The 115,343-nt window shown below is 60.1% G+C and carries 100 protein-coding genes, 1 tRNA gene and 2 rRNA genes (1 of these 103 cut by a window edge); 58 read left to right on the top strand and 45 right to left on the bottom strand.

The genetic code is table 11. From position 1 onward, the window contains the following. The first annotated feature begins 481 nt into the window (after positions 1-481). The 3 genes from AC1D2N_RS00020 (at position 482) to AC1D2N_RS00030 (ending at position 3,857) form a co-directional block, all read left to right on the top strand. Positions 482-3,296 (top strand): 23S ribosomal RNA (locus AC1D2N_RS00020). A 242-nt stretch (positions 3,297-3,538) separates the two neighbouring features. After that, positions 3,539-3,653, top strand: a 5S ribosomal RNA gene (rrf, locus tag AC1D2N_RS00025). Between the two features lie 127 nt (positions 3,654-3,780). Further along, positions 3,781-3,857: transfer RNA gene (locus AC1D2N_RS00030), tRNA-Met, on the top strand. A 287-nt stretch (positions 3,858-4,144) separates the two neighbouring features. On the opposite strand, the gene AC1D2N_RS00035 is transcribed toward AC1D2N_RS00030, so the two are convergent. Both AC1D2N_RS00035 and AC1D2N_RS00040 read right to left on the bottom strand, forming a co-directional pair. Further along, positions 4,145-5,143: an ABC transporter permease gene (locus AC1D2N_RS00035; protein ID WP_047619034.1), complete on the bottom strand. Its 999-nt coding sequence runs from the start codon at positions 5,141-5,143 to the stop codon at positions 4,145-4,147. Positions 5,144-5,183: 40 nt separating this feature from the next. Then, on the bottom strand, positions 5,184-5,924 hold the full coding sequence (locus AC1D2N_RS00040; protein WP_018243386.1) for an ATP-binding cassette domain-containing protein: 741 nt from the start codon (positions 5,922-5,924) through the stop codon (positions 5,184-5,186). 259 nt (positions 5,925-6,183) lie between these two features. On the opposite strand from AC1D2N_RS00040, the gene AC1D2N_RS00045 reads away from it, so the two are divergent. The 3 genes from AC1D2N_RS00045 to AC1D2N_RS00055 all read left to right on the top strand — a co-directional run bounded on the left by AC1D2N_RS00045 (position 6,184) and on the right by AC1D2N_RS00055 (position 9,178). After that, positions 6,184-7,164 (top strand): NAD-dependent epimerase/dehydratase family protein, encoded by a 981-nt coding sequence (locus AC1D2N_RS00045; protein WP_047619031.1) that lies wholly within the window; start codon positions 6,184-6,186, stop codon positions 7,162-7,164. Between the two features lie 48 nt (positions 7,165-7,212). Next, positions 7,213-8,199 carry a substrate-binding domain-containing protein gene (locus AC1D2N_RS00050; protein WP_018243384.1) on the top strand — a complete coding sequence of 329 codons (987 nt, stop codon included), beginning with the start codon at positions 7,213-7,215 and terminating at the stop codon, positions 8,197-8,199. A 196-nt stretch (positions 8,200-8,395) separates the two neighbouring features. Continuing rightward, complete coding sequence (locus AC1D2N_RS00055; protein ID WP_047619029.1) at positions 8,396-9,178, top strand: FadR/GntR family transcriptional regulator; 783 nt, start codon at positions 8,396-8,398, stop codon at positions 9,176-9,178. Positions 9,179-9,363: 185 nt separating this feature from the next. Here the strand turns inward: AC1D2N_RS00055 and AC1D2N_RS00060 are convergent, their stop codons facing one another. The 7 genes from AC1D2N_RS00060 to AC1D2N_RS00090 form a co-directional block, all read right to left on the bottom strand. After that, positions 9,364-9,504, bottom strand: a complete 141-nt coding sequence (locus AC1D2N_RS00060; protein WP_157214139.1) for a hypothetical protein — start codon at positions 9,502-9,504, stop codon at positions 9,364-9,366. Between the two features lie 186 nt (positions 9,505-9,690). Then, positions 9,691-10,491: an SDR family NAD(P)-dependent oxidoreductase gene (locus AC1D2N_RS00065; protein WP_018243382.1), complete on the bottom strand. Its 801-nt coding sequence runs from the start codon at positions 10,489-10,491 to the stop codon at positions 9,691-9,693. After that, positions 10,488-11,273 carry a hypothetical protein gene (locus AC1D2N_RS00070; RefSeq protein WP_018243381.1) on the bottom strand — a complete coding sequence of 262 codons (786 nt, stop codon included), beginning with the start codon at positions 11,271-11,273 and terminating at the stop codon, positions 10,488-10,490. The genes AC1D2N_RS00065 and AC1D2N_RS00070 overlap by 4 nt, the downstream gene beginning before the upstream one ends. Positions 11,274-11,283: 10 nt before the next feature. Next, positions 11,284-11,877, bottom strand: a complete 594-nt coding sequence (locus AC1D2N_RS00075) for a protein-S-isoprenylcysteine O-methyltransferase (protein WP_018243380.1) — start codon at positions 11,875-11,877, stop codon at positions 11,284-11,286. A gap of 51 nt (positions 11,878-11,928) precedes the next feature. Continuing rightward, positions 11,929-12,513: a hypothetical protein gene (locus AC1D2N_RS00080; RefSeq protein WP_028733235.1), complete on the bottom strand. Its 585-nt coding sequence runs from the start codon at positions 12,511-12,513 to the stop codon at positions 11,929-11,931. Positions 12,514-12,671: 158 nt separating this feature from the next. Then, positions 12,672-12,791 (bottom strand): hypothetical protein, encoded by a 120-nt coding sequence (locus tag AC1D2N_RS00085; protein ID WP_018243378.1) that lies wholly within the window; start codon positions 12,789-12,791, stop codon positions 12,672-12,674. A 165-nt stretch (positions 12,792-12,956) separates the two neighbouring features. Further along, positions 12,957-13,544, bottom strand: coding sequence for a L,D-transpeptidase (locus tag AC1D2N_RS00090; RefSeq protein WP_165403385.1), 588 nt, complete (start codon positions 13,542-13,544; stop codon positions 12,957-12,959). Positions 13,545-13,774: 230 nt separating this feature from the next. Here AC1D2N_RS00090 and AC1D2N_RS00095 point away from each other — a divergent pair, with 230 nt between their 5' ends. Continuing rightward, complete coding sequence (locus AC1D2N_RS00095) at positions 13,775-14,530, top strand: SDR family NAD(P)-dependent oxidoreductase (RefSeq protein WP_018243376.1); 756 nt, start codon at positions 13,775-13,777, stop codon at positions 14,528-14,530. A 716-nt stretch (positions 14,531-15,246) separates the two neighbouring features. Here AC1D2N_RS00095 and AC1D2N_RS00100 read toward each other — a convergent pair. Next, positions 15,247-17,565 (bottom strand): membrane-bound PQQ-dependent dehydrogenase, glucose/quinate/shikimate family, encoded by a 2,319-nt coding sequence (locus AC1D2N_RS00100; RefSeq protein ID WP_130652972.1) that lies wholly within the window; start codon positions 17,563-17,565, stop codon positions 15,247-15,249. Positions 17,566-17,709: 144 nt separating this feature from the next. Here AC1D2N_RS00100 and AC1D2N_RS00105 point away from each other — a divergent pair, with 144 nt between their 5' ends. Further along, positions 17,710-18,930, top strand: a complete 1,221-nt coding sequence (locus AC1D2N_RS00105) for an acyltransferase family protein (protein ID WP_197728328.1) — start codon at positions 17,710-17,712, stop codon at positions 18,928-18,930. A gap of 835 nt (positions 18,931-19,765) precedes the next feature. Further along, complete coding sequence (locus AC1D2N_RS00110) at positions 19,766-20,065, top strand: hypothetical protein (protein WP_018446942.1); 300 nt, start codon at positions 19,766-19,768, stop codon at positions 20,063-20,065. Positions 20,066-20,216: 151 nt separating this feature from the next. Here AC1D2N_RS00110 and AC1D2N_RS00115 read toward each other — a convergent pair whose 3' ends face one another. Next, positions 20,217-20,873, bottom strand: a complete 657-nt coding sequence (locus AC1D2N_RS00115; protein WP_130758920.1) for a sugar transferase — start codon at positions 20,871-20,873, stop codon at positions 20,217-20,219. 452 nt (positions 20,874-21,325) lie between these two features. Here AC1D2N_RS00115 and AC1D2N_RS00120 point away from each other — a divergent pair, with 452 nt between their 5' ends. Then, on the top strand, positions 21,326-22,078 hold the full coding sequence (locus AC1D2N_RS00120) for a Crp/Fnr family transcriptional regulator (RefSeq protein WP_018446940.1): 753 nt from the start codon (positions 21,326-21,328) through the stop codon (positions 22,076-22,078). Between the two features lie 188 nt (positions 22,079-22,266). On the opposite strand, the gene AC1D2N_RS00125 is transcribed toward AC1D2N_RS00120, so the two are convergent. Together AC1D2N_RS00125 and AC1D2N_RS00130 are read right to left on the bottom strand one after the other, a co-directional pair. Next, on the bottom strand, positions 22,267-23,289 hold the full coding sequence (locus tag AC1D2N_RS00125; RefSeq protein ID WP_018446939.1) for a glycosyltransferase family 2 protein: 1,023 nt from the start codon (positions 23,287-23,289) through the stop codon (positions 22,267-22,269). 132 nt (positions 23,290-23,421) lie between these two features. Next, on the bottom strand, positions 23,422-24,333 hold the full coding sequence (locus AC1D2N_RS00130) for a glycosyltransferase family 8 protein (protein ID WP_018446938.1): 912 nt from the start codon (positions 24,331-24,333) through the stop codon (positions 23,422-23,424). Positions 24,334-24,639: 306 nt separating this feature from the next. Between AC1D2N_RS00130 and AC1D2N_RS00135 the strand changes: the two genes are divergently transcribed. Beyond that, positions 24,640-24,939, top strand: coding sequence for a hypothetical protein (locus AC1D2N_RS00135; protein WP_018446937.1), 300 nt, complete (start codon positions 24,640-24,642; stop codon positions 24,937-24,939). Positions 24,940-25,127: 188 nt separating this feature from the next. Here AC1D2N_RS00135 and AC1D2N_RS00140 read toward each other — a convergent pair whose 3' ends face one another. The 5 genes from AC1D2N_RS00140 to AC1D2N_RS00160 form a co-directional block, all read right to left on the bottom strand. Next, positions 25,128-26,597 carry a hypothetical protein gene (locus AC1D2N_RS00140; protein WP_028733237.1) on the bottom strand — a complete coding sequence of 490 codons (1,470 nt, stop codon included), beginning with the start codon at positions 26,595-26,597 and terminating at the stop codon, positions 25,128-25,130. Between the two features lie 125 nt (positions 26,598-26,722). Continuing rightward, a complete protein-coding gene (locus AC1D2N_RS00145) occupies positions 26,723-28,108 on the bottom strand; it encodes a polysaccharide biosynthesis/export family protein (RefSeq protein WP_018446934.1) in 1,386 nt (461 codons plus the stop codon). Between the two features lie 6 nt (positions 28,109-28,114). Further along, positions 28,115-29,137: a glycosyltransferase family 2 protein gene (locus AC1D2N_RS00150; protein WP_028733238.1), complete on the bottom strand. Its 1,023-nt coding sequence runs from the start codon at positions 29,135-29,137 to the stop codon at positions 28,115-28,117. After that, a complete protein-coding gene (locus tag AC1D2N_RS00155; RefSeq protein ID WP_130758919.1) occupies positions 29,134-30,888 on the bottom strand; it encodes a GumC family protein in 1,755 nt (584 codons plus the stop codon). The genes AC1D2N_RS00150 and AC1D2N_RS00155 overlap by 4 nt, the downstream gene beginning before the upstream one ends. Before the next feature lie 120 nt (positions 30,889-31,008). Next, on the bottom strand, positions 31,009-31,710 hold the full coding sequence (locus tag AC1D2N_RS00160; protein WP_018446932.1) for a sugar transferase: 702 nt from the start codon (positions 31,708-31,710) through the stop codon (positions 31,009-31,011). Positions 31,711-32,180: 470 nt separating this feature from the next. Between AC1D2N_RS00160 and AC1D2N_RS00165 the strand changes: the two genes are divergently transcribed. The 5 genes from AC1D2N_RS00165 to AC1D2N_RS00185 all read left to right on the top strand — a co-directional run bounded on the left by AC1D2N_RS00165 (position 32,181) and on the right by AC1D2N_RS00185 (position 37,943). Then, complete coding sequence (locus AC1D2N_RS00165; protein ID WP_018446931.1) at positions 32,181-32,918, top strand: Crp/Fnr family transcriptional regulator; 738 nt, start codon at positions 32,181-32,183, stop codon at positions 32,916-32,918. Then, on the top strand, positions 32,915-34,264 hold the full coding sequence (locus AC1D2N_RS00170; RefSeq protein ID WP_197728773.1) for a glycosyltransferase family 4 protein: 1,350 nt from the start codon (positions 32,915-32,917) through the stop codon (positions 34,262-34,264). Before AC1D2N_RS00165 ends, AC1D2N_RS00170 begins: the two co-directional genes overlap by 4 nt. Then, positions 34,261-35,505, top strand: a complete 1,245-nt coding sequence (locus AC1D2N_RS00175; RefSeq protein ID WP_130758917.1) for a glycosyltransferase family 4 protein — start codon at positions 34,261-34,263, stop codon at positions 35,503-35,505. Before AC1D2N_RS00170 ends, AC1D2N_RS00175 begins: the two co-directional genes overlap by 4 nt. A gap of 78 nt (positions 35,506-35,583) precedes the next feature. Further along, positions 35,584-37,065, top strand: a complete 1,482-nt coding sequence (locus tag AC1D2N_RS00180; RefSeq protein ID WP_018446928.1) for a lipopolysaccharide biosynthesis protein — start codon at positions 35,584-35,586, stop codon at positions 37,063-37,065. 50 nt (positions 37,066-37,115) lie between these two features. After that, complete coding sequence (locus AC1D2N_RS00185; RefSeq protein ID WP_026188509.1) at positions 37,116-37,943, top strand: glycoside hydrolase family 16 protein; 828 nt, start codon at positions 37,116-37,118, stop codon at positions 37,941-37,943. 25 nt (positions 37,944-37,968) lie between these two features. Here AC1D2N_RS00185 and AC1D2N_RS00190 read toward each other — a convergent pair whose 3' ends face one another. The 6 genes from AC1D2N_RS00190 to AC1D2N_RS00215 all read right to left on the bottom strand — a co-directional run bounded on the left by AC1D2N_RS00190 (position 37,969) and on the right by AC1D2N_RS00215 (position 44,036). Further along, positions 37,969-39,042, bottom strand: a complete 1,074-nt coding sequence (locus AC1D2N_RS00190) for an ABC transporter ATP-binding protein (RefSeq protein ID WP_130758916.1) — start codon at positions 39,040-39,042, stop codon at positions 37,969-37,971. Beyond that, positions 39,039-39,968 carry a PfkB family carbohydrate kinase gene (locus tag AC1D2N_RS00195; protein WP_130758915.1) on the bottom strand — a complete coding sequence of 310 codons (930 nt, stop codon included), beginning with the start codon at positions 39,966-39,968 and terminating at the stop codon, positions 39,039-39,041. The genes AC1D2N_RS00190 and AC1D2N_RS00195 overlap by 4 nt, the downstream gene beginning before the upstream one ends. Continuing rightward, the gene (locus tag AC1D2N_RS00200; protein WP_130758914.1) at positions 39,969-40,991 is read right to left on the bottom strand and encodes an SIS domain-containing protein; all 1,023 of its coding nucleotides are present in this window, start codon (positions 40,989-40,991) and stop codon (positions 39,969-39,971) included. Then, positions 40,988-41,833, bottom strand: coding sequence for a carbohydrate ABC transporter permease (locus AC1D2N_RS00205; protein WP_012758755.1), 846 nt, complete (start codon positions 41,831-41,833; stop codon positions 40,988-40,990). The genes AC1D2N_RS00200 and AC1D2N_RS00205 overlap by 4 nt, the downstream gene beginning before the upstream one ends. Beyond that, the gene (locus tag AC1D2N_RS00210) at positions 41,833-42,717 is read right to left on the bottom strand and encodes a carbohydrate ABC transporter permease (protein WP_018073658.1); all 885 of its coding nucleotides are present in this window, start codon (positions 42,715-42,717) and stop codon (positions 41,833-41,835) included. The genes AC1D2N_RS00205 and AC1D2N_RS00210 overlap by 1 nt, the downstream gene beginning before the upstream one ends. An 80-nt stretch (positions 42,718-42,797) precedes the next feature. Beyond that, positions 42,798-44,036: an extracellular solute-binding protein gene (locus AC1D2N_RS00215; protein ID WP_018243352.1), complete on the bottom strand. Its 1,239-nt coding sequence runs from the start codon at positions 44,034-44,036 to the stop codon at positions 42,798-42,800. A gap of 222 nt (positions 44,037-44,258) precedes the next feature. On the opposite strand from AC1D2N_RS00215, the gene AC1D2N_RS00220 reads away from it, so the two are divergent. The 5 genes from AC1D2N_RS00220 to AC1D2N_RS00240 all read left to right on the top strand — a co-directional run bounded on the left by AC1D2N_RS00220 (position 44,259) and on the right by AC1D2N_RS00240 (position 50,315). After that, positions 44,259-45,470 carry an ROK family transcriptional regulator gene (locus AC1D2N_RS00220; RefSeq protein WP_112904813.1) on the top strand — a complete coding sequence of 404 codons (1,212 nt, stop codon included), beginning with the start codon at positions 44,259-44,261 and terminating at the stop codon, positions 45,468-45,470. A 344-nt stretch (positions 45,471-45,814) separates the two neighbouring features. Further along, positions 45,815-47,170, top strand: a complete 1,356-nt coding sequence (locus tag AC1D2N_RS00225; RefSeq protein ID WP_065276082.1) for an extracellular solute-binding protein — start codon at positions 45,815-45,817, stop codon at positions 47,168-47,170. Positions 47,171-47,383: 213 nt separating this feature from the next. Then, positions 47,384-48,268, top strand: a complete 885-nt coding sequence (locus AC1D2N_RS00230) for a carbohydrate ABC transporter permease (protein ID WP_018446921.1) — start codon at positions 47,384-47,386, stop codon at positions 48,266-48,268. Between the two features lie 10 nt (positions 48,269-48,278). Next, entirely contained in the window at positions 48,279-49,193 is a 915-nt protein-coding gene (locus AC1D2N_RS00235) for an ABC transporter permease subunit (RefSeq protein ID WP_018446920.1), read from the top strand. Between the two features lie 12 nt (positions 49,194-49,205). Beyond that, entirely contained in the window at positions 49,206-50,315 is a 1,110-nt protein-coding gene (locus tag AC1D2N_RS00240) for a sn-glycerol-3-phosphate import ATP-binding protein UgpC (protein WP_018446919.1), read from the top strand. Positions 50,316-50,387: 72 nt separating this feature from the next. Here the strand turns inward: AC1D2N_RS00240 and AC1D2N_RS00245 are convergent, their stop codons facing one another. Then, entirely contained in the window at positions 50,388-50,861 is a 474-nt protein-coding gene (locus AC1D2N_RS00245) for a cupin domain-containing protein (protein WP_018446918.1), read from the bottom strand. 156 nt (positions 50,862-51,017) lie between these two features. Between AC1D2N_RS00245 and AC1D2N_RS00250 the strand changes: the two genes are divergently transcribed. Beyond that, the gene (locus AC1D2N_RS00250) at positions 51,018-51,554 is read left to right on the top strand and encodes a carboxymuconolactone decarboxylase family protein (protein WP_018446917.1); all 537 of its coding nucleotides are present in this window, start codon (positions 51,018-51,020) and stop codon (positions 51,552-51,554) included. Here AC1D2N_RS00250 and AC1D2N_RS00255 read toward each other — a convergent pair. Continuing rightward, the gene (locus AC1D2N_RS00255; RefSeq protein WP_018446916.1) at positions 51,551-52,321 is read right to left on the bottom strand and encodes a TIM barrel protein; all 771 of its coding nucleotides are present in this window, start codon (positions 52,319-52,321) and stop codon (positions 51,551-51,553) included. The genes AC1D2N_RS00250 and AC1D2N_RS00255 overlap by 4 nt on opposite strands. Positions 52,322-52,464: 143 nt before the next feature. On the opposite strand from AC1D2N_RS00255, the gene AC1D2N_RS00260 reads away from it, so the two are divergent. Beyond that, positions 52,465-53,253, top strand: a complete 789-nt coding sequence (locus AC1D2N_RS00260) for an SDR family NAD(P)-dependent oxidoreductase (RefSeq protein WP_018446915.1) — start codon at positions 52,465-52,467, stop codon at positions 53,251-53,253. A 176-nt stretch (positions 53,254-53,429) separates the two neighbouring features. Continuing rightward, complete coding sequence (locus AC1D2N_RS00265) at positions 53,430-53,894, top strand: RrF2 family transcriptional regulator (protein ID WP_026230750.1); 465 nt, start codon at positions 53,430-53,432, stop codon at positions 53,892-53,894. On the opposite strand, the gene AC1D2N_RS00270 is transcribed toward AC1D2N_RS00265, so the two are convergent. Next, complete coding sequence (locus AC1D2N_RS00270) at positions 53,895-55,022, bottom strand: monooxygenase (protein ID WP_018446913.1); 1,128 nt, start codon at positions 55,020-55,022, stop codon at positions 53,895-53,897. Between the two features lie 164 nt (positions 55,023-55,186). Between AC1D2N_RS00270 and AC1D2N_RS00275 the strand changes: the two genes are divergently transcribed. Continuing rightward, positions 55,187-55,963, top strand: coding sequence for a metallophosphoesterase family protein (locus AC1D2N_RS00275; RefSeq protein ID WP_018446912.1), 777 nt, complete (start codon positions 55,187-55,189; stop codon positions 55,961-55,963). 30 nt (positions 55,964-55,993) lie between these two features. On the opposite strand, the gene AC1D2N_RS00280 is transcribed toward AC1D2N_RS00275, so the two are convergent. Beyond that, complete coding sequence (locus AC1D2N_RS00280; RefSeq protein WP_018446911.1) at positions 55,994-59,182, bottom strand: efflux RND transporter permease subunit; 3,189 nt, start codon at positions 59,180-59,182, stop codon at positions 55,994-55,996. Further along, positions 59,179-60,354, bottom strand: coding sequence for an efflux RND transporter periplasmic adaptor subunit (locus tag AC1D2N_RS00285; RefSeq protein ID WP_130758913.1), 1,176 nt, complete (start codon positions 60,352-60,354; stop codon positions 59,179-59,181). The genes AC1D2N_RS00280 and AC1D2N_RS00285 overlap by 4 nt, the downstream gene beginning before the upstream one ends. A 516-nt stretch (positions 60,355-60,870) precedes the next feature. Between AC1D2N_RS00285 and AC1D2N_RS00290 the strand changes: the two genes are divergently transcribed. Genes AC1D2N_RS00290 through AC1D2N_RS00300 form a run of 3 tightly spaced genes read left to right on the top strand, consistent with a single transcriptional unit; the run spans position 60,871 to position 64,085 of the window. Further along, a complete protein-coding gene (locus tag AC1D2N_RS00290; protein ID WP_003542422.1) occupies positions 60,871-61,335 on the top strand; it encodes a MarR family winged helix-turn-helix transcriptional regulator in 465 nt (154 codons plus the stop codon). Then, positions 61,328-62,551: an HlyD family secretion protein gene (locus tag AC1D2N_RS00295; protein ID WP_018243337.1), complete on the top strand. Its 1,224-nt coding sequence runs from the start codon at positions 61,328-61,330 to the stop codon at positions 62,549-62,551. Before AC1D2N_RS00290 ends, AC1D2N_RS00295 begins: the two co-directional genes overlap by 8 nt. Further along, complete coding sequence (locus tag AC1D2N_RS00300; RefSeq protein ID WP_130758911.1) at positions 62,544-64,085, top strand: DHA2 family efflux MFS transporter permease subunit; 1,542 nt, start codon at positions 62,544-62,546, stop codon at positions 64,083-64,085. Before AC1D2N_RS00295 ends, AC1D2N_RS00300 begins: the two co-directional genes overlap by 8 nt. A gap of 60 nt (positions 64,086-64,145) precedes the next feature. On the opposite strand, the gene AC1D2N_RS00305 is transcribed toward AC1D2N_RS00300, so the two are convergent. Genes AC1D2N_RS00305 through AC1D2N_RS00315 form a run of 3 tightly spaced genes read right to left on the bottom strand, consistent with a single transcriptional unit; the run spans position 64,146 to position 66,079 of the window. Next, positions 64,146-64,763: a DNA-3-methyladenine glycosylase gene (locus tag AC1D2N_RS00305; RefSeq protein WP_130758910.1), complete on the bottom strand. Its 618-nt coding sequence runs from the start codon at positions 64,761-64,763 to the stop codon at positions 64,146-64,148. A gap of 53 nt (positions 64,764-64,816) precedes the next feature. Then, positions 64,817-65,131 (bottom strand): hypothetical protein, encoded by a 315-nt coding sequence (locus tag AC1D2N_RS00310; protein WP_130758909.1) that lies wholly within the window; start codon positions 65,129-65,131, stop codon positions 64,817-64,819. A 39-nt stretch (positions 65,132-65,170) separates the two neighbouring features. After that, entirely contained in the window at positions 65,171-66,079 is a 909-nt protein-coding gene (locus AC1D2N_RS00315; protein ID WP_018243333.1) for a LysR family transcriptional regulator, read from the bottom strand. 119 nt (positions 66,080-66,198) lie between these two features. Between AC1D2N_RS00315 and AC1D2N_RS00320 the strand changes: the two genes are divergently transcribed. Both AC1D2N_RS00320 and AC1D2N_RS00325 read left to right on the top strand, forming a co-directional pair. Continuing rightward, positions 66,199-66,942, top strand: coding sequence for an SDR family oxidoreductase (locus AC1D2N_RS00320; RefSeq protein ID WP_018243332.1), 744 nt, complete (start codon positions 66,199-66,201; stop codon positions 66,940-66,942). Between the two features lie 87 nt (positions 66,943-67,029). After that, positions 67,030-67,932 (top strand): SDR family oxidoreductase, encoded by a 903-nt coding sequence (locus tag AC1D2N_RS00325; protein WP_130758908.1) that lies wholly within the window; start codon positions 67,030-67,032, stop codon positions 67,930-67,932. Positions 67,933-68,198: 266 nt separating this feature from the next. Here AC1D2N_RS00325 and AC1D2N_RS00330 read toward each other — a convergent pair whose 3' ends face one another. Beyond that, positions 68,199-69,110, bottom strand: coding sequence for a LysR family transcriptional regulator (locus AC1D2N_RS00330; RefSeq protein ID WP_018243330.1), 912 nt, complete (start codon positions 69,108-69,110; stop codon positions 68,199-68,201). Between the two features lie 164 nt (positions 69,111-69,274). Between AC1D2N_RS00330 and AC1D2N_RS00335 the strand changes: the two genes are divergently transcribed. The 7 genes from AC1D2N_RS00335 to AC1D2N_RS00365 all read left to right on the top strand — a co-directional run bounded on the left by AC1D2N_RS00335 (position 69,275) and on the right by AC1D2N_RS00365 (position 80,728). Continuing rightward, a complete protein-coding gene (locus tag AC1D2N_RS00335; protein WP_026188507.1) occupies positions 69,275-70,087 on the top strand; it encodes an alpha/beta hydrolase fold domain-containing protein in 813 nt (270 codons plus the stop codon). Between the two features lie 46 nt (positions 70,088-70,133). Then, positions 70,134-71,324 (top strand): efflux RND transporter periplasmic adaptor subunit, encoded by a 1,191-nt coding sequence (locus tag AC1D2N_RS00340; protein ID WP_018243328.1) that lies wholly within the window; start codon positions 70,134-70,136, stop codon positions 71,322-71,324. Positions 71,325-71,442: 118 nt separating this feature from the next. Next, entirely contained in the window at positions 71,443-74,643 is a 3,201-nt protein-coding gene (locus AC1D2N_RS00345; protein WP_130758906.1) for an efflux RND transporter permease subunit, read from the top strand. A gap of 215 nt (positions 74,644-74,858) precedes the next feature. Further along, positions 74,859-75,770 (top strand): NAD(P)-dependent oxidoreductase, encoded by a 912-nt coding sequence (locus AC1D2N_RS00350; protein WP_130758905.1) that lies wholly within the window; start codon positions 74,859-74,861, stop codon positions 75,768-75,770. Then, positions 75,767-77,551, top strand: coding sequence for an IlvD/Edd family dehydratase (locus AC1D2N_RS00355; protein ID WP_130758904.1), 1,785 nt, complete (start codon positions 75,767-75,769; stop codon positions 77,549-77,551). Before AC1D2N_RS00350 ends, AC1D2N_RS00355 begins: the two co-directional genes overlap by 4 nt. A 129-nt stretch (positions 77,552-77,680) precedes the next feature. Continuing rightward, entirely contained in the window at positions 77,681-79,498 is a 1,818-nt protein-coding gene (locus tag AC1D2N_RS00360; RefSeq protein WP_130758903.1) for a putative bifunctional diguanylate cyclase/phosphodiesterase, read from the top strand. A 381-nt stretch (positions 79,499-79,879) separates the two neighbouring features. Then, on the top strand, positions 79,880-80,728 hold the full coding sequence (locus AC1D2N_RS00365; protein WP_028733261.1) for a GNAT family N-acetyltransferase: 849 nt from the start codon (positions 79,880-79,882) through the stop codon (positions 80,726-80,728). 3 nt (positions 80,729-80,731) lie between these two features. Here AC1D2N_RS00365 and AC1D2N_RS00370 read toward each other — a convergent pair whose 3' ends face one another. Further along, positions 80,732-81,649, bottom strand: a complete 918-nt coding sequence (locus tag AC1D2N_RS00370) for a DMT family transporter (RefSeq protein ID WP_018243321.1) — start codon at positions 81,647-81,649, stop codon at positions 80,732-80,734. 191 nt (positions 81,650-81,840) lie between these two features. On the opposite strand from AC1D2N_RS00370, the gene AC1D2N_RS00375 reads away from it, so the two are divergent. Both AC1D2N_RS00375 and AC1D2N_RS00380 read left to right on the top strand, forming a co-directional pair. Next, positions 81,841-83,139, top strand: a complete 1,299-nt coding sequence (locus AC1D2N_RS00375; protein ID WP_018243320.1) for an adenylosuccinate synthase — start codon at positions 81,841-81,843, stop codon at positions 83,137-83,139. A 60-nt stretch (positions 83,140-83,199) separates the two neighbouring features. Then, complete coding sequence (locus AC1D2N_RS00380) at positions 83,200-85,707, top strand: hypothetical protein (protein ID WP_130758901.1); 2,508 nt, start codon at positions 83,200-83,202, stop codon at positions 85,705-85,707. Between the two features lie 123 nt (positions 85,708-85,830). Here AC1D2N_RS00380 and rpoH read toward each other — a convergent pair whose 3' ends face one another. Further along, entirely contained in the window at positions 85,831-86,739 is a 909-nt protein-coding gene (gene rpoH / locus AC1D2N_RS00385; protein WP_018243318.1) for an RNA polymerase sigma factor RpoH, read from the bottom strand. A gap of 187 nt (positions 86,740-86,926) precedes the next feature. After that, entirely contained in the window at positions 86,927-87,952 is a 1,026-nt protein-coding gene (locus tag AC1D2N_RS00390; RefSeq protein ID WP_018446896.1) for an RluA family pseudouridine synthase, read from the bottom strand. A gap of 42 nt (positions 87,953-87,994) precedes the next feature. Between AC1D2N_RS00390 and AC1D2N_RS00395 the strand changes: the two genes are divergently transcribed. Both AC1D2N_RS00395 and AC1D2N_RS00400 read left to right on the top strand, forming a co-directional pair. Further along, positions 87,995-88,381, top strand: a complete 387-nt coding sequence (locus AC1D2N_RS00395; RefSeq protein WP_018243316.1) for a hypothetical protein — start codon at positions 87,995-87,997, stop codon at positions 88,379-88,381. 7 nt (positions 88,382-88,388) lie between these two features. Next, positions 88,389-89,213 (top strand): TrmH family RNA methyltransferase, encoded by an 825-nt coding sequence (locus tag AC1D2N_RS00400; protein ID WP_130758900.1) that lies wholly within the window; start codon positions 88,389-88,391, stop codon positions 89,211-89,213. Positions 89,214-89,290: 77 nt separating this feature from the next. On the opposite strand, the gene AC1D2N_RS00405 is transcribed toward AC1D2N_RS00400, so the two are convergent. Beyond that, positions 89,291-90,451: a coiled-coil domain-containing protein gene (locus AC1D2N_RS00405; RefSeq protein ID WP_028733267.1), complete on the bottom strand. Its 1,161-nt coding sequence runs from the start codon at positions 90,449-90,451 to the stop codon at positions 89,291-89,293. Between the two features lie 115 nt (positions 90,452-90,566). Continuing rightward, positions 90,567-91,154, bottom strand: a complete 588-nt coding sequence (locus AC1D2N_RS00410) for a DUF1134 domain-containing protein (RefSeq protein WP_130758899.1) — start codon at positions 91,152-91,154, stop codon at positions 90,567-90,569. A 194-nt stretch (positions 91,155-91,348) separates the two neighbouring features. Between AC1D2N_RS00410 and chpT the strand changes: the two genes are divergently transcribed. Then, a complete protein-coding gene (gene chpT, locus AC1D2N_RS00415; RefSeq protein WP_028733269.1) occupies positions 91,349-91,996 on the top strand; it encodes a histidine phosphotransferase ChpT in 648 nt (215 codons plus the stop codon). 120 nt (positions 91,997-92,116) lie between these two features. After that, positions 92,117-92,479: a response regulator gene (locus AC1D2N_RS00420; RefSeq protein ID WP_010069020.1), complete on the top strand. Its 363-nt coding sequence runs from the start codon at positions 92,117-92,119 to the stop codon at positions 92,477-92,479. A 226-nt stretch (positions 92,480-92,705) separates the two neighbouring features. On the opposite strand, the gene ctrA is transcribed toward AC1D2N_RS00420, so the two are convergent. Beyond that, entirely contained in the window at positions 92,706-93,407 is a 702-nt protein-coding gene (ctrA, locus tag AC1D2N_RS00425; RefSeq protein WP_003542362.1) for a response regulator transcription factor CtrA, read from the bottom strand. 436 nt (positions 93,408-93,843) lie between these two features. On the opposite strand from ctrA, the gene AC1D2N_RS00430 reads away from it, so the two are divergent. Together AC1D2N_RS00430 and AC1D2N_RS00435 are read left to right on the top strand one after the other, a co-directional pair. Then, positions 93,844-94,194, top strand: a complete 351-nt coding sequence (locus AC1D2N_RS00430) for a hypothetical protein (protein ID WP_007630691.1) — start codon at positions 93,844-93,846, stop codon at positions 94,192-94,194. 52 nt (positions 94,195-94,246) lie between these two features. Continuing rightward, entirely contained in the window at positions 94,247-94,459 is a 213-nt protein-coding gene (locus tag AC1D2N_RS00435; RefSeq protein WP_130758898.1) for a hypothetical protein, read from the top strand. A 114-nt stretch (positions 94,460-94,573) separates the two neighbouring features. Here the strand turns inward: AC1D2N_RS00435 and AC1D2N_RS00440 are convergent, their stop codons facing one another. Next, positions 94,574-94,852 carry a GNAT family N-acetyltransferase gene (locus AC1D2N_RS00440; protein ID WP_130758897.1) on the bottom strand — a complete coding sequence of 93 codons (279 nt, stop codon included), beginning with the start codon at positions 94,850-94,852 and terminating at the stop codon, positions 94,574-94,576. 55 nt (positions 94,853-94,907) lie between these two features. Between AC1D2N_RS00440 and AC1D2N_RS00445 the strand changes: the two genes are divergently transcribed. Further along, the gene (locus AC1D2N_RS00445) at positions 94,908-95,453 is read left to right on the top strand and encodes a paraquat-inducible protein A (protein ID WP_446993675.1); all 546 of its coding nucleotides are present in this window, start codon (positions 94,908-94,910) and stop codon (positions 95,451-95,453) included. A 23-nt stretch (positions 95,454-95,476) separates the two neighbouring features. Here AC1D2N_RS00445 and sciP read toward each other — a convergent pair whose 3' ends face one another. Next, on the bottom strand, positions 95,477-95,752 hold the full coding sequence (sciP, locus tag AC1D2N_RS00450) for a CtrA inhibitor SciP (protein WP_007533628.1): 276 nt from the start codon (positions 95,750-95,752) through the stop codon (positions 95,477-95,479). A gap of 400 nt (positions 95,753-96,152) precedes the next feature. On the opposite strand from sciP, the gene AC1D2N_RS00455 reads away from it, so the two are divergent. Both AC1D2N_RS00455 and AC1D2N_RS00460 read left to right on the top strand, forming a co-directional pair. Next, on the top strand, positions 96,153-96,566 hold the full coding sequence (locus tag AC1D2N_RS00455) for a hypothetical protein (RefSeq protein ID WP_425375774.1): 414 nt from the start codon (positions 96,153-96,155) through the stop codon (positions 96,564-96,566). Between the two features lie 339 nt (positions 96,567-96,905). Next, positions 96,906-96,998: a hypothetical protein gene (locus tag AC1D2N_RS00460; protein WP_370090421.1), complete on the top strand. Its 93-nt coding sequence runs from the start codon at positions 96,906-96,908 to the stop codon at positions 96,996-96,998. Between the two features lie 116 nt (positions 96,999-97,114). On the opposite strand, the gene AC1D2N_RS00465 is transcribed toward AC1D2N_RS00460, so the two are convergent. Beyond that, a complete protein-coding gene (locus AC1D2N_RS00465; protein ID WP_130758895.1) occupies positions 97,115-97,840 on the bottom strand; it encodes a sugar transferase in 726 nt (241 codons plus the stop codon). 645 nt (positions 97,841-98,485) lie between these two features. Further along, positions 98,486-99,283, bottom strand: a complete 798-nt coding sequence (cysQ, locus tag AC1D2N_RS00470; RefSeq protein WP_130758894.1) for a 3'(2'),5'-bisphosphate nucleotidase CysQ — start codon at positions 99,281-99,283, stop codon at positions 98,486-98,488. 542 nt (positions 99,284-99,825) lie between these two features. Here cysQ and AC1D2N_RS00475 point away from each other — a divergent pair. From AC1D2N_RS00475 to AC1D2N_RS00505, 7 genes are all read left to right on the top strand, one after another. After that, a complete protein-coding gene (locus AC1D2N_RS00475; protein WP_017965841.1) occupies positions 99,826-100,728 on the top strand; it encodes a branched-chain amino acid ABC transporter permease in 903 nt (300 codons plus the stop codon). Between the two features lie 4 nt (positions 100,729-100,732). Beyond that, positions 100,733-102,124, top strand: coding sequence for a high-affinity branched-chain amino acid ABC transporter permease LivM (livM, locus tag AC1D2N_RS00480; protein WP_130758893.1), 1,392 nt, complete (start codon positions 100,733-100,735; stop codon positions 102,122-102,124). Next, the gene (locus AC1D2N_RS00485) at positions 102,124-102,999 is read left to right on the top strand and encodes an ABC transporter ATP-binding protein (RefSeq protein ID WP_012758697.1); all 876 of its coding nucleotides are present in this window, start codon (positions 102,124-102,126) and stop codon (positions 102,997-102,999) included. Before livM ends, AC1D2N_RS00485 begins: the two co-directional genes overlap by 1 nt. Then, positions 102,999-103,742, top strand: coding sequence for an ABC transporter ATP-binding protein (locus tag AC1D2N_RS00490; protein WP_018243304.1), 744 nt, complete (start codon positions 102,999-103,001; stop codon positions 103,740-103,742). Before AC1D2N_RS00485 ends, AC1D2N_RS00490 begins: the two co-directional genes overlap by 1 nt. A gap of 19 nt (positions 103,743-103,761) precedes the next feature. After that, entirely contained in the window at positions 103,762-104,115 is a 354-nt protein-coding gene (locus AC1D2N_RS00495) for a DUF6867 family protein (RefSeq protein WP_018243303.1), read from the top strand. A gap of 120 nt (positions 104,116-104,235) precedes the next feature. Continuing rightward, positions 104,236-105,357: a branched-chain amino acid ABC transporter substrate-binding protein gene (locus tag AC1D2N_RS00500; RefSeq protein WP_018243302.1), complete on the top strand. Its 1,122-nt coding sequence runs from the start codon at positions 104,236-104,238 to the stop codon at positions 105,355-105,357. Between the two features lie 134 nt (positions 105,358-105,491). After that, positions 105,492-106,463 (top strand): 2-hydroxyacid dehydrogenase, encoded by a 972-nt coding sequence (locus AC1D2N_RS00505; protein WP_130758892.1) that lies wholly within the window; start codon positions 105,492-105,494, stop codon positions 106,461-106,463. 21 nt (positions 106,464-106,484) lie between these two features. Here AC1D2N_RS00505 and AC1D2N_RS00510 read toward each other — a convergent pair whose 3' ends face one another. Beyond that, positions 106,485-107,402 carry a response regulator transcription factor gene (locus AC1D2N_RS00510; RefSeq protein WP_028733275.1) on the bottom strand — a complete coding sequence of 306 codons (918 nt, stop codon included), beginning with the start codon at positions 107,400-107,402 and terminating at the stop codon, positions 106,485-106,487. After that, positions 107,395-110,781 (bottom strand): hybrid sensor histidine kinase/response regulator, encoded by a 3,387-nt coding sequence (locus AC1D2N_RS00515; protein ID WP_447011515.1) that lies wholly within the window; start codon positions 110,779-110,781, stop codon positions 107,395-107,397. The genes AC1D2N_RS00510 and AC1D2N_RS00515 overlap by 8 nt, the downstream gene beginning before the upstream one ends. Positions 110,782-110,960: 179 nt before the next feature. On the opposite strand from AC1D2N_RS00515, the gene AC1D2N_RS00520 reads away from it, so the two are divergent. From AC1D2N_RS00520 to urtB, 3 genes are all read left to right on the top strand, one after another. Then, complete coding sequence (locus AC1D2N_RS00520) at positions 110,961-112,865, top strand: acid phosphatase (RefSeq protein ID WP_130758890.1); 1,905 nt, start codon at positions 110,961-110,963, stop codon at positions 112,863-112,865. Positions 112,866-113,052: 187 nt separating this feature from the next. Further along, positions 113,053-114,345, top strand: coding sequence for an urea ABC transporter substrate-binding protein (urtA, locus tag AC1D2N_RS00525; RefSeq protein WP_026230747.1), 1,293 nt, complete (start codon positions 113,053-113,055; stop codon positions 114,343-114,345). A gap of 115 nt (positions 114,346-114,460) precedes the next feature. Then, positions 114,461-115,343: the 5' portion of an urea ABC transporter permease subunit UrtB gene (gene urtB / locus AC1D2N_RS00530; protein WP_018446882.1), read on the top strand. 755 nt of this gene lie beyond the right edge of the window; only the first 883 of its 1,638 coding nucleotides appear in the window; the start codon lies at positions 114,461-114,463; its stop codon lies off the right edge, out of view.

The following is a 115,343-nucleotide window of genomic DNA, read 5'->3' on the forward strand; positions in this document are numbered from 1 at the left end:
TAAAAGTTTTGCACCGGCTTATGGCTGGTGCCTGTTCTGCATACATTGTGAAGAGAAGATTGATCTGGAGGCTTCCAGGTGTTGTGGGTTTTGCCCATGATGTCCGAGCCCAGTTCCTGTGAAACCATGGATGGCCTAGCCGGCCGGATGTGGTGGAGGGATTGGAGGTAGGTAGGAAGCTTGTCGCTCTGGATCGTCAGCGTAAACCGCGTAGCGGTTTATCGCGTGTTGTTCGTTGCCTTTGGGCATCGTCTGACGGACGATCGGATTACCGTTGCCTGACCGCGCGGTATCGGATCCAATCTCGAGAAGCTGGTCTTAAGACAGGCTGCAAGCGAGCTGCTCGGCGTAGCTCCAATAAAGCAGACCTGTCGAACACGTTAATGGCATTGTTGGATTGACTGGGTTGTAAAAGGTAACCCGGTCTGTTGCCGTTTCTTATGGAGCGAGCAACGAGATGATGAGCATTGGCAATGAGAACGATTAAGTGTCGTAAGGGCATTTGGTGGATGCCTTGGCATGCACAGGCGATGAAGGACGTGATACGCTGCGAAAAGCCGTGGGGAGCTGCGAATGAGCTTTGATCCATGGATCTCCGAATGGGGCAACCCACCTTAAATGCTTGGAAAATCATTCTGGTTGTCTGGCCTTTGGCCCGGCAACCCGAGTGGTTTCCAAGCATTGTGATAAGGTATCTACACCTGAATACATAGGGTGTAAGAAGCGAACGCAGGGAACTGAAACATCTAAGTACCTGCAGGAAAGGACATCAACCGAGACTCCGCAAGTAGTGGCGAGCGAACGCGGACCAGGCCAGTGGCAATTGTGATTAAAGTGGAACGCTCTGGAAAGTGCGGCCGTAGTGGGTGACAGCCCCGTACGCGTAGATATCATGATTGTCCTAGAGTAGGGCGGGACACGAGAAATCCTGTCTGAACATGGGGAGACCACTCTCCAAGCCTAAGTACTCGTGCATGACCGATAGCGAACAAGTACCGTGAGGGAAAGGTGAAAAGCACCCCGACAAGGGGAGTGAAATAGAACCTGAAACCGGATGCCTACAAACAGTCGGAGCCCGCAAGGGTGACGGCGTACCTTTTGTATAATGGGTCAACGACTTAGTGTAACAAGCAAGCTTAAGCCGGTAGGTGTAGGCGAAGCGAAAGCGAGTCTGAATAGGGCGATTTAGTTTGTTGCATTAGACCCGAAACCGAGTGATCTAGCCATGAGCAGGTTGAAGGTTGGGTAACACCAACTGGAGGACCGAACCCGCATCTGTTGCAATAGATTGGGATGACTTGTGGCTAGGGGTGAAAGGCCAATCAAACTCGGAAATAGCTGGTTCTCCGCGAAATCTATTTAGGTAGAGCGTCGAGCGAATACCCCCGGGGGTAGAGCACTGGATGGGCTATGGGGACTCACCGTCTTACTGATCCTAACCAAACTCCGAATACCGGGGAGTACTACTCGGCAGACACACGGCGGGTGCTAACGTCCGTCGTGAAAAGGGCAACAACCCTAACCTCCAGCTAAGGTCCCCAAGTCATGGCTAAGTGGGAAAGGATGTGAGGATCCCAAAACAACCAGGATGTTGGCTTAGAAGCAGCCATCATTTAAAGAAAGCGTAACAGCTCACTGGTCTAAATAAGGGTCTTTGCGCCGAAAATGTAACGGGGCTGAAGCCATGCACCGAAGCTGAGGATTTGCGAGCAATCGCAAGTGGTAGCGGAGCGTTCCGTAAGCTGATGAAGGGAGACCCGTGAGGGCTCCTGGAGGTATCGGAAGTGCGAATGTTGACATGAGTAACGATAAAGAGGGTGAGAGACCCTCTCGCCGAAAGACCAAGGGTTCCTGCTTAAAGTTAATCTGAGCAGGGTTAGCCGGCCCCTAAGGCGAGGCAGAAATGCGTAGTCGATGGGAACCACGTTAATATTCGTGGGCCTGGTGGTAGTGACGGATTGCACAAGTTGTTCATTCTAATTGGATTGGATGGGCAGCGGAGCGGTTCCAGGAAATAGCTCCACCGTATAGACCGTACCCGAAACCGACACAGGTGGTCAGGTAGAGTATACCAAGGCGCTTGAGAGAACTATGTTGAAGGAACTCGGCAAATTGCACGCGTAACTTCGGAAGAAGCGTGACCCCATGCTAGGCAACTATTATGGGGTGGCACAGACCAGGGGGTAGCGACTGTTTATCAAAAACACAGGGCTCTGCGAAGTCGCAAGACGACGTATAGGGTCTGACGCCTGCCCGGTGCTGGAAGGTTAAGAGGAGAGGTGCAAGCTTTGAATCGAAGCCCCAGTAAACGGCGGCCGTAACTATAACGGTCCTAAGGTAGCGAAATTCCTTGTCGGGTAAGTTCCGACCTGCACGAATGGCGTAACGACTTCCCCGCTGTCTCCAACATAGACTCAGTGAAATTGAATTCCCCGTGAAGATGCGGGGTTCCTGCGGTCAGACGGAAAGACCCCGTGCACCTTTACTATAGCTTTACACTGGCATTCGTGTCGGCATGTGTAGGATAGGTGGTAGGCTTTGAAGCGGGGACGCCAGTTTCCGTGGAGCCATCCTTGAAATACCACCCTTATCGTCATGGATGTCTAACCGCGGCCCGTTATCCGGGTCCGGGACAGTGTATGGTGGGTAGTTTGACTGGGGCGGTCGCCTCCGAAAGAGTAACGGAGGCGCGCGATGGTGGGCTCAGACCGGTCGGAAATCGGTCGTCGAGTGCAATGGCATAAGCCCGCCTGACTGCGAGACTGACAAGTCGAGCAGAGACGAAAGTCGGTCATAGTGATCCGGTGGTCCCGCGTGGAAGGGCCATCGCTCAACGGATAAAAGGTACGCCGGGGATAACAGGCTGATGACCCCCAAGAGTCCATATCGACGGGGTTGTTTGGCACCTCGATGTCGGCTCATCGCATCCTGGGGCTGGAGCAGGTCCCAAGGGTTTGGCTGTTCGCCAATTAAAGCGGTACGTGAGCTGGGTTCAGAACGTCGTGAGACAGTTCGGTCCCTATCTGCCGTGGGTGTAGGAATATTGACAGGATCTGTCCCTAGTACGAGAGGACCGGGATGGACATATCTCTGGTGGACCTGTTGTCCTGCCAAGGGCATAGCAGGGTAGCTATATATGGACGGGATAACCGCTGAAGGCATCTAAGCGGGAAACCCACCTGAAAACGAGTATTCCCTATCAGAGCCGTGGAAGACGACCACGTTGATAGGCCGGGTGTGGAAGTGCGGCAACGCATGAAGCTTACCGGTACTAATAGCTCGATCGGCTTGATCGTTCTCATTGACTATGCTCATCTCAAGGCGACCGCAAAGCGGTCGTCCGGATCGATGATGCAAGACCTTTGTCCTGACGCGCCAATGGCGCTGCGGACGGCCCGCGCTACCAAGCGCGACGGCCTCTGGCCTGTATGGGTGCCACAAGCATCCGCAGTCAGAAGAGGTTCCAAAGACGTGTTCAAAAAAAGAAAACAGGCTAATGCCTGCCAGCTTCTCAAAACATATAGTTGCGCTTTGCCGACCTGGTGGTTATGGCGGGGTGGCTGCACCCGTTCCCTTTCCGAACACGGCCGTGAAACGCCCCTGCGCCCATGGTACTTCGTCTTAAGACGCGGGAGAGTAGGTCGCTGCCAGGTCTGCAAAGCGCAACTAATCAATCTTCTCATCACTAAACAAACGGCCCAAAGCCGAAACAAAAGGGCCGCTCACAAAGCGGCCTTTCGTGTTATAATACACCAGCAAATCCCAGCGATTTGCGCATGGCGCGGGGTGGAGCAGCCCGGTAGCTCGTCAGGCTCATAACCTGAAGGCCGCAGGTTCAAATCCTGCCCCCGCAACCAAATGCAGGCGCGGGCGACGCCTCTCGCTGAGCTACCGTCCCCGGTTCCAGCTGGCGATGGTCTCCGGCATTACGTCCGTCTTGCTTGCGGCGGGCTCGGCACTCATGCGGATCCGCTCGAGGGAAATACCCGCCTTGGCGATATAGTTGAGCGCGGCTGGATTGATTGAACGCGGCCGCTCTTGGAGCGGTCGCGAACCGCATTGCGTTTAATAGGACCACGCTTCGGGACAATCCGGTCACTTACTCAAAACTCAAGACCAGCGTGCTCTCAAGGGCCGGATTCGCCTACTCGCCCTGTCGTAGGTTGCGAAGTCGGTCGAAAAGGACGGCGAGCACGATTGCCCCACCGATAAAGCATCCTTGCCAGAATGCGTTGATGCCGAGCAGGCCAAGACTGTTGCGGATGACCTCGATAAGTGCGGCGCCGACCAGGGCTCCAAAGGCGGTGCCGACGCCGCCAGCCAGATTGGCGCCGCCAATAACCGCGGCGGCGATGACCTGAAGTTCCATGCCGGCGCCGATGTTTGTGGTGACAGCGCCGAGCCAGCCGGTTTGAATGATGCCGGCAACCCCCGCCGAGAGGGCAGAAATCATATAGACGATGACCTTGATCCTCGGCACGGGAACGCCCGTCAATGTCGCGGCGTGCTCATTGCCGCCGATGGCAAAGACATAGCGGCCGAACTTGGTCCAGCGCAGCACGAAACCGGTGATGAGTGCCAGCACGACCATGTAAAGCACTGGATTGGCGATGCCGAAAACCCAGGCGCCGCCACCCAGCGCTAGTAGCTTGTCGTGATCAGGTCCGAACTGGAAAACGACAGTGTTGTTGGACGCAACCATCGCAAGGCTGCGCGCAATCGACAACATGCCGAGCGTGACGACGAAAGGTGGGAAGCCGAGATAGGCAATCAATACGCCGTTGAAAGCTCCGACCAAAAGAGCAGTACCGATTGAGGCGGCGATGCCGACTTCAATGCTGTATCCCGCATGCATGACGACCGCCAGCACCATACTGCACAGGCAAAGCACGGAGCCAACGGACAAATCGATGCCGCCGGTGATGATGACCAGCGTCATGCCCAACGCGATAATGGCGACGAAAGTGACGTTGCGGGTGATGTTGTAGATGTTCTTCGATGTTGCAAAGGAGTCCGTCGCCATCGACAGAAAAATGCAGGCGAGAATGACGGCAATCAGCACCCAGAATGTCTGGCCGCCCATGATCGTCGCAAGCCAGCTGCGTTGCTTCTGTCCGATCGTCTGGTCAAGTGTAATCGCCATCGTCGACCTTCTTCCTTCCTGTTGCAACGGATAGCATCGATCACACCTGTTCGATGGCGCCGGTGATCAGTCCCGTCACTTCCTCCGGCGAACTTGCCGCAATCTGCTTGTCGGCTACTTTTCTGCCCCGCCGCATCACGATCACGCGGTCGGCGACCGAGAAGACGTCGGGCATGCGGTGGCTGATCAGGACAACGACAATGCCCCGGTCCCGCAATTGGCGGATCAGGTTCAGAACCTCAGCCACCTGGCGCACGGAAATGGCTGCTGTCGGTTCGTCCATCAATACGATTTTTGCTTCAGACAGCATCGTGCGGCCGATCGCTACCGCTTGCCGCTGGCCACCTGACATTTGCTTGACGAGATCGCGCGCCCGCGTTTCGGATTTGAGCTCGCGAAATATCTCGCTGGCGCGCTTGTACATGCTCTTGTGGTCGAGGATGCGAAGAGGCCATACCCCGCGGCGCAATTCTCGTCCAAGGAACACGTTCGCTGCCGCCGTCAGATTGTTGCAGAGCGCCAAGTCCTGGTGAACGATCTCAATGCCATGCTGGCGCGCTTCCTTCGGCTGATGAAGCACGAGATCGGCGCCGTCGAGCCGCATGGTTCCATGGCTCGGTCGAAAGTTGCCGGCAATCATCTTCACCAGTGTGGACTTGCCAGCCCCGTTGTCGCCCATGAGGCCGACAACCTGCCCCGCTTCGAGCGAAAACGAAACATCGTTGACTGCCTGGATGGCACCGAAATGTTTGGAAATATTGCTGAGCTCAAGAACCGCCACCAGCCTCCGCGCCTCCCAAAACCTGCGGGCTATCCATCGCTCCCAACCCTGCTTGTCTTCGACGCAAGGCTCCGGCGCGTTCGCCTTTCCAATATCCTCCCAGGAAAAACGATTGGGAGTATTTACGCAAAACCCTGCGACAGCGTCAACTCATTGTCCGGGCCATTGACCTTATTGTCGCAAAAATCTGTTTTGTCAGACAAATATCATTTGACGAGAGTGGCGCCCGGATATTAGCTATCAATGGGGGAGAAAGAGCATGCTAATCCTTGTTACCGGTGCGACGGGCAAGGTCGGGCGGCGCTTCATTGCTGGGCTGCTTGACGATCCGAGATTTTCCAAAGCCCGTGTTCGTGCGCTTTGTCATAATCGTTTGTACGAGGCGACCGACCGTGTCGATGTCATCCAGGGCTCGATCGCCGATCGCGATGTCGTGGCAGCGGCGCTGGATGCGGTTACCCATGTCGTGCATCTCGCCACATGCAAGGAAACGCCTGAAGACATCATGGATGTCACGGTCAAAGGTCTCTTTTGGCTGCTCGAGGAGTTCCGTACGAGCGTCACGGCACGCCAGTTCATCCTGATCGGCGGTGACGCGGGGGTGGGACATTTCCACCATCGCCACGACGGCCCGATCACCGAGAACGCCCGCCATTCTGCCTATCGGGGAAGCTATGCGCTCTCCAAAGTCCTGGAAGAGGTCATGCTGGAGCAGTTTGGCATTCAGTACGGCCTCAATGGCTGTTGTCTGCGCGCGCCCTGGATCATGGAAAAGGACGATTTCAAGTATTCGCTGTCTTTTGGAGACGACGTCTTTGGCGGCCCAGACTGGAAGACGCTCGTTCCGGAGGACGCGGCGCGGCGTTATGCAGCGATGGGTACGGTGCCGCTGCTGCTCGATGCCGACGGGCGTCCGCTGAAACGCAATTTCGTGCATGTCGACGACCTCGTCTCGGCAATACTGGCAGCGATCGATAACCCCCGGGCAGAGCGGCAACTCTTCAATATCTGCATGGATCGACCAGTCGACTATGCTGAAGTCGCAGCCTATCTCCTGCGTACGCGCAATCTCGGCTCCATCGACATACCAAGCCGCTTCCATTCCAATTGGATGGACAACAGCAAAGCGAAATACCTGCTGGATTGGCGGCCAAACTACGATCTCGAAATGCTTATCGACTCAGCCTGGCAATACGAGCGTTCGAAGGAGGAGCCTCGCATCGTCTGGTATCCGGGTTGATTTCGTGTGGCGGGCACGCGGTGTCCGTCTGTTTCAAGGGAGGAAACTATGAGGAAGGCATTACTACTTACAGCCGCAGTCTTAGCACTCACCGCCGGGCAGGCCTTGGCCAAGAAGCAACTCGTCATCGTCGTCAAGGGCCTCGACAATCCGTTCTTCGAAGCAATCAATCAAGGTTGCCAGAAATGGAACAAAGAGAACCCCACGGCGGAATACGAGTGCTTCTACACCGGCCCGGCATCGACATCCGATGAAGCCGGCGAAGCGCAGATCGTTCAGGATATGTTGGGCAAGGCAGACACGGCTGCAATCGCAATATCGCCGTCAAATGCGAAGCTCATCGCCCAAACCCTCAAGACCGCCAATCCAACGGTTCCGGTGATGACGCTCGATGCCGATCTTGCCGCCGAGGATGCAGCCTTGCGCAAGACCTATCTTGGCACCGACAATTATCTGATGGGCGCCCGCATCGGGGAGTACATCAAGAAGGCCAAGCCGAAGGGCGGTAAGATCTGCACGATCGAAGGCAATCCGGGAGCAGACAATATTCTACGCCGCGCACAAGGGATGCGCGACACGCTCACTGGCCAGAAGGGCTTGACCGCGCTGAAAGGCGAGGGTGGTTGGACCGAGGTTGCCGGCTGCCCGGTGTTCACCAATGACAACGGTGCCGCGGGTGTTCAGGCAATGACCGATATTCTCGCGGCCAATCCCGACTTGGACGCATTCGGTATTATGGGTGGCTGGCCATTGTTCGGTGCGCCGCAACCATATCGCGACCTGTTCAAACCGATGGCCGAGAAGATCGCTAGCAATGATTTCGTCATTGGTGCGGCCGACACGATCGGCGACGAGGTTGCCATTGCGAAGGAAGGTCTGGTGACTGCGCTCGTCGGCCAGCGGCCATTCGAGATGGGCTACAAGGCACCTTCGGTGATGATGGATCTGATTGCCGGCAAGCCGGTCGAAGATCCAGTCTTCACCGGGCTCGATGAGTGCACGAAGGATACAGTCGATACCTGCATTCAAAAGTAGGTTCAAAGTTTGGCGGCACTCGGTTCACGGGTGCCGCCGACTGTCCGCACGAGACGGATCGAAAGATCCGCAGGCTTGACGTGCCTTGGATTCCGCGCTTTTTGCGCAGGGTCAATCGCAGGCGACTTCCTCGTTATTACGATTGTTTTGATCATACGTGCAGACAGTCGAAAGAATGCTGAGGCAGTAGAAATAAATGCCTGACAAGAAATCGGGAAAGCCGACGGCTCCGGTCGAGGTGGCGGCGGTTGACCGCTCGGCCACCACAAGGCGCCCAAATGCTCCCCGCATGACTGGGGCGAGTGTGCATGTGTCCTTAGCGGGCGAGATCGGTCTGCGAATCGTGCGCGGCGATTATCCGCCGGGCACGATTCTGCCAAATGAAGCAAAATGGTCGGAAGTCTTTGACGTCAGCCGATCGGCGGTTCGCGAAGCTATCAAGATGTTGATGGCAAAGGGCCTGCTTTCCTCTCGTCCGAAAATCGGCAGCTGGGTGGAGCCCAAGGAACGTTGGAACCTGCTGGATAGAGATGTCTTGGGCTGGTATGCCGCATCTCCCGATCGGGAATCCTTTCTGAGGGCCGTGCAAGAACTCAGGCATATGATCGAACCGGAAGCGACTGCGCTTGCTGCGGAACGCCGAACCGAAGAGCAGATGAATGCGATCAGCCAGGCCCTGCATGACATGGATCGGGCGACATCGCTCCAGCAGCGAACGGAATCCGATGCGCGATTTCACATCGCGATCCTGCGCGCCTCCGGAAATGATCTGCTGGTGCCGCTCGGCGTATTGATCGAATCGGCGCTGAACCACCTCTTCGCCCATGTCACGCGGGAGGAAGACAACTTGCGATATGCGCTGAAGCTTCATGAAAATATTGAGAAAAGCATCCGATTGCAGCGGCCGAACATGGCGCGCAACGCAGTCCGCAAGGCGCTGGCAAATACCGATCAAATCATAGCACGGTGGTCGCGATAGAAGTCTGCATCCAGCCCGGCTCAGGCTGCTAGGCCCGCGTGGTACCTTCGCCGACTCCGGATGTAACGCAAAGCGGATCCGCGCTTCGGAGGTCGTCTATAAATATTGAAATTACAGGCCTCCGTAGTTTCAGTCCGCCGCAACCAAATCCACAAAAGATGCGCTATCAAGCGGGTTTTTTGCGTCTAATGTCCGGTGATCGCCCGGGTTGAGTTCCCTGAGGCCAGTCTTTCTTCGAGATCGTTCCGCACCTCGGCAAGATTGCGCCAGGTCATCAGATCGAGAACTTCCATGGAGGCCACGATGCTGGCGATGAGGCCACGCACCTGCAACGCCCCCGGCTGATGTCGGGTGTCTCGCCGATCAGGCGTTTCTCGACAAGTTGGAGGACGATCGGAATGGGCATCCGTTTTGCATCCTCTTCGCGCCCGTTGCGGGCTCGGAATCGGCTTGCATCACGCCGGAGACCGGCTCTGGCAACATACCTCAAGGTTATTCCCTGAACCGCAACGTTATGGATCTTTGCTTCTGCGCTGCAGGCGACCGATGAGGGGGAGGACAGCCGCGGTCGGCAAGAATGCGACAAGAGTGAGCAACTTGGCTGAAATGCCAGGGACAACGCGGCGACGGCCCGAGTTGAATCCTCTCCAGGCCCGCTCAGCGACATATTCAGCGTCCAACTTGGGCAATATCTTGAAGAGAGCCGCCCGGTTCGCGCCAGCCTTTTCGAGGAATTCGGTGGACACCGGTCCGGGCGCGACACATGTCACCGTAACGCCAAAGCGGCGCACTTCCTGATGGAGCGCGTCCGAAAAAGAGTGCACGAAACCCTTGCTTGCGTAGTACAACGCCATATACGGCCCGGGAAACAAACCCGCTATAGAGCCGAGATTGATCACGCCGCCACGTCCGCGCGCAAGCATTCCGGGCAGGAAGCGAAGGGTCAAGTCCGTCAGGGCGCGTATATTGAGATCGACGATCCCAAGCTGATCGTTGAGGGGGAGTAATGTTGCTGCGCCTCGCAGGCCATACCCGGCACTGTTGACCAGCACGCCGCAGACCAAATCATTGGCGGTTAGAAAAGCCTCAAGACGCTCGGACGCGTCGGCTGCAAGCAGATCCAGTTCCAGCGTGAAGGCCTCACCGCCGGCCTGCTGTACCTCGGCCGCCGCAGCGGTGAGGCCTTCAGGCGAGCGCGCGATGAGCACCACGACGTTGCGGTCGCGTGCGGCAACCTTTGCGATTGCTCGTCCAATGCCGCGGGAACCGCCAACCACGACGACAGCCGAACGGAACTCGTTGTGCGGGGTCACTTCGATGTTCCTACCGACGGCATGATGGTCGCGGCTCCCCTGTGGACGAGGCTATTTACTTCGTCGGTGACCTCGCCATTCAAGATCCTTTCGAATCGTTCCAATGCCCGTGCCACATTCGCTCCATCCATAACCCTGTGGTCGTAGTGAATGCGGACAGTAACCGATCCATCCTCGCCGATCGGGCCGTAGTTGAAAAGTGTGGTCAGCGGACTGAGAGGGTTGAGAGACTCCGCTCCGAGACCCGAATAGACAGACAGTTGGAAGGTGCCGAAATAGCGCGCTCGCTTCCGTCCTATATTGAGTCCGAGCCACATGAGCAGCCACCTCACAGGGGCAGGTGCGCGAGCAAGCTCCAGAGAGCGCCGAAACTCCTTGATCTCCAGAACCGGAAGTGACCTCGCTGAACGGATCAGCGTCTCCAGCTCGGGGATTGAGCGTTGCTCGGGACCTTTGATAGTGCTCAGCAGAACGACCCGTTCTCCGTCATGCTCGCGCTCATGGGCAATGGAGGCCACGCTGGCCGGATATTCATAGAGTTGTGGCCACGGAAACTTGATGTAAGCGCGCCGCAATTCAGGAATTTCTTGAGAGAGCAGAGCGTATCCCTTCAAGAAAAGCACCGTCCAGGACGGCCGGGCATCCGCTCCGTCTCTTGCATCCAGGAGGGGCCGAACGTTCATTTGCCGCTGGACCGTCACACGCGGCACCCCGATCGAGAATCTCATCAGATCTCCGACAAGGCGTCGCGATGCCGAGAGCTTGATCGTTCGGCCTCTCATCTTGCCACCTCTAATAAAGATAAGGGATGATGCGCTTGGTCTTCGCCATATACGCTTGATATTGCGGACCGAAAACTTCCAGCATCATACGTTCTTCCTTGTCCACCCTTAGGAAGAATAGAACGGTGAAACCGATCAGGCCCGCCATGCCTGCCACCCAGTTCGGCAGCAGAAACACTTGTGAAAGCCCCATCAAAAGGAACGACGTGTACATGGGGTGGCGGACAAGGGCGTACGGGCCAGCGCATATCAATTCGTGCTGCTGGCGGATCTCCAGCGTAATCGACCAATTTCGTCCTAATTGCTTGTGGGTTCTTCGAAAGACCCACATCGCGGCGCAGAAGAGTATTGTCCCGATCACGACGGCCCACAAATGGGCGGTATAGTTGGCTGCCTCAGGGATGCCGGTCGCGACGTAAAATCCCGGCACGATCGCAAGTCCTGCGAGGGCTGCCGCAAGTCCGACCGCCTCCGAACCGGTACGGCGTTTACTGACGACCGGCACTCGCTTTGCGCGACGCTCAAATGGGTATCGAATGATGCACCAGGCAACGATTCCGAGAACCCAGACGCCCTCGCCGACGACGGCTGCTGATAAGTTCAAATCAAGTCACCAGAACCTTTCCATGATCTGCCTTCTTGGATGCCCCGGTAATCAACCTGTATTCATCTCCCGAAGGTTTGTAATGAACTGTTGCGGCCTTAGCCAAATGCTGGGCGCCTTATAACCCATGTGCCGTGCGATATCCGCCACAAAGGCATTGCAGTTGTATACCGATGCCTCCCAGAGACGAGAGGTTGCCTGCAGTTTGCGTATATACGCAACTGTGTCGTTATATTCATTATCACTCAGCATCACACGCCAGCTTGCTGATCTGTACTGCTCTTCCAGGTCACCATCCGTTGGTCCGGTCGAGGCCGGAACCGGTATGAAGTGGCCTATTACATACTGCGCGGCATCGGGAGAAGCTGGGGCAAGCCCTGCAACTTCGGGATTGATCATATTTCCGTTTTTATCCGCCTGCCCAAAAACGACGTAGGTGTGGCCGTAAGTCAGCGCATAGCGTGAGCGGAATTCGATGAAATGCCGATTTGATTTGTTTTCAGCCGTATTGGTTGGAGCTACGCCTCTGCCGTTGGATGTATAATGCGGTAAAGGCCTTTTGTCTTCTGTCTGGCATGACGATGCCACGAACGCCAACATAACAACTAGCGACACACCGCCTCTTCCAAGCGCCATCACTAAGCTCCATATGCAGGCCCTGACGAATGCGAGCCCGAAGTCAGCATATAAAAATGCCACTCTTGCGCTGTGAGTTACGAAGGAGCGCAGCTTGGCGGTTTATGTAAGAAGAGGAAGGGTCTATGTGACCCTTCCTAAGAATCAAACCCGATATGCTACTTGTAGACTGCTTCTGCCGGCGGTGGGGCCTTCCCCTTGCCTTTGCCAATCGACCCGCAAGCACTCAGATTGGCCACCGCAAACATCGCAACGATTACAATTAGAATTCTGCTCATCAGGAAGTCCTCTCCTCATCATGGAATAGCCTTTCAGGCTACACCTTAAAGTTTAGCGACAATCAGTACCCTGGATAGGGCAGACATGATGCAACATGCAACGAATCTACATTAGCAGATACATATTGCTATGGCCAACCCCGCGATTTCAAATGGTAAACACCATCAGATGACAACCACGCGCGTGCCTACGCGTGCACGGGAGTAGAGGTCGACGATGTTTGTGTTCGTCAGGCGAATACACCCATTCGAAACGGCACGGCCTATCGACCAGGGGGCATTCGTTCCGTGCAACCGGAACAGGGTATCTTCTCCGCCTTGGTAGAGGTAGAGGGCCGCTGCACCGAGAGGGTTGAGCGGTCCTCCCGGTATCCCACCGGCATACTTGGCCAGCCGGGGCTTGCGCTGAATCATGTCATTGGTGGGCTTCCACGAAGGCCACTCTGCCTTATAGCCGATGGTGGCCTCGCCCTTGAAACTCAGTCCTTCCTCACCGACGGCAACGCCATAGCGAGTCGCCAGTCCGTCTGCCTCCACGAAGTAAAGGTAGCGGCTCGCCGTATCGACGACGATAGTTCCGGGCGGTTCACTCCCCGTATACGCGACCTCCTGTCGTCGATAGCGGGGATCGGCATCCGGATCCCTCGCGAATCGGTAGCCCAGTGGCGGCCCATCGCCCGAAGTACATCCAGAAAGCATCAGAGCCAGGCTCCCCAGCACGAGCCCCCGGCGTGTAATATGCTGTTTGTCCATTTCCACCTGCCAAGTAACTCCGTCGATCCCGTTCATTCCAAATTAGCCCGTTCATTCCAAATTAGATTGCGACATCTTTTGATAAAGACACTCAACTCTGTGGAGGATGAGTTCGCAACACTGGCAACATCTCAAGCTGCGCAATACCATGCCCTTCTATTTATCCGTGAAACCCCTTGCATCAATAATCGCGCCGATCGAATATTAGCATATCAACAAGGACAGAGACGATGAAGCTTTGCCTGGAAGGAAAAATCGCGATCGTAACGGGCGCAGGTTCCGGAATTGGTGCCGCCGTTTCCCGACACCTCGCTGAGGAGGGTGCCGAGGTTGTTGTCGCCGATATCAATGCTGACGCAGCACACACGATTGCCGCCGCAATCAGATCAGAGGGAGGCCGCGCCCGTGAATTTGTCGTCGATGTCAGTGACAGTGAAAGTGTGCAGAGACTTGTCGATTTTACCGTCGAGACATGTGGCGGCTTGAATCTGGCGGTCAATAATGCGGGAATCGATGGGATGCGCGCAGCGGTCGCAGACTATCCGCTCGATAATTGGCACAAGGTGATGAACGTCAATCTGAACGGCGTCTTCTATTGCATGAAGTCCGAAATTGGCGCGATGCTGAAGCTGGGCGGCGGTGCAATCGTGAATATGTCTTCCACTCTCGGGACCGTTGGATTACCCACCGCGGCGGCATACACCGCGGCCAAGCACGGGGTTGTTGGACTGACGAAAGTCGCAGCGATGGAGTATGCGAGATTGGGTATCCGCATAAATGCCGTCGGTCCCGGCTGGATCGAAACGCCACTTTTGTCAGAGCATCTTGAGGCGGCGAGTACGCGACGCATGGCATCGCTTCAACCAATGGGCAGGCGTGGAAAACCGGAAGAGGTCGCGACTCTTGTGTGTTTCCTCCTGTCCGAGCAGGCCAGCTTCATCACTGGGGTGCACTATTTGGTGGACGGGGCCTATACCGCTCACTGAAGAAAGGCCTTGAGAAGATGCGACGATGTCCAACCTGCCTCTATTTTGCCCGACGGTGTGGGTGACCGGGATAGCTCATGTTTTACACGACATCGCGGTCCCTCCGGTGATCCTGTCTGCTATCGCCATGTAGGCTACGTTGGAGGTTCTCACGAATAGCAAGACCGGACATGATGGCCATCGCCGCTAACGGGGCGAGATGAAGGCGTGGATTGTGTCGGAGAGTTTGCGGTCGGCGCGATGATGGATGACGGTGTGGAGCGTGCCAGACTGAAGCCGAACATACTGTCGTCGTGGCGAACGATGGCGCGGTGTGGCAAGCGCATGTCTCCGAATGCGCCGTTCATCTCCGGCTCCGTCGGCAGGTGCAGAGAACGAGCCGCCAGGGGCACTTCCACCAGTTTCGTCGCTGCCTTCGGAAACCGCGATCATCTGCTAGCGGGAGAAGAGCGAGTGGTCACAGGGCGCGAAAGGATAGGTGGAAATAATTGCGGTGCATTCCGTTGGTGACTTTCAGGAGCGTCAAATCTCAGCGCAAATCGGGCCCCAGGCAACCAAGCTTCTCCTAGATGACCAAAAGAGAGCCCCCTGACAAGGGGGCGTGTGCCGGACCGTAGCTGAGATTGGAAATAGCGCGCAACAACCGAATCGAAGTCGGAATACGCGCTGCTTTTGCGAGGTTTTCGATCCAAGCTCTTCCATCATGCAAACCCTCGCTAATCTCGGCTCTTCAAAGAGAAGGCAAGGACGTAGTCGCCGATATCCTTCGAATAGGGTGCGCCGCCAACCGATATCAGGACATATTGCTTGCCTGTTTTCGGTGAGACATAGGTCATGGGCGTCGCGCTCGAGCCGACTGGCAGCGGATATTTCCAGAGCTCGGTACCGTTCTCGGCGTCATAGGCGCGGATATAATAATCCTGGAAACCAGCGAAAAAGACGACGCCGCCGGCGGTCGCCGAAGTGCCGGCGTAGCTCGGCAGACCCATCGGCATAGGCAGCTTGGTTTTGATCTTAAACGGCCCGAGTTCTTCGGCGGTGCCGGCTGGAACCTGCCATGCGATCTTGCGGGTGCTCAGATCCACTGCGGTGACGGTACCGAAGGGCGGCTGCGTGCAGGGAACGCGGAGCCTCGATGTCCACATTTCAGTAGCCATGGCGTAAGGTGTGCCTCGTTGCGGTGCCGAGGGCCCGTGCGCCGTCGTGGTGAGGGCAAAGTCGACATACTCCTCGCGCGGAATGAGTGCGAAGAGACTGGGCACGCGGATATCGTTCATGAAGACCCGGTTGTTGGGCAGATCGACCGACACGCTTCCCCAATTGAGGCCGCCCAGATTTCCCGGCTGCTGGATCGCATACTGCGTGCCGATCGGGGTGAAATCGCCGTCGTAGCGCATCTTGCGGAATGCGATGCGGCATGCCAGCTGATCGAACATCGTCAGGCCCCAGGTCGTCTGCTCCGTCACGCGCTCCGCACCGATTGTCGGCATGCCGACGGAGTAGGGCTGCGTCGGGGAGAGTTTCTCTTCCGGCGCGCCACCTTCCTGCGACACCGGCTTCTCCTCAACTTCGGCAAGCGGTGTGCCGGTCCGGCGGTCGAGGAGAAAAAGCTGCCCGCGTTTGGTGGTCTGCAGGAGAGCAGGCACGGTGGCGCCATTACCGTCAGGCAGGTCGATCAGGACCGGTTGGGCCGGCAGGTCATAGTCCCAGATATCGTGATGCACGGTCTGGAATTTCCATTTCTCGCGACCCGTCGTCACATCGAGCGCCACCAATGTCGCGTTATACTGATCGGCGAAACCAGGGCGATTGACGCCGTAATAATCCGGGGTGGTATTGCCGAGCGGCGCATAGATGAGACCGAGCTTGTCGTCGAATGCGGCCGTCGTCCACATGTTGGGGGTGGCTCGCGTATAAGTCTGGCCCTCCGGCGGGAGTTTGGTGATCTCAGGGTTGCCGAGATCCCATGCCCATTCGAGCTCGCCGGTGACCACGTTGAACGCGCGGATGACGCCCGAAGGTTCGCCGATCTCCTGATTGTCCGTGACCCAACCTCCGACGACGATCAGGTTGCGGGCAATCAGCGGTGCCGACGTCTGGAAATAATAGCCTATCTTGACTTCGCCCATGCCCTGGGAAAGCTGCACGGTGCCATTGTCTCCGAAGCTCTTGCAGGGAACGCCAGTCTCGCTGTCGATCTCCAGGAGACGGGCATCAATCGTCGTCTGCACCAAACGCTCGTTGCAAAGACCATCGGCGGATTGCGCTTCTTGCGGCATCTTGTAGTAACCAAGGCCGCGGCAGCGCTGCCAGTAAGGCGCCGTCGCCTTGGGGTCGAAGGTCCAGCGGGGTTTGCCTGTATCTGCATCGAGCGCTGCGATCACATCTGTCGGCGTGCAGGTGTAGACCGTATCGCCGATCTGCAGAGGCGTGTTCTGATCGGCGCCATCGCCTTTTCCGGTGCGATATGTCCAAGCAAGATCGAGCTTGGACACGTTGCCGCGGTTGATCTGATCGAATGGGGAATAACGGTCTCCTGCCGTAGTGCGGCCATAGGATGTCCAGTCGGAGGGAGCGTTGTCGCCCGTGGCGGGCTTGTAGGCGGTGATGTCGGCGGATGGGCGGATGACGCCGTGCGGTACGAAGCTGAGACCGAAACCCGCGACAAAGATGAGAGCGGTCACCAAGGCGCCGGCATAAAAGACCTTCCGGTTGGCGCTCGGGGAACGCGACGGCGCAAACAGAAGCGCAAAGCCTGCCAGCGCGATGGGGGACATCAAGCGGGCAAAAAGCGCCCAAAAATTAAGACCCGACTCCCATAACGCCCAGGGAAGGGTGAAGACGGCGACAAGCAGCACGATGAGGCTGCCTGATATCTTCCGGCGCCACAGCAGAAACGCGCCAACCACATAAGAAAGCCCAACGATCGCGTAATAGGGGGAGCCGCCGAGGCGTAGCAGCCAGGCGCCGCCTCCGATCAGCCCCAATCCGATAAAGGCGAGAACAAGACAAAATAGGGTAGCCAGAAATTTCATAGTCTCCTCATCCAATCCGCCGCCCGATCACCTGGATTCCAACTCCGACCGTCGCAGGGCACCTCGGGAAGCACAGGGGCCATGGGTTGATGGTCAGAGATGCGTCTTCGGGAGAGGGGTGCTCTCTCGTTCAATTTTTACCTGATGTACCTGTGGTCACTGACACGCGGCCCCGATCCGGCAATGATGCCGCCGCTACTCTGCAGCAACGGCTTGCCATTCCAAATTGAGTCAATACTTCTGAAAGGGGCACAGATGTTTCTCGGCGAAAAGCTTGATCAAGCGAACGGGCGACCGACAGGATTCGACTATATGCGATTACTGTTAGCCTTTTCAGTGCTTTGGATACATACGGCCCGCGTTACGTACGGCGATGACCTGTTTCTCTGGGAGTCACCCTTCCGCCCTGTTATCAAGTCAGTGCTGCCCATGTTCTTTGTCCTGAGCGGGTTCCTGGTGGCTGGCAGTCTTGAACGATCGAAGACATTGATCTCCTTCCTCGGTAACCGATTTATCCGGATCTACCCTGCTCTTGCGGTTGAGGTATTGCTGGCTGCCTTTATACTCGGAGCGATCTATACAGAGTATGACCTGCGTGACTATTTCACCGATCCTCAGTTCTTTACATATCTGATGAATGTCACAGGGCACATTCACTTCAATCTTCCCGGGGTATTCCTGGATAATCCTGATGCCGCGATGGTGAACGGGCAGCTCTGGACGGTGCCCTTCGAGCTTGAGTGCTATGCGGTGATCGCCGTCCTCTTTGTGCTCGGTGTCGTCAGGCGGCGGGTGATTGCCCTTATCGCAACGCCGGCCTTGATCATCAGCTTCGGTATCGCAAGATATTGGAAACATGAAAGTGATTGGGCGAATATGCCGACGACTGCGTCGGGCAATCTGCTCATTTGTGCTTTTCTTGTGGGGGTGACCTTCTATCTCTACAAGGACAAGGTTCTTTGGGATGTTAGAATTTTCCTCGCCTCGGTGGCATTCATACTATGGGCCTATTGGTTCACCTCCTTTGGGGACTTCGTTGCCATTCCGGCCATAGGCTATGTCACAGTCTTCCTTGGCCTCACCTCGCCCCGCAAGCTTGGCGTCCTGCGTGGAGCCGACTACTCCTATGGCGTCTTCCTCTACGGCTATCCGATCCAACAGGCATTCGTAGCGCTCGGGCCTTGGGCGCATAACTGGTGGCTGAACGGCATTGTCTGCAGCATCATTGCCACTTGCTTTGCCGCCTTCTCGTGGAGATTCATCGAAAAGCCAGCGCTGAAATTGAGGAAGCAAGTCACCTGGCTGGAAAACTTCAGGCTCCAACGCGGCGCAAAACGGCAACTGGCCGGCGCAGTCTCGAAATAGGCTTGTCTGTCGATACCGGACCCAAGGCTGGCAATTCCATCGCTGGCGCTTAACCGACAAAGAGGTCAGCAGGGCTCGCCATCGCCGCGAGCCCTGTTTCGTTGTTGCCTGTCCCATCACCACTGATGAACACCCGGTCCGTCATAGGGGCCGAGTTCTGCGTAGGCGGTTACCCAACCCTGAGACCGTCGATGTCACATGCTTGCCGAGCGCATATGCGCTGATGCTAGAGCCTTTCCTGGTCAGATTGCAGCATTCTGTTGGCTCAAACGGAGTCGGATGGTCGACCGGCCGGCGCGCGTCGTAGCCCAGCTCTACGGCCAAGCCGGCCGGTCGATCAGCCGGTCCGTTTCAGCCAACCCGAAGGGCCGGGCATCTTTGCGCCAGGATCAGAGGCGATCGGCTCGAACGTACCAAGAGGTATGCCCTTCGCCAATCGTCTCTGCCCTGACGAAAACCTGCTCCGGCAGAATGCTGCAATCTGACCAGGAAAGGCTCTAGGCCTATGACTAAACTTATTTTTTCGGAAAAAATGTTCAGTTCGGCAAGAGAATGCCGTAACCGCATCCCCGGCTTCTGTATAAGCCTTCGATGCCTAAATCTTTCCTGCCGCTATATCCATGAATTTCTTGGTTTTTGACGATGGAGTGGCCATGGCGGATGAATAGTCGAATATTCTCCGGCGTGGCTCAGCCGAGTTATTGGGCGGGTGTTAGCAATATTTTAACCGTAATGGATAAAATACTTTGATCGGACTTCGTTCTGACTTTGGGTTTTGTCATGTCATTGAGGGCTGACGGTGGCTTGAAGGAGGTGTGAAGAGAGGAACGGAATAATGCTGAACAGCACGCTCATCGTGGTTGCCGTCTCCATCGCCGCCGGAGCGACCATTCGCGCTTGGGCCTTTGCAACCTTCGCATTTCTGGTGGTCGCGGCCTTGGGCGCCGTGACCCTGCTAAAAGGCTCCTCCTTGACGGAAGCGATCGTTTCTTGCCTCGAAGTGCTTGTGTTGATGGAGATGTGCTATCTGGCGGGTCTATTCGCCTTCTCGTTGTGGGGGCATAATCAAAAGCGCCGGAAAAAGAACTCGATCGCCGATCGCTCCCATGTCACAGGCAAGCGTCCTCATGGATAATGACTGAGGCGGCAGGATGCTCGGTGTTTGCGCTATGTCAGGATGTCTAAAGGGCGGCGCAATCTTTCAGATTTGTTCCTCACGCTTTAGATCTTTATTTCCAACCCATGTCGTTATCGCAAAACCGCTGCACGCTTTTGCGCGACATGCTTCAGGAGTCCACCCTGGGCAGTAGGGCCTGCCGGGACAGCAGGGCGGAGAGTGTTTTTGCCATGATCGCAAAATCCAGCGCGAGCGTCCATTTGGACAAATACTCGACGTCGAGGGAAACTCTATTCTGATAGCTGACGTCGTTGCGCCCGCTGGTCTGCCAAGGGCCAGTCAGGCCGGGGCGGACGGCCATGTAGGCGTAAGCATGTTCACCGTAACGCGACAGCTCTTCTTTGGTAATGGCGCGAGGCCCGACGAGGCTCATTTGACCCCGCAACACGTTGATCAATTGCGGAAGCTTGTCGAGGCTCGATCGTCTCAAAATACCGCCGACGACAGTGACCTGCGCTTTGGCCGTTGCGTCGGCTCTTATCGTACAAAACTCGAGGCAACCAAACTCTTTTCCCTTATAACCGAGCCGACGATGGGAATTGAATACAAGCCCCCAATCACTTAGCGTTATGATGACTGCAACCGACAGAAGGAGCGGCGACAGAAGGAATAAGACACTTGCCGCAATGATGATGTCCAATGCACGCTTCAGAATTCTGCTGATCCTATGGGATTGTGACGAATTGAATGGACGCCTTTCCTGTCGAACCCTGGCGAAATCCCGCCAAGGTTTGGTTGGGTTGACGCCCTGATTTTTTCCCGCCATCCGCGTCTCCGTTAGACAAACCCCAGAAATCACAGCAAAAGCTTGTTTTAATGCAAGATTTATGTCTGTGACCGAGGTCATAATCTTCAATAAATTCTTTATACTCTAAAGAAATTCTTTTGACTATTTAAAATATTACCTTTGTTATTGAAATATATAACGGAGGATTCATTCAGATTTATTTTATATTCTTATATTACTATTGTAGTTGTTAACTTATTCTACGGGTAAGCAATTGTCATAAATTGTATAAAAACCGTCGCGCAGCTTCTATGAGTTTCTTGTGAAAGAATTCGATATGAATTTTATTATATATAAATGTGAGGAGTCGTCATAATTATGTATAGTTTAAACACGAGATTTTTATTTTATTACTGTTTGACTTTATAATTTAACGCATTACGAATGTCGATCAAGACAGTAAATCAATTAGTCTGCGTGGAGTTGCGCGTATGGACGGGGCGATTAGCATCAGAGACAACAGGACTAGAGGAAGCGCGGCGCGAATAGGCGAAGCGGTTACTTGCGGGCCTGTTGGTATTGTTTACGGCGGCCGGGCCGATTTGGATCACGAGTTTCCGTTTTGCCGCTCAAGTATTCGAAAGTTTCGCCGCGGTGAAGTTATTGCCAGCGCCGGTGTCCTCATCGACATGTTCGCCCGCGTACAGCGCGGAATGGTGAGCGCAAGCACGCCGCTTGCCGATGGACGAGAGTTCATCGTCGAAATCATTCCTAAAGGTGGCTTGATCGGCGAATTGGAGGTGCTGCGCAAGCAGTCTCTCAGCCTGGAATATCGAGCCTCCTCGGACTGCGAACTGCATTACTTCGACGGTCGATTGCTGCGGGACTTGTGTGCGAACGATCCGCAATTTCAGGTGAAGATCCTGTCGAAGGCACTGGCGCGTGTTTCCGAACTCGAGCTGCGGATCATTTCCAACGCCGGATCGAGTCTAAGGCAGAGACTGGCCCGGACGCTGCTGCGTCTTTCTGCCTTGTACAGAATGGATGCGCAGAATAGCGGCGACGAGTTGATCATCTCCCAACATGACCTGGCCGCGACGCTGCCGGCGTCGCGTGAGAAGGTCAACCAATGCCTGCGGCGTTTGCGCGAGAGCAAAGTGGTCGACGGGACACAGGGCAAAATCCGCATTCTCAATCGGAAGGCGCTGGAGGCTTACGCTGAGGGTGTGACGTCCCTCGCTTGAGACGTCGCGGTGATAAAAACAAAAGAGCAGAAAGCCTCAACAGAACCCGCCACCGGCGGGTTCTGTGTTTGAATGGCTGTGGGTGTTGATAGTCGGACGAAGCAGGGCTGAAAGACCAAATTGGCGTTTTACCCCCATATCTTAGTGACGTTTTGCCCAAACGGCCGCGCAATTTTGCGCGACATGCTCTAGATTTCGCTCTCGGAAGCATTCCTCCAGTATTTCCACCCTTCACCCTGTATGAGCCCGTGATCGGACAGGTCCTTCCAGCTTCTGTAGGTGCCCGTATCGTCATAGACGAAGTCATCCATGTCCTTGCCCGAGGAGTATACGGTGTATTCCTCCGTATGTTGGGACAGGTGTGCCGCGTCGGCAACCTTGTGCACGAAGGTCGACAGGAACTTGAAATGCAGAAGGGCGCCGGATACGCCGAGCGCTCCGCGCATGTCGCCCAAATTCAGGGAGAGTGGCCAGACCTGGTGCGATGATTTGAGAAACAGACGTTCACCCTGGACATAGACGAGAGGTATCTTGTTAAGCGCGGGGCCGTCCCAGAGCCGGTCGTGGAAATAGACCCTCCCGCGAACGCCGCCCTTGATCCATATTGTCCCGTTGCGTTCGTCGAAATGCGCGACATATCCGGATCGGTCGAAGAGATTGCAGACCTCGAGCGGGTTGCGACCGGGTTCGCAGATGTTTTCAAGAACGGGATGCGGGCTGTACATGTCGATCATGACCGAGCGGAGGGAGTGGCCGCCCATGGAATCGATATAGGCGGTCAATTGATCAATCGGCCGGGTGTCGCAATGGGGATAGACGAGAAATTCATCTGCATCAACATACAGGACCCACTTCTCCCGGCAGTGCCGGTTGATGACTTCGTTGATCCAGTCGTTTCCGAATCTCGCCGCCTTGTAGGACCCATGAGCCGAAAGAAGAGAGACATCGTCGAAGCTGGACAGCAACTCAGCCGTGCCGTCGGTGGAGCCGTTATCGATGCAGATGAAGTGCTCGAAGCCGAGATTACGATAATACTGCAGGAAGAAGGCCAGCCGGTGCCCTTCGTCGCGGATGACGCAGATGACGACGTGGCGCGCCTGCTTGAGCCCGCTGCGCAGCAGGTCATAGCGAACCTGTCGAGCCTTGAGCGACCGGCGCAGGCGGGCTTTCACGTAATGCGAGATACTGGCGGCGGAAGCCCTATAACTCATATTCTGTCCTGAACATTATCCATTCCTGGAATGAATGGATGAATACTTGCGCTTCCGTCTGCAAATCCACGGCTCGACCGGCGACGCTGAGTTCAGTCACGCGGACATTCAGGTCGGACCAACCATACATCATCATACTGCGTAATCGCCAACCAGCAGGCTCTGGACCCGAGGATTGGATCCGTCTTTCTCAATTGCGTGTTCGATGCGTGCCCGTATCGACCTGTATTTATACAGCATCTTACGGTCGAAGCTTATTCCGCGATACAGCGAGTTGTAAATCGGATGTGCTTTGCGCAGGTCGACGTAGACCTGGCTTTCCTTATCGGTCCATGGAAAGAAGGTTCCGTGCCATGGCTTCGGATGCGCCATATAATGGACGATCGACAAGGAGGACATGTTCACCAGATGAAGGAACTGTTTGGGAAAGTTCCAGCGGTTCGATACGAGGATGAGCGCTGAACCGCAGACATAATTCAATGCGCCCTGATCATGTTTGCCCTCGCAGGCCTCGGGATTTTTAGCAAAAAGCTCAAGCGCCTCCTGCCCGATCCAGCCGTTGCGATGGAATTTCAGGACTCCCGCGTTGAAATAGTGGCTGCTGCTTCCAGTATCGAGGAAGTCATGGATCGCCGTATAATCTCGCGCCGCGAAAAACCGGCCCTCTGGAACCGTGGCGCTTTCGAACGCACCGAGATCGCTGACGATCTGGGTATCACCGTCGAGGTAGATGATCTGGGTATAATTGTCAGGCAGGATCTCGCAAAGGACCAGCTTGGCCATCGTGCTGACGCTGATGCGTCCCTGGAAATGCGAACTGTCGAGCTTGCCGAGCGAGTCCTGTAGCGCTTCGGTCGCATCGATCAGTATGACACTGCTCCTTGCAAGCAAGGCTTTCAGCTCTTCGAAATTATCGAGATGTTCCGACAAGAGGACGCAGACATCGGTCGCGGGGCTTGCGAATTTTCGAGCCTGAAGCGCCGAGAGAATAGTCGGAAATGAATACTCGACATCCGTGACGTAGACGACGCACTGATTGTTCATGTCATCACCCTTCCGATTGTCCGCAATACAAATGAATCGGCATTGTCTTTCCAGTCGAGGGAACCGTTGTGAATTGCGCTGACGGGTCTGTCATATGAAGGCCCTGTTCGGTATATATAGCCGGCGTCCAGACCGGTGGAGCTGAATCGGAGTCTGGCTGCCGGCGGCTTTTGTGTGTTTCATTGTTGAGATATTCGCCATGAAGAGTGCCTTGCCTGTCACAGGGCTGTGTTTCGACTTCTTGTTTCGCGGTACGAAGATTGGTGCCGGGACCCTTGTCGGAATGCGGAGGGAAGGGGGATTGTCATGCTGATCACCGCGCTCGTGGCAACCGTGATTTCGATCGCTGCCGGGGCTGCCATCCGGGCTTGGGCTTTCGCAATTTTTGCATTCCTCGTGGCAATCGGCTTCGGCAGCGTGGCTTTTGCCGACGGGTCTTCGGTGACCGTGGGCGCGCTCTCCGGTATCGCCATCCTCGCGCTCATGGAAATCGGCTTTCTGGCAGGCGCGTTCCTGTCGGGGCTTTTGCGGCGTAGTGCCAGGCTGCGGGAAAACAATTCCGTCGCAGATAGCGTCGCGACCACCACTGAGCGCCCACAGGGCTAATATTGACATAGAACCTGCAGCATATCCTTGTGCGGATGACCTTGCCGGAGCGCGTTCGTCCGAAAGGCCGCTTTTACAGGCGATCCTTGAAAGACGCGGCGCGGTCAGCCGACGTCGACCCGGTGCCGACACGCCGATGGCTTGACGAGATCGCCATCCCGCGCGATGGCTGAGCTTCACGGCGGGCCTCATCGTGTTGAAAACATCGGCGCTCTCGGCAGAGATGTCGATGTCTCCAGTGGGGTTCGGTTGGCAAGCGATCGGTTTGCGCGCCGTGGCGCGATATTGGTTGCCGCCAGGCAGCCGGCTGCCAGACCCGCCGTCGTGCTGAACAGCAAGCCGAGATCGGTACCGCTTCCCGATATCGCCGCCGAGGCGACCTGCGCGATGGATGCCATAACCGCAGCGTTTCCGATCGCGCGGATCTCCCGATCGCCTGACATTTGCCGGCCGGAGGCTCTCACAAGGCTGTACAGGAAGGCGGCGAAGAGAAGGGTGCCGGTCAATCCGACATTGGAGAGCAATGCAGCGATGAAGCTCGAGGCTCGAACCGTGCCGAGCCCGGCGCCGAAGGTGGCTGTATCGACGAATGCGATCAATGCCAGCGTGTTCCAGGCAGTGCGTTCTTCGCCGGATTGCGATTGAAGCTTGTCCGACAAGGTGCTGTTCACCAGGCCGGCGATGGAATCCCACGCATCGGGGACAAGGCTTAGCGCGACGATCCCGCAGGGAATCAAGAACAGCGTGATCACCAGGAGTGTCACGTGCGGGGTCGTGGCCGGGCCGCTGATCAGTCGTTTCAAGCAATACAGCACGAACATGCAGACAACGAAGATGCCGGCGATATAGGCGGTTGTCGACGTGCAAAGGACGATCGTCGGGCCGATGAAAAGCGTTGCAAGTCCGGCCATACGGCTTTGGACGCGCTCCAGCCAAAGCATGAGCGTGAAGGAAAAATAGGCCAATGCGACCGCGCCATAAGTGCTTGCTTCGGGGAACGGACCGACGATGCGTTTGAAGCCGCTGATCGTCTCGGCCGTATGCATCGTATAATTCGCATTTCTGATGACATCGAGCAGGTAGGACTGGTCGGTCAGAAACGTTCCGATATCGATCAACGCCAGGGCAAAACAGGCGATCGAGGCCACGATCAACTGCAGTGCGATGAAACGGGCATAGCCGAGCCTGGTAAGCCCCGAGACGACGGCAAAGCAGGCGAGGTCGCCAAGCAGATAGACGGACTGGCTGAGATTGGACGAACCCGGCGACAGGGGAGCGGCCACCGTCGACATCATGCCCGTGGCGTCTCGTGCAGAGGAGTAGACGAGGGTCGCCCCTGCAAAGATGCGGGGCAAAAAGAAAGACGATGCCACGGAAAACAGGATGTAGGCGGCAAACCAGAAACCGGGACCCGGATAGGCGATGCTGGCCAGCATGGCCTGTGTTTGAGCCGGGCGCAGCAGGGCGGCGGCCACGAGAAAAAGCACCAGAAGATGGCTCGGCTGGATGCTGCTGCCGCCGAGCGCGGGCAATTGGAGAGCCGCCGCCGCCCCCAGCAGCGTCGACAGGCAAAGGGTCGCAATCGCAAATCGCGCGCCGTTGACCATGCCGAGCAGGCCAAGCAGCAGAACGATGAAACCGATCGGTTCTATCGACATGCTTCAAATCCCGATCCGGACGGCGAGCGGCGGAGGCATCGGTTTTGCCGAAGACCGGCATCCGCCTTTCGGGGCGATGCTTGAGGCGCAAGCCGCCAGCTGTCGTCGATGGTCACAACCGCCCCCTAATTCGATCCCGTCTGGGATATCCAGCCGGGAGCCGCCTGATTATCGCCTGCCACCTTCGACAGCGGGACGGTCGAGGTTTGCTGCTGCGGCGCGGACTGCAACTGCAGCGGAGGCGACGGCGTCTGAAGGTCCGTATCGATGCCGATTTCGACGACATCATGCGGCCGCAAGGTGGTCGTCTCGTCCGCCTCGATGTTGCGATAAGTCCCGTCTTCGTTGCGACGCACGATCCTGTAGTTCTTTTGTGCTCTGCCAAGACCCGGCGTTTCCGTATTCATCTGAGCGAGCTGCGCGCTGTAGCCAGCCTGCTCGCCCAGAAGCTGGGCCACCTGGATGTCGATCGCCGCCCTGCCGATCGCGAGATTGACCTGGTTCAGCAGCTCCTGGTTTTCACTGTTCTGCCGATTGACGATATTGATCTTCGAACGATCGGCTTCGCTGAGCCCCTGGCGAGCCGTGGTCAGAGCGACTTCGAGATCGATCAGGGTGCCTTGTGCATCCGCGACCCCGCGGTCGACCGAGACCTGACGGGAATTGCTGACCAGGCCCTTGCTCACCAGGCTGTTGACATTATCCAGTTCCTTTTGCGCGAGGTCGATCTGCCGCTTCTGCGAATTGATCTTGGCCTCGAGCGACTGGACCTGCTGGCCGTAGAGACGGGTGAGGTCGCTCGCCGCATCGATCTGGCTTTCGATATCGACACGTCGCAGCCGCATCAGGTTCAATTCCTGCGCCTTCAGCTTGTCTACATCGGGCGTTCCGGCGAGCTCGGCAGGGATCTCGAAACTCTGTTCGCCGGCGATCTCGGCACGCAACCGCGCCTGACGCATCAGAAGATCGCGCCGGTTGAGAATGGCCGTTCGATAGGCTCCGGCAGCCTGGATCCGGTCGCGCTCGAAGACGGTATTCTCCTCGCGCTCCCGAAGGAAGCCGCCGGCGATGCTGACGGCCTTCATGACCGTCATATCGGCTTCAAAAGCATAACGCCCGGGGGTCTGCACTGTCCCGGTTACGAAGATCGGCGCATGCTGGGCAATTTCCACGGCGATGAACGGCTTTCCCGGCAGTTCCGCCTTTTCGGAGAGCGCAGTGGCGATCGCATCGGAAACCTGTTCCGTCGTCTTGCCAATCGCCTGCACCTGTCCGGCGATCGGGATCGCCAGATTGCCGGCATCATCGACTGTATATGTCCCGCCGAGTGCTTCCCAGCTGGCATACCGGGAATCCGAAGATCGCCATTCGACGACGCGCAGTCTCACCTGATCTTCCGGCACGAGGGTATAGTTTTCCGCATGGGCGACGCTCCAGCCGGTCACGCAGGAAAATACCAGCAAGGCAAGAGCGGCGGAGATCAGGCGATCGGACAAGGATGTGCGCTGCATTGACTGCTATCTCCGTTTCGTTGCGATCGACGGCGAAGGCATCTCGCGCGGCGAGGGATTGCCGAATTCGAGAATGCGGGACGGCGAGGCGCGGCCGACAAGAAGATCGGACAGCGCCAGCAAATTGCCGTTCAAACGTCCCCAGCGGTCGATCAAGCGATCATTGAACAATAGGCCCCGCGTATTCGCCAGGATGTTACGGCCGATCTGCGCAACGGCACGGCCCTTCGACATCGTGCCCTTCCGGATCAGGTAGACAGGATTGGCAACCTGCGAATAGCCGAGTCTTCGGCCGGGCTGGCGTCCGGATCTGACGCCGAGATGCACCCCGCGGGCGCCTTCGACGCGTACGGACCTGCCGTAGCGGGCGATGGACCGGCTGAAATCGACATCCTCGAGCCAGCCGTAGAGCGGCAGTTGTTCATCAAAGGCCAGCGCGTGCTCGAGAATGGGTGAAAGGCGAACCGCCATGTTGCATCCGTAGGCGTTATAGACTTCCGTCACCTGCTCGGCCCCTTCGGCCGCAGTTTCAAGAACTTTCAGGGCGTTTGACATGCTGAGGCCGCCGTCGAGGATGCCATCGGCCAGAACTTCACCGGTGGCGATCGCCACGTCGGGGTTTGCCGCAAAGACAGCCGCCATCCGCGACAGGAAGGTTGCGGCGGGAATGAAGTCGTCATCCAGGAAGATCAGAACATCCGTATCGGCGGCCGCCGCCTGGATGATCCTGTTGCGCTGAGAGGTCAGGCCGCGGCTGCCGACGATGACTTCAACATCGAGGCGCTCGGTGAGCCCGGCGGCGTCGTCGATCGTGGGCACGCAGACGATCAGCCGCTCGGGCTGATCCGGCAGGGTGGTGAGATAATCGATCGTCTCCCGCAGTATCGAGGGGCGGCCTGCCGAAGCGATCCCCACGGCCATTCGCAACGGGCGGTTCGCGCGCTCAGCCATGGCTTCAGCGCCGCAAGGAACAGGCGCCGACCCGATCCGGCCGCCCTGCCTGGTTGCTTCTGCCGAAGGCGAGGTCATGAGTGCATTCTTTCCGGTGCATGGTTGATGACTGCGCCGAGGATCTCCGCGCCTACATTGCGCAGGGTGTCGATGACGCGCAGGGTATCGTCGATCGAGGTGCGTCCATGCGAGGTGACGACGAGGACACCGTCCAGCTCCGGTGCGATCGCATTGGCATCCGGCGAAGCAGAGAATGCGGAAATGTCGATGAATATGGCGTCGAACTCCTTTTTCAGGTCGGCGAAGCTCAACTGCGTGCGGCGGGAACTCAGGCGAATGGCCGGCGTCACTGCTTCGACCTTGCCGAGGGGGAGGAATTTCAGTGTCGAAGTGAGGGGCAATGCCGCCGTCTGGATCAGTTCGCCATTGTCGAGAACATCGACGAGGCCTGTGGAACTATGGGGCGCGATCGATTTGCTGAGTGACGACCTCTGCGCAGCCGCATCGATCAGCAGCGTGTGAGCCCCTGATCTCGACGACAGCACTGCAAGTTCGCATGCTATAGTCGAGGCTCCGCTGCCTGGATCAACGGCGACGATTCCAATGACGACCCGGCGTTTGCGTCGAAGACCGACGACCGTCGCGCTCAGTTCCGCCATGCCCGGAATAACAGGATAGGCGGCTGTGCTGCTGCTGCCGGTACCGGCGGGGAGGAAACGCGCAGGGAGATGGGTCTTCCTCGATGTCGCCAGCAAAGTGACAAAGGGCAGCCCACTGGCTTCAGCGATCTGATGAGGGCGGATGATCCGGCGATCGCCGACGTGCCTTATCATGGCGAGTGCCAAGCCGACGCCAAGACCAACCGCCGCCGCAAAGGCGATGATGAGCGTGCTGCGCGGTCTGGCTTTCGAAAGAGGCAGCGTGGCCCGCGAGACGATCGTGGCATCGGACACCGGGTAGGTGATGCGCTGCCGGGCTTCCGTCAGCTGGTTCAAGGTATTTTCATAGAGGCTGCGGCGGGCATCCGTTGCGCTCTGCAGCTCCGCAAGCTTGAACTGATCGCGCGGGTTGCTCGTGAAGCTGGCCAGGGCGCTGGCAGCCTCGGCCAGTCCACGCTGCTGCTCGCTTACGAATCTTTCCAGCCATTCGCTATATTGCCGGGAAGCATTGGCCTTCATGGCGATATTCTTCTGGATATATTGCCTGGCGAGCATGTCGGCGATGTCGACGGCCCTCTGAGGGGTCGACGCAGCCGCTGAGATCTCGATGATCGTCGAACTCCCGACCCGGCGTATTCCTATCATGTTCAGCAGCGTGGCGATCGCCCGATCCTGGATCCGCTCGTCCTCCGCGTGCGGTTGTGCTTGACGCGGCCCTGTGCCTGCCGCTTCCTGCGATTCCGTATCCGGTTCAGAAGAAATCCCCATCAACCAGTTCTTTGCCCTATCCTGCAGAGAAGGCGTCTGATCGACAAAGTCAGGATCGGTATCGAGACCAAGTGCCCTTACCGTTCCGCCGACGACATCGCTGGATCTGGCAATCTCTAGCTGTCCCTCTATGAACGCGTCTTCCGCGAAAGCCCTCTGTGCTTCAGAGCCGCTCACCTGGGGGACAATCAAAAGTTGCGTGCTGGCAACGAAAGTCGGGTCGGCGGTCAGCACGTAGGTCCCGGCCATTGCGAGGAAGGCAAAAGTTGTCGCCAGAACCCATAGCCAGCGCATTCTGAGAAAGAAAAGCATATCCCGCAAGGTCAGCGGGGAGTTCCCGCCGGGAGCTGCGGCAGCCAGAGGTATCGGCGAAACGCCGCTGAAGATCGTGCTGGAGGTCATGTCGTCCTAATCCAAAATGGCGAGATCACGGAGTAACCAGGTAGTGGCAGCTTGGAGGGGACGGAGGGAGCAGCATATCTTCCGATTTCGGGCATGATCGGCAGCTCTCCCCTTGCATGCTCAGTACGAGCCACGTTGCGAAAACAGAGCGGGAATGGTCTTGGCAATGATGACGAAGTCCCGGCCGAGCGACCAGTTGTCGAGATAGTGAACGTCGAGGGAAACCCGGTACTCGTAACTGACATCATTGCGCCCGCTGGTCTGCCAGTGACCGGTCAGGCCCGGGCGCACGGCCATGTAGGCCCATACGTGCTCGCCGTAGCGCGGCAATTCCTCGGCGGTGATCGGCCGGGGGCCGACAAGGCTCATTTCGCCACGCACGATATTGATCAGTTGGGGAAGCTCGTCGATGCTGGACCGCCGCAGAATCTCGCCGACTGCGGTGATCCTCGGATCGTCCTTCAGCTTGCGTGTCGCTTCCCATTCGCTTCGCGCAATCGGGTTGTTTTGCAGCAATTCGGCAAGCTGAGCACTCGCATCGGTCTTCATCGTGCGAAACTTGAGGCATCCGAACGGTGCTCCGCCGACGCCGATGCGCGTATGGGAATAGAAGACCGGGCCGCGGTCGCTTATCTTCACGATCACCGCGACGATCAACAGAAGCGGGGAAAGCAGGATCAGTGCAATGATCGCGATGAGAAGGTCTATCGCGCGCTTCGACGATCTGCCTGCCGCACGAGGCAGCGACGAATGGAGATCGCCGCCTTTCGCGGACCGTCCGACACGCGACCAGGCCTCGAAACTATGTGCTTCCCATGTCATCAGTGGTCTCCAAAATATTCCGATTAAGAACCATTCAAAGTTTGCTGCGCCGCACTCTTGTTGTCTGTTACCAAGGTCATAATCCTTAATAAATTCTTTATGCTACTAAACGGCATTCGAGAATTCCGACTAGTCCTCGACGGCCTCTTTTCATTGCAAATGCCAATCTAACCTACTTCGAGGTGATAATCCGCAGGTATTCATTTATATTTTTGATATCCACATTTCTATTATTGCTTATTTTTAACTCATTAAGACTTTTTAATAAGCACCTGTCTTCAATCGTACAATCTATCTTCGATTCCGTCGAGATTTTGATTTCGATTGCTGATGTATTTTTGTTTTCAACTAAATGTAGACTTGATCTTTACGCTATCTCTCCGGGATGTTATTTGACACCCACATTAAGACAATATAAATGATGCAGTGCAGCATTTCCTATGGTTATTCGAGTACTCGGAGTTATGCTCATGGATGGGGCGACACACGCATCAGCTCGCAGGGCCGGCATCGGCAAGACGGCGATATCGGCTAACGGCAGCATTCATCTCAACAGCCGCATCGTCATCGACGACGAATTTCTTTCCTGCCGGTCGAGCGTCCGGCGTTTCCGGCGCGGCGAGGTCATCGCCGGGGCCGGCGTCCTCGTCGATACCTTCGCTCGCGTGCATTCGGGGGTGGTCAGCGCCAGCACGATGCTGCCCGACGGCAGGGAATTCATCGTCGAGATCATTCCGAAATCCGGCCTCATCGGCGAGCTCGAGGTTCTGCGCAGGCAGACGTTGAGTCTCGAATACCGAGCCGGTTCCAACTGCGAACTGCATTTCTTCGAAGGCCGGCTGCTGCGCGACATGTACGCCAGCGATCCCTGCTTTCGCGAAAAGGTCTTCTCCAGGGCGCTGGCGCGTATTTCAGAGCTCGAACTCCGGATCATTGCAAATGCGGCGTCGAGCCTGCAATCGAGGCTGGCCAGCACGCTGCTGCGGCTCTCCGCTGTTTACGGAAAAGATGCGGCAAACAGCGGGGACGAACTGATCATCTCGCAAAATGACCTGGCCGCAACGCTGCCGGCGTCTCGCGAGAAGGTCAATCAATGCCTGCGGCGCCTGCGGGAAAGCAAGATCATCGATGGGGGGCAGGGCAAGATCCGCATTCTCAACCGCAAGGCGTTGGAGGCCTGTGCCAACGGCGCGGTTTCGGTGAAGTGATGCGCCCATCGCTTCCCGGGGTTCTCCGATCTGCCACAAGCGTCGGCCGCTTTCCCGGCCCCGGCACGACAAAGATCGATCGCGTGGTCATCATCGACGACTATTCGGTGGCCAGAGGTGGTGCGACGGCGCTGGCGGTGCTGTCCGCCAAGCTTTTTCGGGGGCTCGACATCCCCGTGACCTATATTTGCGGGGATGACGCCGCCAATGCGGAGCTTGTCGCCCTCGGAGTCTCAATGGTCGGGCTGAACAGCCGCGACCTGCTCAGCGCCGAGCGTGCGAAGGCTTTCGTGACCGGCATTCACAATGGCGCCGCCGTTCGTATGGTCGCGAACTGGATTGCCGCAGAGGACACCGCCAATACCGTCTACCATGTCCATGGCTGGCACCAGATCCTGTCTCCCGCGATTTTCAAGGCGCTGGTGCCGGTCGCCAGACGATGCGTGGTTCATGCGCATGATTTCTTCACGGCCTGCCCCAACGGCGCCTTCTTCGACTATCAGGCGCAGGAAACCTGCCTTCGACGCCCGCTCGGCGGAAGCTGCATTGCGACGGCCTGCGACAAGAGAAGTTATTCGCACAAATTGTGGCGGGTTGCCCGCGGCTCCAATATCCTCCGGCTGCTGAAGGATCAGGCCGATTTCGGCCGGATCATCCTTCTGCACGAGAAGATGGCCGGCTTTCTCGTCGGCGCCGGATATCGGCCCGAACGGCTGACGACGATCCGCAATCCCGTCGCTCCGCTGTCCATCAAACGCATCGAGGCGGAGGCCAATGAGGAGTTCGTCTTTATCGGGCGGTTGGATGAGGAGAAGGGCATTGAGGACGCCGTGGCCGCCACGCGCAAAGCCGGCGTCAAGCTCTGCGTGATCGGGGACGGGCCGCTGATGCCGCTGGTCGCAGCTTCGGGAGATCACGTCAGGGCCGTGGGCTGGCAGTCGCATGCGGAGATCGGCCCGACCATCCGCAAGGCGCGCGCCCTGTTGATGCCGTCGCGCTATCCCGAGCCGTTCGGCCTCGTCGCTATCGAAGCGGCCAGGAGCGGTCTGCCCGTCATCATGTCGCGCAGTGCCTTTCTCGCCGAAGAAATGCAAAGAGCCGGCATGGCGCTTGCCTGCGATACGGCTGACGAAAGCGCCTTTGCCGATACTTTGACGAGATTTAGCCAAATGCCGGGGCATGAGGTCCGCGCCATGAGCGAGCGGGCTTTCCGGTTGTCGCCGGATCTCGCCTCGACACACGAGGAATGGCGCGACGCGCTTCTTGCCGAATACCAAAGCCTGATTTCGACGAATGCGGTTCCCGAGCTGACAGACGGTGTGGCGATACAAGGAGTATTGAGTTGACTCTTAAAGCAACTACCTCTCTTCCCGACGCGAGAGCATTTCTCGGCGATGCGCCGGTGATGGCGAAAAGACGTGTCACGGAGGCCGGAAGCGCGAGCGATGCCAAGCAGCTTCGTGTCGCCATCGTGCATTATTGGCTGGTTTCGATGCGCGGCGGCGAGAAAGTCGTCGAAGAGCTGTGCCGCATGTTTCCGCAGGCCGACATCTTCACCCTCGTCTGCAACCGGGATCGCATCAGCGATTTTCTGAAGACGCGGAACATCCGCACGTCCTTCCTGCAGAAGATCCCCGGCGCGCAACGGCATTATACCAAGATGCTGCCGCTGATGCCCTTCGCGCTCGAGCAGTTCGATCTGCAGGACTACGATCTCGTGCTGTCGAGCGAATCCGGACCCGCCAAGGGCATCATCACGCGCGCCGACGCCCTGCATGTCTGCTACTGCCACTCGCCGATGCGCTATATCTGGGATCAGTTCCATGTCTACCGTCATGGCCTGCCCTGGGTGGGTCGCGCCTTGATGTCGATCACGGCACCCATGCTGCGCGCCTGGGACGTGACGACGTCCTCGCGGGTCGATGTGTTCGTCGCCAATTCCGATTATGTCGCAAGCCGCATCCGCCGCTTCTACGATCGGGAATCCATCGTCATCCATCCGCCCGTTGCGACTGACGATTTTGCTGTGGGGAAGGGAAAAGGCGAATTCTATCTCTATGCGGGACAGCTGACCGCTTACAAGCGGCCGGATATTGCCGTTCGCGCCTGCACCGAGGCCGGGCGGAAGCTGGTCGTGATCGGCGAGGGAGAGCAATTGGCTTATCTGAAGTCGATCGCCGGACCAACCGTTGAGTTTCTCGGCCATCAGCCCTTCAACGTTCTGCGCGACCACCTGTCTCGATGCCGCGCCCTGTTGTTTCCGGGCACGGAGGATTTCGGCATCCTTCCGGTGGAAGCCATGGCGTCAGGGCGGCCGGTCCTGGCTTTCGACGCCGGCGGCGCCAGAGAAACCGTTTCCTCGCCGCAGGTCGGGTTTCGCTTCGGGCAGCAGACCACGGAAGCTCTGTTGGAAACGATGGCGGCGTTCGAAGAGGTGGAGGACGATATCGATCCGCATGCAATCCGTGCGCACTCGCTGAAATTTTCTTCCGCCGTGTTCCGCGACCGTCTGTCCGGTCTCATCGAGCAACAACTGTCCACCCATGGCGACCGATCCGCCGACGTCTTCAGAAGACGGCCGGGCTGATGGGAAGGCCGGAGCTGCCTGCCTTGCCGCTGCGACCGAAACCGCCTCAATCCGCCGACGAGGAATAGAAGATAGATCATGTCAAGCGTATCTCAGAGGACGGCGACGGCGAGTATCTGGACCATCAGCGGAAAATTCCTGGCGCGACTGCTCGATTTCGTCAGCCTCCTGATCCTCGCAAGGCTTTTGAGCCCAGCGGATTTCGGCCTGGTCGCCATCGCGACCTCGGTTCTGGTCATCGTCGAGACAATTTTGGACCTGCCGCTGACGCAGGCCCTGATGCGTCAGCCGTCGCCTTCGGACGATATGTTTGCCACGGCCCTTACCCTCAGCCTGCTTCGAGGCGTGGCCATCAGCACGCTGATGATGATCATCTCCTGGCCGATGGCTTTGATCTATGACGATTCCCGGCTTTTCTCTCTTGTCGCCGTGCTCTCCATCGCGCCTGCCATGCGCAGTGTGATCAGCCCGCGCATGGTTCTCTTCATGCAGCGGTTCGATTTCAAACGCGAGTTCGCACTCGATCTCATCACCAAGGGGTCGACGCTGCTATTCGGTGTCGGGGTGGCGGTCGCGACCGGCAGCTATTGGGGGCTGGCGATCGGCGCGGTTGCAGGCCCGACCGCCGCGGCGGTCACCTCCTATGTCTTTGCGCCGATGCGACCGAGGTTCAGCCTTTCCGAGTGGAAGCACTTTCAGGACATGATCAGTTGGAACACCGTCTCGCAGGTGCTGAGTTCGATCAACTGGCAACTGGACCGGCTGCTTTTGCCGCGCTTTACCGGCTTGTCGACGTTCGGCGCCTTCAGCGTCGCCGACAATATCGCCGGTATTCCGTACCAGACCTTCGTCGGGCCATTGTTGCGTCCGCTAATGGCGGCATTCTCGACCGTCGATGACCGTCGTAATCTGATCGCTGCCTATCTGAAGGCGACGAACGCGATCACCTTCGTGGCAGCGCCCATCCTCATCGCGCTCGCCCTGCTTGCCGAGCCGGCCGTGCGGATCATCGTCGGCGAGAAATGGGCATCTGCGGCGCCGATTCTGCAATGGCTGTGCATCGTCAGTTTGCTCGGTCTTCCCACGAACATGATGCCGCCATTGGCTATGGTCCTGAACAAAACCCGCTATCTCGCTCTCCGGATGTTTGCCGAGTTCGCTGTCAGGGTTCCGGTCACCATCCTGGGCATTGCCTATTTTCAGGTGGCAGGAGCACTGGGCGCGCGGATCGTGGCGGTGCTTGTCGCCTATGCCGCATCGCTCATCATCACGCGACGGCTGATCGGCGCGACGGTTGCCGCTCAGTTGCACGCCTTTTTACGGCCTCTGGCCGCAAGCTTGCCGATGATCGCTTTCCTGCTGTGGATCGAGCCGATGCTCTCCGCCATGCCTGTCGGCCTCAACCTTGTCGTCAGCCTGGCGCTTTGCGGCGGGGCGGCAGTGGCGATCTTCTGGGCCTTCGCGTTGCTGCTGTGGCAGATTCTGGGAAGGCCCGACGGCATCGAGACCATTGTCGTCCAAAGGCTCATGCCGCGACGAAACGGGGTTCTCACCTTTTGATCGAGACAAGTGTAGTCCAACGATTGGTTTGGCGTTTTCGGAGGAGCAGAATGCGTTACGGGATATCTTCTAAGGCTCTGGGTTTGCTCATCGTTCTCGGTCTGGGGGCGTTGCCCGGCCAGCCCAGCGTGGCTCAGCAACCACTCAATATCAATGCGTATCAGCTAACGTTCGAGGAGAGTTTCGACAGTCTCGACGTCTCGGCCTGGGGAGAGAGAAGCTCCCGCTGGATCGCCCATACGCCCTGGAACGGCGATTTCGGTGACGCCCGTTTCACTGATCCAGCCCCCGGCTTTCCGTTTACCACCGATCAGGGAATTCTGAAGATCGAAGCGCGCAAGGAGGCCGATGGAACCTGGCGCTCGGGCCTGTTGTCGTCGGTGAACCCGAAAGGCGAAGGATTCTCGCAGCAATTCGGTTATTTCGAAGCCCGGATGAAGCTGCCGCCGGGCAAGGGCGTCTGGCCAGCCTTCTGGCTCATCGGGCTCGACCGGTCGAAATACACCTCCGAGATCGACGTGCTGGAATATTATGGGCGCGCGCCCTACGAATTCAGCATGGGCTTCCATATCTGGCGTCAGAGCCAGGGCGGCCAGAACAGCACCGGTGGCCATTGGCAAACCGTCCAGGACGGAATTCTGAACAGCGAATATCACACCTACGGGGTCGATATCCAAGCTGACAAGACGAGTTTTTATCTCGACCGTCAGTTCATCTGGAGCTTCGACACGCCGAAGGAGTTCCACATGCCGTTCTATCCGCTGGTGAACCTGGCACTCGGCTCGGGTTGGCCGATCGATGAAACGCCGAATCCTTCCATTCTGCTTGTCGACTATATTCACGTCTACCAGCGCAAGCCCACCGACGCGGCAAATTGAAAAGCCGGGGATAGCCGTTCCGTCGCTAACGGCCGCAGCTGAGGCCGGTTTGCGGGTCGAAGAGATGCATTGCTTCCTCGTCGAAAAAGAGGATGAGCTTTTCGTTGTCGCGGATTGGCGTGCGTGGCGGCAGGCAGGCCATCAGGCGCTGATTTCCGGCAAGGGCGGTGACGACGAGTTCCGGGCCGGTCAGTTCTGCCACCTCAAGGATTGCCTCGATCGATGGGCCGGTGCCGTCTGTGCGAAGCGCCTCGGGACGAATGCCGAGGATAAGTTCGCGGCCATTGCCGGCCGTCTCGCGGAAGCGGGCGGGCAGGGGCAGGCTGGCATCGGAGCCTGAAAGCGCCAGGCGGCCGTCACGCACCGTTGCCTTCAGCAGGTTCATCGGCGGCGCGCCGACGAAGGTCGCGACATAGAGCGTTGCCGGATGGTTGTAGATCTCCTCCGGCGTGCCCAGCTGCTCGATGCGGCCGTCGCGCATGACGGCGATGCGGCTTGCAAGCGTCATTGCTTCGATCTGGTCATGGGTGACATAGACGACCGTGGTCTTCAGCATCTGATGCAGCCGCTTGATCTCGGTGCGCATCTCCATGCGCAGCTTGGCGTCAAGGTTGGAGAGCGGCTCGTCGAAGAGGAATACCTCAGGTTTGCGCACCAGCGCACGGCCGATCGCAACGCGCTGGCGCTGGCCGCCGGAAAGCTGGCTCGGCTTGCGGTCGAGGAGGTTTTCGATCTGCAGGAGCTTTGCGGCATCGCGCACGGCATTGTCGCGCTCCGGCGCCGGCACCTTGCGCATTTCCAGGCCGAAGCCGATGTTCCGGTGCACCGTCAGATTGGGATAGAGCGCGTAGGATTGGAAGACCATGGCGATATCGCGGTCCTTTGGATGCACGCTGAGCACCGAGCGGCCGCCGATCCTGACATCGCCGCTCGTGGCCTCGGCAAGGCCGGCGATGATGTTCAGCAGGGTGGATTTGCCGCAGCCGGAGGAGCCGAGCAGCACCAGGAACTCGCCGCTTTCCAACGAGATGTCGATACCTTTCAGCGTGTCGACATCGCCATAGGTCTTGCGGATGTTCTGAATTTCGAGCGCGCTCATCGCACAGGCTCCTCGGGAGATGATGGGCCGCCATAGTTGCGGGGAAGGGTGGATATGGCGCGCGAGGCGAGTGCGGTTCCCGCCTGCAGGCAAGAAATCAGCGGCTCATCGCTTGCGAGCGCGGCGAGAAAGGCGGCGTTGAAGACATCGCCGGCGCCGATCGTATCGACGACCTCGACAACGGGTGCAGCCACCGAAACCAGCAGGCCGTCCGGCCCGATCGCGAGAGCGCCGTCCGGGCCGCGCTTGACGACGATGATCGCACCCTCCGGCATATGCGACCTGATGTGACGGGCCGCCTCGACCGGATCGGCAATGTCGGCAAGTGTCGTCGATTCGACCTCGTTCAGCAGCGCGATACCGCTGCGAGAGAGCCATGCGCGTGTCGCTGCACAATTCTCGTCTGTCCAGCCGTCGAGCGGCCAGCCGGTATCGAGCGCGACGGTGATACCATGGCTGTCGGCCCAGTCGAAGAAGGCGTCATAATCCGCTGTCAGGTCATCGGTCAGGAACGAGCCGCAGAGAAGGGCGTAGCCGCCCCGCAGCCTTGCGCCGTCGATGACCGCGAAGACATCCGCCAGGCTGAAGCGCGGCAGGTGGCCTTTTGTCGTGAAGAAGGTGCGCTCGCCGTCCGGATGGGTGATGCCGACGGAGAGCGTCGTTTTCTCAGGATGTACCGGCCACTTGTCGGAACGGTGGCCGAAGGCTTCGCTCAGCCAGCGGCCAAACTGGTCACTGCCGATATGGGCGGCGATCTCGAATTCGACGCCAAGCGCTTGCCAGGCGAGCGCGCTGTTGCCGGCGGCGCCGCCGACCCGTAACTCATCATGATCGACGATGATTTCCGTCCCGGCCTTTGGCCAGGGGGCGGCCGGTCCAAGGATCAGGTCGATGTTGACGTTGCCGATGACTGCAAGCGGCCGCATTCATTCGCTCCGGGTGATCTTGGTGGAGCGGACCGGCGTTCCGGCATTCTCCACGCGGGCGTCGGCAAAGGCGATCATCAGCCGCTGGGCGACCGACAGCATGGCGAAGATCGCAGCAAGACCGGTTGCCCGGGCGAATCGGATCGTCACCGCGCCGGCGACCGACGCTTCGCCCGAGGCGTCGAAAAGGATGACGGGGGCGCCGGTCTCGACAGCGGATGTCGCCATTGCCGTCACCAGGCCGGCCGTCTCGTCGAAGCCGCGAAACAGCACGACGCCGATCTCCGGCCCCAGCATCTCCATCGGTCCGTGGCGCAGCTGGCCGCCTTCGAGCGAGAAGCAGGGACGGCGCGACAGTTCCGTCAATCCGAGCGCAAGCGCCTCGGCGATACCCTGCAGCCGGCGGCCTGACGTGACGATGGTCGCGACATTTTCGAGCGCGGTGAGCGCGGCGGTGATGTCATGGTCTTCCGGCGCCTTGAGGGCGGCAATCGCGGCATCTGGATCTTCGCCGAGGGCGGCGAGGATTGCCAGATGCAGGGCGAAGGTCACCGTCAGGCTGCGGGTCGCGGCGAAGGCAAGCTCGGTGCCGCCGGCGCCGATGAGCGACGGGGCAGTTCTTGCGAGGAAGGAGCTGCCTTCGAGCGTCAGGCCGAAGGTCTCCTCGGTGCCGCCGGTCTCGTTGAACCAGCGCACGACCTCGGCGCTTTCGCCGGATTGCGAGGTGACGAATATTGTCCTACCGGCGATCGGCAGCGGCTGGCCGAGCTGCTCGGACAGCGGCAAGGCGACGGTATCAATGCCGCGTGCACGGTAGAGCGGCTCGACGGCGCGGTTGACGGCATGCGAACCGCCCATGCCGATGAGCAACAGCCGGCCGGTTTTCTTCAGCGAGGCGGCGGCCCKGGCCGCCGTCGGCTGGGCCGCTTCATAGGAAGCGATCGCATCGGCATGTTGGCGGGCCATTTCGCGATCAATCGCGGCAAGCCCGGCCGGCCGGGTTCTTTCTGCTGTCATGTTCATCCCTTGACGCCGCCGCTGGTGAGCCCCGAAATCAGGGCGCGTTGCATGACGAGACCGATCAGCACCGGGGGCAGGGCGGCGAGCACGCCTGCCGTCGCGATCAGTCCATAATCGGAAACGCGGCCGCCGGCGAGATCGGCGATGGCGACGGTCAGCGTTTTGGCGCGCTGGTCCGAGGTGAAGAGCAGCGCATAGAAGAATTCATCCCAGGCAAGCAGGAAGGCAAAGAGGCTTGACGTCGCCATCACGGGGGCGGCGAGCGGCAGCGTGATGATCCGCAGCGTCTGGAACAGGCCGGCGCCGTCGATCATCGCGGCAGATTCGATCTCGCGCGGGATGGAATCGAAACCCGATTTCATCAGCCAGGTGGTAAAGGGCGCGAGAATTGTCAGATAGACGAGGGCGAGGCCGAAGACGTTGTTCAGCATGCCGAGATGGGAGAGGCCCATATAGAGCGGCACGGCGAGCGCGACCGGCGGCAACATGTAGGTGGCGATCACCATCGACAGCGACCAGCCGACCGAAGGTGTGCGCGACACAGCCCAGCCGGCCGGAATGGCGAGCGCGATGGCGGCGATCGTCGCCATGCCCGCCACTTCGATGCTGTTGCGCAGCGACGAGGTGAAGGCGGCGCCGGCGCTGTTTTCGATCGTCGAAAGTAGTACGCCGTAGCGAGAGAAATCCACCGTCTGCGGCCACCAGCGCAGCGGCTTTGCGGCAAGGTCGGCGGCCGGCGAGATGCTCATGATGAACAGCCACAGGATCGGCGCCAGGATGACGGCGGCAAGCAGCAGCGCACAGAGATGAATGAAAACAGAAAAGAGTGGGCTCTGGCGTTCCATCAGGCCGCACTCCCGGCGGTCTTGCGCACCAGAGCGGCGTAGCCGGCAGCAAGCAGCGTGACCAGCAGCGTGACGATCAATGCCAGTGATGCCCCCGAGCCTGCCCGCTGGAAGGAGAAGGCTTCCTGGTAGACCAGGATCGACAGCGTGCGCGTGCTGTTGGCCGGGCCACCGCGGGTCATGACCCAGATGATATCGAAGACCTTGAAGGCTTCGATCGTGCGCAGCACCAGGGCCACCATCAGCGGGCCGGCGAGATAGGGCAGGATGACGAAGCGGAAGCGGGCGAAAGCGCCGGCGCCGTCGACCAGCGAGGCGGCGGTGATGTCGCGCGGCACGGCCTGGAGTGCGGCCAGTGCGATCAGCGCCACCAGCGGAAAATTCTTCCAGCAGTCGGCGACGATGAGGGCCGCCAGCGCCGTGCCCGGTTCTCCGAGCCAGGAGCGGTAGGCCTCCAGCAGGCCGAGTTGGGTCAGCGCGGCGTTCAGTGCGCCGTATTCCGGATTGTAGATCAATCGCCAGAGCGTGGCGTTGACGACGGTCGGCAGTGCCCAGGGCAGGATCATCAGGGCGCGCAGCGCGGTGCGGCCGCGAAACTGCTGGTTCAGCAGCAGGGCAGCAAGCACGCCGATCACCATTTCGGCGGCGACCGAGACGATCGCGAACCATGCGGTGGTGATCAGGGTGCGCTGGAAATTCGAGCCTGAGATCATCTTCGCGTAATTGTCGATGCCGACGAAGTTTCCTTCCGTGCCGACGAGCTTGGCGTCGGTGAAGGAGAGGCCGACGGTATCGATCAGAGGCCAGCCGATGACTGATATCATGACCACGAGAAGCGGCAGCATCAAAAGCCACGCGCGGGTTGTCAGCCAAGTGCCCGACATCAAGGCGACCCTTCTTCATTCACAGGTTATCGAGATCGAACCGGGCGACGGCGGGCGCCGCCCGGGGTTTCGTGCTTTGCTCAGAGGCCGCTATTGTCGGCGGCTGACTTCAGCGCATCCTCGGGAGAGGACTGGCCGAGCAGCGATTCCTGGATCGCCTGCTGCAGCGCGGTCGAGAGCTCCTGATATTTCGGCGTCGTCGGACGCGGATACATGGCCGCAAGGCCGATCTTGGCGGCGGAGATCAGCTCTTCCTGGCCCTTGGTGACCGCCGGGTCCTCATAGGAGGACGCCCAGATCGGCAGGCTGAGCTTGGCATAGGCATTCTGCGTCGCCTGCGACGTCATGAAGGTGATGTATTTCCAGGCCTCATCCGGATGCTTGCTGGCCGAGGTGATGCCGAGGCCCATCGAGCCGTTGACGGCCGAAGCCTCGCTCTTGCCGGCAACACCCGGCGCCGGCACGACGCCGACCTTGCCTGCGACCTTGCTGTCTTTCGGATCGTTGGCCATGTTGTACATGTAGGTCCAGTTCAGCGCGAAGGCGGCATCGCCGTTTTCGAAGACCTTGCGGACGTCCTCTTCCAGGAATTCCTTGGAATTCGGATTGGTGAGGCCCGAGGAATAGCTGGAGACCATGTATTTCAACGCATCGAGGCCGCCGCCGGTCTGGAAGGCCGGCTTGCCGTCCTTCAGGAAATCGCCGCCAAAGGCGCTGACGAGCGTGGTGTAGTCGCAGATCGCGGCTTCGGCTTGCGACCAGCTCCAGGCGATCGGCGTGGCGAGCAGGCCCTTGTCCTTGATCGTCTTTGCCTGTTCGGTCAGTTCGTCCCAGGTCTTGGGCGGGGTCTTGATGCCGGCCTTTTCGAGGATTTCCTTGTTATAGAACAGGTATTTGGTGTCGAGGATCCACGGCATGCCGTAATATTTGCTATCATATTGCACAGTGGTCCAGGCGCCCGGCAGCACGCCTTTCTTCATCTCGTCGGTGACGCGAGAGGAGACGTCGACCAGCACCTTGTTGGTGGCGTATTCGGCCGGCCAGATGACGTCGAAGAGGACGACGTCGTAGCCGCCGCCGGAACCTTGCGCCAGCACCGTCTTGTCGTGCAGACCTTCGTAGGGAACGAATTCGAGATTGACCTTGATGTCGGGATTCGCCTTGGCGAAGGCGTCGGTCATGGCGCGGACATCGGCCTCGCTATAGGCGGCCTGCGCCATGAAGAGCGCGTTCAGCGTGGTTTCGGCGAAAGCGTGCGGCGCAAGGGATGCGCCGATCAAGGCCGCACCCAGAAGCGTCTTGTTAAAGGATTTCAGCATTGCAGCCTCCAGTTTTTGGCATTTACGCATTGCCGAGGGCGGTCCTCCGCCATCGGTGTTCGAGAAGGCACGCGCGAAAACGTGCCGGTTTGTCGTCTCGGAGCGTCGTCGGAGCGCCTTGCGGGCTCCTGCGTTCCCTGGAACTCTCCGGTTCCTTATTAAGTCAAGTGTCTTGACTTATTACTTCTTCAACATTCTATTGGAGTCAAGAGGGAATTGCACATGAATGACAGCCGCCCGATCCGGGCCAAGAGCGGCACCAATCACGAAGGCACCAGCGCGCATAATCGGCGCGTGATGATCGATGCCCTGAGGATCAACGGTGCGCTTTCACGCGCTGATCTGGCGCGGGCGACGCGGCTGACCAAACAGACGGTGTCGAATATCATCGAGGAACTCGAGCGCGACGGTCTGGTCAGTTCCCAGGAGGCGGTGAGAAGGGGCCGGGGCCAGCCGTCGACACCCTACGGCCTGGTGCCCGAGGGCGCCTTTGCGATCGGCCTGCAGATCGACCGGCATGTGACGCGGGCGGTCGCCGTCGATCTTGTCGGCAGCGTTCTCGTGCGTGATGAGGCCGGCCTCCCACCAGGCGGTCCGTCGAACGGGACGAAGGTCATCCTCGATCTCGTCGCCGGCGTGCGGTCAAAACTTGCCGGGATCGTCCAGCAGTCGGAAAAGCGGCTGGTCGGTCTAGGCGCCGCCATGCCAGGGCCCTTCGGGGTCGCCGGCAGCGGCGACGATCCGTGGATGATGGAGACCTGGCAGAAATTTCCGTTGTTGGAAACGCTGACTGCCGGCACCGGGCTTGATGTCGGCCTGCAAAACGACGCGGCGGCGGCGGCGACCGCCGAGCGCATGGTGGGAGCCGCCCATGGCCTCGACCATGCCGTCTGCCTCTTCGTCGGTTATGGCATCGGCGCCGGCCTCATTCTGAACGGCGAGCTCTACCGCGGCACCAACGGCAATGCCGGCGAGATCGGCATGGCACTGTTGTTTGCCGACGGAAAATCGACGCCGCTCGAACATCGCGCCTCGCTCGCCTCGCTCTACCAGCATCTGTCGATCGATCCCGCCGATCCGGGCCTTTATGCACGGATCAACGATCTCGCCTTGAGGGGCGATCAAAGCATCCACGCCTGGGTCGAGGCGGCAGCAGTGGATCTGCGCTGGAGCATCCATCTCCTAGAGACGCTGTTCGATCCGCAGACGGTGATCCTCTGCGGCAGCGCGCCGGAAGCGTTGGTGAACAGGTTGATTGCGGCAATCGGCCCGTTGCTGCCCTCGATCGCCGAGCGTCGTGGCCGGACGCTGCCGCGCCTGCAGCCGGGCATGGCCGATCCTTGGTCGGTGGCGCTTGGTGCTGCCGCCGGACCGATCAGCCGTGCATTCGATCCCCGTTTTGCGGCGATCCTGAAGGATTCCCTTCAATCCTGAGGTTGCACACCAGTGCAACGGCAAAAATGTCAGCGTTTTTGCAAGTTTCGTCACAGCCAAGCAGGTGAATAATGGCACTCCGTCGTAATATAAATAAATATTAAATATCCCCTAAGAATCCATTGTTTCGAATATAGGTTTAATTTATTGACTGCATGCTGAAGCAATCTGCGAAATTTCTCTAAATATTTCCCCAAGATTGGCGAATAACGACTGTATGAAGGTTTTGTGACAACTGGATTTCGATCATTTCATGTCATGTAATATTCATTGGCCGCGGCAATTTGAACCAGCTAATAGGGCGTGCGCTGAAAGTGCGCGTCCCTTTTACGTTCGAGGTTCTCATGCAAGCCAAGCTTCTCGGCGCCGTTGGCGCCCTTCTCGCTACAGCGTTTCTTGCTGGTCCCGCTGCCGCCGCCGATAAGACCAAGATTGACTTCTGGTTCGGTAATTCCGGTGACATTGCAAAGCGTGTCCAGGAGCAGTGCGATCGCTTCAACCAGTCGCAGGCCGACTACGAAGTCGTCTGCACCAGCCAGGGCAGCTACGACGCTTCCCTGCAGAACACCATCGCTGCCTTCCGCGCCGGCAAGCAGCCGACCATCGCGCAGGTCTCCGACGCCGGCACGCTCGACATCATGCTCTCCGGCGCCTACTACCCGGCCAACAAGCTGATGGCCGACATGGGCTACACGGTCGACTGGAACGACTATTTCTCCGGTATCTCCGGTTACTACGCGACCTCGAAGGGCGAGATGTACTCCTTCCCCTTCAACTCCTCGACCGCTCTGCTCTACTGGAACAAGGACGCCTTCGCCAAGATCGGCAAGGATCATGCTCCGGCAACCTGGAAGGAAGCAGGCGAAGACCTCAAGGCTCTGAAGGATGCAGGCTATGCTTGCCCGCTCGGCTTTGACATCTCCAACAACGAAGTCTGGCAGTATATCGAGCAGTTCGAAGCCGTAAACGGCGAAGCAATCGCCACGAAGAAGAACGGCTTTGAAGGTCTCGACGGCGAGCTGGTGTTCAACAAGAACCCGCTTCTCGTCAGCTACGTCAAGGACCTCAAGTCTTGGTACGACAACAAGCTTGCCGTCATCAAGAACAAGGCTGTCGGCCAGACCTTCGTCGAAGCTTTTGCCGCTGGCGATTGCCAGGTCATCCTGACCTCGGTCGGCGACCACGGCAATGTTGGCCGCACCGCCAAGCAGGGCATGAACTGGGGCGTTGCCATGCTCCCGACCTACGGCGACGCAACCCGCCACAGCTCTTATGTCGGCGGCGCTTCGCTCTGGGTCCTGAAGGGTCACTCGGACGCCGAATACAAGGCTGCCGCTGCCTTCTTCAACTTCATCGCAAAGCCGGAAGAAGCTCTTACCTGGTCGACCGTTACCGGCTACATCCCGGTTCGTAACTCCGGCTTCGAATATCTGAAGAAGCAGGGCTTCTACGACAAGGCTCCTTATGCCGGCCGCGAACTCGCCATTCAGAGCCTGACCGCTTCCCCGGCAGGCGACGCGGCTCCGCACGGCATCCGCCTCGGTGGCCTGCTGCAGGTCCGCACCGAAATCGCCAATGGTCTGCAGGCAATCTTCGTCAACAATGCCGATGTCCAGGCTTCGCTCGATGGGGCTGCCGAACGCGGCAATACGCTGTTGCGTCGCTTCCAGCAGACCTACAAGAACGTTCAGCTCCCCTGATCGCTTGATATGAGCCGCACCCGGCCCGCGTTTCGCGCGCCGGGTGCGTCTTTGTAAGTTCTTTAGTCGGCCGCGGATGCGAACACCCCGCCCGCGCCTAAAGCGCGCCGCTCGCGCTTTAGATCATTATTTCGACGCATGTCGTTACCGCAAAACCGCTGCACACGTTTGCTCGACATGCTTTAAACCAAACCAGGACGAAAACGACTACTCATGGAAAAGCGCGTCACTTTCTCCTCAACGACGATCGGACTGCTCTTTGCATTTCCGATGCTGTTGCTGATCTTCGTCTTCTTCTATTGGCCGAGCGCACAGGCGCTCTATTGGGCGTTCACGCTCGAGCAGCCATGGGGCGGCGGCAATGCCTGGGTCGGTTTCGACAATTTCAGACAGCTGCTCACCGATCCGATCTATTGGGACTCGATCACCCGCAGCATGATCTTTGGCTTCAGCTCGACGGCCATTGCCATGGGACTGGCGCTCATCCTGGCGCTTTTGACAGATCGTGAACTGCGCGGCCACAAGGTCTACCGGTCCGTCTTCATCTGGCCTTACGCAATTGCCGCTCCCGCTCTTGGCCTCGCCTTCCGCTTCATCCTGGCTCCGGAAGCCGGCCTTCTGTCGGTTATCAACCACGTCTGGCCCGGCCTCTGGAACCCCGCACTCGACGGCAAGGATGCGATGATCGCCGTCATCGTCGCCTTCTCCTGGAAATATATCGGCTACAACTTCATCTTCTTCCTCTCGGCGCTGCAAGGCATTCCGCGCTCGCTGATCGAGGCCGCCGCAATGGATGGTTCGGGGCCGATGCGCCGGATCTGGGATATCCAGCTACCCCTGCTGACGCCGACGCTGTTCTTCCTGCTGGTCATCAACATCACCGAGAGTTTCCAGGATTCCTTCGGTATCGTCGACGTCATGACGCAGGGCGGCCCGGCGCGCGCCACCGAGCTCATGGTCTACAAGATCTATTTCGACGGCTTCAGAGGCCTCGACTATTCGGGCGCCGCAGCGCAATCCATCATCCTGATGGTGCTCGTTGTCCTTCTCACCATCTTCCAGTTCCGCTTCATCGAGCGGCGCGTGCACTACAAGTGAGGTCGCGGACATGATCGAACGCACGCCGATATTCAACTTCATCTGCTATACGCTTCTCGCGCTCGGCATGGTGATCGCGCTTTTGCCTTTCGCCATCGTCATCATCGCGTCGACGCTGGATCTGGAGACGGTCAATCGCGTGCCGCTGCCGCTCACTCCGGGCTCGCATTTCTGGGAAAACGCTGAGACGGCGTGGGTTCGCGCCGATCTCGGCAACAAGCTGTTCCACAGCATCATCTTCGCCGCAACGGTCGGCGCCGGCAAAGTCATGCTGTCTTCCATGGCAGCCTTCTCCATCGTCTACTTCCGCTTCCGTGGCCGGTACGTGATTTTCTGGATCATCTTCATCACGCTGATGCTGCCGCTGGAAGTCCGCATCGTGCCGACCTATTCGATTGCGGCCAACGCGCTGCAGCCTTTCCAGACGATCCTCGACTTTACCGGCATAAGCTGGCTCGTTGCACAGATCACCGGCTTCCAGATCAAGCTCGAGTGGGGCCTGCTGAATTCCTATCCCGGTCTCGTTCTGCCGCTGGTCGCGACCGCGACCGGCACCTTCCTTTACCGGCAGTTCTACCTGACGGTTCCCGACGAACTTGCTGAGGCCTCGAAGATGGACGGATCGGGCCCGGTCCGGTTCTTTTGGGATATTCTGCTGCCGCTTTCGCGGCCAAACATGATCGCGCTCTTCACCATCATGTTCGTCTGGGCCTGGAACCAGTATCTCTGGCCGCTGCTGATCACCACCGATCCGAAATTCGGCATCGCCGTGACGCAGCTCAAGACCCTCATCCCGTCCGAATTCGGTCTGCCCGACTGGAACGTCGCCATGGCCGGAACCCTGATCATCATGTCGCCGCCATTGATCCTCGTCATTTTGATGCAGCGCTGGTTCGTACGCGGCCTTATCTCCACCGAGAAGTGAAGGAGTATTCCCTTGGCACCGATCTCCATTCGTGGCGTGAAGAAAAACTACGGCAAGAATCCCGTCGTTCACGGCGTCGATCTCGACATCCAGTCCGGCGAGTTCATCGTCATCCTCGGCCCGTCCGGCTGCGGCAAGTCCACCCTGCTGCGCATGATCGCCGGCCTCGAGGAAATCACTGGCGGTGAAATCGCCATTGACGGCCGCGTCGTCAACCAGTTGGAACCGCGCGAGCGCGGCTGCGCCATGGTGTTCCAGAACTATGCGCTCTATCCGCATATGAGCGTTGCCGAGAATATCGGCTACGCATTGAAGGTGGCCGGCGTCTCGAAGGCGGAGCGGAGCCGGCGCATCGGCGAGGTCGCCAAGGCGCTCAGCCTCGAACCCTTCCTCGAACGCCGGCCGGCCGCTCTTTCCGGCGGTCAGCGCCAGCGCGTCGCCATGGGCCGCGCGATGATCCGCGAACCGAAGGTGTTTCTTTTCGACGAACCGCTGTCGAACCTCGACGCCAAGCTGCGCATCGCCATGCGCGCCGAAATCCGCCGCTTGCACCGTCGTCTCGGCGCCACTTCGATCTTCGTCACGCATGACCAGACCGAAGCGATGACGCTGGCCGACCGGCTGGTGGTGATGAACGGCGGCAGGGTGGAGCAGGTCGGCACGCCGGAAGAGGTCTATCATCATCCGGTCTCGCGCTTCGTCGCGGGCTTCGTCGGCACGCCGGCGATGAACCTGCTCGAGGGCACGATCAATGACGAGGGCGTCTTCGTCTACGATCAGAGCCGCAAGGTCGTACTGCCGCGCGAACGCGCTGCACCGCTGAAAGGCAAACGCGTCGTACTCGGCATGCGCGCCGAAGCCGCCCGGCTGGTGGCCCCGGATGCGCCCGGCGCCCTCACCGCAACGGCCGATTTCATCGAAGAGCTCGGCGCGAGCCGCGTCGTGCACGCCGATTTCGACGGGCTGCCCTTTGCCGTGGCGCTGACCGAGGCCGTGAAGGTGAGGTCGGGCGATCCGATCGGCATCGCGATCGATTACGACCAGATCCACCTCTATGCCGCCGATACCGGCCGGATCATCGAGAACCCTGTTATGAAAGGCGCAGGCGCCGTCCCCGCCTAAAGCGGTCTGCGATGATCCTTGCAGAGCGTTCGGCGGCTGAGGATGTCAGCCGCTTGCTCGAACGTGAATTGCCTATCGGTGGATTGGGTCGATCCACGCGACGTCTTCCGGCTTTTCGACCGGCTCGATGTCGAGATTGACGACGACCGGTTCCTGGCCTGAGCGGACGAGCACGCATTCCAGCGTCTCGTCGCGGCTGGCGTTGATCTCCTGATGCGGCACAAAGGGCGGAACGTAGATGAAGTCGCCGGGGCCGGCCTCGGCAGTATATTCCAGATGCTCGCCCCAGCGCATGCGGGCCTTGCCCTTGACCACGTAGATGATGCTTTCGAGATCGCCGTGGTGATGGGCGCCGGTCTTGGCATTGGCATGGATCGTCACCGTTCCCGCCCAGATCTTCTCGGCGCCGGCGCGCGCATTGTTGATCGCCGTCGCGCGGTTCATGCCCGGCGTCTGTGCGGTGTTCGGATCGAGCGAATTGCCGGGAATGACCTTGACGCCATGTTCCCGCCAGTCGACATGATGCTGCTCGTGGTCGTCGCTCATGCCTTGCCTCCAGCTTCGATTTGGTCAGTCTAGGCCGGCGCCGGGCGGCGGCCAAGCAGATTTGCCGCTGGGCTGTCGCACAATATCTCGGCGCCCCGATAGCTTCTATGCACAAAGGCCCGATAGCTTCTATGCACAAAGGAAAGAACGGACCCGATGAGCCATCTCCCGCAGATCGATTACGACACCGCTTCGGAAGAGGTTCGTGCGGCGCATGACGAGGAAATCGGGCTGCGCGGACGGATGACCAACATGAAGCGCACGCTGCTGCATTCGCCGGCCGCCCATCGCATCTATGCCGAATGGTTCACACTACGGGCCGAACTCGACCCCGCGATTAACGACCGGGCGATCTGGATTTTCTCGCATGCGATCTCGAAGGCGGCGCAATCGAAGATCGCCATCACCTTCTTTCGCCGGGCGCTGATCAACAAGGGTTTCAATCCCGACGCGCTGGAGCTTTCCGACGAAGAGGCGCTGCTCGACGCCTTCGGCAAGGCGATCGTCGCCGATTCCAACGCCGTTCCCGCTGAACTCTGGGTAAAGCTGAAAGAGCGCTACGAGACCAAAGTGCTCGTCGATCTCGTCGCCTTCGCCGGCATCATGCTGGCCACCGCCGTCTTCAACAATGTCGTCGAGGTCGATTTCGATCCCGAGCTTGAAGCCTTCGCCGAAGGTGCCAGCTCAGCCTAACCGCCGAGCGAAGCAATCGCGGACTTGACTGCGCCCACACCGGGCCTGGTCGGCCGGTATTCCAAACCGACGGCGCCGTCATAGCCGTTGGCGAAGATCCAGCCGAGGCGCGGAGCAAGGTCGATGCCGCCGGAACCCGGTTCGTTGCGGCCTGGGTGATCGGCGACATGGACGTGGATGATACGGTCGAGGCGGCCGTTCAGCACCTCTTCGGTACGTTCGTCCATCACTGCGGAATGGTAGATGTCGTAGACGATGCCAATCTCGGGGCGGGCGACGTCATCGATGATGTCGAGGCCTTCTCGGGTCGAATCGAGGAAGTAGCCGACATGGTCGATGCGGATATTGAGCGGCTCGACGCCGAGGCGGACACCGCTGCCTTTGAGGATATCGGCGCCGGCTCTCAGCGTTTCGGTGACTGCCCGGCGCTGTTCTTCGCGAGTCAAGCCCGGGAGATCGTCACCCGCCTGGGCGATCAGCACCGGCGCGCCGAGACGTTTCGCGACAGTGACGGATTCAGCCAGGCCTTTCAGCCAGGCCTGCCGGTTGGCGGCGTCGGTCAGCGCGATCATCGGTTCGGCGACGAGGCTGGTGACGGCAAGGCCGGTTTCCGTCAGCGCTGCCTCGATCGCGTCCAGATCCTTGTCGGTCCAGCGCCAGAATTCGATCGCCGTCAGCCCGGCCGCATGGGCGTGGCGGATGCGATCGGGAAAGCTGTCGCCTTCTTCGGCAAACAGCCACTCTATGCAGGCCGAATAACGTCGCATGAAAACTCCTCCCAAGTGTTGATGCTGGCATGCGACAGATCGGCGCCTGCCGCAAGAGGTGTTCGGGGCGCTTGACGCCGGGATTCATTGGCGGAACACTCAGCCCATCAGGCCGGAATCTCCGGCCGTTTGCGGAGGAAGACATGGACCTCGGATTGAAGGGAAAAACTGCCGTCATAACAGGTGCATCGGTCGGCATCGGGCTGGCGATCGCCGAGGGGCTGGCGGCTGAGGGCGCCAACCTCGTGCTGGCAGCGCGCGGCGGCGAACGGCTCGAGGCGGAAGCCGCCCGTATCGCCGAGACATACGGGGTCAGCGCCGCCGCTGTTGTCGCCGATGTGGCGACGGTTGCGGGAACCGAGGCGATCATAGCGGCGGCGGCCGAAAAAGGCGGCGCCGATATCCTCATCAACAATGCCGGCACCGGATCGAACGAGACGGTGATGGAGGCACCCGACGAGAAGTGGCAGACCTATTGGGACTTGCATGTGATGGCCGCCGTGCGGCTGGCGCGCGGCATCGCCCCGCAGATGAAGGAGCGCGGCGGCGGTGTGATCCTGCACAACGCCTCGATCTGTGCCGTTCAGCCGCTCTGGTACGAGCCGATCTACAATGTCAGCAAGTCGGCGCTGATGATGTTTTCGAAGACGCTCTCGACCGAACTCATCAAGGACAATATCCGTGTCAACTGCGTCAATGCCGGCCTGATCCTGACGCCCGACTGGATCAAGACCGCCAAGCAATTGACGGCCGAAACCGGCGGGAACTGGGAAGGCTACCTGCAGAGCGTCGCCAACGAGCACGCCGCCTCCAAACGCTTCGGCACACCGCAGGAGCTGGCAAATGTCTTCGTCTTCCTGAGTTCGGAGCGCGCGAGCTATTGCATCGGCTCGACCTATTTCGTCGATGGCGGCATGCTGAAGACGATCTGACCGAGACTGCCGGCTGGGCGCGCGGCGCCCGGTCTTTCTCAAGGCTGCCGGGCGTTTCTGTGGACGTTGCCGATACAAGCTATAAATAATAGCTATTTTGTTGTATGTTCACGCTTTTGACGCTATTTGCCTGCTATTGGCAGGATAAATACTGCGATTTCTACAAGGCGACGACGATGCTGACGAAAAAGGGAAAATACGGGCTGAAGGCGCTGGTCGACCTGGCGCGGCTGGCGCCGGGCGAGACCGCCTTCATCAATGACATCGCCGCCCGCAACAATATCCCGAAGAAGTTTCTCGATACCATCCTGCTCGAACTGCGCAATGTCGGCATCCTGCGCTCGAAGAAGGGACCGGGCGGCGGCTATTCTCTGTCGCGGCCGGCCTCCGAAATCCGCATCGGCCATGTCATCCGCACGCTCGACGGGCCGTTGGCGCCGATCCGCTGCGCCAGCCGTACGGCTTACGAGGCCTGCGACGACTGTGCCGATCCCGAGACCTGTCAGGTGCGGCGCTCGATGACCGATGTTCGTGACGCGATCGCCGCCATTCTCGACAATATGACCCTCGAGCAGTTCGTCGCCGACGGCGGCCGCATCGAAGGCGCCAAAGATCAATTCCCGATCTCCGCCGCCAGCTGATTAGGCGCCGCCGGCCTTCGACATATATTCGCCTGCGGTGTGCATCAACTTATCCCGCGGCAGCGATAGCGCGTGAATGCGGGCATTGCGCCAATGGCGGTCGAGATTGAGGCCGATGCCGGCCGATGTTTCTCCTGCAAGTTCAAACAGGGCGTTTGCTGTCTCGAGCGCTGTTTCCCCGGCAAGGATTGCGGCGGCCGAGGCGGAAAAATGCGCGTCCGCCATCGCTGCCTCCATAGGATTGACCTGGGCAATGTCGAGTTTGCGGCCAGCCCGTTCCAAGGCTGCCGCCGTCGCTTCGATGCGGATGGCGCGCTCGCCGATTCGGGGGAGGATGGTCGCGCTGCGATCGCCAATCGCGGCCATCAGGTCGCTCCATGCGGCCCGCGCGATGCCCAGGCTGACGCCGGCCTTGAGCAGCAGGCCGAGCGAGATGCCGGTCGAATATCCGGAGGAGGGGGCAGGGGCAATCGCATCGGCATTGACGTGAAGCGTGCCGACGATCGCGGTCGCTGATCCATTGGTGCGCTGGCCGAAGCCGTCCCAATCGTCGACCACCTGCACGCCTTCATCATCGCGTGCGAGATAGAGCGTCACCGGTCGGCTGGGCGGGGCGGTGGCAGCAGCGGCGATCCAGTCGGCGAATAGAATACCGGGCGCCTGCCGCGTGCGCCCACTCAGGCGGTAGCCCGGACCTTCGGCGGTAAGCTCGGCCCCATCGGTGAATGTAGCGGCCGAAAAGCGGTCGCCGAGCAGCACACGGGCAAACAGCGATGCCTTCAAATCCTCGGCAGCCTGGGTGCGGAGCGTTTCCAGTACGCAAAAGTGATTTTCCAGCGCCTCGCCGATCGAGGCATCGCCCTCGGCGATGATTGCAACGATTTCGGCGAGCAGGGCGTTCGACACGTCGAGCCCTTCATGGTCAGGCGGTACGGCGATTGCCGTCAGCCCGGATACCGACAGCGCATCAAGCTCGGCAAAGGGCAGGATGCGGTTGATATCGCGCTCGCTCGCCTGACGCCGGAATGCGGCGGCGAGATCGCGGGCCGTGGATATTGCCTCTTCTTCGCTTTCGATGCGATGCGCGGGAGGCCTCAGGCTCTCATGAAACTGCGATACCGTTCCCATCGGTCACTCTTTTCTCTATGGATATAGGAGTGAGGGATTGCCCCTCGAATGATAAGGCCGGTTTTTCTACAAAACCCGTGTGCTTTGAATTTTCTTACCAGCTTGATTGCCCTGTTCTCCACGCTACTTACGGTGAAGTGGGGCTTCCTTAATCGAGAAATATGATGAGCGACTCTCGTGCTCGCAACAGCGAGGTTTCGAAAATGGCGCGCCAGCCGAGACCGCGTCTGACGCTGGATATTGCCGGTATCCCAACCTATGCGATCGGCGATATTCACGGTCGCTACGATCTGCTTGTGAAAGCCGAGGCGGCGATCCTGCGCGATGGCGGGCAGTTGCCCGGGCGTAAGCTGATCGTCACGCTCGGCGACTATATCGACCGCGGCCCGGAATCGTCACAGGTCATCGACCATCTCATGGAGCCACCGCCGGATGGATTCGACCGCATCTGCCTTGCCGGCAATCACGAAGTCGCCATGCTCGACTATATCGACGGCTGGATCTCCTATGACGATTGGATGCAGATGGGGTCAGCGGAGCTGCTCAAATCCTATGGCCTCGATCCGGAGCACCTGCCGCTGGTCTTCCCCACTGGCGCGAAGCTCGATGCCTTCATACGGCAGTCGCTGCCGCGTACGCATATCGATTTCATGCGGGCGATGCCTGTCCTGCTGGAAACCCCAAGCGTGATTTTCGTGCATGCCGGCATCAATCCGAAACTGCCGCTCGACAGGCAGACGGACGAGGATCTGGTCCTCATCCGCCAGCGGTTTCTCGAAAGCCGGGTGCCGCTACCAAAACTCGTCGTTCACGGCCATACGCCGAACGACGAACCCGATATACGGCCGAGGCGGCTCAATATCGATACGCGCGCCTACCGCAGCGGCAGACTCACCGTCGCCCGCTTGTGGCAGGGCAAGGTGCATCTGTTTTCGACCTGACTTCCGTTTCCTCAGCCGGGTGGGATCGTCTCAGACGACCCCTTCCTTGACCGGCTCTGTCTTCGCTGGCTCTACAGTGGCCGGCCGCTTGCGGCGCCAGCCGCGCAGCACGACGTAGAAGACTGGCGTCAGGAACAGGCCGAAGATGGTCACACCGAGCATGCCCGAAAAGACGGCGGTACCGAGCGACTGGCGCATTTCGGCGCCGGGGCCGGTGGCGATGGCAAGCGGCAGAACACCGAAGATGAAGGCGAATGCCGTCATCAGGATCGGGCGCAGGCGAAGATGGCTGGCCTCGATGGCCGCCTCCACCGGCGACTTGCCCTCGTCTTCCGCTTGCCTGGCGAACTCGACGATCAGAATGGCGTTCTTGGCCGCAAGGCCGATCAGAACGATCAGGCCGATCTGCGTCAGGACATTGTTGTCCATTCCCCTCAGAGAGACCCCGATCAATGCCGCGAGCACCGCAAGCGGGACGATGAGAATGATCGCCAGGGGCAGAACCCAGCTTTCATATTGTGCCGCCAGCGCCAGGAAGACGAAGACGACGGACAGGGCGAAGATGTAGATGGCAGTGTTGCCGGTGTGGGTTTCCTGATAGGCGAGTTCCGTCCATTCGAAGGTGGTTCCCTGAGGCAGGATCTTCGCCGCCAGCGCTTCCATCTTGGCGATGGCATCGCCTGTCGACGTGCCCGGCGTCGGATTGCCCTGAAGAGGCACCGAGACATACATGTTGTAGCGCTGGACAAGCGCCGGGCCGCTGGCATCCTGGATGTCCATCAAGGTTCCAAGCGGAACCAGCGCGCCGGTCGCCGACCGGACCTTCAGGGCAAGGATGTCTTCCCGGTCCATGCGGTATTGCCGATCGGCCTGGGCGCGAACCTGGTAGACGCGGCCGAACGCATTGAAATCGTTGACATAGGCGACGCCGAGATTGATGGAAAGGGCGTTGAAGATATTGGGGATCGGCACATTCAGGAAACGCGCCTTGTCGCGGTCGATCGCCAGGAAATATTGCGGGCTTGCATCAGAGAATGTCGTAAAGACGCCGGTCAGCCCCTCGGTCGTTGCCGCCGCGCCCATCATCTGCCGGGCGAGGCCGAGTACGCGCGTCATGTCGGCGTTCTCGAGATCGGAGATCTGCATCTTGAAGCCGCCGGAATTGCCGACGCCACGCACGGATGGCGGCGGGATGGCAATGATGAAGGCTTCCTGGATGCTTTGCAGCTTTCCGTAAAGCTCGCCGATGATCTTGTTGGCGTTCTCCCCGCCTTCTTCACGTTCGGCAAAGGATTTGAACGGGACGAAGACGACGCCGGCATTCGAGGCATTGGTGAACGTCGCCCCGCTGAAGCCGGCAAATTGCACGGCATTGCCGACGCCGGGCACGGTGCGGGCGATATCGCCCACCTGTTTGACGACGGCATCGGTACGCGCGAGCGAGGCGCCATCCGGTAGCTGTATGACGATGATGGCGTAACCCTGGTCCATGGTCGGGATAAAGCCCGCGGGAACTTTCGTGCCCATGTACCAGGTCGCTCCGAGCAGGCAGGCGAAGGTGACCATTGCGGCTGTCAACCCAATCCAGCTGCTGACCAGATGCCGAACGGTCCATGAATAGCCGGAACTCAGCCGATCGAATCCATGGTTGAAGCCGTTTGCAAGCCCCCTTCCCACACGGGATGCGACATTCATGCGCTTGGTTTCATGGTCATGGGTTTTCAGCAATATGCCTGCGAGCGCGGGCGACAGTGTGAGCGAATTCAATGCGGAAATTGCAGTGGTGACGGAGATCGTGACCGCGAACTGCCTGTAGAACTGGCCAGAGATGCCTGGAATGAAGGCTGTCGGCACGAACACGGCGATCAGCACCAGCGAGATGGCGACGACGGCGGTTCCGACTTCGTCCATCGTGACGTGAGACGCCTGCTTTGGCGTCATGCCGCGTGCCAGATTGCGCTCGACGTTTTCCACCACCACGATCGCGTCATCGACGACGATACCGATCGCCAGTACGAGACCGAACAGGGTGAGCATGTTGAGCGAGAAGCCAAAGGCGAGCAGGACGGCGAAGGTGCCGATCAGCGATACCGGGATGGCAATGATTGGAATGATCGCGGTTCGCCAGGATTGCAGGAAGACAAGAACGACGATTGCCACCAGGATGGCCGCTTCTGCAATGGTTCTATAGACCTCGGTGATCGAATCCGAGATGAATTCGGTCGTGTCGTAGACGATACGATATTCCAGACCCGGCGGGAAATTCTGGGATATGTCCTTCATGAGCGTCTGGACTTGATGGGCCGTGTCCAGGGCGTTGGTTCCCGGCCGGGCGAAGATGCCGAGAGCAACTGCGGGATCGTTGTTGAGATAACTGTTGGTGACGTAATCCTGTGCGCCGAGTTCGATCCGGGCGACATCCTGCAACTGCACGAGCCGCCCCGATGTCGTCGATTTCACAATGACATATCGGAACTCGCGCACGTCGGAGAAGCGGCCATCCGTTCGCACCGTATATTCGAATGCATTCTTGCCGGTGACGGGTGGGGCACCGATCTTGCCGCCTGATACCTGGACGTTCTGATCTCTCAACGCGGAGACGACGTCATCGGATGTCATCCCGTAAGCGGAGAGCTTTTCCGGATCCAGCCAGATTCGCATCGAATACTGGCGCTCGCCAAAGATCTGCACGTCGCCGACGCCGTCAAGGCGCACGAGAACGTCGCGGATGCGGTTGCGGGCGTAGTTCGAGACGTAAAGCTGGTCATAGCGGTGCGATGGCGAAAGCAGGTGCACCACCATCATCAGATCCGGCGAGCTTTTGTCGGTGGTCACGCCAAGCCGCTGGACTTCCTCGGGAAGACGGGGAAGGGCGATGGAAACGCGGTTCTGGACGAGCACCTGGACCTTGTCGAGATCGGTGCCGAGCTTGAAGGTGATCGTCAGCGACATGGCGCCGTCGGCGCTGGAGTAAGAAGACATATAAAGCATGTCTTCGACGCCGTTGATCTGTTGTTCGAGCGGCGTCGAAACGGTATCGGCGATCGTCTGAGGGTCGGCACCCGGATAAGAGGTGCGCACGACGATGGTCGGCGGCGCTATCTCCGGATACTGCGATACTGGCAATTGCGTGTAGGCAATGCCGCCGACGACGAGAAGAAGGATCGAGATCACGGCCGCAAAGATCGGCCGGTCCACGAAAAAATGAGCAAATCTCATTGTCCGCTCTCCGCGCCGGCGGTTTCGGGCGCAGTGTCCTGCCGCTCCTGCGGCAGTTCGGTCATCTGAGGCGTGATCTTTGCACCCGGCCGGGCGCGCATCAGGCCGTTGACGATGATCGTCTCGGTGCCGTCAAGGCCCTCGCGTATGACACGGTAGCCGTAGAGCCGCGGTCCGGGTCTCACCGGCTTGGTCGAAACCGTGCCGTCTGTCCCGACGATATAAACGACGCGCTCATTCTGGTCCGAGCCGATGGCCTCGTCGGGGACGAGGATGGCCTGGTAAGTGTTGGAGGCTTCGACCTGTATGCGACCGAAAAGGCCGGGCTGGAGGACGAGATCTGGGTTGGGGAAGCGGGCACGGAGACGAATGGTGCCACTCTCATTGTCGACCCGGTTCTCGGCGAAATCGAGCTTTCCCTTGAATGGTTTGGCACTGGGATCCGAGATCGTCACGGATACATCCAGTCCGCCGCCGCCCTGCTGGAGATCCTTGCCCAGTTTGCGCGCCGTGTCGGCGAAATTCAGCAGGCGGCGCTCATCGACGTCGAAATAGAAATCGATCGGGTCGAGCGAAACGATCGTCGTCAACACAGTCTGGTCGGTCTGCACGAGGTTGCCGGCCGAGATCAGCCGGCGGTCGATGCGGCCGCTGAGCGGCGCCTTGATCTCGGTATATTCCATGTCGAGAGAGGCGCGATCGGCTGCGGCCTGCGCGCCGCGGACATTGGCCTCGGCCGAATCGAATTCCCGGCGGCGATCATCCAGCGTCTGCGCCGACTGGCTGCCGCTCGCAGCAAGCGATTGCGCGCGTTTATATTGCGCATCGGCAAAGACCAGGGCCGATTGCGACGATTCGAGTGTCGCTTTTGCCTGATTGAGCGCGGTTACGAACGGTCGCTGGTCGATAACGAAGAGCAGGTCGCCCTGCTTGACCAATGCGCCGTCCTGGAAATGGATTTCCTGCAGGTAACCACCGACGCGCGAGCGAACGGAGACTTCGTCGACCGGCTCGAAACGGCCGATGAATTCGTCGCTGTCGACGACATCGCGAACGACCGGCTTGGCGACGGTGACGGGCGGGGGCGGTGGGGCGCTCTGGGCCAGCGCGGGGAGAGGCATGAATGCGGCAATATAGCCAAGCACCACCATCTGTCGAAGCGCGTAAGTCATACCGGTCCTCCAATCTCGACGGCCGATTCACTGCCGCCAACCTCAAGATGAAGTGATGCTGTTCAGGTCTTGCTGCTTTGAACGAGGGCCTCTGCCCCCATGATTCCCCCGGCGTTCAATCCCTTGGAAAAGGAAGGCCGGCACGCAATGCACATCAGAAAAATCGTAACCCTATGGAATTGGACTATAAACGGCAGCGGCGAAAAATTGCAAATGCCAATTGGTAACGATTCCGCAATCCATCAAAACGTTACAGGGGGCATCAGCTCTCGACGATCTCGTCTCTGCCGGGTGGGAGAGCGGCGAGTTCGGCCCAGTCGAGCTCCTGAGAAATTGAAAGATAACGTCGGCGCGGCGCATCGGACGCGAAAGGGAGGAGCCACAGGATATGCTTGACCGGTCTGCGGCATTTTAGCCGCTGCCGTTGAATCTGCCGTCCATGCCCTTGTGCGACACGCATGCTCAATATATCTACCGATATTATAAGTATGCTTATAAATAACGGCACAGGTTTTCATGAACGCCACTCCCACCCTCGGTTTCCTTCTCCACGACGTCGCACGGCTGCTGCGCAAGCGGTTCGAGCAGCGCGCGAAGTGCCTTGGGCTGACCCGGTCGCAATGGCAGACGCTTGCCTATCTCTCGAATAACGAAGGCATCCATCAAGGTGGCCTTGCCGAAATCCTCGAAGTCGAGCCGATCACGCTGGTGCGCATTCTCGACAAGCTCGCCGAACGCGGGCTGATCGAGCGCCGCCAGCACCCGACCGACCGACGCATCTGGCTTCTCTACATGCGCGACGAGGCGCACCCGCTGCTCGCCGAAATGCGCGAGCTCGGCGACACCACCCGTGCGGAAGCGTTGCAAGGCGTCTCGGCCGAGCAGCGCGAGCAGCTTTTCCACATCCTATCCGTAATGAAGACGAACCTGGTTCAGGCATGCCGGAGCCCGGTTGACGAGAATGAGACGAACGATGGCTGATCAATCCCCCCTCCGCGTCGTTGCCGACGCCAGTGCCAAGAACCCTGTCGAAGAAAACCAAGAGAAACAGCAGGAAACGGTAGCCGAAGCGCCTTCATCCAATTCAGCGCCGGCTGCCGCCGTGGCTGCGCCTGGCGGCAACAAGGTCCGCCGCCGGCGCAGTCTCACGCGGCCGATCCTGTTTGCCTTGCTGCCGGTGGCGCTCGTCGTCGGCGGTTATTATTACGTCAATGGCGGCCAGGTGATGTCGACGGACAACGCCTATATCCAGGCCGACATGGTCGGGCTTACCACCGATGTCTCGGGTATCGTCGACCAGATCAACGTGCATGAGAACGAGGCGGTCAAGGCGGGGCAGGTGCTCTTCAGCCTGCGGTCGGATTCTTTCAAGATTGCGCTCGATGGCGCCAAGGCGCAGCTCGGCGCGCAGCGCAACCAGATCATGAATCTCAAGGCCAGCTATCAGCAGTCGCTTGCCGAGATCACCCAGGCGCAAGCCGACCTGCCCTATTATCAGGATCAGTTTGACCGGCAGCAAAACCTCGTCAACAACGGCAGCGCGACGCAGTCGGCCTATGACGAAGCCAAGCACAATCTGGAAGCCGCGCAGCAAAAGGTTGCCGTCGCCAAGGCGGAAGCCGCAACGACACTCGCCCAGCTCGGCGGCAATGCCGACCAGCCGGTCGAGGAAAACCCGCTCTACCTGCAGGCCAAGTCGCAGGTCGACAATGCCCAGCGCGAACTCGACCACAGCGTCGTCAAGGCGCCATTCGACGGCATCGTCACCAATGTCAACGCGCTGCAGGTCGGTTCCTACCTGCAGGCTTCGCAGCAGGCCTTCTCGCTTGTTGCCACCGACCATCTGTGGATCGCCGCCAGCCCGAAGGAAACCGAACTCACCTACGTCAAGCCCGGCCAGACGGCCGAGATCTATATCGACACCTATCCTGGCGTGACATGGAAGGGCAAGGTTGAGAGCATCAGCCCGGCCTCCGGCTCCAGCTTCTCGCTGCTGCCGGCGCAAAACACTACGGGCAACTGGGTGAAGGTCGTCCAGCGCATTCCGATGCGCGTCAGCATCGAGGACACCGAAGGCAAGCCGCCGCTGCGCGTCGGCATGAGCACGGTGGTCGATGTCGAGACCGGCCATGCCCGCGGCCTGCCTGATTTCGTCAACAAGCTGCTGGGTCGGCCTCAGGGCAAGGATCATGAGTAACGCTTCTGCTTCTCCGGCGACGCCGATTGCCAATCGCGGTGCGATCACGGCTTGCGTCATTCTCGCCGTCATCATGCAGGCGCTGGACACGACGATCGCCAACGTCGCGCTGCCCTATATCCAGGGCAGCGTGTCGGCCTCTGCCGACCAGATCAACTGGGTGCTGACTTCCTATATCGTCGCGGCGGCAATCATGACGCCGCCGTCGGGCTTCCTCGCCGCCAAGTTCGGCCGCAAACGCGTGCTGCTCGTCGCCATCGCCGGCTTTGTGGCGGCCTCCGTTCTCTGCGGCCTGGCGCAATCGCTGAACCAGATCGTCGCCTTCCGCCTGCTGCAAGGCCTGTTCGGGGCATCGCTGGTGCCGCTTTCCCAGGGCATCCTCCTCGACATCTATACTGTCGAGGAGCGCGGCTCGGCCATGGCCCTTTTCGGCGTCTCGGTCATGGTCGGGCCGGTGCTTGGGCCCGTCATCGGCGGCTGGCTGACCGACAATATCAGCTGGCGCTGGGTATTTTATATCAACGTGCCGATCGGCGCGCTCGCCTTCATCGGCATCGTCGTCTTCGTCACCGAGACCAAGAGGGATCTGCTCGCCAAACTGGACTGGTTCGGCTTCGGGATGATGAGCCTCGGTATTGCCGCGCTGCAGCTCTTTCTCGACCGCGGCGAGCAGCTCGACTGGTTCTCCTCGGGCGAGATCGTCGTCGAGGCGCTGATTTGCGCTGCCGCCTTCTATCTGCTGGTCGTGCATACGCTGACCGCGGAGAAATCCTTCGTGAACCCGAAGCTGTTCCTCGACCAGAACTTCTCGATCAGCATGATCTTCATCTTTGTGATCGGCATTACCTATCTCGCCTCACTGGCGCTGATGACGCCCTATCTGCAGACGCTGATGGGCTATCCCGTCATCACCGCCGGCATCGTCATGGGGCCGCGCGGGCTCGGCACCATGCTCTGCATGTTCATCGTCGGGCGGCTGGTCGGCAAGGTCGATACGCGCGCGTTGCTGGCGCTCGGCTTGGGGCTCACCGCATGGGCGATGTATGACATGACCGGCTGGACACCCGACGTCTCGCAATGGACGATCGTCTCGGTCGGCTTCATCCAGGGCGCCGGTCTCGGCTTTCTGTTCGTGCCGCTGACTACGATCGCTTTTTCCACGCTGCCCGCCCATATGCGCGGCGACGGCACCGGTCTCTACAACTTGTCGCGAAACATCGGCTCGGCGGTCGGCATCTCGATCGTCTCGGCGCTGATCGTCGAGAACACGCAGAGCAATCATGAATCGATCGCGGCCTATGTGACGCCGTTCAATCACGCTTTCAATGCGGTGGCTGCGCAGGGGCTCAGCCCGGTGACTGCGGCCGGCCGCGCCTCGCTCAACGAGGTCATCACGCTGCAAGCGACGATCATTGCCTATATGGACGATTTCAAGCTGCTGATGCTGATGTCGCTTGCAGTCATCCCGCTGGTGCTATTGCTACGCAAACCGAAGGCAGCACCTGCCGTCGACCACAGCGCCGTGATGGAATGAACTCCAGGCGTTGCCGCAATTCCGGACGGAAAACTGCGTCACGCTTTTCGGCATCATGCTCTAGCGGAACGGCTTGCTGAGATAACGCGATCCCTGAATGCCGAAGCGCCATAGTGCTTCGGCATTTTTGGTGATGCCGATGCGTTTTCCCGAGACGATCGGCACCGGTGCGGACGGCGTGATCGCATAGGGCGGGCGATCGAGCGGCCTGTCATTGATCTCGATATCGATGCCGAGTGCCTGGCAGAGCTTGCCGGGACCACTGCAGAGCGACGTCAGCATATCGGTGCCGCGCCGCTCGATCATCACAGGAATTCCCGTTTCCGGCTCCAGGGCGCGGATGAGTGCAGCCGAGCCCGGATGGCAGACGAAATTCAGGCACCAGTACATGCCGTAGATGCGGTAGATATAGACGTTGCCCGGCTTGCCGTACATGGCGCCGTTGCGCTTGGTCGGGCCGCGGAAGCTGTGCGAAGCCTCGTCATCGGGGAAATAAGCTTCGGTCTCGGTGATGCGTCCGCCGACGCCATCCACGGTCAGATGGCAGCCGAGCAGGTCACGAGAGACGGTGATCGCATCGCGCTCGAAAAATTTCCTGAGGCTTTCGCCGGTGAGCGTGCCGGCGCCGATTGCGCCTGATATCGTTCCACCATCGGTCATATCAGACGCAGATAGCATTCAGCGCGCTTATCGTCATCCCAAAACCGTTTCATGCGTTTGCGCGACAGGGATCAGCGGCCGGCATTCGGATCGCGCATCGGGATCGAGGATGATGTGACCGAGACCGGGTCGCTCGCCGGGAAGGAGTCTTCCAGACCCTCCTCCAGCTCTTCCTCGAGCAAAGCGGGGTCCTTGTCGCGCGCGCCGTCGCCATGGACAGGTTCGATCGCTGCGGCAAGCAGGGCCTTGGCACGCAAGACGGCATTTTCCGACGTCAGCTCAGGCGTGCTGCGCAGCGTCACGGCAATGCTGTCTTCGCCTTCGCCGCCGAATTCGACGACGAAGCCGTCTTCCGTCTGGTAGACGGTGATATCGTTGAGTGCCATGGCCGTTCTCCGTGGGCGCTCATATTAGCAAGGCGCATTTTAGTGAAGCGCGTTTTCGGAATTTTGTCGAGCGAAGACCTTTACCAGCCAGTCGATGAAGACGCGCACGCGCGGCGAAAGCTGGCGGTTACGGGGGTAGAGCAGGGAAACCGGCGTCGGGGTCAGCGGAAAATCCTGCAGCACGCGGACCAGCGTGCCCGCGGCAAGGTCCTTTTCGGCGTGATAGCGCGGAATCTGGATCATGCCGAGGCCCATCCTCGCCGCTGAAATATAGCTTTCGGCGGCGTTGACCGCGACGGTGGCGGGAATGGAGATGTCACGCACCGTGCCGTCGACGATGAATTCGAGCGGCAACAGGCTGCCGGTGCTGCTGGAGCGGAAGCCAACCATGCGATGGCCGTCAAGCCGGTCAGGGTGCTGCGGCAGGCCATGGGTGGCGATATATTCAGGAGAGGCGAGTGTCACCTCATCGAGCAAGGCAACGCGCCGGGCGACCATGTCGCTGTCTTGCGGCGTGCCGACGCGCAGCACGCAATCGATGCCTTCGCGCACCAGGTCGACCAGCCGGTCGCCCTCGCTCATGTAGAATTCGATCTCGGGATAGGTCTCTAGAAAAGACGGCAGGCTCGGCAGCACGAAATGCCGGGCGAGCGTGCCGTGCACATCGACGCGCAGCAGGCCCTTCGGCTTGGCGCCGGCGAAAGCGCCTTCGGCATCTTCGATATCGGCAAGGATCGACAGGCAGCGCTGGTAATAGGCTTCGCCGTCGAGCGTCGGGCTGACATGGCGTGTCGTGCGCTGGAGCAGACGCACGCCGAGGCGGGCTTCGAGCTGCTTTATCGCATCGGTGACGGTCGAGCGCGGCAGGCCGGTGTCTTCGGCAGCAAGCGTGAAGCTACGGCGTTCCACGACGCGGCAAAACACGCGCATGGCATCAAATCTGTCCATCTTTTTGTTCGCGATTCCCGGATAGTGATGCCGAAGAATACATGATTATCCGCATAATGAACAGGTGCATCTTCTCCTCATTGAAAACGCGCTGCGGCGCAGGATGAAGGAGAAGGACAATGGCTTCCAAAGAAAACGGCAAGGTGGCACTGGTCACCGGTGCTTCCCGCGGCATTGGAGCGGCAGTCGCCCGACGCCTCGCCAAGGACGGTTTCACCGTCGTCATCAACTATTCCGGCAATGCCGCTCCGGCCGAGGAATTGGTCCAGGAGATCGAGCAGGCCGGCGGCAAGGCGCTGACGGCGAAAGCCGATGTCAGCGACGCCGAAGCCGTCCGCCGCATGTTCGATGCCGCGGAAGCCGCTTTCGGCGGCGTCGACGTGCTTATCAACAATGCCGGCATCATGATGCTCTCTTCGCTTGCCGAGGCCGATGACGCCAATTTCGATCGGCAGATCGGCGTCAATCTGAAGGGCACCTTCAATACGCTGCGGGAAGCCGCCAAGCGGCTGCGTGACGGCGGCCGGGTCGTCAACTTCTCGACGTCGGTCGTCGGCCTGAAGCTCGAAACCTATGGCGTTTACGCTGCCACCAAGGCTGCCGTGGAAACATTGACGGCGATCATGGCCAAGGAGATGCGGGGCCGCAACATCACGGTCAACGCCATCGCACCTGGCCCTGTGGCCACCGACCTTTTCCTCAACGGCAAGTCGGACGAACTGATCGCCCGCATGGCGAAGATGAACCCGCTGGAACGCCTCGGCACACCGGAAGACATCGCCGCTGCGGTTGCCTTTCTTGCCGGTCCGGACGGCGGCTGGATCAACGGCCAGACGCTGCGCGCCAATGGCGGCGTGATCTGATGAAGGGCTGGCGGCTGTCTCGATGCCGCCGCCAACCTCAAGCTTCCACTTCAACCAACCCCAATCGAACCCAGAAGGAATAGGATCATGAGCAAGCAAGTCATCATCATCACCGGCGCTTCCAGCGGTTTCGGCGCTCTTACCGCCCGCGCCCTCGCGAAGGCCGGCCATACCGTCTATGCCGGCATGCACGCCACGGAAGGCCGCAACGCTCCGGCCGTCGCCGATGCGGCTGAATTCGCCAGGGACAACAACGTCGATCTGCGCTCGGTCGAACTCGATGTCGCCTCCGACGCTTCGGTTGTATCAGGTATCGCCAGGATTATCGCCGATGCGGGCCGCCTCGATGTCATCATCCACAATGCCGGCCATATGTCCTTCGGCCCGGCCGAAGCCTTCACGCCGGAACAGTTCGCCGAGCTCTTCGACATCAACGTGCTCTCCACCCAGCGCGTCAACCGCGCGGCACTCCCCTATCTGCGCAAGCAGGGCAAGGGTCTGGTGGTCTGGGTATCGTCGTCGAGCAGCCGCGGCGGCACGCCTCCCTACCTCTCGCCCTATTTCGCCGCCAAAGCGGCGATGGATTCACTTGCCGTCTCCTATGCCGGCGAGCTTACCCGCTGGGGCATCGAGACCTCGATCATCGTGCCCGGCGCCTTCACCAAGGGCACCAACCATTTCGCCCATTCCGGTTCGCCGGATGATACCGCCCGCGCCGCCGAATATAATGAAGGACCCTACAACGGTGTGCCGGAACAGGCGCTGCAGGGCCTGGCAGCACTCGAACCGGCCGGCGCCGATGCCGGCACGGTAGCCGTCGCCATTGTCGATGTCGTCGGCAAGCCGTTCGGTACGAGGCCGTTCCGCGTCCATATCGATCCATCCGAGGACGGCGCGGAGATCGTCAACGGCGTCGCCGACCGTGTCCGGGCAGAATTGTTCCGCCGCATCGGCCTCGAGGACCTGCTGAAGCCGGCCGTCGGGAATTGAAATCCGGCCTGCCGCTGGTGCGGGAACATGAGCGCCAACCGGTCATCGCAATTATGTGAACGTGATTGCGGAATTTTTCCTTACAATCCTGCGGGGAGTGCGTATATCTGTTTTATCGCGAGAGAGTGGAATTCCCTGCCGCTCTCTCCCGACCTCCAAAGCCTGCCGCGCCCTTTCCACGGTGCGACAGGCTTGATGTTCAAAGTTGTACATTGCGGCCCGTCGAAGGTTTCCCCTGCCTTCCCGGGCCGTATTTATCTTGGCGCTCAGACGTCGTTCAATCTCGCCTCGACCAGAAGCTTCACCAGCCAGTCGACGAAGACGCGCACCTTGTTGCTGAGATGGCGGTTCGGGGGGTAGACGACGTAAAGCGGCAGCGGATCGCGACGCCAATCCGGAAGCACGCGGACGAGTTCGCCCCTTGCCATCGGCTCGCGCGCCATGAAGATCGGCACCTGCGCGATGCCGAGGCCCGTCAACGCAGCTGTCAGATAGGTGCGGCTATCGTTGACCGAGGCGATGTAACGCGGACTGGTTTCGATCACCTCGTTGTGCCGGCGAAATTCGAAGGGCAGTGTCCGGTTGTTCTGGGCGCGGAAATAGTTGACGGAGTAATGATCAGCCTCCAGATCCTCGGGCCGCTCGGGCATGCCGAATTTCTGGATGTAGCTCGGCGCAGCACAGGTGATCATCTCGACTTCGGAGACGCGCCGCGCAATCAGCGACTGGTCGGCTGGCGTGCCGGCCCGTAGCGCGCAATCGACATTTTCCGCAAGATAATCGACCGTGCGGTCGCCGACACCGAGGTCGATACGGATATCGGGATAACGCTGATAGAAATCGCAAAGAGCCGGAACGACGATCCAATCGGCGAAAGCGCCGGCCATCTCGACACGCAGCCGCCCGCTCGGCAGGCTCTGCGAATTGGAGAGGCTGCCATCAAGCTCTTCTAGTTCCGAAATAATCTGGGCGGCGCGTTCGTAATAAAGCGCACCGTCCGTGGTCACCATCACCCGGCGCGTGGTACGGTTCAAAAGCTTGGTGCGCAAATGCGCCTCCAGACCCTGGATGAGATTGGTCACCGTCGCCTTGGGCATGGCGAGCATGTCGGCGGCGCGGGTGAAATTGCCCGTCTCCACGACGCGAATGAAGACGCGCATTGCCGAGAGCTGATCCATCGGTTTCAAATCCGCAGTTTGCGTTGCACCATTGTTCGAAATCTGGAACAGTGTTATCGCGATATAGCTTCTTATTCCTTGGTTGGAATAACAATATCTTTTTTGTAGAAAATGCAAGCGGCAGGCGTTGTCTGCTTGTGGCCGATGCAAAAGAGACCGGAAGCATGACGGTGGAATGGAAAGATATGATGCTGGACAAGGTGGCCATCGGCCCCGTTTCCGCACGCATCTACCAGGGCGCCGATTACGGCAAGGGTCCGCCGATCGTGCTTTACCTGCATGGCGGCGCATTTCTGGACAGCGACAAGAATGTCGACCGGCCGGTAGCGATGAGTCTCGCCAAGGCCGGCGCGATCGTCGTTGCTGCCGATTATAGCAGCCTGTCCGGCAACATATTCCCGCAAGCGTTGGAAGTCTCCTTCTCCGTTTTCACCTATCTCGCCAACAAACGCGCCGGTCTTGGCGACCGCAAGTCGCTGCTTTTCGTCGCCGGCGAAGAGGCAGGCGGCAATGTTGCCGCCGGCGTGGCGCTGAAGGCGCGCGACCAGATGCCGGACGCGCTCGACGGCCAGGTCCTGATTTCGCCGCTGCTCGATCCCTTCATGGGCACGTCCTCGATCCGCAAGGCCGAAGCCATCGGCATGCGCCAACGCTGGACGGAGGGCTGGAGCCACTATCTGAGCGGCGGCGGTTGCCACCCTTATGCGGCGCCTTGCCTCTGTTCGCGTATTTCGGGCGTCGCGCCGGCGCTGATATTCACTGCGGAGGACGATCCTCTGCACGACGAGACAATTGGTTACGGTGCCCGCCTGAAACAGGCCGGCGTCGGTGTGCGTCAGCATGTCCTTCCCGCCGGGACGGGCTGGCCCTCGATTTATGGTGGGAAATCCGACGGAGCGCCGGACTGGCAGGAAAACGTCAGCCGCCATTTCGGAAGCTTCCTTCGGGACGTAAGCGTTCAACCGCAATTGCATTGAAGAAGACCTGATATTTCGGCGGCCTTGAGCCGCAAGGAGAGTACCGATGACGTCCAGAAAGAAGCGCTGGGCCCTTGTGGGCGCCGGCATAGGCCTTGTTGCGTCAGTTTCCGGCGCCGCATTGTTTTTCGAACTGCCGATGAGCACGACCGCCACGGCCGCCTCCGCCCCTGCACAGGCTCCCGCTGTGCCGGTGACGGTTGCCGTCGTTGCGGCGCGCGATGTGACGGCCTGGGAGAATTTCTCCGGCCGTCTGGAAGCGGTCGACCGTGTGCAGGTGCGTTCCCGTGTCGCCGGCGCCATCCTGTCGGTGGCTTTCCGCGAAGGGGCGTTGGTGAAGCAGGGCGACCTGCTCTTCACCATCGACCCGGCCCCCTACCAGGCGAGCGTGGCGCAGGCGCAAGGCCAGGTCGCTTCGGCCGAAGCCAAGGTCAGTCTGGCGCAGACCGAACTCGACCGCGGCCGCAGGCTTTCCGACAACCGCACCATCTCCCAGAGCGATCTCGATCAGCGCCAGAGTTCGCTGGCCGAGGCTCAGGCGGGACTGCGTTCGGCGCAAGCTGCCCTGCAGTCGGCCCAGCTCGATCTCGATTATACTGAAGTGCGGGCTCCGGTTTCCGGCCGCATCGGCAAGATCGAGGTGACCGCCGGTAACCTCGTCGCGGCCGGTTCGACCTCGCCGGCGCTGACGACGCTCGTTTCTGTCGATCCGATCTATGCGAGCTTCAATGCCAGCGAAGAGATGGTGACGCGCGCGCTTGCCCAGCTTCCGCAGACGGATAGCGCCCTGCCTGCCGTCGAGCAGATTCCGGTCGAGGTCGGCACGCTGACCGACAGTGGCACGCCGATCAAGGGCAAGCTGCAACTGATCGACAACGAGGTCGATGCATCAAGCGGTACGATCGGCGTGCGCGCCGTCTTCGATAATCCGGGCGGGCGTCTCATCCCCGGCCAGTTCGTGCGGGTGCGCATGGGCCAGCCGAAGGCCGAGAACAAGATCGTCATCAGCGACCGTGCCGTCGGCACGGACCAGGACAAGAAGTTCGTCTTCGTCGTCGATGGTGAGAACAAGGTCGCCTATCGGCAGGTCCAGCTCGGCACGCTGGCTGACGGCCAGCGTGTAGTCGAAAGCGGCCTCAACGTCGGCGAAAAGATCGTCGTTAACGGTCTGCAGCGCATCCGTCCAGGTGCAGTCGTCGCACCTCAGATGGAAGAGAAGGTCGCGACCGCGCAGTAAAGACTTTGCCTTCCCCTCCGGGGGAAGGCCAATACCCGAAATGATATGACCCGCCGGCGGCCCCCAAACCGCCGGAGAGGGACGTTGCATCCATGTTCACCCCGGAGAGGGCTTTGATATGAACATCTCCAGATTCTTTGTCGACCGCCCGGTCTTTGCCGGCGTTCTTTCGGTCCTCATCCTGGTTGCCGGCCTGATCGGCCTGCGCGCGCTGCCGATTTCCGAATATCCGGAGGTCGTGCCGCCGTCGATCGTCGTGCGCGCCACCTACCCCGGCGCCAACCCGTCCGTCATCGCCGAAACGGTGGCAACGCCGCTCGAAGAGCAGATCAACGGCGTCGAAGGCATGCTCTACATGGCCAGCCAGGCGACATCAGACGGTGTGCTCAACGTCACCGTCACCTTCAAGCTCGGCACCGACCCTGACAAGGCACAGCAGCTCGTGCAGAACCGCGTTTCGCAGGCCGAACCGCGCCTGCCGGCGGAAGTCCGCGCACTCGGCATCACGACAGTCAAGAGTTCGCCCAACTTCATCATGGTGGTAAATCTCGTCTCCGACGGGGACAATCACGACATCACCTATCTTCGCAACTACGCGACCTTGAACGTCAAGGATCGTCTCGCCCGCATTGCAGGCGTCGGTCAGGTACAGGTCTTCGGCGCCGGCGACTATTCCATGCGTGTCTGGATCGACCCGCAGAAGGCCGCCGAGCACAATCTTGCCGCCAGCGACGTCAGCAGTGCGATCAGCTCCCAGAACATTCAGGCCGCCGCCGGTATCATCGGCGCGTCGCCGAGCCAGCCGGGCGTGGATCTGCAGCTCAACGTTAATGCCCAGGGCCGCCTGCGCACGCCTGAGGAATTTGGCAACATCATCGTCAAGACGGGCGCCAGTGGCGAGATCACCCGCCTTCGCGATGTCGCCCGCATCGAGCTCGGTGCTGCGGACTACACCCTGCGTTCGCTGCTCGACGGCAAGCCGGCCGTCGCCGTTGCTGTCCTGCAGGCGCCGGGTTCGAACGCGATCGAGATCGCGGACAATGTGAATGCGACCATGGATCAGTTGCAGCTCGCCATGCCTGAGGGCGTCAAGTACGAGATCGTCTACGATACGACGAAATTCGTGCGCGCCTCGATCGAGAAGGTTATCGACACGCTGCTCGAGGCCATTGCGCTCGTCGTCCTCGTCGTCATCCTGTTCCTGCAGACGTGGCGCGCCTCGATCATCCCGCTGATCGCGGTTCCGGTGTCAATCATCGGCACCTTCGCAGTCATGTATGTCTTCGGCTTCTCGATCAACGCGCTCAGTCTGTTCGGCTTGGTGCTCGCGATCGGTATCGTCGTTGACGACGCGATCGTGGTGGTCGAAAACGTCGAGCGTAATATCGAACATGGCCTGTCGCCACGGGCTGCCACTTACAAGGCGATGAAGGAAGTCTCCGGTCCGATCGTCGCGATCGCGCTGGTCCTCGTCGCGGTCTTCGTGCCGCTCGCTTTCATCTCCGGCCTGTCGGGTCAGTTTTATCGCCAGTTCGCGCTGACGATCGCAATCTCGACCGTCATCTCGGCCTTCAACTCGCTCACCCTGTCTCCGGCGTTGGCAGCCCTTCTCCTGAAGGGCCATGATCAGCCGAAGGACTGGCTGACGCGGTTCATGGACGCCATCTTCGGTTGGTTCTTCCGCGGCTTCAACCGTGTCTTCGGCGCGGGCTCGAATGCCTACGGCAAGGGCGTGGGTGGTCTCTTGTCGCGCAAGAGCATTGTCATGGTGATCTATCTGGCACTGGTCGGTGCGACCTACAGTCTGTTCAGCTCGGTTCCCGGCGGCTTCGTGCCGTCGCAGGACAAGCAGTATCTGATCGGCTTCGCCCAGTTGCCGGATGCCGCAAGCCTCGACCGCACGGAAGACGTCATCAAGCGCATGACCGACATCGCGCTGGCGCAGCCGGGTGTTGCCAATGCGATCGCCTTTCCGGGCCTGTCGATCAACGGCTTCACCAACTCCTCGAATGCCGGCATCGTCTTTGTTACGCTGAAGGACTTCGAGGAGCGCAAGACGCCTGATCTCTCGGGCGGCGCAATCGCCATGGCGCTGAACCAGAAATTCGCAGTCATCCAGGATGCCTTCATCGCCATGTTCCCGCCGCCGCCGGTCAATGGTCTCGGCACGACGGGCGGCTTCAAGCTGCAGATCGAGGATCGTGCGGGCCTCGGCAACCAGGCGCTCGACGAGGCAACCAAGGCAGTGCTTGCAAAGGCTTACCAGACGCCTGAACTCGCCGGGCTGTTCTCCAGCTTCCAGATCAACGTGCCGCAGCTCTATGCCGATCTCGACCGCGCCAAGGCCGAGCAGCTTGGGGTTTCCGTCACCGACGTCTTCCAGACGCTGCAGATCTACCTCGGTTCGCTCTATGTGAACGACTTCAACGCTTTCGGCCGCACCTACAGCGTCCGCGTGCAGGCCGATGCGAAATTCCGCGCCCAGCCGGAAGATATCGGCCAGTTGAAGGTCCGCTCGGCATCGGGTGAGATGATCCCGCTTTCGGCCCTCCTGAAGGTGGAGCCGAGCACCGGTCCGGAGCGTGCGAACCGCTACAACGGCTTCCTCGCTGCCGACATCAACGGCGGTCCGGCACCGGGCTTCTCGTCCGGCCAGGCGCAGGCGGCAATCGAGAAGATCCTTCACGAGACCTTGCCTGCCGGCATCGACTTCGAATGGACGGATCTGACCTATCAGCAAATTCTCGCCGGCAATTCGAGCATCGTGGTCTTCCCCCTGGCGCTGCTGCTGGTCTTCCTGGTGCTGGCCGCCCAGTATGAAAGCCTGACGCTGCCGCTTGCGATCATCATGATCGTGCCGATGGGCGTGCTGGCCGCGCTGACCGGCGTCTGGCTCACCGGTGGAGACAACAACATCTTCACCCAGATCGGTCTCGTGGTGCTTGTCGGTCTATCAGCGAAGAACGCGATCCTTATCGTGGAATTCGCCCGCGAACTGGAGTTCGAGGGAAGAACACCGCGGGAGGCCGCGATCGAGGCCAGCCGCCTTCGCCTTCGCCCGATCCTCATGACCTCGCTCGCCTTCATCATGGGTGTCGTGCCGCTCGTTGTCTCTACAGGCGCCGGCGCGGAGATGCGCGCGGCCATGGGTGTCGCGGTCTTCTCCGGCATGATCGGCGTGACCTTCTTCGGCATCTTCATGACGCCTGTCTTCTACGTGCTGCTGCGGCGGCTGACGGGCAACCGTCCGCTCGTCCAGCACAAGCCGGACGAACACAAGGAAGAAGAGGCGGAGGTCATCCGGCTCGCGGCGGAATAAACGGAATTCAACCTTCCTTTGTCGAGTAAATCGGGCGGGAACTTCGGTTCTCGCCCGTATCGTTTTCAGTGCATGATGCCGAATACTGTGCGCGGTTTTGGGACGACATCATCCGCATCTAAGGACACACCACAAAAATGCGTTACGTCCGCCAAAACGGTTTGCAACGGTGGGCGAGGGGACTATCAAAGACGGACAACAGTTGGGAGGACTGAATGACAGGTTCGAGAAAAGGTGATGAGGGCAGGCGGATCGCCTTTCTCGGCACCGGCCTGATGGGAGCGCCGATGGCTCGCCGGCTGCTCGGCGCGGGTTTTGCAGTCACCGTCTGGAATCGCGATCCCGGCAAGGCCGAGGCGCTTGCGGGAGATGGCGCGGTTCGCGCGGAAACACCGGCGGATGCCGTTGCAGGCGCCGATGTCGTCATCACCATGCTGACCAACGCCGAGGCGGTGAAGGACGTGTTGTTCGACCGCGGAGCGGCCGATGCGATGAAGCCTGGCGTTACCGTCATCGACATGAGTTCGATTGCCCCGCATTTCGCCCGTGACCATTCGGCGAGGCTTGCCGACCGCGGCGTCGATCACGTCGATGCGCCGGTATCGGGCGGCGTCGTCGGGGCGGAAGCAGGTACGCTGGCGATCATGGCGGGCGGCGCCGAGGACGTGATCGACCGGCTTGCGGATGTCTTTGCCCCGATGGGGCGGGTGACCCGCGTCGGTCCAAGCGGGGCAGGCCAGCTTGCCAAGCTCGCCAACCAGCAGATCGTCGCGGTGACGATCGGCGCCGTCGCCGAAGCGATGATGCTGATCGAAGTGGGCGGCGGCTCGCCGGCGGCCTTCCGAGACGCCATTCGCGGTGGCTTTGCCGAGAGCCGTATCCTGGAACTGCACGGCAAACGCATGGTCGAACGGCAGTTTACTCCAGGCGGTTCGTCCAGCAATCAGCTGAAGGATCTGAACGCCGCCATGGAGGCGGCCAAGACCCTGTCGTTGAGGCTGCCGCTGACGGCGGCGGTGCACGCCGAATTCAGCGAATTCGTCGCCAATGGCAATGGTGAAAAGGATCACAGCGCCCTGCTCCTCCATCTCGAAGAGAAGAATGCCCGGCCGGGAGGAAAGAAGTGACGGACAGCCATTCGCCGAAGCGGCGCCTGCGTTCGCAGGACTGGTTCGACAATCCCGATCATATCGACATGGCAGCGCTCTATCTCGAGCGCTTCATGAATTACGGCATCACGCCGGAAGAGCTGCGCTCCGGCAAGCCGATCATTGGGATTGCCCAGAGCGGCAGCGATCTCACGCCCTGCAACAGGGTGCATGTCGAGCTTGCCAAGCGCGTGCGCGACGGCATTCGCGATGCCGGCGGCATTCCGATCGAGTTTCCGACGCATCCGATCTTCGAGAACTGCAAGCGCCCGACCGCCGCACTGGACCGCAATCTCGCCTATCTCGGCCTCGTCGAAATCCTCTACGGTTATCCGCTCGACGGTGTCGTGCTGACCACCGGCTGCGACAAGACCACGCCTTCGGCGATCATGGCTGCTTCGACGGTCGATATTCCGGCGATTGTGCTCTCCGGTGGGCCGATGCTTGACGGCTGGCATGAGGGAGAGCTGGCGGGCTCCGGCACGGTGATCTGGCGGATGCGGCGGAAATATGCGGCAGGCGAGATCGATCGGGAAGAGTTTCTTCAGGCGGCGCTCGATTCTGCGCCTTCCGTCGGTCACTGCAATACGATGGGTACAGCTTCAACGATGAATGCGCTGGCCGAGGCGCTCGGCCTTTCGTTGACCGGCTGCGGCGCCATTCCGGCCGCTTACCGCGAACGCGGCCAGATGGCCTACCGTACCGGGCGGCGCGCCGTCGAAATCGTGTTCGAGGATCTGAAGCCGTCGGATATCCTGACGCGCGAGGCTTTCCTGAATGCGATCCGCACCAATTCGGCGATCGGCGGCTCGACCAACGCGCAGCCGCATCTGGCCGCGATGGCGAAGCACGCCGGCGTCGAACTCCATCCCGACGACTGGCAGGTGCATGGTTTCGATATCCCGCTGCTGGCCAATGTCCAGCCGGCCGGCGCCTATCTCGGCGAGCGCTTCCATCGCGCCGGCGGTACGCCGGCGATCATGTGGGAACTGCTGCAGGCCGGAAAGCTCGATGGCAACTGTCGTACGGTGACGGGCAGGACGATAGCCGAGAACCTACAGGGCAAGGAAGCGCGCGACCGCGAGGTCATCAAGCCGTTCGCTGAGCCGCTGAAGGAGCGGGCGGGCTTCCTCGTGCTCAAAGGCAATCTCTTCGATTTCGCGATCATGAAGATGAGTGTGGTCTCGGAGGATTTCCGCCGGCGATACCTTGAAGAACCCGGGTATGAGGGCGTCTTCAAGGGCAAAGCGGTGGTTTTCGACGGTTCCGAGGACTATCACAAGCGCATCAACGATCCCGCACTCGGCATCGACGAAAACACCATCCTCGTTATCCGGGGCGCCGGGCCGATCGGCTGGCCTGGTTCGGCTGAGGTCGTCAATATGCAGCCGCCGGATCATCTCCTGAAGCGCGGCATCCGCAGCCTGCCGACGATCGGTGACGGCCGCCAATCGGGCACGGCCGACAGTCCCTCGATCCTCAACGCCTCACCGGAAAGTGCCGCCGGCGGCGGCCTCGCCTGGCTTCGTAGCGGGGATATCATCCGCATCGACTTCAACCACGGGCGTTGCGACATGCTGGTCGATGACGCAGAGATCGAACGGCGCAAGAGCGACGGCATCCCGCCGGTGCCGGCGGATGCGACGCCGTGGCAGCAGATCTATCGCCGCTCGGTGACGCAATTGTCGGACGGCGCGGTGCTGGAGGGGGCGACGGAATTTCGTCGGATTGCGAAAAACCCGCCGCGGCACAATCATTGAACTTGAGTTGCTAAAGACTGCGAGCCCTTTGATCCAAAAGGGGAAGTCGTAACGAACAGTTCACCTAGTCACTAGTTCGGTCACTAGGACAAGGCTTCATTAATGCCGGCTTGAGACCATATTGCCGTTATACAAGCTTCTAAGGCTGGGACCGCGTTGCCAGAGAACAAAGCCACACGATCCGAACGAGAGTTTCAGGATCTTCTGCGTCGGCTCGAACTCGCTCTCGATGCATCCCAGATTGGTGTCTGGGAGCATAGCATCGAGCAGGACGGGATCTTGTGGGATGCGCAAATGCATCGTCTCTATGAGACCGGCGAGACGTATCGTCTTGTGCCGGCTTCGCTTTGGTCGAATGCCATCCATCCCGATGATCGTGACCGGGCCGAAAGCGACTTCGAGCAGGCAATCGCGACGCGCGGCGCCTATAACTCACAATTCCGTATCGTGCTGCCGAGCGGCGAAATCCGTCATTTGCGTTCGCGCGCGCATTTCTATGTCGATGCGGAAGGTCTGCCCTCCTTCATTGGCGCCGAATGGGATGTGACTGCCGACGTAATGCTCAACGCGGAACTGGCGCGGCAGAAGGTGGTGGCCGAGGCGAGGGCGCTGGCGCTTGAGGAAAGCAATGCCCGCATCGAGCATGTCGCCGATCACGATTATCTCACCGGCTTGCCGAACCGGCGCCTTCTCGACAAGCGGCTGGCGGAGCTGCCGGCCGACAAGAGCATCACGACGCTCGCGGTGCTGCATCTCGACCTCGACCAGTTCAAGCAGATCAACGACAGCCACGGTCATGCGGCAGGCGACGCAGTGCTCAGGGCAGCAGCCCTTCGCATCACCGCTGCCATTCCTGCAAATGGCATGGTTGCCCGCGTCGGCGGCGATGAATTCGTCATCGTGCTGGTCAATTTTACCGATCTCACGGAGCTGAGGCTGATCACCGAGGATGTCCAGCGACGGCTGCGGAAGAAAATCCGTTTCGGCCAGGAGATGCTGCAATCCGGCGCCTCGATCGGCGTTTCCTGGAGCGGTGATCGGCGGGCGCGCAACCTGCTGGCCGAATCCGACCTGGCGCTCTACCAGGCCAAGAAGCTCGGACGGAACCGCGTCGAATTTTTCACGCGGCAATTGCAGGAGGATCTGCGCTCCAAGCGTCGCCTCGCCGAAGAGCTGAAGCTCGGGCTGGAGCGCGGCGAGATCCTTCCCTATTATCAGGTGCAGCTCGACGCCCGGACGCGGGAAGTCATCGGCTTCGAGGCGTTGGCGCGCTGGAAACATCCCGAGAAGGGCGTGCTCGCCCCAGGGGTATTCCTGAAAATCGCAGACGAGCACGGACTTGCGGCGGAGATCGACGCGGCGATCCTCAAAAGCGCTCTCGAAGACCGGCTATTCTGGCTGTTGCGCGGCCTTGCGGTTCCGCGCATCGCTGTCAATATTTCCGCCTCGCGGCTTGCCGATCCGGCGTTGCTCGACAAGCTGAGGAAACTCGACATCCCGCCTGGCGTGATCGTCTTCGAACTGGTTGAGACGATTTTCCTCGACGACAGCGACGAAAAACTGCTCGATCATATCGGCGATATCAAACAGATGGGCATCGACATCGAGATCGACGACTTCGGATCGGGCCATGCTTCGCTCATCGGTCTCGTCAAGCTGCGGCCGAAGAGGCTGAAGATCGACCGGCAGCTCGTCACCGAGGTCGTCAGCTCGGCCGAGCAGCGGCGCGTGGTGGGTTCGATCGTGGAAATCGCCAAGGCGCTTGATGTCGAGGTGATCGCCGAGGGCATCGAGACCGAGGCGCATGCCGTCGTGCTGGCGCAGCTCGGCTGCGACGGCCTGCAGGGTTATGCGTTCGGTTATCCCGCACCGGCGGCAGATACAGACCGTCTTTTCTCATCGATGGCGAGCGGGATCGAAAAGCAGAAGACCGCGATGGGCGGCTGAACGGTCGGTGATCCGTTCGCGGGCGACCGTGGTCGCCGCCGTTTTCAACGGCGCCTTTGCCGCGTCGCGGAGGAGATTTCGGCCGAAATGCTTTCCTCGCCTTTCAACTTGGCAGGCGATATCTTTTCGGCGCGGCGTTTTATTTGCATCGGCAGGAAGACAATTGGCGCACAAGTAATTTTCTTGAGCTTGCAACGGCATTGTTTCATGGTAATTCGGAAACGAAGATTTCTGCATTGCATCGAAAAATGATTATACGCGTCGTCAAGTCCATGAGCGCGGCTCTCCATCATTCGCAGGTGCAATCGGGGAACTGGGACCTGACAATTGCTTTGCCATTGCCGGGATGGACTTGCGGGACATTCAATCTAGGAAAGTCGCATGAATTCGGAATTTGCCGTTCGTTCGATGCGGCCCGGCGAACTGGAACTCGTGCTCGAATGGGCGCGTCAGGAGGGCTGGAACCCGGGCCTTGATGATTCGCTTGCGTTCCTCGAGGCCGATCCGTCAGGATTTTTCGTTGGCTCGATCGGTGAAGTCCCCGTCGGTTCGATCTCGGTCGTCAAATATGGCGAGAGTTTCGCCTTCCTGGGCCTCTACATCGTCCATCCCGATTTCCGCGGCAAGGGTTACGGCAAGGCGATCTGGGAGGCGGGCATCGCCAGCGCGGGAGACCGCACGATCGGTCTCGACGGTGTCGCCGCACAGCAGGAAAACTACCGCAAGGCCGGCTTCGAACCCGCCTATTCCACCATTCGCTACGGCGGGGTCGCGAGCTCCTTGCCTGTCTCGACGCTTGTCGCGCAGTCGGTGCTGGATTCACGTCTCGAAGGCCTGCAGCGCTATGATTCGGCGATCTTTCCGCAGCCGCGGGATGCCTTCCTCACCTCCTGGTGCACCGGCCGTAAGGGCCGCCGTTCGGCGGTGGTGCGCAAGAGCGGTAAGATCCGCGGCTACGGCACGATCCGCCGCTGCTACGAGGGCTACAAGATCGGCCCGCTCTTTGCCAATGATGCCGATAGCGCCGCAGCGTTGCTTGCCGAATTGATCCCGGAGGCGAAGGGGGCCGCGGTCTTCATCGACATTCCCACGGCGAACCACGAGGCGGTCGCGCTTGCCGAAGGCCTCGGCCTTCAACCGGTGTTCGAGACGACGCGCATGTATCGCGGGCCAGCGCCCGCCATCCCGCTGAAGCACGTCTTCGGCGTGACAACGTTGGAACTCGGTTAGGCTCTAATCCATGGGTGAGGCGGGCACGGTCTGTGCCGACGCTTTCGGACGGCCCTTTTCGGCGATCGCGATGCCGCCCAAGGTGAGCACCAGCGCGATCACATGGAAGGACTGCAGCCTCTCCCCGATCAGGGCGACGGAGAGCAGCGTTCCGAACACCGGCACGAGATTGATGAAGAGGCCAGCCCGGTTGGCGCCGATTGCGACGACGCCTTTGATATAGAGGATCTGCGCAACCAGCGACGGGAAGATCGCCGTGTAGAGAGTGATGACCCAGCCGGCCTGGTCCGGCCACTGCGCAGCGCCGCGGCCGACCTCCCAGAGGAGCAGCGGCAGCGAGGTCAGCATCGCGCCGAGCGCCGGGACCGCCATCAGGGTGCGCCAGTCGAGCGGCGGCTTCCAGCGCAGGAAGATCGTGTAGACCGAATAGGCGGCAATGGCGATCAGCATCAGCCCGTCGCCGCGGTTGAGGCCTAGTTGCAGCAGCGTTGAGAGGTCACCATGCGCGGCGGTCAAAGCGACGCCGATCAGCGTCATGCCGAAGCCGAGACATTGCGCCAGCGAGATGCCGGTGCGGAAGAACATGAAATTCAGCAGGAAGATCAGCATCGGGATGCCGGCCTGCTCAATGGCAACGTTGATCGCCGTCGTATATTGCACGGCCGAATATAGCATGGCGTTGAAAAGGGTGTAGCCGATGACGCCGTAGAAGAGGAGCAGCGGCAGGTTCTTCCTGACCACCGGCCAGTCCTTCCGCAATTGCGGTACTGAAATCACAGCGATCACCGCCACGGCGAGGAACCAGCGCAGGAAGGTCAGCATCATCGGGCTGATATGCCCAAGCGCGAGTTTGCCGGCGACGGAGTTGCCGCCCCAGCAAAGGGTGGCGATAACGAGGCAGATATAGGCCGTGGCTTGCAAGAGCGTTCTTCCCGTCTTTCCGCGATCGCCGTGCGGCGTTTTGTGAGGGGAAATAGCCTGTCGGCTGCTGATTTGTCACGTAAAAAGCCCAATCTACTGTGACAACAGGGTCGCTTTCCAAAAAACAAAGCTTTATAGATGCGCGGGTTTGAGCAGGTGCGCGGTTCCGCGCCGGTAACAGGAAGAGTTGGATGACGAACGTAGTCGTGGTCGGTTCGCAATGGGGTGACGAAGGCAAGGGCAAGATTGTCGACTGGCTTTCGGAGCGTGCAGATATTGTCGTGCGCTTTCAGGGCGGACACAATGCCGGCCACACGCTCGTCATCGACGGCACCAGCTACAAGCTCTCGCTGCTGCCGTCCGGCGTCGTGCGTCCCGGCAAGATGGCGGTGATCGGCAACGGCGTCGTCGTCGATCCGCATGCGCTGATCGCCGAGATTGAAAAGCTCGCCGGTCAGGGTGTGACGATCACGCCCGAAAATCTGCGTATCGCCGACAATGCGACGCTCATCCTGTCGCTGCACCGCGAGCTCGACGCGATGCGCGAGGATGCGGCATCGAACAGCGGCACCAAGATCGGCACGACGCGCCGCGGCATCGGCCCGGCCTATGAAGACAAGGTCGGGCGTCGCGCCATCCGCGTCATGGATCTTGCCGATCTCGATAGTCTTTCCGGCAAGGTCGACCGTATTCTGACGCATCACAACGCGCTTCGCCGCGGCCTCGGTGTCGCCGAAGTCAGCCACCAGGCGATCATGGACGAACTGACCTCGATCGCCGATCGGGTACTGCCTTTCCGTGATACGGTCTGGCTTTTCCTCGACAAGGAGCGTCGCAAGGGCTCCCGCATCCTCTTCGAAGGCGCGCAGGGCAGCCTGCTCGACATTGATCACGGCACCTATCCCTTCGTCACCTCATCGAACACGGTGGCCGGTCAGGCCGCCGCCGGTTCAGGCATGGGGCCCGGCTCGCTCGGCTATATCCTCGGCATCACCAAGGCCTATACGACACGCGTCGGCGAAGGCCCATTCCCGACCGAGCTGAAGGACGCGATCGGTGAGTTCCTTGGCGAAAAAGGTCATGAGTTCGGTGTTGTGACCGGACGCAAGCGGCGCTGCGGCTGGTTCGACGCTGCACTCGTGCGCCAATCGATTGCCACCAATGGCATCACGGGCATCGCGCTCACCAAGCTCGACGTGCTCGACGGTCTCGAGGAATTGAAGATCTGCGTCGGCTATATGCTCGACGGCGAACAGATTGATCATCTTCCGGCAAGCCAGGGAGCGCAAGCTAGGGTCGAACCGATCTACATCACGCTGGAAGGCTGGAAGGAATCGACCGTCGGCGCCCGCAGTTGGGCGGATCTGCCGGCACAGGCGATCAAGTATGTTCGCCAGGTCGAAGAGCTGATCGGGGCGCCTGTCGCGCTCTTGTCCACCAGCCCGGAGCGGGATGATACGATACTTGTGACCGATCCGTTTGAGGATTAAGCTCACGGGTCACTGTGGAGGATGGTTCGGTAGGGTACCGGACTTCTTGAGAAAGTACTGATGGCGGATTTTATTGCAGTCATTCGGCGGGCCGTTGACGGCTTGGCTGAAAATACCCCCGAGATGCGGGTGAAAGTCTACGAACGTGCCCGCGGCGCAGTGCAGCGGCAGCTCGAGAATATGAAGCCGCGTCCGCCGGAAGCCATGCTGCAACGCCAGCTCGAAAAGCTCGAGGCCGCCATCCGCGAGGTGGAAGGCGAACACTCCGAGGCGCTGCCGCTTGATGAGCCGGTCGCCGCCGTCGCCGCGCTGGAATCCGCGGAAGAGCAAACTCTTCACGACGAAAGCGAACCGGCGCCTGCGCCGGAGACTGCTGTCGAGGAGCCGGTTGACGAAGCCTATCCGGAACCGCAGGCGGCCGAGGTCGCCGACGAGCCCGATCACGTGGAAGCCGCCGCGTCAGAGGACGCTGAGGAAGAGGTCGCTGCCGAGGAGCCCCTTTCCGCGGAAGAACCTGTTCCCGCCGAAATCCCTGTTGCCGCCGAGACAGCGGTTTCGCCGGAGACATCCGGTCCCGCCGAGACATATTGGCATCCCTCGCATGAAGAGGAAGCGCCGGCCGAGGAATGGCATGCTAGCGAGGCGCGCGACGTCGCTGCCGAAGACGTGTCGGCCGAACATGACGGCTGGGAGCCGCCTGCCGCGCATCGCAGCGAGCAAGCCGACGAAGACCGTGCCGACGAGCAGCATCCCCTGGAAGCTGACGAGATCGCGGCCGAGCCGGTGGCGGTGGACAACGAGGAGCCGGAGGCCGAGGAGGCTTACGAGCCCGTCGAGCCGTTGCCGCCGACCACCCGCGGCATAGACCATGCATCCAACCGGCTGGTGGAGCCGGTCGCCGATTTCGATCGTCAGCAGGAATTCGTCGAGCACAGCCGCGAGGAGCCGTTGCAGGCCGATGCTGCGGCGCATTTCGACCCGGTCTGGGCCGAGCCCGTTGCCCAAACGCCGGCTCCGCCGCCCAAGGATGCGGAGACCGAATGGGCGGAAGAGGAACTCAGGCAATATTCGCAGGCGGCGCCGGTCACCGCGGATGCCTCGGCGCGCGCCTTCGAAGAGGTGATATCGAGCCTCGAAAATGCGGCCCCCGCGGCCGTCATGCCGGCCGCCAAGGAAAGTTTCTCCTGGGAGACAGCCGCCTTCGACGATCTGCCGCCGATCGAGGCCGGCAGCAATAAGAAGGCGCCGGTTGCCTCTCATTTCGACGATGTCGATATCTTCGCGGAAGTGCACAACGGCAAGCCCGCGGCTGCTAGCGGCGCGCCGAGCGAGGACTGGCGCGAGGCGAAGGCGCTGCGCGGCTACGACCGCCGCGGCTCGGTCGCCGCTGATGACGATGACGCCAATCCGTCGATGGATATCGATCAGATCGTTGCCTCCAAGCTGCAGGGCAAGAGTTTCCGTATGGAGCCGAAGCGTCGCCGCTTCGGCATCGGTACCGTGATCACGCTCATCTTCGCACTCATCCTGATTGGTGGCGGCGCCTATGCCGGCTGGATGAACAGAGAGGCGCTGGTGGCGATGGTCGACGGGCTCGTCAGCTCGGCACCGTCGCAGGCGACCAAGAACGAGGCGGCAACACCGCCGGCTAGCTCGGCGACGCCTGCCCAGCCGGGCGCGGTGACGCCGGCCCAGCCGACCACACCAGGAGCGCAGAATACCCCAGCGACGCCGGCGCAGCCGAACCCGCAGGTAGCGTCAATGAACAATGACGGCGCTGCGGCCAATTCGAAATTCACCCAACGGCTGCTGACCGATGGGACCGAGGTCGACAGTGGACCGGCGACTGTGCCGGGAACACCGACCGCGGAAGGAAAATCGGTCGCCGAACAGAATGTCGCGGCAGCAGATACGCCGCCTGCCAGTGCGCAGGCCGATGTGGCACCCGCCGAAACGCCGACGCCAAACGGCCCGGTGGCATCGCCGCAGCAGACCCCACCCGTCGGTTCGTCGGAAAAGATGTTCCTCTATGAGGAGCGTATCGGCCAGAGTTCGCCGACGGCGATCGAGGGATCGGTCGTCTGGAGCGTGCAGCACGAGGCCGGCCAGGACGGCCGGCAGGAGGCGACGGTACAGGGCAACGTCACCGTTCCCGAACGCAATCTTTCGGCTCTCGTCACCTTCAAGCGCAATTCCGATCCGTCGCTGCCGGCAAGCCATCTCGTGGAGATCGTATTCTCGGTGCCGCCGAATTTCGAAGGCGGCAGCATCGACAGCGTCCAGCGCATCTCGATGAAGCGCACGGAGCAGGACCGCGGCGACGCGCTGATCGCGGTTCCGGCCAAGATCACCGACGATTTCCATATGATCGCGCTCAACGATTACCCTGATGCGCGCAAGGCCAATCTCGACCTGATGTCGACCCGCAACTGGATCGATATTCCGATCACCTACCGCAACGGCCGCCGCGCGCTGCTGACGATGGAAAAGGGCGGTACGGGAACGGACGCCTTCAATACCGCGATCAAGGAATGGACCGCGCTCGGGGATGTGTCGACGAGCCAGTGAGGGTTTCTTCAGCAACGCCGCCGGACCTTTGGGGTAGCGCTGAGACTGCGGTACAAAAGTGAATGAAAATGAAAAGGCGGGCCGCAAGGGACCCGCCTTCTTCAATTGTATCGCGCGGCAGGCTTATGCCGTGGCTTCGACGACGCGGACGGCCTTGGCGCGTTCCAGGGCTTCCTTGCGGACCGCGTCCTGCACCTTTTCGAAGGCGCGGACCTCGATCTGGCGCACGCGTTCGCGGCTGATGTCGAATTCGGTCGAAAGGTCTTCCAGGGTCACTGGATCCTCGGCGAGACGGCGAGCCTCGAAGATGCGGCGTTCGCGCTCGTTCAGCACGCTCATCGCTTTCGCCAGCATGCGCCTGCGGGTGTCGAGCTCATCCTGTTCGATCAGCACGTCTTCTTGGCTGTCATGGTCGTCCACCAGCCAATCCTGCCATTGGCCGCTGTCACCTTCGGCTGCCTTGATCGGTGCGTTCAGCGAGGCGTCGCCGGAGAGGCGGCGGTTCATCGAAATGACCTCCTCCTCCGAGACGTTCAGCTTGGTGGCAATTTCCGAGACGTGCTCCGGCTTCAGGTCGCCGTCATCGATTGCCTGGATGCGGCCCTTCAGCCGGCGCAGGTTGAAGAACAGGCGCTTCTGGTTGGCGGTCGTGCCCATCTTCACCAGCGACCACGAGCGCAGGATATATTCCTGGATCGAGGCCTTGATCCACCACATGGCATAGGTGGCGAGGCGGAAGCCGCGCTCGGCATCGAATTTCTTGACGGCCTGCATCAGGCCGACATTGCCCTCGGAGACGACTTCGCCGATCGGCAGGCCGTAGCCGCGATAACCCATCGCGATCTTCGCGACGAGGCGAAGATGGCTGGTGACGAGCTTGTGGGCGGCGTCCCGGTCACCATGCTCGGCATAACGCTTGGCGAGCATGTATTCCTGCTGCGGCTCCAGCATCGGGAACTTGCGGATTTCGTCGAGGTAACGATTGAGACCGGCTTCACCGGCGGTAATGGACGGCAAGGTATTTCGGGCCATAGTGCACCCTCCTAAAGTGAATTCCGGTTCCCGATGGAAACGCGTCCTCGCGTTAAAAAGGCAAACCGGGACGTGCGGCTCTCTCCGAGCCCGCACTAAGTCTATATGCAGATAAGTGTGGCGAAACGGCGATTCAAGGTGCCGCTCACGCAGCTGTGAGTTGGAAGGCCGGCATTCAGAGCCGCCTTTATCGCCGCAGCGCCTCGACCAATTCGACCATATCATCCGGCAGCGGCACCTCGAAATGCATGATTTCGCCGGTGCGGGGATGCTCGAATTGCAGCATGAAGGCATGCAGCGCCTGACGGCCGAAACCGTTGACGACCTTGCGGATCTCTTCGGGCAGAAGATTGGCCTTGGTCTTGAAGCCGGCGCCGTAAACCGTATCGCCGAGCAGCGGATGGCCGATATGGGCCATGTGGACACGGATCTGGTGGGTGCGGCCGGTTTCGAGGCGGCACTCGACCAGCGAGGCGAACGCGGTCGCGTCCGGCTTCTCATGGAAGCGCTCGATCACCTGGTAATGCGTGATCGCCTCGTCGGCGTCCTGACTGTCGGGGCGTTTGACGGCGCGGCGCGTGCGGTCGCCGGTGGCGCGGCCAAGCGGCGCGTCGACTGTGCCAGACAGCGTGCGGGGCCGGCCCCAGACGACTGCCTGGTAGGCCCGCTCCAGCGGCATGGTGCGGCCGTGGTCGGCAAATTGCAGCGAGAGGTGGCGATGGGCAATATCGTTCTTGGCGACGACCATGACGCCTGTCGTGTCCTTGTCGAGACGGTGGACGATGCCGGGGCGGCGCACACCGCCGATGCCGGAGAGGGTATCGCTGCAATGGTGGATCAGCGCGTTGACCAGCGTCCCCGTCCAGTTGCCGGGGCCGGGATGGACGACGAGGCCGGAAGGCTTGGAAATGACGATGACGTCGTCGTCCTCATGGAGGATATCAAGCGGGATGTCCTCGCCCTGCGGCGTCGGGTCTTCCGGCTCGGGCAGCGTGATCTCGAAACTATCGCCGGTGCGCACCTTGCGTTGCGGGTCGGTGACGGGTTGGCCGCGCAGAAAAACCTGGCCATCCTTGATCAGCGTCTTGATGCGACTGCGCGAAAATTCCTCGCCGACCTGCGCCGTCAGCCAGGCGTCGAGCCGGCCTTCGGCGCTTTCATCGGCGGTCAGGACTTTTCTATTGCCGGCGGCTTGTTTAAAGGGGTCGCTCAAGACGCTTCTTCTCCGACGTATTTTTTAGAACGGGACGCACAGATGACAGCAATCGAGCCAGACGACCAGGAAGAGAAGCCCCTTGATCCGGCGATGGAAAGTGTCCGGCGCAAGATGGTCCGCCTGCAGATCGTTTCCGGCGCCATCATGTTCGTGAGCCTTATGGCGGTCTTCGGCGCGGTTGTCTACAAGGCGATGCACAGCGAGCCGAAGGAGACGGCGTCCACTGTTGCCGCCTCCGGCGTGCCCTCAGACGCGCCGCTTGCGGCAACCGTTTCCCTGCCGCTTGGCTTCAAGGTGCAGTCCACATCGTTTTCGGCCGGGCAGATCCTGTTCTACGGCGAAACGGTCGAGGGCAAGAGCAAGGCGCTGGTCTACGATCTCAGGACCGGCCGCACCGTCGCCGACGTCACCGTCGCGGGCAATTGAGGCCGGCATGGCCGCTGTCCCGATCGACATCGACAGCGCCGACGATCCGCGCGTCGCCGAATTCCGCGATATTCGCGAGCGCGACCTGACCGGCCGAGAGAACCGCTTCATCGCCGAAGGCACCGTCGTGCTGCGCATGCTCGCCGAGGCGCATGCGGCCGGCCGCGGCTTTTTCGCCGAAAAGATCCTGCTGCTGCGCAACCGCGTCGAGGGCGTCCGGCCCATCCTGGAGCGGTTTCCGGCCGATGTGCCGGTCTATGTCGCCGGGGCTGATGTGCTCGACGGCGTCGTCGGTTTCCATCTGCATCGCGGCGTTCTCGCGCTCGGCCGGCGGGAGGATCGCGGGGAAGCTGCCCTTCTTGACGCGCTGCCGGAGCAGGCGCTGGTGCTCGTCGGTTGTGGCATTTCCAATCACGACAATGCCGGCTCGATGTTTCGCAATGCGGCTGCCTTCCGGGCCGATGCGGTGCTGCTCGACGAAACCTCCTGTGATCCACTCTACCGCAAGGCGCTGCGTGTCTCGGTCGGTTCGGTGCTGGGCGTTGCGCACCGTCGCGGCGGCAAGGCGCTGGATGTGCTTCTGGCGCTTGCCGAACGGGGCTTTGCCATCTGGACGCTTTCGCCGCACGGCAAGACCGATATCCGCGCCATTCCGGCCTCGACGCGTATGGCGCTCGTCGTCGGCACCGAAGGCGAGGGGTTGCCGGAGGCGCTGCTTGCGCGGTTCCAGAGCGCGCGCATTCCGCAGTCGGAGGAACTCGACAGCCTCAACGCCGCGACGGCGACGGGGATCGCACTGTTTTCCATGGCCTCGGCGATGGGCCGGATCTAACGCATGCCTTCTCAAATCGAAATCGATTTTCAGGGTTCTGCGCCAATTCAAAAATGATGGCGCCCCGCGCTAAGGCGTCAGCGCGCGCGATCGGCGATGATCGCGGCCGCCCTGTCGGCAAGGCTGACGCGATCGTTCGGATTCCTTTCCGCAGCATCCAACAGCAGTGTGCGGATCGGTGAGGAGGGACCTTCGTTAAGTGCGGTCAGCGCCACCATATTGGCGGCGATCGAGGCGATCTCCTCGCGGATCGCGCCATCGCGCCCGGTTGAGGCCTTTGCCTTTTCCAGCCGCTCGGCAAGGGCGGCACTGCGCGTGCGGACATCTTCGCCGATCTCAGACGTGACGACGGCGGTGTCGAGCGCGGATGCGACCGTGTCTTCGGCCGGCATTTCCCCCGGCAGGTCCGCCACCATCCCGGCAAGGCCGGCGTCGCGCAGCACCCGGTTGACCTTGCGGATTTCGGCGTTGGCGGCCTTCAACTGCTCCTTCAACTTGGTGATCTCCTGCTGGCGGCGCGCGACCAGGGCTTCCTTTTCGGTGGCGGAAGCGCTCTCGCGCGCGGCCTTATCCTCCAGACGGATTACCATATGCTGCTGCTGCGTCAGTTTCTGTTCGGCATCCTTGGCGCGCTTCTGCAGCAGGCTGACGTCCTGGCGCAGCGTGTCGCGTTCGTCGCGCAGCGCGTTGACACGGAATTTCAGGCTCTCCGCCTCGGTCTCGCGCGCGGCCAGGTCGATCCTCAGCCCATCGGCCTGTTCACCGAGCTTGCTCAGGCGCGTCCGCATCGTCGCCAGTTCGCTTTCCTTGTTGGCAGCGGACTGCTCGGCAATATGCAGGTTGGTCTTCAACTGGCTGATATAGTTCTCGTCCTTGCGCAGATGCGAGCGCTGGTCGGCTGCTTCGACATGCATCTCGCCGATCTGCGCCTGCAAATCGCCGATCTCGGCGGCAAGCCTGCCGGCGTCGACGGCGAGGGCGTCGTGGCGAAGCTGGAACGACAGGGATTTCTCGCGCTCACGCAGAAGGTCCTGGGTGGTGCGGGCATTTTCGGCGGCATAAAGCGCGCGCACCATGTCTTTCTGGGCGCGAACCTCTTGTGGGCTCAGCGGCATCGTCGCTTTCAGCCGGTTCTCTGTATACCAGACAATACGGCGGTGAACGGCCGGCGAGACCAGAAAGACGAGGAAGGCCGCGGTCAGGAAGCCCAATCCGAACAAGAGAGCATATTCGATCACGGCGCGGCCATCGGTAAGAAGGTTGATACGGGTCAGCCGCGATGATTAAGCAGGCATGACGCGCATGGCAAGGCCGCCGGTGGGGACGGCGGCACATTCCGGCGGCTTTGCAGCCTCAGAAGGGGTTCCAGGTCGGCGCCTGGGTGATCTTGAGATAGCCGACATTGACGCCGAGGCGGGCGCCGACGCCGGTGCGGATCGGCACGACCAGCACGTCGTTGTTCTTGAGCAGGGTCATGCCGAAGCCGGCGATCACATAGGCCGAGCCGCTGACGCCGCCGAAGCGGGCATAGATGCCGTTGATAGAGGGCAGGTCGTAGACCAGCATCATCACGCGCGAGCCCTGGCCGCCGTAATCGAGGCCGAGCGAGGGTCCCTGCCAGTAGAGATTATGTTCGCCGGCGTTCTTGGTGTTCAGCTGGCCCTCGCCATAGGTAAGGCCGGCGATGAAGGCGCCGCCGCCTTCTTGTCCGAGGATATAGCCGTTCGGCAGGCCGTATTTCTGGAAGGCACTCTCGACGACCTTGGCAAGTCCGCCGCTGGCGGAACCGAAGAAGGAGTGGCCGGCGTCAACGATTTCCTGCATCGTGTACTGGCCGTTGTCCTGGGCAGCGGCCGGTGCGGCAACCATCAGCGAGGAGAAGACGAGGGCCGAAAGGAACCTGCAGAAGCCGATGAATCGGTGCGGAAATCGAGGGCGCATTGTGTCATCCGTTCGTCGTTTGGCTAGGAGCGGGCAACCGCTCGCGGCGATTGGTGCATTTTGCGCCGATGATCTTAACAATCGGTTTACCAAATATGGTGTCATTATGGCATCGAGTACGATCGCAAACTTCGCGCAATTTTGATGAAGTATATTCCGGGCGCAATGAAATTGCCGCCCCTCAGGAGACGATGATGTCCAAGAACCCCAATCTCACCCTGTCCGGCCCGGATCTGGCCGCGCTTCTTTGCAGCCGCGTTTGCCACGATGTCATCTCGCCCGTCGGCGCGATCAATAACGGGCTGGAACTGCTGGACGAGGGCGGCGCCGATTCCGATGCGATGGACCTGATCCGCACCAGCGCCCTCAATGCGTCCGTCCGCCTGAAATTCGCACGCCTCGCCTTTGGTGCGTCGGGCTCCGTCGGCGCCTCGATCGACACGGGCGAGGCCGAACGCGCTGCCAAGGATTTTGCCGTCGCCGAGAAGAAGACCGAGGTGATTTGGAATGGACCGCGCGCCATCGTCGCCAAGAATCGTGTCAAGCTGCTGCTCAACCTCTTCCTCGTTGCCTATTCTGCCATTCCGCGCGGCGGTGTACTCGAGGTAACGCTCGAAAATCCCGAATTCGATGCCAGGTTCAAGCTCACGGCCAAAGGCAAGCTGATGCGCTTGCCGCCGAAATTCGTCGAGATATCGACTGGTACCATCGAGGAGGCGATCGACGCCCATTCGATCCAGCCCTATTACACCGTGCTTCTGGCACAGGAGTGCGGAATGACGCTCGATCATAGCGCCAGCGCAGACGAACTGGTGTTCACGGCAGTGGCCGCGGCAACCTGATTTCGGAGTGCGGACGCGTGTCGGCGCCCGTCCGGTAACGATTCGTTAGCCTGATGGACCTATTCTCCAGGGTTGTAAGAGGCCTCTTGCTGCGACGAATGCGGGGGCAAAGGAGCGGCCATGCAAAGGTTCATGATCACCGATAATTCGGACATCGTCCGCAAGGTCGGCAAGCGCATTCTCTCCGAACTCGATTTTCTCGTCAGCGAAGCCTCCAACGCCGGCGAGGCGCTGCAGCGCTGCCAGGCGGAGCTGCCGGAATATCTGATCGTCGATTCCGGCATGGAAGGCGCCCTCGATCTCATCGCCGCCATCCGCGCCATGGACGGCGGCAAAGAGGTCAAGATCTATTACTGCGTCGTCGAGGCGGATCTGAAGAAGCTGATGGCGGGCAAGCGGGCCGGTGCGACCGACTTCCTGCTGAAGCCGTTCGATCGCAAGATCCTGACCGCGGTTTTCGGAAACCGCGCGATCGCCGCCTGACGCAGATCTTCCGCTCATATCGGTTGTCCCTCGAGCATCATGCCGAAAGTGCACGTGCGTTCGGCCGTCGCCACGTCCTATTTTCTTAAACGAGACACAGAGGATCAGGCCGATCCAGCCTGAAATCTTCCGTCAGGGTGGCTTCTTATTTGCCCAGGGCAGAAACGAAAAATCCCGCCGGAAAGGCGGGATCTTCGTTTATCCGATAAGGGGGATCGGAAAAAAATCAGGCGGTTTCGGCGTATTCGGCCCCATCCGGTTCGCGAAGAACATAACCACGGCCCCAAACGGTCTCGATGTAGTTGGCGCCGCCGGCAGCGTTGGCGAGCTTCTTGCGGAGCTTGCAGATGAAGACGTCGATGATCTTCAGTTCCGGCTCGTCCATGCCGCCATAAAGGTGGTTCAGGAACATTTCCTTGGTGAGGGTGGTGCCCTTGCGGAGCGAAAGCAGCTCCAGCATCTGATATTCCTTGCCCGTCAGATGGACGCGCTGGCCGCCGACTTCGACAGTCTTGGCGTCGAGGTTGACGATCAACTCGCCGGTCATGATGACCGACTGGGCATGGCCCTTGGAGCGGCGGACGATGGCGTGGATGCGAGCGACGAGCTCGTCCTTGTGGAACGGCTTGGTCATGTAGTCGTCGGCGCCGAAGCCGAGGCCACGAACCTTGTCTTCGATGCCGGCCATGCCCGACAGGATGAGGATCGGTGTCTTGACCTTGGACAACCGGAGAGTGCGAAGCACTTCATATCCGGACATGTCGGGCAGGTTCAGATCGAGAAGGATGATGTCATAATCATACAGCTTGCCCAGATCGACGCCTTCTTCACCGAGATCGGTGGTATAAACATTAAAACTCTCTGATTTCAGCATCAACTCGATGCTCTGCGCCGTCGCGCTGTCATCCTCGATTAGAAGTACCCGCATAATTATCCCCTTTACCGCCGCCGAAAGGTGGTCTGGCCCCCTACACGATACCGAACACGCTACGTGATTTGGAAGCTGCCACGAAATGGTTAACAAATTCTAATTCACTCTGGCAAGGAGTATCGAATTTATTAAATAATTTTTCCATTTCTCTGTTTTCCAATAGGAATCTCAAAAAGGCTTTCCTCAACTTTAACATTAGGAAACAGCGCTAAGTGATTCATCCGACTCGCCAATGAAAAGGTTCGAACTTCATGCCTTGGCATTTACCGACCCTTAAATCATAGGGCCTATCATTAACGATGCCCGTAAACGAAAGGTTACCAGCGGTAGGTATTTGTTAATATCGCAGGAAATTTTTTAGCAAACCGTGTCAAAGCGGCGCGCAGGGCGGTTTCAAGTTGAGCCGGGGTCTCGCATCACGGGAGTAATGCGTATGAAGTCGCGAGAAAGTCTCGTTCGCCTGAAGGAATTTCAGGTGAACGAAAAACGACGTCAGTTGCAGCAATTGCAAATGATGATGTCTGAATTCGAACGGATGACGAAGGATCTGGAGAGCCAGATCGTCGTCGAGGAAAAGAAGTCCGGTATTTCCGACCCGAATCACTTTGCTTATCCGACCTTCGCCAAGGCCGCGCGTCAGCGGGCCGATAACCTGCAGGTTTCGATCAAGGAACTGAAGACGCAGGAAGAGACGCTGGAAATGGCGCTCGAGGAGATGCAGGCGGAATATGCAAGGGCGACGGCGCTGGAAGAGCGTGACAGCGGCGCCCGAGCAAGGGCGTAAGAGAAAAACGGTGGGCGCCGGTTTCGGCGCCTGGGATCGCCGCTGAGAAGCCATGTATGACGGGCGCGCTGTCCGTCATACATGGCTTTTGGTGTTTTCGCCTATCGGCGTCAGCGCCTTCAGCGCAACTGTCGCCGAAATCGAGGCTGTCACGCCGAAGGCGATTGAAGAAGTTATCTCCAAAGCGGGTCACATCGAGCGTGATTCACGCGACGCAAGTCATGCCTTTTTATGTGCCTACCCCAAACCCGCAGCCTGTCTTTGAGCGACGCGCATTAGAGCGCCGTGCGTCCTTTCGGACGCGCAAAGGACGCTCCAACTCTTTTAATCCCTCGCATCGTGCTTTCCGAAAATCGACTCCGATTTTCGACCAGATGCGCTAGTTCACGACATCCTTCCATTCCGGATGGCGTTGCGCCTGCGCCTTGAAGAACGGGCAAAGCGGGATGATCTTCCATCCGCCGGTGCGGGCTGCTTCCACGGCGTGGAGCGCCAATGCCTGGCCCACGCCCTTGCCGCGCAACGCATCGGGAACGGCCGTGTGATCGATGATGATGAGCTTCGGCGATGTGCGCGAATAGGTCATCTCCGCCTCGCGCCCCTCCACCTCGGCCGCATACCGGCCGCCGGAGGCGCCTTCCTCGTTTCGAATGTTCATTGTCTTTCCTCGTAACGGATAGTGTCGTAGCGGACCGTGACATGGCGGCGCCGTCGTGCCAAGCCGTGGAGGCAGTGCAGGCAGGAGACGGAGTGTTCATGCAAAATATCGGATCGATACGAGGTTCAGGGCAATGAAGGCGCTTTCGATGATTCGCCCCGTGCTTCTCGTGGCCGGGCCGTTCTTCCTGGCGCTCGGCCTCGTGTTGCCGCTGGTCCGTTTCGAGACGCTGTATTTCTTCGATGAGACGCCGTCCCTCATCGAAATCATCGTCTCGCTTTGGCAAGGCGGGGATGGTCTCCTGGCGGCGATTGTTGCACTGGTTTCGATCCTGCTCCCGTCTCTGAAGATGATCGGGATCGCCGCAGAAGCGACGGCCACCGGCGTTGGGGCCGGCAGCCTGTTCTATCGTCGTGTCGTACCGCATCTGTCCAAGTGGTCGATGATGGACGTGCTGCTGGTCGCGATCGTCATTGCGGCGGCGAAGACGACGGGGCTGGCGGATGCCTTCACGCAGCCAGGCCTCTGGTGCTATGCGGCCTCGTCAATGATTTCGGGCCTTCTTCATTCCCTGATGGGAGATGCGTCCGGCCCGAAATAGATGTCGTCGATGCTGGCGAGTGATCAGTGACGATATTGCTGAATGCGCGTGGTGCGCAGGCCGGCGAGACCGTGGCTGTTGATCGACGACTGCCAGGAGAGGAATTCTTCGACCGTGAGCGTATAACGCTCGCAGGCCTCTTCCAAGCTCAACAAGCCACCGCGAACAGCCGCGACAACCTCTGCCTTCCGGCGAATCACCCAGCGCCGCGTATTGGGCGGCGGAAGATCCGCGATCGTCAGGGGGCTGCCATCGGGGCCGATGACATATTTTACTCGGGGACGTATCATTTCGGTCATTGGACTCTCTACACAACGCAAGACCACGAACCCCACTCTAGCCTGCCACATTTAAAAATTGCCTAAACCCATCGTAAGACTTTGATAACAAATTTAGATGCCCTCGGGCCGCGGATTTGGGGGCGGCCGCCTGCCGCTACGTCAATTTATAGCGCCTGCATGGGAGCCATGCGGAATAAAGATTAGCTGATTTCCCGGGATGATCTTCTAAGTGCTGCAACAAATGAATGAGCGCAAAACTTCGACTCCGCTCTTCCCGCTGCATTAGTCCAGTTTGCGCTTTTGACGCTTCGTGTCCTCGGGATGCGGGGCAGAAATCCGTCTCTGCTGATGCTCCGGCGCGAGCTTCTCGCCGCCGGCAGCGAGGCCGAGCCGATGCTGGCCTTACGAGGATACGAAGATGGAAAGACCTGAGCGCGCAGTCGACGACTGCGCTGAGGATGCTGCATTTTCGCCGTCGAAGGCCGTGGGCGCCGGGGCTTCGTTTAACGACGGCAAGGAACGGCTCGGGGAGATGGCGAAGCTTGCGGGCTTCGATTTTTATCTGCTTTCGGTTTTCCCGCGCGGCGACCGTACGGCTTTCATCGAAAACCGGCTGATCAGCAACTGGCCGCTAAGCCTGGTCGGCTTTTACGAGGCCGCCGATCTCTTCTATTGCAGCAGACTGGTGACCGCGATGAAGCGGACGATCGTGCCGATCTTCTGCAAAGAGGGGTCGTTTGCGGGCAGCGCCGCCAATCAGGAAAACCGCAGACTCAACACGCTCTTTCAGATGCACGGGCTGAAGAATACCTTCGCCTTCGCGCTTGCATGACGCTGACCTGAAACAATACATCTTCGCCTTCTCAGGCGACTGTCCTATGCCCACGCGGGAGCAGGCGATGGCGCTGCTTTACGGCTGCATGGAGCTTCTGGACAAGGTTTCGCGCAATGGCAACCCGGAAACGGTCCGTCGGAGACGCTCACCCGGCGCGAAATCGAATGCCTGCGACGCCGCCTGCTTCCTTAAATCGGAATGGACTTAAGGAATCAGGCGGCAATTCAAAGTGCTACAGCGTCCTTTGCGCGTCTAAAAAGACGCGCGGCGCTGTAGTCGGCGGCCGGCAAGAGCAGCGACGAGATCGCGATCGTTCTCGATCTCTCGTCGCATACGGTGGCAGGTTATCTGAAGAGCGCGATGCGCAAACTCGATTCGGCCAACCGCATGCAGGCGGTCGCCAGAGCATTCCGGTGCCGGATGCTCTAAAGCGCGTGGCATCGCGCTTTAGGTCTTTGTTTTATGCATGTCGGTTTCGCAAAACCGCTGCACACTTTTCGGCGACATGCACAAGGCAGCCGGTCTCTTCTCACAAAGCTTAAAGCTTAAAAGCCTTTTCCGCGGGTCAGCTCCGACACGACGGTTCCGAAAATGATGCGCATGTCCATCACGATCGAAAAATTCCCGACGTAATAGAGATCGCTGGCGATGCGGGCGCGCGCCTTGGCCGGACGATCGGTCGGGCCGCGCAAGCCGCGCATCTGGGCAAGACCCGTCATGCCGGGGCGCATCGCATGGCGCTGATGGTATTCCGGTACGAGCTCTTCGTAGAGCATGCCGCCGGCGCGCATGCCGATTGCATGGCAACGCGGGCCGACGACCGACATGTGGCCCAGCAACACGTTCAGCAGCTGCGGCAACTCATCGACATTCGTCCGGCGCAGGATGGCGCCGATGCGAGTTATGCGCGGATCGTTCTTCACCGTCTGGGCAACACCGGAGACATCGCAGAGGTCGGTGCGCATGGAACGGAACTTGTAGACCTTGATGGCCTTGCAGTTCTTGCCCCAGCGGGTCTGCTTGAAGAGCACCGGTCCCGGGCTGTCGAGCTTGATCAGCAGGGCGACGAACAGAAGGAACGGGGCGAGGACGAGGAGGGCGCTCAACGACGAAAAAATGTCGAACGCCCGCTTCAGGACCAGATCCACCAACGGCGCCTGCGGCGCCTCGCTATGGATAACAGGGGTCTGGATCTTCAGGCTCGGCTGCTGGCGGCGGCTCGGCCGGAAGGAGTCTGTCGAAATGCTGTTGTTTAGTTCCGTGATGCTCAAGGATCGTACTCTGTTGTCTTCGAGGGGGGCGCGGCGGCAATAGGCGATCAATGGTTAACCCTGTCACCAGGGCTGCACTCAGGTCTTGGTAACCCTACTAAAACGGAAAAATGCGACAATTGTGTAATGGTGTCCAGAGAAATATCGCATCGCAGCAAATCTTTCGCATGTGCGTTAAGTTGAGGCAAGCTCATGATATTTCGTTAAGAATTGGAATTTTGTCAAAGTTTCTAGGCCTTTGGCAGGGCTTCACAGGGGGGTGGCGAAGTGCCGTTTCGACACGTGACCCAGGTCTCTTAAGCATATTTCTTAACGGAACACGGGGCGAAATTTTTCTGATGAAGATATCGATCACTGTCGAAGCCGTGCCGAAATGTGACAAAATCAAGGCAAGATTGATGGCGCGCAGCGTCTTGAAAAGATGCAGGGCAACGAATTTGCGGCCCGAATCGCTCAGTGAGGCCCGATAACGCGAATCACTTCACAGCTGGAGAGGGGATCGTGGATGCGCTTTACGGAGGGACGCTTGCGCAGTTGAGGCGCGCATGCCCGAGGCCGGTCGCGGATTGTCGCGACAGGTCTGAGCTCATGGTTACGATGCAGAGAATCGCGCCGCTTGCCGGTATTCAACGATCCTAAGGATGGTCACGCCGGTTCGAGGACGCGTTTCCTGCCGCCCCAGGAGATGAAGTTCGGGTTGGCGAAGTCGAAATCGGCCGCGGTTCCCGTCTTGCCATAGGTCAGCGGCGTTCCGTCCAGCGTCACCGTCGAACCGCCAGCGGCGCGCAGCACCGCATCGCCGGCCGCGGTGTCCCATTCCATCGTGCGGGTGAAACGCGGGTAGACGTCGGCCTTGCCTTCGGCCAGCAGGCAGAATTTCAGCGAGGAGCCGATATTGGTGCATTTGAAGATCGCGTGGTCGGCGAGGAAGCTTCCGGTCTCCGGGCTGTTGTGGCGAAGGCTTGCAAGCGCCAGCCTGTCGTCAGGCTGCTCGCGCACAGTGATTGTGCTGCGTGCGCCAACCGTGAAATCGTCCGCGACGACGAGCCTTTCGGCGTGGCCGCGTTCTCCCGAGAAGGCAAGTCCGAGCGCTGGCGCGTAGACGATGCCCGCCACCGGGGCGCCGTTCTCGATATAGGCGATGTTGACGGTGAATTCCTGCCGTCCGTCGACGAACTCGCGGGTCCCGTCGAGAGGGTCGACAAGAAAGAAGCCACGGCCGGCAATGTCGGGCACTTTTCCGGCGGCGACCGATTCTTCCGCCACGACGGGTATTTCGGGATAATCTCTGGCGAGATGAGCGAGGATGATGCGTTCAGCCTCCTCGTCGGCGACCGTGACCGGACTGGCATCCGCCTTCATGGCGACGGGGAAGCCTTCGCGCAAGACCGTGATGATGGCCTTGCCGGCTTCGAGTGCCGCCTTTTCAAATGTCCTCAGCATTGTCCTTTTGCCGTTCGCCACGCGGCGAGCACCCCGTTGTCGCTCGTCCGCAAACCATCTCTATTACAACCAGATACTTAAGTTATATGGTGTTCCCCGTCATGCTCTGCATCCCTCAATACACAGCTTGATGATGCTACCATAAGTTTTCGGCCTTGTCAGACGAAGATCGGGCATTGTTCGTGAAATGGCATTCGTCAAAGAGGCTGCCTTGGGGACTGAATTTGCTCCATCTTCCAATTCTGTGGAATAGCTTACGCAGCAAGCGGGGCAGGAAATCGACGGCGATATCTCCGTATGGTTAAGCCAGTGGCAGTTTCTGGCTAAAAATAGGCCCAGCTCTGCCGTTTTTCTGTGGATTTTGGTTCAAAACGCGCCAGTTAGGCCTGTTCTGACAAGAATCTGTCGGAGTAAATCCTTTTTGTCTTCACATTTCCAACGAAACCGCTATGCATTCGGCCTATGAGGTTCTCTGAAACGGAGAACTGAAGAACCAAAAAGAGATGCAGCGTGTTTCGCTCGCATCCAGGGGAAAACGACATATGGAGTATTTCGTCCAGCAGCTCTTAAATGGGCTGACGCTCGGATCCATCTATGGCCTTGTGGCTATTGGCTATACGATGGTTTACGGCATTATCGGCATGATCAATTTCGCCCATGGCGACATTTTCATGCTCGGTGGTTTCGCCGCTCTTATCGTCTTCCTCGTCCTCACATCCATCTTCGCAGGTCTCCCGGTGGCAGTTCTGCTGCTGGCGATGCTTGTCGTCGCGATGTTGATGACGAGCTTGTGGAACTGGACGATTGAGCGCGTCGCATACCGTCCCCTGCGCGGTTCCTTCCGCCTGGCGCCGCTGATTACCGCGATCGGCATGTCGATCACGCTGTCCAACTTCATCCAGGTGACACAGGGTCCGCGCAACAAGCCGATTCCGCCGATGGTGAGCTCGGTCTACCAGTTCGGCAACATCTCGGTGTCGCTGAAACAGATCATCATCATCGTGATCACGGCAGTGCTGCTCACGATCTTCTGGTACATCGTCAATCGTACCGCACTCGGCCGTGCCCAGCGCGCCACTGAGCAGGATCGCAAGATGGCAGCGCTGCTCGGCGTCAACGTCGACCAGACGATCTCGATCACTTTCGTTATGGGTGCGGCACTCGCAGCCGTCGCCGGCACGATGTACCTGATGTATTATGGCGTCGCCTCGTTTAACGACGGCTTCACGCCCGGTGTGAAGGCCTTCACGGCAGCCGTTCTCGGCGGTATCGGTTCGTTACCCGGCGCCGTCTTCGGCGGCCTCCTTATCGGCCTTATCGAGTCGCTGTGGTCGGCATACTTCACCATCGCCTATAAGGACGTCGCGACCTTTGCGATCCTGGCTTTCGTGTTGATCTTCAAGCCGACCGGCATCCTCGGGCGGCCGGAAGTCGAGAAGGTATAACGTCATGGCAAACATCGAAAATTCTGCAGGCAAGCCCGATGCCGGACTTGTCCGCAAAGGCCTTACCGAAGCTCTTTTTGCCGCCGTCCTGTCGTTCGGCATGTTCGTTCTCTATGTCGGCCTCAAGACCGACCAGAACATCAGCAACGAGCTGATCATTGTCCAGCGCTGGGGCCTGCTTGCGATCTTCGTCGCGGTCGCCGCCATCGGCCGCTTCGCCACGGTGGTTTTCCTGCGGCCGCATCTCGATAGCCGCAAGCTGGCAAAGTCGAGACAGGGCGAACTCGACATCTCAACCGAGAAGAGCTTCTTCCACCGGCATTTCCTGAAGATCGCGCTGATCGCGCTGCTGCTTTATCCCATGGTGGTGGTGGCGATCAAAGGCCCTCAGGGCTCGCTGACATATGTCGACAATTTCGGCATCCAGATCCTGATCTATGTAATGCTCGCCTGGGGGCTGAACATCGTCGTCGGCCTCGCCGGCCTGCTCGACCTCGGCTATGTCGCCTTCTATGCTGTTGGCGCTTATTCCTACGCGCTGCTTTCGAGCTATTTCGGCCTGTCCTTCTGGGTACTGCTGCCGCTTTCGGGCATCTTCGCGGCACTCTGGGGCGTCATTCTCGGCTTCCCGGTGCTGCGCCTGCGCGGCGATTACCTGGCCATCGTGACGCTTGCCTTCGGTGAAATCATTCGTCTCGTCCTCATCAACTGGACTGAAGTGACGAAGGGCACTTTCGGTATCTCGAGCATCCCGAAGGCAACACTCTTCGGCATTCCCTTCGATGCGACGGCCGGCGGCTTTGCCAAGCTCTTTCACCTGCCGATCTCCTCGGCCTATTACAAGATCTTCCTCTTTTACCTGATCCTGGCGCTCTGCATGCTGACGGCCTATGTCACCATCCGGCTGCGCCGCATGCCGATCGGACGCGCCTGGGAAGCCTTGCGCGAAGACGAGATCGCCTGCCGTTCGCTCGGCATCAACACGGTGACGACCAAGCTCACCGCCTTTGCTACGGGCGCGATGTTTGCCGGTTTCGCCGGCTCGTTCTTCGCCGCCCGCCAGGGCTTCGTCTCGCCGGAATCCTTCGTCTTCCTGGAATCGGCCGTCATTCTCGCTATCGTCGTTCTCGGCGGCATGGGTTCGTTGACCGGCATCGCGATTGCCGCCATCGTCATGGTCGGCGGCACCGAGTTGTTGCGCAGCATGGACTTCCTAAAACTCATCTTCGGACCCGATTTTACGCCGGAACTCTACCGCATGTTGATCTTCGGCCTCGCCATGGTCGTCGTCATGCTGTTCAAGCCGCGCGGCTTCGTCGGCTCGCGTGAGCCGACAGCCTTCCTCAGAGAGCGCAAGGCGATATCCGGAAGCTTCATCAAGGAGGGCCATGGTTGATGAGCCCCGTAACGAATACGATGTCTGATGACACTTTGCTCAAGGTCGAACACCTGTCGATGAAGTTCGGCGGCCTGATGGCCATCAACGACTTCTCCTTTGAAGCCAAGCGTGGCGATATCACCGCGCTGATCGGGCCGAACGGTGCTGGCAAGACCACCGTCTTCAACTGCATCACCGGCTTCTACAAGCCGACGATGGGCATGATCACGTTCAACCAGAAGAGCGGCAAGCAATACCTGCTGGAGCGCCTGCCGGACTTTCGCATCACCAGGGAAGCCAAGGTCGCACGCACCTTCCAGAACATCCGGCTGTTCTCCGGCCTGACCGTTCTCGAAAACCTGCTGGTTGCCCAGCACAACAAGCTGATGAAGGCATCGGGTTATACGATCCTCGGCCTTATCGGTGTCGGCCCCTATAGGCGGGAAGCGGCTGCTGCAATCGAGCTCGCTCGTTTCTGGCTCGAGAAGGCCGACCTGATCGACCGCGCCGACGACCCCGCCGGCGATCTGCCCTACGGCGCCCAGCGGCGTCTCGAAATTGCCCGCGCCATGTGCACTGGCCCGGAGCTGCTTTGCCTGGATGAACCGGCTGCCGGCCTCAACCCACGGGAATCGGCAACGCTCAACGCGCTGCTGAAGAGCATTCGCGCCGAAACAGGAACGTCGATCCTGCTGATCGAGCACGACATGTCGGTGGTAATGGAAATCTCCGACCACGTCGTCGTCCTCGAATATGGTCAGAAGATTTCCGATGGCACGCCGGATCACGTGAAGAACGATCCGAGGGTTATCGCGGCCTATCTCGGTGTCGAGGATGAAGAAGTGGAAGAGGTGATCGCAGCCGTCGAGCAGCTCGAAGGAGGCGCAAACTGATGGGCGATGAAGTAATGACCGGTCAACCGCTCCTTCAGGTCAACAGCGTCGAAACTTATTACGGCAATATCCGCGCGCTGGCCGGCGTCGATGTCCACGTCAACAAGGGCGAGATCGTCAGCCTGATCGGCGCCAATGGCGCCGGCAAGTCGACACTGATGATGACGATCTGCGGCAGCCCGCAGGCCCGCACCGGTTCGGTGGTCTTCGAGGGCCGCGACATCACCCGCATGCCGACGCATGAAATTGCCCGTCTACGCATTGCACAGTCGCCAGAAGGCCGCCGCATCTTCCCGCGCATGACGGTTCTGGAAAATCTTCAGATGGGCGCAGGCCTCGACAATCTGAAACACTTCGCCGAAGACGTTGAGAAGATCTTCACGCTCTTCCCGCGTCTCAAGGAACGTCACGCCCAGCGCGGCGGAACACTTTCGGGCGGTGAGCAGCAGATGCTGTCGATCGGCCGCGCGCTGATGGCGCGCCCGAAGTTACTGCTTCTCGACGAACCCTCGCTCGGTCTTGCGCCGCTGATCGTCAAGGGCATCTTCGAGGCGATCAAGAAGCTCAACGAGGCGGAGGGGCTGACCGTTTTCCTCGTCGAGCAGAACGCGTTCGCCGCCCTCAGGCTTTCTCACCGCGCCTACGTGATGGTGAACGGCAAGGTGACGATGAGCGGCTCCGGCAAGGAGCTTCTTGCCAATCCCGAGGTCCGCGCCGCCTATCTCGAAGGCGGAAGACACTAGGTCGAAAGGAGAGTTTGACATGCAGGGACTTTTCTTCGAAGCGGATGTCGGCCCCCTTGTGGCGATCCGTGTCATCGTCTTGCTCTTAGGCTTCTGGACGGCCTGGCGCGCCGGCAAAGCGGTTGCCGAGGGCTGGAGCGACTATCCGCTGGTCATCGTCTATACATTTCTGCTCGCCTGGGCGATGCAGTTCCTGCATCATGCCCTGTTCAATGGGCCAATGCTTAGCACCTTCTACTATATCCTCGATTTCGTGACGCTGCTGGTCTTCTCGACGGCCGGCTTCCGCCACCGCCGCACCAATCAGATGGTTAACAACTATTACTGGCTGTACGAAAAGACTTCCGCGTTTTCGTGGAAGGACAAACATTGACAGTCCGTTGAAACTAGGCATGAATTGCCTTCCGAGTGGAACAGCTTTCCTGGCGCAGTCAATGGTGGGTAGTGCGCTGGGCCTTGGACCGGAACCCGCCCAAAAATTGGGAGTAATAATATGAAGAAGTCTCTTCTGTCGGCAGTGGCTCTGACGGCGATGCTCGCCTTCAGCGGCAACGCGTGGGCCGACGTTCTCATCGCTGTCGCTGGTCCGCTGACTGGTCCGAACGCCGCGTTCGGCGCTCAGCTCCAGAAGGGTGCTGAACAGGCGGCCGCCGACATCAACGCTGCTGGCGGCATTAACGGCGAGCAGATCAAGATCGAACTCGGCGACGACGTCTCCGACCCGAAGCAGGGCATTTCGGTTGCCAACAAGTTCGCTGCTGACGGCGTCAAGTTCGTCATCGGCCACTTCAACTCGGGCGTTTCGATTCCGGCTTCGGAAGTCTATGCCGAAAACGGCATCCTCGAAATCACCCCGGCCGCGACGAACCCGACCTTCACGGAACGGGGCCTCTGGAACACGTTCCGCACCTGCGGCCGCGACGACCAGCAGGGTGCCATCGCCGGCAAGTATCTTGCCGATCACTTCAAGGACGCCAAGATCGCTGTCGTTCACGACAAGACCCCCTACGGTCAGGGCCTTGCCGACGAAACCAAGAAGGCTATGAACGCCGCCGGCGTGACGGAAGTCATTTACGAAGGCATCAATGTCGGCGACAAGGACTTCTCGGCCCTCATCGCCAAGATGAAGGAAGCCGGCGTCTCGATCATCTATTGGGGTGGTCTGCACACCGAAGCCGGTCTCATCATCCGCCAGGCGGCTGACCAGGGCCTGAAGGCGACGCTGGTTTCGGGCGACGGTATCGTTTCGAACGAACTGGCCTCGATCGCTGGCGACGCCGTCGCCGGTACGCTGAACACCTTCGGCCCCGATCCGACGGCGAACCCTGCAAACAAGGAACTCGTCGAAAAGTTCAAGGCCGCTGGTTTCAATCCGGAAGCCTACACGCTCTATTCCTACGCTGCGATGCAGACGATTGCCGGGGCCGCCAAGGCTGCCGGCTCGCTGGATCCTGAGGCCGTTGCTAAGGCCATGAAGGAAAAGGGCCCGTTCCCGACCGTTCTCGGCGACATTTCGTTCGATGAAAAGGGCGATCCGAAGATCCCCGGCTACATCATGTACGAATGGAAGAAGGGTCCGGACGGCAAGTACAGCTACTTCCCGCAGGGCATGTAAGCTTCGCTCCCCTTTATGGGACATGATTATCGAAGCCCGGTTCCGACCGGGCTTCTTTCTTTTTGCGGACGTTTCAATTTTCGCCTGGCTGGTCTAACTCTTGGCATCGTTTTGAAGCGTTGAGTGGAACCGTCATGTCCAAACCCCGCATTCTCGTCACCCGGCGCTGGCCAGCCACGGTGGAAGCCGTCCTTGCCGAACGTTTCGACGTGACGTTCAATCCTGACGATATTCCGCTCGGTGAAAACGAGCTAAGGCTGGCGCTCTCGACTTATGATGCCGTATTGCCGACGGTTTCCGATCGGTTGCCCGCCGCTGTCTTCGACGGCGTGCCTGTTGTCACCAAGATCCTTGGCAATTTCGGCGTCGGCTACAATCACATCGATATATCCGCTGCCAGGGAGAGAGGCATTGCGGTCACAAACACGCCGGGCGTGCTGACCGACTGCACGGCCGATATCGCCATGTTGCTGCTGCTCTCCGTTGCCCGGCGCGGCGGTGAGGGCGAGCGGCAGGTACGCGCTGGTGCATGGAAGGGCTGGTGCCCGACGCATATGGTCGGCGCCAAGGTGACCGGGAAGACGGTCGGCATCATCGGTTTCGGCCGAATCGGCAAGGCCTTCGCGCAACGCTGCCATTTCGGCTTCGGCATGGACGTGGTGTTCTTCAACCGTTCGCCGGTCGATCCACCGGAGGCGGCGCGTTACGGCGCGCGGCAGCTGCCGACGATCGAGGCCGTGCTGGCGGTGGCTGATTTCGTCTCGCTGCATTGCCCCGGTGGAGCGGAGAACCGACACCTGATAAATGCGGCACGGCTTACGGCGATGAAGCCGGGCGCCTTTCTCATCAATACGGCGCGTGGCGACGTGGTGGATGAGGCGGCGCTGATTGCAGCGCTCAAGGCGGGCACGATCCGCGGCGCCGGGCTTGACGTCTACGAGGCGGAACCTGATGTCCCGGAGGCGCTGCGGCGGATGGAGAACGTCATGGTGCTGCCGCATCTCGGCAGCGCCACGGAAGAGACGCGGACCGCCATGGGCATGAAGGTGGTCGACAACGTGACGGCGTTTTTCGAGGGCAGGGATGTGCCGGATCGGGTGGTTTAGCGACCAGCCGCCAACGCCATCTCACATCTCGTGCAGCACATGCGTGGCCTTCACGGCGGCTGATGCGCGGTTCTCGACGCCGAGCTTCACATAAATCTGTTCGAGGTGCTTGTTCACCGTCCGCGCCGACAGTCCCAATATTTCGCCGATGTCGCGGTTGGCCTTGCCCTTGGCAATCCAAAGCAGCACTTCGGATTCGCGCTGGGTGAGCGAAAAGCGCTGGCGCAGCACTGCGTCGTCGCTGCGCTGATTGGCGGCAGTGAGGCGAAAGAGATATTCGTCAGGGCCGATCGCGCCGAGGAAGGCGAGCTGCAGCGCCGCTTGGCCGGCATGGGCAACGGAGATGATGCCGTCGCGCACCGCGGCGACGCGGTCGCGCATCCAGCCGGCGATATGGTGGACGACGATTTCCATGCCGTCGTCGCTGCCCATGGCCGCATTGACCAGCCGTGTGGCTTGCGGCGTTGACCAGTGGATGGCACCGTCGCCCTTGACAGCCAGCAGATGGCGGCCGGCCGCGTCCAGCGCGATGCGGGCGCTTTGGGCCGAGCGAGCGTTGCGCAGATGGACACGGATGCGGGCGCGCAGTTCATCGATGTTGATTGGCTTGCTGAGATAATCGACGCCGCCGGATTCCAGCGCGTGCACGACATGCTCGGTCTCGGTCAGGCCGGTCATGAAGATGACAGGCACCTGTGCCACCGCGGCATTCGCCTTCAGCCGACGGCAGGTCTCGAAGCCGTCCATGGCGGGCATCACCGCGTCGAGCAGGATGATATCGGGCGTGATGCGCTCGACGATACCAAGTGCGGCCGTGCCCGACGTGGCGATCAGCACCGAGAAGCCGGATTGTTCGAGTGCGTCGGTCAAGAAGCCGAGTGCTTCGGCCGAGTCGTCGACGAGCAGAACGATGTCGCGGGGGAGGGCCGGCTCAGGCAATGGGTTCCACCTTTTCGTCGAAGTCGTGCAGGAAGGTCATGAAGCCGGCGAGATCGAAGGCGGCGACATAGGCGCGAAGTTCCTCTGTGAATGGCTGATTTGCCTCCACCTTGGCAAGGTCGGAAAGCTTGGCTTCGATACCTCTGATATAGCCGATCTCGCCGAGCCGCAGCAATTCCTGGATATGGGCAGCGCCTGGGCTCAGCATCGGCGCTTCGATCTTAACAGGAACGGCTGGCGCGGCATCGGCAAAGATCCATTTCAGGCCAAGATGCAGGGCGAGCTTGTCGCGCAGCTGGCGGATGTCGACCGGCTTGCCGATCGCATCGTTATGGCTGTCGTCACTGTCGCTGAGAACCGCCGCATCACCGATATTGGCCGAAAGCATCAGCACTGGCGCCGTCTGACCGGCCTCGCGCAGACGCGAGACGAGCTGCCAGCCGTTCATGCCGGGCATCAGGATATCGACAAGGAAGAGGTCCGGTATGATGCCCTCGATCAGCGTCAGGCATTCGCCGCCGCCTGCCGCCGTCAGCACGATGAAATCGAGCGGCGCCAGGATTTCGCGCATCATCTCGCGGTGGTCCTCGTTGTCGTCGACGACCACGACCGTGCGGCGCGGGCCGTCGTAACCGACGATGCGCTTCTCTTGCGGTGCGGCGGCCACGGCGCGCATGACGGCGGACAGCATCAGCCGGACGCGGAAGGTCGAGCCTTCGTCCTTCACGCTCGAAACCGAAATCTCGCCGCCGAGCGTGTTGGTCAGAAGCCGGGTGATGGTGAGGCCGAGGCCAAGCCCCGGCATTGGCCGCACGCTTTCAGCCTCGCCGCGCTGGAAGGGTTCGTAGATGCGGGTCAGGTCTTTCTCCGTGATGCCGCGGCCGGTGTCAGTGACGGTGAAGGTCGCGACTTGGCTGCGATAGCCGACATCGAAGGTGACGCTGCCTTCGTCGGTGAACTTGATGGCATTGGAGAGCAGGTTGACCAGGATCTGGCGCAGGCGCTTTTCGTCGGTACGGACGAACTGCGGCAAGGCCGGCGAGCGCTCATGGATGAAGGTGAGCCCCTTTGCCTGCGCCTGCGGGCGGAACATATCGACGATCTGGTCGAGGAAATCCTGGATGTTGATCTCGTTGGAATAGACCTGCAGGCGGCCGGCCTCGATCTTGGAAATATCGAGCAGGCCGTCGATCAGCCCGGAGAGGTGTTCGGCGCTGCGGCGAATGACCTTGATCGAGGATTGGCGCGGCGCCGGGATGGTCTCGTCGCGTTCGAGGATCTGGGCGTAGCCGAGTACGGCGTTCAGCGGCGTGCGCAGCTCATGGCTGAGCCCGACGACGTAGCGGCTCTTGGCGCGGTTGGCGGCCTCGGCCGTCTCCTTGGCGTTCTGCAGGGCGGCGTCGGTCTTCTTGTGGGCGGCGATTTCCTTGAGCAGCAGCGTGTTCTGGCGCGAGGATTCCTCCTCGGCAACGACGCGGCTGTCATGGGCGAGCACATAGAACCAGCAGACAACGCCTGAGATTACCGAGAAGACGAAGAAGACGATGAAGATGGTGCGGTTGACGACTTCGGCGGTCGCGGGTGAGGCGGAGGCGACCTGATGGGCGATCATCGCCAGGATCGCGCCGATGGCCGTCAATGCGAGCACGACGGCGATGCCGTAGCGGCCGAGGCGCGTCGTCAGCTTCCCCAGAATGGTTTCCGGCAGCAGCGCCTTGGCGACGGTGCCGACCTGCGCGTTGAAACGGGCGGCGGGCTTGCACATATCGTGGCAGCGGCTGTCGAGCGAACAGCAGAGCGAGCAGATCGGCGCGGCGTAGGCCGGGCACCAGGCCATGTCCTCCGGCTCGAACGGGTGTTCGCAGACCGAGCAGGTAATGCTCGTCAGGTTCTTCCAGCTCTGGCGCGGCTTGCGGGCGAGGTAGAACTTGCCCTTCGTCGCCCAGGCGATGACAGGCGAGGCGATTAGGGCGATGACGAGGGTGATGTAGGGGGCGAGCGAGGCGGCGATGTCGCCGAAGGCACCGAAATGGGCGATCAGCGACACCGTCGCCGACAGCGTCATGGCGCCGAGGCCGACCGGGTTGATGTCGTAGAGGTGGGCGCGCTTGAACTCGATGCCGGGGGGAGCAAGGCCCAGCGGCTTGTTGATGAAGAGATCGGCGGAGATCGTGCAGAGCCAGGCCATTGCGATAATCGAGAAGATGCCGAGCGTCTCCTCCAGCAGCCGGTAAATGCCGAGTTCCATCAAAAGCAGGGCGATTGCGACGTTGAAGACCAACCAGATGACGCGGCCGGGATGGCTGTGGGTCAGCCGCGAGAAGAAGTTCGACCAGGCGAGGGAGCCTGCATAGGCATTCATCACGTTGATCTTCAGCTGCGAGACGACGACGAAGGCAGCCATCAACAGCAGCGCCGCATTGTGCCAGGGGACCATGTAGCCGAAGGCGGTCAGATACATCTGCGCCGGGTCGGCGGCGCGATCGAGGGGCACACCCGAGGTGAAGGTCAGCACGACCAGGAATGAACCGGCAAGCAGCTTCGGGGCGCCGATGATGACCCAGCCGGGCCCGGCGAGAAAGATCGCCAGGCGATGGCGCCACTTGCGCTGTGGATCCGGCGGCAGGAAGCGCAGGAAGTCGGCCTGTTCGCCGATCTGCGACATCAGCGCCAGGATGACGGCAGAAGCAGCGCCGAACTCCACCAGATCGAATTCGGCGATGGTGCCGGGCGGACCGGAGGCATGGCGGATGCCGGCAAAGGCGCGCCAGAGATCGAATTTTTCCCAGTCCAGCAAGGCGATGAAGATGAAGGGTAGGATATTCAGCACGATCCAGAAGGGCTGGGTCATCAGTTGGAACTTGCTGATCAGCCGCACGCCGTGCGTCACCAGCGGGATGACCATGACGGCACTGATGATGTAGCCGATCCAGAGCGGGATGCCGAGGGTGAGCTCCAGCGCTCCGGACATGATCGATGCCTCGATCGCAAACAGCATGAAGGTGAAGCTTGCATAGATCAGCGAGGTGATGGTCGAGCCGATATAGCCGAAGCCCGCGCCACGCGTCAGAAGATCGATGTCGACGCCGTGGCGGATGGCGTAGCGGCTGATCGGCAGGCCGATCGCCAGCATGGCGACCGAGGCGACGATAATGGCGTAAAAGGCGTTGGTGGTGCCGTAGGAGAGAGTGATCGCGCCGCCGATCGCCTCCAGCGCCAGGAAGGAGATCGCGCCGATCGCCGTCTGCGAGATGCGCTGCGAGGAGAAATGGCGAGCGCTCTTTGCGGTGAAGCGCAACGCGTAATCTTCCAGCGTCTGGTTGGCGACCCAGCGATTGTATTCGCGTCTCACCGGAATGATGCGTTGGCGCGCTGCCATGTCTTCCTTTCCGGCATTCCGGTTGGGCTCATCGTCTCTCTGGCAGTTTTGGCGGGATGGTTGGGAAAGGCAAGAGGCGGGCACCGACTGGTTCACAGAATGGCAATATATTTGCAATTGATCCGTCGCATAAGAGCTCTAACTCTCCCGGCGTTCCTTCAACCATTTCGGGTATCACCATGTCTGTTTTAAGCCTCTGCCGCCTGAGCACCGCCCTCGTCTGCCTTCTTTCGATCGTGCCATCGCTTGCCAGCGCCGAGCAGGCCACAGCGGCCAAAGTTCCTTATGTGGAGGCCGGAAACACCAACAAGCGCGGTGACGCCTGCTTCTCGACGGCAGACACCAACGCCGCCGTTCACCTTCTCTCCGGCTTCCTCGAAATCTGGACTCCGCGCACGCCTTTCGTCGATGCGGGTGTCGAGGCCCCGGCCAAGGACAATTGCCCGGCTGTCGCCAAGACGGATTGGGACGGTATTCCCGCCAGCAAAACCGACGGCCATATCGTCAACCAGGCCGTCCATGATGCGAACATCGCCTATGTCGTCAATGCGACGCGGGCGCGGACGGCCGATCAAGCGGTGGCCGCCTATCTCGACGATCGGCGCGGCAAGAATGCCAGTATCGTCGACGGCCTCGGCCCGCTAACGGATGCCTGGAAGGCCGGCTCGAAGCAGATCACCACGATCACCGCGGTGGCGGTCGATGCGACGACGGTCAAATACGACGACAAGGGCAACAATCGCGGCGCCGGCAGCAAGCCGGACGCGGAAAACAAGACCGATGCCAACCCCGACATGGGCCTTGCAATCGACTTCATCAACGCCGCAAGCGGTGACGGCTCGACGGAACCGGCCAAGCGCTATTTCAAATATGGCCGTCCCTATCGCTGGAGTCAGGACGTGTCGGTCGTCCCGACGCTGGAGCCCGCCAAGAGCGGCAAGCCGGTCGAGGACGGCGGTTTCCCCAGCGGGCATACGGCTGAAGCCTGGCGGGATGCGCTCGCCATGGCTTACCTCGTGCCGCAGCGCTTTCAGGAAATGATCACGCGCGCCAGCGAACTGGGTGAAGACCGCATCCTCGCCGGCATGCATTCTCCTCTCGACGTGATGGGCGGCCGCATGCTCGGCACGGCTACGGTCGTCTACAATCTGAACAAGGCCGACAATGCGGCGCTGAAGGGCGATGCTTACGCCCAAGCGCAGTCATGGCTTATCGCCAAGTCAGGCGTTGCAGATGCGGGCGCGCTCGAGGTCGCGGCCCATGCAGCACCGCTGGCTACAGATCGTTTCGCCGATCATGACGCCAATCGCATTTACGTGCTGCAGCGCCTGAGCTACGGCCTGCCGGCGATCCATGCGACTGATCAGCCGGCTCGCGTGCCGCAGGGCGCCGAAGCGCTTCTCGAAACGCGTCTGCCCTATCTGGACGGCGAGCAGCGCCGCGACGTGCTGAAGACGACGGAGATCGCCTCCGGCTACCCGCTCCTCGACGATGCGGAAGGTTACGGCCGTCTCAACCTGTTTGCCGCCGCCGACGGTTACGCTGCGTTCGAACAGGAGGTGACCGTGACGATGGACGCGGCAAAGGGCGGGTTCAATTCGATCGACACCTGGCGGAATGACATTACCGGCAAGGGCAGGCTGGTGAAGCGCGGCAACGGCATCCTCGGGCTTTCAGGCGCCAACAGCTATTCCGGCGGCACCGTGCTGGAAGAGGGCGCGCTGGTGGCCTTGTCGCAGTCGGCCTTCGGTCGTGGCGGGCTGACGGTTAATGGCGGCTCGCTCGTTCTGGCGGCCGACAAGCCTTTGACCGTGAGCGGTAACTATCAGCAACTCGCCAATGCCACGGCGAAGTCGGCGCTCGGCGAAAACGGCGCGGGCACGCTGGTTGTCGAAGGCAAGGCAGTGCTGGCCGGCGACCTCGACGTGACGATTGCCGATGGCTATGCCCCAACGCCCGGAACGAAGATCGAAATCCTGAAGGCGAGTGCCGTGACTGGCACCTTCGGCAAGTTCACTGTCTCCGGCCACAAGGCGACCCTCTCCTACGGCCCGACATCAGTTACCTTGACGATCGACGGATAATTTCCGGTATCGAGACAGGGCATCTCCCGCTATGGGGATGCCCTTCCTTCCCTGGTCTGCCTGTTTGACCCCCGCGCCTACGTCATTTTGCGTATGTGTTTTTGCGCTGCAGCGCCCGATAGTCCCTTAAGCAACAGTTAATCTCCGTTTCCGGCCTGTTGCGGAACAAGAAGAGGGGCTCAACCAGATGAATCTCAGAACTACTATTACGGGCGCTGCACTCGGCGCCGTCATGGCGGCCTCGGCTGCCTTCAGCGGTGCGGTTGCCGCCGACGACACGATCAAGGTCGGCATTCTGCACTCGCTTTCCGGCACCATGGCCATCTCCGAGACCACGCTCAAGGACGCCATGCTGATGCTCATCGACGAGCAGAACAAGAAGGGCGGCCTTCTCGGCAAGAAGCTTGAGGCCGTCGTCGTCGACCCGGCTTCCGACTGGCCGCTGTTTGCCGAAAAGGCACGTGAGTTGATCCAGAAGGACAAGGTTGCGGCCGTCTTCGGTTGCTGGACGTCCTCGTCGCGCAAGTCCGTTCTGCCGGTTTTCGAAGAGACCAACTCGATCCTCTTCTACCCGGTCCAGTATGAAGGCGAAGAGTCCTCGCGCAACATCTTCTACACCGGTGCTGCTCCGAACCAGCAGGCCATTCCTGCTGTCGACTACTTGATGGAAAAAGAGGGCGTCAAGCGCTTCGTTCTCGAAGGTACGGACTACGTTTATCCGCGCACGACCAACAAGATTCTCGAGGCATATCTGATTTCGAAGGGTATTCCGAAAGAAGATATCATGACCAACTACACGCCGTTCGGCTTCTCCGACTGGCAGACCGAAGTTTCCAAGATCAAGGAATTCGGTTCGGCCGGCAAGAAGACCGCCGTCGTCTCGACGATCAACGGCGATGCCAACGTTCCCTTCTACAAGGAACTGGGGAACAAGGGCATCAAGGCAACCGACATTCCCGTCGTCGCCTTCTCGGTCGGCGAAGAAGAGCTTGCCGGTCTCGACACCAAGCCGCTCGTCGGCCATCTCGCTGCCTGGAACTACTTCGAGTCGGTCGAAAGCCCTGCCAACAAGAAGTTCATCAAGGACTGGCACGCTTTCACCAAGAACGACAAGCGCGTGACGAACGACCCGATGGAAGCCGCCTATATCGGTTTCAACGCATGGGTTAAGGCCGTCCAGGCTGCCGGCACGACCGACACCGACAAGGTTCTCGACACCATCATCGGCGTCAGCGTTCCGAACCTCTCCGGCGGTTATGCGACCGTCATGCCGAACCACCACATCACCAAACCGGTGCTGATCGGTGAAATCCAGGCCGACGGCCAGTTCGAAATCGTCCAGCAGACACCTGCCGTCGTCGGTGACGAATGGTCGGATTACCTGCCTGATTCCAAGGACCTGATCTCCGATTGGCGCAAGCCGATGTCCTGCGGCAACTTCAACGTTGCTACGGGCAAGTGCGGTGGCAAGGGTTCCTGAGTACGGCCCCGATCCAATGATTGCCTGAAGGCTTCCGTCCGGGTTTGATCCCGGGCGGAAGCTCCGTCCCAGCGATTGCGCCGCGAGGCCAACACTATCAAGGGCGAGAAAGCCGATGTATCGCGCCATAAAGATTTTCCTCATCACGGTTTGCCTGACATTTTCGGGCCTGACATTTTCGGGCGTGATAATCTCGAGCGAAGCCCAGGCTCAGGACGATATCCATGTGCTCATCGACGCGCTCGGCGTCGGCGACTTCCCGGAACGCGAAGCGGCCATCAAAGCGCTGGTCGCCTCCAAGGACCAGCATGTCAGCCAGATCCTGCAGCAGTTGAGCGACGGCCTTCTCTACGTCAATTCTGATGGCGGCCCGGTTCTTCTCCAGGGCGGTACCGATGACGAACCGACCTATTCCGATCCGATCACCGGCGAACTCGCTGCAGATGTCGATCCGGATCTGATGACGAAGGTCAAGATCAACAACGCGCTTCGCGGCGTCATTAGCGCCGCCACCAGCCAACTGACCCTGATGAGCCCGGACCGTTCCGCGCGGCTTGCCGCGGCGCAGGGCCTCCTGAAAGATGCCGACCCCGCCAATCTCGACCTGCTGAACTCGGCGCTGGCGGCCGAAAAGGACGCAGAGATCAAGAATACGATGGAAGCGGCGCGCGCAGTGCTGCTGCTCAAGACGGATGCGAGCGTCGAAGACAAGAAGGCTGCGATCGATACGATCGCAGCGCGCGGCAATCGCGATGCGCTGACCATCCTCACGACCACACTCGAAACCGCGCCTGAAGACCTGAAGCCGGCGATCCAGGCGGATATCAGTTCCATCAATCGCAGCCTGGCGCTGTGGGATATCGTCCAGAACATCTGGTACGGATTGTCTCTCGGCTCGGTGCTGCTGCTTGCCGCGATCGGCCTTGCCATCACCTTCGGCGTCATGGGCGTCATCAACATGGCGCATGGCGAAATGGTGATGATCGGTGCCTATACGA

This window comes from Rhizobium sp. P1_B8 (assembly GCF_056406515.1).

Excerpts from the sequence above, each read along its gene's own strand:
- AC1D2N_RS00035 (WP_047619034.1), bottom strand. The coding sequence starts at position 5,143 with ATGGCGATTACACTTGACCAGACGATCGGACAGAAGCAACGCAGCTGG.
- AC1D2N_RS00045 (WP_047619031.1), top strand. The coding sequence starts at position 6,184 with ATGCTAATCCTTGTTACCGGTGCGACGGGCAAGGTCGGGCGGCGCTTC.
- AC1D2N_RS00050 (WP_018243384.1), top strand. The coding sequence starts at position 7,213 with ATGAGGAAGGCATTACTACTTACAGCCGCAGTCTTAGCACTCACCGCC.
- AC1D2N_RS00055 (WP_047619029.1), top strand. The coding sequence starts at position 8,396 with ATGCCTGACAAGAAATCGGGAAAGCCGACGGCTCCGGTCGAGGTGGCG.
- AC1D2N_RS00070 (WP_018243381.1), bottom strand. The coding sequence starts at position 11,273 with ATGAGAGGCCGAACGATCAAGCTCTCGGCATCGCGACGCCTTGTCGGA.
- AC1D2N_RS00080 (WP_028733235.1), bottom strand. The coding sequence starts at position 12,513 with ATGGCGCTTGGAAGAGGCGGTGTGTCGCTAGTTGTTATGTTGGCGTTC.
- AC1D2N_RS00085 (WP_018243378.1), bottom strand. The coding sequence starts at position 12,791 with ATGAGCAGAATTCTAATTGTAATCGTTGCGATGTTTGCGGTGGCCAAT.
- AC1D2N_RS00090 (WP_165403385.1), bottom strand. The coding sequence starts at position 13,544 with ATGGACAAACAGCATATTACACGCCGGGGGCTCGTGCTGGGGAGCCTG.
- AC1D2N_RS00095 (WP_018243376.1), top strand. The coding sequence starts at position 13,775 with ATGAAGCTTTGCCTGGAAGGAAAAATCGCGATCGTAACGGGCGCAGGT.
- AC1D2N_RS00100 (WP_130652972.1), bottom strand. The coding sequence starts at position 17,565 with ATGAAATTTCTGGCTACCCTATTTTGTCTTGTTCTCGCCTTTATCGGA.
- AC1D2N_RS00105 (WP_197728328.1), top strand. The coding sequence starts at position 17,710 with ATGTACCTGTGGTCACTGACACGCGGCCCCGATCCGGCAATGATGCCG.
- AC1D2N_RS00110 (WP_018446942.1), top strand. The coding sequence starts at position 19,766 with ATGCTGAACAGCACGCTCATCGTGGTTGCCGTCTCCATCGCCGCCGGA.
- AC1D2N_RS00115 (WP_130758920.1), bottom strand. The coding sequence starts at position 20,873 with ATGGCGGGAAAAAATCAGGGCGTCAACCCAACCAAACCTTGGCGGGAT.
- AC1D2N_RS00120 (WP_018446940.1), top strand. The coding sequence starts at position 21,326 with ATGGACGGGGCGATTAGCATCAGAGACAACAGGACTAGAGGAAGCGCG.
- AC1D2N_RS00125 (WP_018446939.1), bottom strand. The coding sequence starts at position 23,289 with ATGAGTTATAGGGCTTCCGCCGCCAGTATCTCGCATTACGTGAAAGCC.
- AC1D2N_RS00130 (WP_018446938.1), bottom strand. The coding sequence starts at position 24,333 with ATGAACAATCAGTGCGTCGTCTACGTCACGGATGTCGAGTATTCATTT.
- AC1D2N_RS00135 (WP_018446937.1), top strand. The coding sequence starts at position 24,640 with ATGCTGATCACCGCGCTCGTGGCAACCGTGATTTCGATCGCTGCCGGG.
- AC1D2N_RS00140 (WP_028733237.1), bottom strand. The coding sequence starts at position 26,597 with ATGTCGATAGAACCGATCGGTTTCATCGTTCTGCTGCTTGGCCTGCTC.
- AC1D2N_RS00145 (WP_018446934.1), bottom strand. The coding sequence starts at position 28,108 with ATGCAGCGCACATCCTTGTCCGATCGCCTGATCTCCGCCGCTCTTGCC.
- AC1D2N_RS00150 (WP_028733238.1), bottom strand. The coding sequence starts at position 29,137 with ATGACCTCGCCTTCGGCAGAAGCAACCAGGCAGGGCGGCCGGATCGGG.
- AC1D2N_RS00155 (WP_130758919.1), bottom strand. The coding sequence starts at position 30,888 with ATGACCTCCAGCACGATCTTCAGCGGCGTTTCGCCGATACCTCTGGCT.
- AC1D2N_RS00160 (WP_018446932.1), bottom strand. The coding sequence starts at position 31,710 with ATGACATGGGAAGCACATAGTTTCGAGGCCTGGTCGCGTGTCGGACGG.
- AC1D2N_RS00165 (WP_018446931.1), top strand. The coding sequence starts at position 32,181 with ATGGATGGGGCGACACACGCATCAGCTCGCAGGGCCGGCATCGGCAAG.
- AC1D2N_RS00180 (WP_018446928.1), top strand. The coding sequence starts at position 35,584 with ATGTCAAGCGTATCTCAGAGGACGGCGACGGCGAGTATCTGGACCATC.
- AC1D2N_RS00185 (WP_026188509.1), top strand. The coding sequence starts at position 37,116 with ATGCGTTACGGGATATCTTCTAAGGCTCTGGGTTTGCTCATCGTTCTC.
- AC1D2N_RS00190 (WP_130758916.1), bottom strand. The coding sequence starts at position 39,042 with ATGAGCGCGCTCGAAATTCAGAACATCCGCAAGACCTATGGCGATGTC.
- AC1D2N_RS00195 (WP_130758915.1), bottom strand. The coding sequence starts at position 39,968 with ATGCGGCCGCTTGCAGTCATCGGCAACGTCAACATCGACCTGATCCTT.
- AC1D2N_RS00205 (WP_012758755.1), bottom strand. The coding sequence starts at position 41,833 with ATGGAACGCCAGAGCCCACTCTTTTCTGTTTTCATTCATCTCTGTGCG.
- AC1D2N_RS00210 (WP_018073658.1), bottom strand. The coding sequence starts at position 42,717 with ATGTCGGGCACTTGGCTGACAACCCGCGCGTGGCTTTTGATGCTGCCG.
- AC1D2N_RS00215 (WP_018243352.1), bottom strand. The coding sequence starts at position 44,036 with ATGCTGAAATCCTTTAACAAGACGCTTCTGGGTGCGGCCTTGATCGGC.
- AC1D2N_RS00220 (WP_112904813.1), top strand. The coding sequence starts at position 44,259 with ATGAATGACAGCCGCCCGATCCGGGCCAAGAGCGGCACCAATCACGAA.
- AC1D2N_RS00225 (WP_065276082.1), top strand. The coding sequence starts at position 45,815 with ATGCAAGCCAAGCTTCTCGGCGCCGTTGGCGCCCTTCTCGCTACAGCG.
- AC1D2N_RS00230 (WP_018446921.1), top strand. The coding sequence starts at position 47,384 with ATGGAAAAGCGCGTCACTTTCTCCTCAACGACGATCGGACTGCTCTTT.
- AC1D2N_RS00235 (WP_018446920.1), top strand. The coding sequence starts at position 48,279 with ATGATCGAACGCACGCCGATATTCAACTTCATCTGCTATACGCTTCTC.
- AC1D2N_RS00245 (WP_018446918.1), bottom strand. The coding sequence starts at position 50,861 with ATGAGCGACGACCACGAGCAGCATCATGTCGACTGGCGGGAACATGGC.
- AC1D2N_RS00250 (WP_018446917.1), top strand. The coding sequence starts at position 51,018 with ATGAGCCATCTCCCGCAGATCGATTACGACACCGCTTCGGAAGAGGTT.
- AC1D2N_RS00255 (WP_018446916.1), bottom strand. The coding sequence starts at position 52,321 with ATGCGACGTTATTCGGCCTGCATAGAGTGGCTGTTTGCCGAAGAAGGC.
- AC1D2N_RS00260 (WP_018446915.1), top strand. The coding sequence starts at position 52,465 with ATGGACCTCGGATTGAAGGGAAAAACTGCCGTCATAACAGGTGCATCG.
- AC1D2N_RS00265 (WP_026230750.1), top strand. The coding sequence starts at position 53,430 with ATGCTGACGAAAAAGGGAAAATACGGGCTGAAGGCGCTGGTCGACCTG.
- AC1D2N_RS00270 (WP_018446913.1), bottom strand. The coding sequence starts at position 55,022 with ATGGGAACGGTATCGCAGTTTCATGAGAGCCTGAGGCCTCCCGCGCAT.
- AC1D2N_RS00275 (WP_018446912.1), top strand. The coding sequence starts at position 55,187 with ATGAGCGACTCTCGTGCTCGCAACAGCGAGGTTTCGAAAATGGCGCGC.
- AC1D2N_RS00280 (WP_018446911.1), bottom strand. The coding sequence starts at position 59,182 with ATGAGATTTGCTCATTTTTTCGTGGACCGGCCGATCTTTGCGGCCGTG.
- AC1D2N_RS00285 (WP_130758913.1), bottom strand. The coding sequence starts at position 60,354 with ATGACTTACGCGCTTCGACAGATGGTGGTGCTTGGCTATATTGCCGCA.
- AC1D2N_RS00290 (WP_003542422.1), top strand. The coding sequence starts at position 60,871 with ATGAACGCCACTCCCACCCTCGGTTTCCTTCTCCACGACGTCGCACGG.
- AC1D2N_RS00295 (WP_018243337.1), top strand. The coding sequence starts at position 61,328 with ATGGCTGATCAATCCCCCCTCCGCGTCGTTGCCGACGCCAGTGCCAAG.
- AC1D2N_RS00300 (WP_130758911.1), top strand. The coding sequence starts at position 62,544 with ATGAGTAACGCTTCTGCTTCTCCGGCGACGCCGATTGCCAATCGCGGT.
- AC1D2N_RS00305 (WP_130758910.1), bottom strand. The coding sequence starts at position 64,763 with ATGCTATCTGCGTCTGATATGACCGATGGTGGAACGATATCAGGCGCA.
- AC1D2N_RS00310 (WP_130758909.1), bottom strand. The coding sequence starts at position 65,131 with ATGGCACTCAACGATATCACCGTCTACCAGACGGAAGACGGCTTCGTC.
- AC1D2N_RS00315 (WP_018243333.1), bottom strand. The coding sequence starts at position 66,079 with ATGGACAGATTTGATGCCATGCGCGTGTTTTGCCGCGTCGTGGAACGC.
- AC1D2N_RS00320 (WP_018243332.1), top strand. The coding sequence starts at position 66,199 with ATGGCTTCCAAAGAAAACGGCAAGGTGGCACTGGTCACCGGTGCTTCC.
- AC1D2N_RS00325 (WP_130758908.1), top strand. The coding sequence starts at position 67,030 with ATGAGCAAGCAAGTCATCATCATCACCGGCGCTTCCAGCGGTTTCGGC.
- AC1D2N_RS00330 (WP_018243330.1), bottom strand. The coding sequence starts at position 69,110 with ATGGATCAGCTCTCGGCAATGCGCGTCTTCATTCGCGTCGTGGAGACG.
- AC1D2N_RS00335 (WP_026188507.1), top strand. The coding sequence starts at position 69,275 with ATGACGGTGGAATGGAAAGATATGATGCTGGACAAGGTGGCCATCGGC.
- AC1D2N_RS00340 (WP_018243328.1), top strand. The coding sequence starts at position 70,134 with ATGACGTCCAGAAAGAAGCGCTGGGCCCTTGTGGGCGCCGGCATAGGC.
- AC1D2N_RS00345 (WP_130758906.1), top strand. The coding sequence starts at position 71,443 with ATGAACATCTCCAGATTCTTTGTCGACCGCCCGGTCTTTGCCGGCGTT.
- AC1D2N_RS00350 (WP_130758905.1), top strand. The coding sequence starts at position 74,859 with ATGACAGGTTCGAGAAAAGGTGATGAGGGCAGGCGGATCGCCTTTCTC.
- AC1D2N_RS00365 (WP_028733261.1), top strand. The coding sequence starts at position 79,880 with ATGAATTCGGAATTTGCCGTTCGTTCGATGCGGCCCGGCGAACTGGAA.
- AC1D2N_RS00375 (WP_018243320.1), top strand. The coding sequence starts at position 81,841 with ATGACGAACGTAGTCGTGGTCGGTTCGCAATGGGGTGACGAAGGCAAG.
- AC1D2N_RS00380 (WP_130758901.1), top strand. The coding sequence starts at position 83,200 with ATGGCGGATTTTATTGCAGTCATTCGGCGGGCCGTTGACGGCTTGGCT.
- rpoH (WP_018243318.1), bottom strand. The coding sequence starts at position 86,739 with ATGGCCCGAAATACCTTGCCGTCCATTACCGCCGGTGAAGCCGGTCTC.
- AC1D2N_RS00395 (WP_018243316.1), top strand. The coding sequence starts at position 87,995 with ATGACAGCAATCGAGCCAGACGACCAGGAAGAGAAGCCCCTTGATCCG.
- AC1D2N_RS00400 (WP_130758900.1), top strand. The coding sequence starts at position 88,389 with ATGGCCGCTGTCCCGATCGACATCGACAGCGCCGACGATCCGCGCGTC.
- AC1D2N_RS00410 (WP_130758899.1), bottom strand. The coding sequence starts at position 91,154 with ATGCGCCCTCGATTTCCGCACCGATTCATCGGCTTCTGCAGGTTCCTT.
- chpT (WP_028733269.1), top strand. The coding sequence starts at position 91,349 with ATGTCCAAGAACCCCAATCTCACCCTGTCCGGCCCGGATCTGGCCGCG.
- AC1D2N_RS00420 (WP_010069020.1), top strand. The coding sequence starts at position 92,117 with ATGCAAAGGTTCATGATCACCGATAATTCGGACATCGTCCGCAAGGTC.
- ctrA (WP_003542362.1), bottom strand. The coding sequence starts at position 93,407 with ATGCGGGTACTTCTAATCGAGGATGACAGCGCGACGGCGCAGAGCATC.
- AC1D2N_RS00430 (WP_007630691.1), top strand. The coding sequence starts at position 93,844 with ATGAAGTCGCGAGAAAGTCTCGTTCGCCTGAAGGAATTTCAGGTGAAC.
- AC1D2N_RS00435 (WP_130758898.1), top strand. The coding sequence starts at position 94,247 with ATGTATGACGGGCGCGCTGTCCGTCATACATGGCTTTTGGTGTTTTCG.
- AC1D2N_RS00440 (WP_130758897.1), bottom strand. The coding sequence starts at position 94,852 with ATGAACATTCGAAACGAGGAAGGCGCCTCCGGCGGCCGGTATGCGGCC.
- sciP (WP_007533628.1), bottom strand. The coding sequence starts at position 95,752 with ATGACCGAAATGATACGTCCCCGAGTAAAATATGTCATCGGCCCCGAT.
- AC1D2N_RS00455 (WP_425375774.1), top strand. The coding sequence starts at position 96,153 with ATGGAAAGACCTGAGCGCGCAGTCGACGACTGCGCTGAGGATGCTGCA.
- cysQ (WP_130758894.1), bottom strand. The coding sequence starts at position 99,283 with ATGCTGAGGACATTTGAAAAGGCGGCACTCGAAGCCGGCAAGGCCATC.
- AC1D2N_RS00475 (WP_017965841.1), top strand. The coding sequence starts at position 99,826 with ATGGAGTATTTCGTCCAGCAGCTCTTAAATGGGCTGACGCTCGGATCC.
- livM (WP_130758893.1), top strand. The coding sequence starts at position 100,733 with ATGGCAAACATCGAAAATTCTGCAGGCAAGCCCGATGCCGGACTTGTC.
- AC1D2N_RS00485 (WP_012758697.1), top strand. The coding sequence starts at position 102,124 with ATGAGCCCCGTAACGAATACGATGTCTGATGACACTTTGCTCAAGGTC.
- AC1D2N_RS00490 (WP_018243304.1), top strand. The coding sequence starts at position 102,999 with ATGGGCGATGAAGTAATGACCGGTCAACCGCTCCTTCAGGTCAACAGC.
- AC1D2N_RS00495 (WP_018243303.1), top strand. The coding sequence starts at position 103,762 with ATGCAGGGACTTTTCTTCGAAGCGGATGTCGGCCCCCTTGTGGCGATC.
- AC1D2N_RS00500 (WP_018243302.1), top strand. The coding sequence starts at position 104,236 with ATGAAGAAGTCTCTTCTGTCGGCAGTGGCTCTGACGGCGATGCTCGCC.
- AC1D2N_RS00505 (WP_130758892.1), top strand. The coding sequence starts at position 105,492 with ATGTCCAAACCCCGCATTCTCGTCACCCGGCGCTGGCCAGCCACGGTG.
- AC1D2N_RS00515 (WP_447011515.1), bottom strand. The coding sequence starts at position 110,781 with ATGGCAGCGCGCCAACGCATCATTCCGGTGAGACGCGAATACAATCGC.
- AC1D2N_RS00520 (WP_130758890.1), top strand. The coding sequence starts at position 110,961 with ATGTCTGTTTTAAGCCTCTGCCGCCTGAGCACCGCCCTCGTCTGCCTT.
- urtA (WP_026230747.1), top strand. The coding sequence starts at position 113,053 with ATGAATCTCAGAACTACTATTACGGGCGCTGCACTCGGCGCCGTCATG.